95 protein-coding genes and 3 pseudogenes (1 of these 98 running past the window's edge) are annotated in these 115,343 nt (G+C 64.9%); 41 read left to right on the forward strand and 57 right to left on the reverse strand.

Annotated elements, in window-relative coordinates:
• Nucleotides 1-632: 632 nt before the first annotated feature.
• Nucleotides 633-734, reverse strand: coding sequence for a DUF2061 domain-containing protein (locus AC066Y_RS15995; protein WP_478274719.1), 102 nt, complete (start codon nt 732-734; stop codon nt 633-635).
• Between AC066Y_RS15995 and AC066Y_RS16000 the strand changes: the two are divergent.
• Nucleotides 688-912: pseudogene (locus AC066Y_RS16000) on the forward strand (M20/M25/M40 family metallo-hydrolase); the annotation flags it as partial. The gene AC066Y_RS15995 and the pseudogene AC066Y_RS16000 overlap by 47 nt on opposite strands.
• Here the strand turns inward: AC066Y_RS16000 and AC066Y_RS16005 are convergent.
• Complete coding sequence (locus AC066Y_RS16005; protein ID WP_478274720.1) at nt 909-1,853, reverse strand: sulfite exporter TauE/SafE family protein; 945 nt, start codon at nt 1,851-1,853, stop codon at nt 909-911. The pseudogene AC066Y_RS16000 and the gene AC066Y_RS16005 overlap by 4 nt on opposite strands.
• A 492-nt stretch (nt 1,854-2,345) precedes the next feature.
• Between AC066Y_RS16005 and AC066Y_RS16010 the strand changes: the two genes are divergently transcribed.
• The 3 genes from AC066Y_RS16010 (at nt 2,346) to AC066Y_RS16020 (ending at nt 5,343) form a co-directional block, all read left to right on the forward strand.
• Nucleotides 2,346-3,383, forward strand: a complete 1,038-nt coding sequence (locus tag AC066Y_RS16010) for a PrsW family glutamic-type intramembrane protease (RefSeq protein WP_456756896.1) — start codon at nt 2,346-2,348, stop codon at nt 3,381-3,383.
• A gap of 65 nt (nt 3,384-3,448) precedes the next feature.
• Entirely contained in the window at nt 3,449-4,021 is a 573-nt protein-coding gene (locus tag AC066Y_RS16015; protein WP_478274721.1) for an HdeD family acid-resistance protein, read from the forward strand.
• Between the two features lie 236 nt (nt 4,022-4,257).
• Nucleotides 4,258-5,343: a 3-deoxy-7-phosphoheptulonate synthase gene (locus AC066Y_RS16020; RefSeq protein ID WP_478274722.1), complete on the forward strand. Its 1,086-nt coding sequence runs from the start codon at nt 4,258-4,260 to the stop codon at nt 5,341-5,343.
• 66 nt (nt 5,344-5,409) lie between these two features.
• Here AC066Y_RS16020 and AC066Y_RS16025 read toward each other — a convergent pair whose 3' ends face one another.
• The 4 genes from AC066Y_RS16025 to epmA form a co-directional block, all read right to left on the reverse strand.
• A complete protein-coding gene (locus tag AC066Y_RS16025; RefSeq protein ID WP_478274723.1) occupies nt 5,410-5,670 on the reverse strand; it encodes a hypothetical protein in 261 nt (86 codons plus the stop codon).
• A 22-nt stretch (nt 5,671-5,692) separates the two neighbouring features.
• Nucleotides 5,693-5,833 (reverse strand): hypothetical protein, encoded by a 141-nt coding sequence (locus AC066Y_RS16030; RefSeq protein WP_478274724.1) that lies wholly within the window; start codon nt 5,831-5,833, stop codon nt 5,693-5,695.
• A gap of 78 nt (nt 5,834-5,911) precedes the next feature.
• Nucleotides 5,912-7,003 (reverse strand): lysine-2,3-aminomutase-like protein, encoded by a 1,092-nt coding sequence (locus AC066Y_RS16035; protein ID WP_478274725.1) that lies wholly within the window; start codon nt 7,001-7,003, stop codon nt 5,912-5,914.
• The gene (gene epmA, locus AC066Y_RS16040) at nt 7,000-8,052 is read right to left on the reverse strand and encodes an EF-P lysine aminoacylase EpmA (RefSeq protein WP_478274726.1); all 1,053 of its coding nucleotides are present in this window, start codon (nt 8,050-8,052) and stop codon (nt 7,000-7,002) included. The genes AC066Y_RS16035 and epmA overlap by 4 nt, the downstream gene beginning before the upstream one ends.
• Before the next feature lie 523 nt (nt 8,053-8,575).
• Between epmA and efp the strand changes: the two genes are divergently transcribed.
• Complete coding sequence (efp, locus tag AC066Y_RS16045; RefSeq protein ID WP_173643398.1) at nt 8,576-9,142, forward strand: elongation factor P; 567 nt, start codon at nt 8,576-8,578, stop codon at nt 9,140-9,142.
• Between the two features lie 164 nt (nt 9,143-9,306).
• The gene (locus AC066Y_RS16050; RefSeq protein WP_478274727.1) at nt 9,307-10,893 is read left to right on the forward strand and encodes a M23 family peptidase; all 1,587 of its coding nucleotides are present in this window, start codon (nt 9,307-9,309) and stop codon (nt 10,891-10,893) included.
• Nucleotides 10,894-11,136: 243 nt separating this feature from the next.
• Here the strand turns inward: AC066Y_RS16050 and AC066Y_RS16055 are convergent, their stop codons facing one another.
• The 4 genes from AC066Y_RS16055 to AC066Y_RS16070 form a co-directional block, all read right to left on the reverse strand.
• Nucleotides 11,137-11,559, reverse strand: a complete 423-nt coding sequence (locus AC066Y_RS16055) for a chorismate mutase (protein WP_478274728.1) — start codon at nt 11,557-11,559, stop codon at nt 11,137-11,139.
• 113 nt (nt 11,560-11,672) lie between these two features.
• Complete coding sequence (locus AC066Y_RS16060) at nt 11,673-12,566, reverse strand: dihydrodipicolinate synthase family protein (RefSeq protein WP_478274729.1); 894 nt, start codon at nt 12,564-12,566, stop codon at nt 11,673-11,675.
• A gap of 195 nt (nt 12,567-12,761) precedes the next feature.
• Entirely contained in the window at nt 12,762-13,259 is a 498-nt protein-coding gene (locus tag AC066Y_RS16065) for a cupin domain-containing protein (RefSeq protein ID WP_478274922.1), read from the reverse strand.
• A gap of 46 nt (nt 13,260-13,305) precedes the next feature.
• Nucleotides 13,306-13,785, reverse strand: a complete 480-nt coding sequence (locus AC066Y_RS16070) for a carboxymuconolactone decarboxylase family protein (protein ID WP_478274730.1) — start codon at nt 13,783-13,785, stop codon at nt 13,306-13,308.
• Between the two features lie 83 nt (nt 13,786-13,868).
• Between AC066Y_RS16070 and AC066Y_RS16075 the strand changes: the two genes are divergently transcribed.
• From AC066Y_RS16075 to AC066Y_RS16090, 4 genes are all read left to right on the forward strand, one after another.
• On the forward strand, nt 13,869-14,441 hold the full coding sequence (locus AC066Y_RS16075) for a MarR family winged helix-turn-helix transcriptional regulator (RefSeq protein ID WP_478274731.1): 573 nt from the start codon (nt 13,869-13,871) through the stop codon (nt 14,439-14,441).
• Between the two features lie 111 nt (nt 14,442-14,552).
• Nucleotides 14,553-15,788: a lytic murein transglycosylase gene (locus AC066Y_RS16080; protein WP_478274732.1), complete on the forward strand. Its 1,236-nt coding sequence runs from the start codon at nt 14,553-14,555 to the stop codon at nt 15,786-15,788.
• A 249-nt stretch (nt 15,789-16,037) separates the two neighbouring features.
• Complete coding sequence (locus AC066Y_RS16085; protein WP_478274733.1) at nt 16,038-16,844, forward strand: AraC family transcriptional regulator; 807 nt, start codon at nt 16,038-16,040, stop codon at nt 16,842-16,844.
• 114 nt (nt 16,845-16,958) lie between these two features.
• Nucleotides 16,959-17,975: an MBL fold metallo-hydrolase gene (locus AC066Y_RS16090; RefSeq protein ID WP_478274734.1), complete on the forward strand. Its 1,017-nt coding sequence runs from the start codon at nt 16,959-16,961 to the stop codon at nt 17,973-17,975.
• Between the two features lie 283 nt (nt 17,976-18,258).
• Here AC066Y_RS16090 and AC066Y_RS16095 read toward each other — a convergent pair whose 3' ends face one another.
• The 7 genes from AC066Y_RS16095 to AC066Y_RS16125 form a co-directional block, all read right to left on the reverse strand.
• On the reverse strand, nt 18,259-19,068 hold the full coding sequence (locus AC066Y_RS16095) for an SDR family NAD(P)-dependent oxidoreductase (RefSeq protein WP_478274735.1): 810 nt from the start codon (nt 19,066-19,068) through the stop codon (nt 18,259-18,261).
• Nucleotides 19,069-19,086: 18 nt separating this feature from the next.
• Entirely contained in the window at nt 19,087-20,928 is a 1,842-nt protein-coding gene (recJ, locus tag AC066Y_RS16100; protein WP_478274736.1) for a single-stranded-DNA-specific exonuclease RecJ, read from the reverse strand.
• Between the two features lie 154 nt (nt 20,929-21,082).
• A complete protein-coding gene (locus AC066Y_RS16105; RefSeq protein ID WP_478274737.1) occupies nt 21,083-21,802 on the reverse strand; it encodes a haloacid dehalogenase type II in 720 nt (239 codons plus the stop codon).
• Between the two features lie 138 nt (nt 21,803-21,940).
• Nucleotides 21,941-22,939 carry a class II fructose-bisphosphatase gene (glpX, locus tag AC066Y_RS16110; RefSeq protein WP_173643387.1) on the reverse strand — a complete coding sequence of 333 codons (999 nt, stop codon included), beginning with the start codon at nt 22,937-22,939 and terminating at the stop codon, nt 21,941-21,943.
• Between the two features lie 80 nt (nt 22,940-23,019).
• The gene (locus AC066Y_RS16115) at nt 23,020-24,339 is read right to left on the reverse strand and encodes a homoserine dehydrogenase (protein WP_173643386.1); all 1,320 of its coding nucleotides are present in this window, start codon (nt 24,337-24,339) and stop codon (nt 23,020-23,022) included.
• Between the two features lie 38 nt (nt 24,340-24,377).
• Nucleotides 24,378-25,598 carry an LL-diaminopimelate aminotransferase gene (locus AC066Y_RS16120; protein WP_478274738.1) on the reverse strand — a complete coding sequence of 407 codons (1,221 nt, stop codon included), beginning with the start codon at nt 25,596-25,598 and terminating at the stop codon, nt 24,378-24,380.
• A gap of 215 nt (nt 25,599-25,813) precedes the next feature.
• Nucleotides 25,814-26,101 carry a hypothetical protein gene (locus AC066Y_RS16125; protein ID WP_176535054.1) on the reverse strand — a complete coding sequence of 96 codons (288 nt, stop codon included), beginning with the start codon at nt 26,099-26,101 and terminating at the stop codon, nt 25,814-25,816.
• Nucleotides 26,102-26,394: 293 nt separating this feature from the next.
• On the opposite strand from AC066Y_RS16125, the gene AC066Y_RS16130 reads away from it, so the two are divergent.
• Together AC066Y_RS16130 and AC066Y_RS16135 are read left to right on the forward strand one after the other, a co-directional pair.
• Nucleotides 26,395-28,203, forward strand: a complete 1,809-nt coding sequence (locus tag AC066Y_RS16130; protein WP_478274739.1) for a PHA/PHB synthase family protein — start codon at nt 26,395-26,397, stop codon at nt 28,201-28,203.
• Nucleotides 28,204-28,330: 127 nt separating this feature from the next.
• On the forward strand, nt 28,331-28,729 hold the full coding sequence (locus AC066Y_RS16135; protein WP_478274740.1) for an MAPEG family protein: 399 nt from the start codon (nt 28,331-28,333) through the stop codon (nt 28,727-28,729).
• 43 nt (nt 28,730-28,772) lie between these two features.
• Here AC066Y_RS16135 and AC066Y_RS16140 read toward each other — a convergent pair whose 3' ends face one another.
• The 6 genes from AC066Y_RS16140 to AC066Y_RS16165 form a co-directional block, all read right to left on the reverse strand.
• Complete coding sequence (locus AC066Y_RS16140; protein ID WP_478274741.1) at nt 28,773-29,366, reverse strand: class I SAM-dependent methyltransferase; 594 nt, start codon at nt 29,364-29,366, stop codon at nt 28,773-28,775.
• A 16-nt stretch (nt 29,367-29,382) separates the two neighbouring features.
• On the reverse strand, nt 29,383-30,363 hold the full coding sequence (gene argC / locus AC066Y_RS16145) for an N-acetyl-gamma-glutamyl-phosphate reductase (protein ID WP_478274742.1): 981 nt from the start codon (nt 30,361-30,363) through the stop codon (nt 29,383-29,385).
• 121 nt (nt 30,364-30,484) lie between these two features.
• The gene (gene argC / locus AC066Y_RS16150) at nt 30,485-31,531 is read right to left on the reverse strand and encodes an N-acetyl-gamma-glutamyl-phosphate reductase (RefSeq protein WP_478274743.1); all 1,047 of its coding nucleotides are present in this window, start codon (nt 31,529-31,531) and stop codon (nt 30,485-30,487) included.
• Nucleotides 31,528-32,202, reverse strand: coding sequence for an FMN-binding negative transcriptional regulator (locus AC066Y_RS16155; protein ID WP_478274744.1), 675 nt, complete (start codon nt 32,200-32,202; stop codon nt 31,528-31,530). Before AC066Y_RS16155 ends, argC (AC066Y_RS16150) begins: the two co-directional genes overlap by 4 nt.
• Nucleotides 32,203-32,423: 221 nt before the next feature.
• Nucleotides 32,424-33,413, reverse strand: coding sequence for an MBL fold metallo-hydrolase (locus AC066Y_RS16160; RefSeq protein WP_478274745.1), 990 nt, complete (start codon nt 33,411-33,413; stop codon nt 32,424-32,426).
• Between the two features lie 154 nt (nt 33,414-33,567).
• On the reverse strand, nt 33,568-34,098 hold the full coding sequence (locus AC066Y_RS16165) for a DedA family protein (protein ID WP_478274746.1): 531 nt from the start codon (nt 34,096-34,098) through the stop codon (nt 33,568-33,570).
• Between the two features lie 188 nt (nt 34,099-34,286).
• Here AC066Y_RS16165 and AC066Y_RS16170 point away from each other — a divergent pair, with 188 nt between their 5' ends.
• The 4 genes from AC066Y_RS16170 to AC066Y_RS16185 all read left to right on the forward strand — a co-directional run bounded on the left by AC066Y_RS16170 (nt 34,287) and on the right by AC066Y_RS16185 (nt 38,833).
• Complete coding sequence (locus AC066Y_RS16170) at nt 34,287-34,655, forward strand: hypothetical protein (RefSeq protein WP_478274747.1); 369 nt, start codon at nt 34,287-34,289, stop codon at nt 34,653-34,655.
• A 128-nt stretch (nt 34,656-34,783) separates the two neighbouring features.
• Entirely contained in the window at nt 34,784-36,844 is a 2,061-nt protein-coding gene (gene parE / locus AC066Y_RS16175) for a DNA topoisomerase IV subunit B (protein WP_478274748.1), read from the forward strand.
• A gap of 228 nt (nt 36,845-37,072) precedes the next feature.
• Nucleotides 37,073-37,864: an outer membrane protein gene (locus AC066Y_RS16180; protein WP_478274749.1), complete on the forward strand. Its 792-nt coding sequence runs from the start codon at nt 37,073-37,075 to the stop codon at nt 37,862-37,864.
• 198 nt (nt 37,865-38,062) lie between these two features.
• Nucleotides 38,063-38,833, forward strand: a complete 771-nt coding sequence (locus AC066Y_RS16185) for a glucose 1-dehydrogenase (protein ID WP_478274750.1) — start codon at nt 38,063-38,065, stop codon at nt 38,831-38,833.
• Nucleotides 38,834-38,907: 74 nt separating this feature from the next.
• Here AC066Y_RS16185 and AC066Y_RS16190 read toward each other — a convergent pair whose 3' ends face one another.
• The 3 genes from AC066Y_RS16190 to AC066Y_RS16200 all read right to left on the reverse strand — a co-directional run bounded on the left by AC066Y_RS16190 (nt 38,908) and on the right by AC066Y_RS16200 (nt 42,686).
• Nucleotides 38,908-39,684, reverse strand: coding sequence for an outer membrane protein (locus AC066Y_RS16190; protein ID WP_478274751.1), 777 nt, complete (start codon nt 39,682-39,684; stop codon nt 38,908-38,910).
• Nucleotides 39,685-39,883: 199 nt separating this feature from the next.
• Nucleotides 39,884-41,128 (reverse strand): FAD-dependent oxidoreductase, encoded by a 1,245-nt coding sequence (locus AC066Y_RS16195; RefSeq protein WP_478274752.1) that lies wholly within the window; start codon nt 41,126-41,128, stop codon nt 39,884-39,886.
• 61 nt (nt 41,129-41,189) lie between these two features.
• Nucleotides 41,190-42,686 (reverse strand): caspase family protein, encoded by a 1,497-nt coding sequence (locus AC066Y_RS16200; RefSeq protein ID WP_342711124.1) that lies wholly within the window; start codon nt 42,684-42,686, stop codon nt 41,190-41,192.
• 250 nt (nt 42,687-42,936) lie between these two features.
• On the opposite strand from AC066Y_RS16200, the gene AC066Y_RS16205 reads away from it, so the two are divergent.
• The 3 genes from AC066Y_RS16205 (at nt 42,937) to AC066Y_RS16215 (ending at nt 47,206) form a co-directional block, all read left to right on the forward strand.
• Nucleotides 42,937-43,890, forward strand: a complete 954-nt coding sequence (locus AC066Y_RS16205) for a helix-turn-helix transcriptional regulator (RefSeq protein ID WP_478274753.1) — start codon at nt 42,937-42,939, stop codon at nt 43,888-43,890.
• Nucleotides 43,891-44,339: 449 nt separating this feature from the next.
• Complete coding sequence (locus AC066Y_RS16210; RefSeq protein ID WP_478274754.1) at nt 44,340-45,833, forward strand: DEAD/DEAH box helicase; 1,494 nt, start codon at nt 44,340-44,342, stop codon at nt 45,831-45,833.
• 305 nt (nt 45,834-46,138) lie between these two features.
• The gene (locus AC066Y_RS16215; protein WP_478274755.1) at nt 46,139-47,206 is read left to right on the forward strand and encodes a GGDEF domain-containing protein; all 1,068 of its coding nucleotides are present in this window, start codon (nt 46,139-46,141) and stop codon (nt 47,204-47,206) included.
• A gap of 35 nt (nt 47,207-47,241) precedes the next feature.
• On the opposite strand, the gene AC066Y_RS16220 is transcribed toward AC066Y_RS16215, so the two are convergent.
• The 8 genes from AC066Y_RS16220 to AC066Y_RS16255 all read right to left on the reverse strand — a co-directional run bounded on the left by AC066Y_RS16220 (nt 47,242) and on the right by AC066Y_RS16255 (nt 54,836).
• Nucleotides 47,242-47,703, reverse strand: coding sequence for a TfoX/Sxy family protein (locus AC066Y_RS16220; protein ID WP_478274756.1), 462 nt, complete (start codon nt 47,701-47,703; stop codon nt 47,242-47,244).
• Nucleotides 47,704-47,857: 154 nt separating this feature from the next.
• Nucleotides 47,858-48,256, reverse strand: coding sequence for a HesB/IscA family protein (locus AC066Y_RS16225; RefSeq protein WP_478274757.1), 399 nt, complete (start codon nt 48,254-48,256; stop codon nt 47,858-47,860).
• 66 nt (nt 48,257-48,322) lie between these two features.
• On the reverse strand, nt 48,323-48,694 hold the full coding sequence (locus AC066Y_RS16230; RefSeq protein ID WP_092113809.1) for an SUF system Fe-S cluster assembly protein: 372 nt from the start codon (nt 48,692-48,694) through the stop codon (nt 48,323-48,325).
• Nucleotides 48,691-49,938 carry a cysteine desulfurase gene (locus AC066Y_RS16235; protein ID WP_478274758.1) on the reverse strand — a complete coding sequence of 416 codons (1,248 nt, stop codon included), beginning with the start codon at nt 49,936-49,938 and terminating at the stop codon, nt 48,691-48,693. Before AC066Y_RS16235 ends, AC066Y_RS16230 begins: the two co-directional genes overlap by 4 nt.
• Nucleotides 49,935-51,257 (reverse strand): Fe-S cluster assembly protein SufD, encoded by a 1,323-nt coding sequence (gene sufD, locus AC066Y_RS16240; protein ID WP_478274759.1) that lies wholly within the window; start codon nt 51,255-51,257, stop codon nt 49,935-49,937. The genes AC066Y_RS16235 and sufD overlap by 4 nt, the downstream gene beginning before the upstream one ends.
• 17 nt (nt 51,258-51,274) lie before the next feature.
• Nucleotides 51,275-52,027 (reverse strand): Fe-S cluster assembly ATPase SufC, encoded by a 753-nt coding sequence (gene sufC / locus AC066Y_RS16245; RefSeq protein WP_478274760.1) that lies wholly within the window; start codon nt 52,025-52,027, stop codon nt 51,275-51,277.
• A gap of 58 nt (nt 52,028-52,085) precedes the next feature.
• Nucleotides 52,086-53,582 (reverse strand): Fe-S cluster assembly protein SufB, encoded by a 1,497-nt coding sequence (sufB, locus tag AC066Y_RS16250; protein WP_092113801.1) that lies wholly within the window; start codon nt 53,580-53,582, stop codon nt 52,086-52,088.
• A 96-nt stretch (nt 53,583-53,678) separates the two neighbouring features.
• The gene (locus AC066Y_RS16255; RefSeq protein WP_478274761.1) at nt 53,679-54,836 is read right to left on the reverse strand and encodes a cysteine desulfurase family protein; all 1,158 of its coding nucleotides are present in this window, start codon (nt 54,834-54,836) and stop codon (nt 53,679-53,681) included.
• Between the two features lie 462 nt (nt 54,837-55,298).
• On the opposite strand from AC066Y_RS16255, the gene AC066Y_RS16260 reads away from it, so the two are divergent.
• Nucleotides 55,299-55,946: an alpha/beta hydrolase gene (locus AC066Y_RS16260; RefSeq protein WP_016843213.1), complete on the forward strand. Its 648-nt coding sequence runs from the start codon at nt 55,299-55,301 to the stop codon at nt 55,944-55,946.
• 149 nt (nt 55,947-56,095) lie between these two features.
• On the opposite strand, the gene AC066Y_RS16265 is transcribed toward AC066Y_RS16260, so the two are convergent.
• From AC066Y_RS16265 to AC066Y_RS16275, 3 genes are all read right to left on the reverse strand, one after another.
• A complete protein-coding gene (locus AC066Y_RS16265; protein ID WP_478274762.1) occupies nt 56,096-56,425 on the reverse strand; it encodes a DMT family transporter in 330 nt (109 codons plus the stop codon).
• A gap of 3 nt (nt 56,426-56,428) precedes the next feature.
• Complete coding sequence (locus AC066Y_RS16270) at nt 56,429-57,106, reverse strand: glutathione S-transferase family protein (RefSeq protein WP_478274763.1); 678 nt, start codon at nt 57,104-57,106, stop codon at nt 56,429-56,431.
• 82 nt (nt 57,107-57,188) lie between these two features.
• Nucleotides 57,189-58,292: an anhydro-N-acetylmuramic acid kinase gene (locus AC066Y_RS16275; protein ID WP_478274764.1), complete on the reverse strand. Its 1,104-nt coding sequence runs from the start codon at nt 58,290-58,292 to the stop codon at nt 57,189-57,191.
• A gap of 152 nt (nt 58,293-58,444) precedes the next feature.
• On the opposite strand from AC066Y_RS16275, the gene tyrS reads away from it, so the two are divergent.
• Together tyrS and AC066Y_RS16285 are read left to right on the forward strand one after the other, a co-directional pair.
• A complete protein-coding gene (gene tyrS / locus AC066Y_RS16280; protein WP_478274765.1) occupies nt 58,445-59,698 on the forward strand; it encodes a tyrosine--tRNA ligase in 1,254 nt (417 codons plus the stop codon).
• A gap of 56 nt (nt 59,699-59,754) precedes the next feature.
• Nucleotides 59,755-61,002 (forward strand): MFS transporter, encoded by a 1,248-nt coding sequence (locus AC066Y_RS16285; RefSeq protein ID WP_478274766.1) that lies wholly within the window; start codon nt 59,755-59,757, stop codon nt 61,000-61,002.
• 345 nt (nt 61,003-61,347) lie between these two features.
• On the opposite strand, the gene AC066Y_RS16290 is transcribed toward AC066Y_RS16285, so the two are convergent.
• Nucleotides 61,348-61,875: a hypothetical protein gene (locus AC066Y_RS16290; RefSeq protein WP_478274767.1), complete on the reverse strand. Its 528-nt coding sequence runs from the start codon at nt 61,873-61,875 to the stop codon at nt 61,348-61,350.
• A gap of 253 nt (nt 61,876-62,128) precedes the next feature.
• Between AC066Y_RS16290 and AC066Y_RS16295 the strand changes: the two are divergent.
• A pseudogene (locus AC066Y_RS16295) lies at nt 62,129-62,431 on the forward strand (MFS transporter); the annotation flags it as partial.
• A gap of 85 nt (nt 62,432-62,516) precedes the next feature.
• Here AC066Y_RS16295 and AC066Y_RS16300 read toward each other — a convergent pair.
• Nucleotides 62,517-64,271, reverse strand: coding sequence for a hypothetical protein (locus AC066Y_RS16300; RefSeq protein ID WP_478274768.1), 1,755 nt, complete (start codon nt 64,269-64,271; stop codon nt 62,517-62,519).
• Between the two features lie 222 nt (nt 64,272-64,493).
• Nucleotides 64,494-68,198: a YhdP family protein gene (locus tag AC066Y_RS16305; protein WP_478274769.1), complete on the reverse strand. Its 3,705-nt coding sequence runs from the start codon at nt 68,196-68,198 to the stop codon at nt 64,494-64,496.
• Between the two features lie 226 nt (nt 68,199-68,424).
• Here AC066Y_RS16305 and AC066Y_RS16310 point away from each other — a divergent pair, with 226 nt between their 5' ends.
• Both AC066Y_RS16310 and AC066Y_RS16315 read left to right on the forward strand, forming a co-directional pair.
• Nucleotides 68,425-69,171, forward strand: coding sequence for a peroxiredoxin (locus tag AC066Y_RS16310; RefSeq protein ID WP_478274770.1), 747 nt, complete (start codon nt 68,425-68,427; stop codon nt 69,169-69,171).
• 99 nt (nt 69,172-69,270) lie between these two features.
• Nucleotides 69,271-70,626: a M23 family metallopeptidase gene (locus AC066Y_RS16315; protein ID WP_478274771.1), complete on the forward strand. Its 1,356-nt coding sequence runs from the start codon at nt 69,271-69,273 to the stop codon at nt 70,624-70,626.
• 115 nt (nt 70,627-70,741) lie between these two features.
• Here the strand turns inward: AC066Y_RS16315 and AC066Y_RS16320 are convergent.
• Both AC066Y_RS16320 and AC066Y_RS16325 read right to left on the reverse strand, forming a co-directional pair.
• Nucleotides 70,742-70,882: pseudogene (locus AC066Y_RS16320) on the reverse strand (DUF6502 family protein); the annotation flags it as partial.
• A 38-nt stretch (nt 70,883-70,920) separates the two neighbouring features.
• Nucleotides 70,921-72,156 (reverse strand): ABC transporter substrate-binding protein, encoded by a 1,236-nt coding sequence (locus AC066Y_RS16325; protein ID WP_478274772.1) that lies wholly within the window; start codon nt 72,154-72,156, stop codon nt 70,921-70,923.
• 159 nt (nt 72,157-72,315) lie between these two features.
• Between AC066Y_RS16325 and AC066Y_RS16330 the strand changes: the two genes are divergently transcribed.
• Nucleotides 72,316-74,469, forward strand: coding sequence for a carbamoyltransferase C-terminal domain-containing protein (locus AC066Y_RS16330; RefSeq protein ID WP_478274773.1), 2,154 nt, complete (start codon nt 72,316-72,318; stop codon nt 74,467-74,469).
• Here AC066Y_RS16330 and AC066Y_RS16335 read toward each other — a convergent pair.
• The 5 genes from AC066Y_RS16335 to AC066Y_RS16355 all read right to left on the reverse strand — a co-directional run bounded on the left by AC066Y_RS16335 (nt 74,429) and on the right by AC066Y_RS16355 (nt 81,799).
• A complete protein-coding gene (locus tag AC066Y_RS16335; protein ID WP_478274774.1) occupies nt 74,429-75,364 on the reverse strand; it encodes a DMT family transporter in 936 nt (311 codons plus the stop codon). The genes AC066Y_RS16330 and AC066Y_RS16335 overlap by 41 nt on opposite strands.
• A gap of 84 nt (nt 75,365-75,448) precedes the next feature.
• Nucleotides 75,449-76,318, reverse strand: coding sequence for an NAD(P)-dependent oxidoreductase (locus tag AC066Y_RS16340; protein ID WP_478274775.1), 870 nt, complete (start codon nt 76,316-76,318; stop codon nt 75,449-75,451).
• Nucleotides 76,319-76,321: 3 nt separating this feature from the next.
• Nucleotides 76,322-77,453, reverse strand: a protein-coding gene (prfB, locus tag AC066Y_RS16345; protein WP_143046567.1) for a peptide chain release factor 2 whose coding sequence is annotated in 2 segments (ribosomal slippage) — nt 76,322-77,383 and nt 77,385-77,453 — 1,131 coding nt in all. Because the reading frame shifts where the segments join, the coding sequence is not laid out codon by codon here.
• 208 nt (nt 77,454-77,661) lie between these two features.
• A complete protein-coding gene (locus tag AC066Y_RS16350) occupies nt 77,662-80,163 on the reverse strand; it encodes a penicillin-binding protein 1A (protein WP_478274776.1) in 2,502 nt (833 codons plus the stop codon).
• A gap of 307 nt (nt 80,164-80,470) precedes the next feature.
• On the reverse strand, nt 80,471-81,799 hold the full coding sequence (locus tag AC066Y_RS16355) for an N-acetylmuramoyl-L-alanine amidase (protein ID WP_478274777.1): 1,329 nt from the start codon (nt 81,797-81,799) through the stop codon (nt 80,471-80,473).
• Between the two features lie 705 nt (nt 81,800-82,504).
• On the opposite strand from AC066Y_RS16355, the gene AC066Y_RS16360 reads away from it, so the two are divergent.
• Both AC066Y_RS16360 and AC066Y_RS16365 read left to right on the forward strand, forming a co-directional pair.
• Entirely contained in the window at nt 82,505-85,717 is a 3,213-nt protein-coding gene (locus AC066Y_RS16360) for an Rne/Rng family ribonuclease (protein ID WP_478274778.1), read from the forward strand.
• 106 nt (nt 85,718-85,823) lie between these two features.
• Nucleotides 85,824-87,056 (forward strand): NAD(P)/FAD-dependent oxidoreductase, encoded by a 1,233-nt coding sequence (locus tag AC066Y_RS16365; RefSeq protein WP_478274779.1) that lies wholly within the window; start codon nt 85,824-85,826, stop codon nt 87,054-87,056.
• A 104-nt stretch (nt 87,057-87,160) separates the two neighbouring features.
• Here AC066Y_RS16365 and AC066Y_RS16370 read toward each other — a convergent pair whose 3' ends face one another.
• Nucleotides 87,161-88,495: a dicarboxylate/amino acid:cation symporter gene (locus AC066Y_RS16370; protein WP_478274780.1), complete on the reverse strand. Its 1,335-nt coding sequence runs from the start codon at nt 88,493-88,495 to the stop codon at nt 87,161-87,163.
• A gap of 183 nt (nt 88,496-88,678) precedes the next feature.
• Nucleotides 88,679-89,866 carry a pyridoxal phosphate-dependent aminotransferase gene (locus AC066Y_RS16375; protein ID WP_478274781.1) on the reverse strand — a complete coding sequence of 396 codons (1,188 nt, stop codon included), beginning with the start codon at nt 89,864-89,866 and terminating at the stop codon, nt 88,679-88,681.
• 226 nt (nt 89,867-90,092) lie between these two features.
• On the opposite strand from AC066Y_RS16375, the gene AC066Y_RS16380 reads away from it, so the two are divergent.
• The 11 genes from AC066Y_RS16380 to AC066Y_RS16430 all read left to right on the forward strand — a co-directional run bounded on the left by AC066Y_RS16380 (nt 90,093) and on the right by AC066Y_RS16430 (nt 101,173).
• Nucleotides 90,093-91,514 carry a M48 family metalloprotease gene (locus AC066Y_RS16380; protein WP_478274782.1) on the forward strand — a complete coding sequence of 474 codons (1,422 nt, stop codon included), beginning with the start codon at nt 90,093-90,095 and terminating at the stop codon, nt 91,512-91,514.
• Nucleotides 91,515-91,600: 86 nt separating this feature from the next.
• On the forward strand, nt 91,601-92,368 hold the full coding sequence (locus AC066Y_RS16385) for a DsbA family protein (protein ID WP_092113737.1): 768 nt from the start codon (nt 91,601-91,603) through the stop codon (nt 92,366-92,368).
• Between the two features lie 133 nt (nt 92,369-92,501).
• The gene (locus AC066Y_RS16390; RefSeq protein WP_478274783.1) at nt 92,502-93,476 is read left to right on the forward strand and encodes a hypothetical protein; all 975 of its coding nucleotides are present in this window, start codon (nt 92,502-92,504) and stop codon (nt 93,474-93,476) included.
• A 123-nt stretch (nt 93,477-93,599) separates the two neighbouring features.
• A complete protein-coding gene (locus tag AC066Y_RS16395) occupies nt 93,600-94,487 on the forward strand; it encodes a DUF1236 domain-containing protein (RefSeq protein WP_478274784.1) in 888 nt (295 codons plus the stop codon).
• A 299-nt stretch (nt 94,488-94,786) separates the two neighbouring features.
• Nucleotides 94,787-95,248, forward strand: coding sequence for a type II 3-dehydroquinate dehydratase (gene aroQ, locus AC066Y_RS16400; RefSeq protein WP_456723305.1), 462 nt, complete (start codon nt 94,787-94,789; stop codon nt 95,246-95,248).
• 52 nt (nt 95,249-95,300) lie between these two features.
• Nucleotides 95,301-95,795 carry an acetyl-CoA carboxylase biotin carboxyl carrier protein gene (accB, locus tag AC066Y_RS16405; RefSeq protein WP_478274785.1) on the forward strand — a complete coding sequence of 165 codons (495 nt, stop codon included), beginning with the start codon at nt 95,301-95,303 and terminating at the stop codon, nt 95,793-95,795.
• 24 nt (nt 95,796-95,819) lie between these two features.
• Nucleotides 95,820-97,178: an acetyl-CoA carboxylase biotin carboxylase subunit gene (gene accC, locus AC066Y_RS16410; protein WP_092113729.1), complete on the forward strand. Its 1,359-nt coding sequence runs from the start codon at nt 95,820-95,822 to the stop codon at nt 97,176-97,178.
• Between the two features lie 100 nt (nt 97,179-97,278).
• Nucleotides 97,279-98,817, forward strand: coding sequence for a sensor histidine kinase (locus AC066Y_RS16415; RefSeq protein WP_478274786.1), 1,539 nt, complete (start codon nt 97,279-97,281; stop codon nt 98,815-98,817).
• Entirely contained in the window at nt 98,814-99,254 is a 441-nt protein-coding gene (locus tag AC066Y_RS16420) for a response regulator (RefSeq protein WP_478274787.1), read from the forward strand. Before AC066Y_RS16415 ends, AC066Y_RS16420 begins: the two co-directional genes overlap by 4 nt.
• Nucleotides 99,251-100,342 (forward strand): sensor histidine kinase, encoded by a 1,092-nt coding sequence (locus AC066Y_RS16425; protein ID WP_478274788.1) that lies wholly within the window; start codon nt 99,251-99,253, stop codon nt 100,340-100,342. The genes AC066Y_RS16420 and AC066Y_RS16425 overlap by 4 nt, the downstream gene beginning before the upstream one ends.
• Before the next feature lie 153 nt (nt 100,343-100,495).
• On the forward strand, nt 100,496-101,173 hold the full coding sequence (locus AC066Y_RS16430) for a hypothetical protein (RefSeq protein ID WP_478274789.1): 678 nt from the start codon (nt 100,496-100,498) through the stop codon (nt 101,171-101,173).
• Between the two features lie 25 nt (nt 101,174-101,198).
• Here AC066Y_RS16430 and AC066Y_RS16435 read toward each other — a convergent pair whose 3' ends face one another.
• The 7 genes from AC066Y_RS16435 to AC066Y_RS16465 form a co-directional block, all read right to left on the reverse strand.
• Entirely contained in the window at nt 101,199-101,549 is a 351-nt protein-coding gene (locus AC066Y_RS16435; protein ID WP_478274790.1) for a BA14K family protein, read from the reverse strand.
• Between the two features lie 11 nt (nt 101,550-101,560).
• Complete coding sequence (locus AC066Y_RS16440; protein WP_478274791.1) at nt 101,561-101,872, reverse strand: hypothetical protein; 312 nt, start codon at nt 101,870-101,872, stop codon at nt 101,561-101,563.
• 8 nt (nt 101,873-101,880) lie between these two features.
• Nucleotides 101,881-103,368, reverse strand: coding sequence for an efflux transporter outer membrane subunit (locus tag AC066Y_RS16445; protein ID WP_478274792.1), 1,488 nt, complete (start codon nt 103,366-103,368; stop codon nt 101,881-101,883).
• On the reverse strand, nt 103,369-106,653 hold the full coding sequence (locus tag AC066Y_RS16450) for an efflux RND transporter permease subunit (RefSeq protein ID WP_478274793.1): 3,285 nt from the start codon (nt 106,651-106,653) through the stop codon (nt 103,369-103,371). It lies immediately after the preceding gene.
• Nucleotides 106,654-106,656: 3 nt separating this feature from the next.
• Complete coding sequence (locus AC066Y_RS16455) at nt 106,657-109,764, reverse strand: MdtB/MuxB family multidrug efflux RND transporter permease subunit (RefSeq protein ID WP_478274794.1); 3,108 nt, start codon at nt 109,762-109,764, stop codon at nt 106,657-106,659.
• Entirely contained in the window at nt 109,761-111,023 is a 1,263-nt protein-coding gene (locus tag AC066Y_RS16460; protein WP_478274795.1) for an MdtA/MuxA family multidrug efflux RND transporter periplasmic adaptor subunit, read from the reverse strand. Before AC066Y_RS16460 ends, AC066Y_RS16455 begins: the two co-directional genes overlap by 4 nt.
• A 268-nt stretch (nt 111,024-111,291) precedes the next feature.
• Nucleotides 111,292-112,737 (reverse strand): DASS family sodium-coupled anion symporter, encoded by a 1,446-nt coding sequence (locus tag AC066Y_RS16465; RefSeq protein ID WP_478274796.1) that lies wholly within the window; start codon nt 112,735-112,737, stop codon nt 111,292-111,294.
• Nucleotides 112,738-112,960: 223 nt separating this feature from the next.
• On the opposite strand from AC066Y_RS16465, the gene aat reads away from it, so the two are divergent.
• Entirely contained in the window at nt 112,961-113,641 is a 681-nt protein-coding gene (aat, locus tag AC066Y_RS16470; RefSeq protein ID WP_478274797.1) for a leucyl/phenylalanyl-tRNA--protein transferase, read from the forward strand.
• A 110-nt stretch (nt 113,642-113,751) separates the two neighbouring features.
• On the opposite strand, the gene AC066Y_RS16475 is transcribed toward aat, so the two are convergent.
• Complete coding sequence (locus tag AC066Y_RS16475) at nt 113,752-114,747, reverse strand: DUF2155 domain-containing protein (RefSeq protein WP_478274798.1); 996 nt, start codon at nt 114,745-114,747, stop codon at nt 113,752-113,754.
• Nucleotides 114,748-115,025: 278 nt separating this feature from the next.
• Here AC066Y_RS16475 and AC066Y_RS16480 point away from each other — a divergent pair, with 278 nt between their 5' ends.
• Nucleotides 115,026-115,343: the 5' portion of an SDR family NAD(P)-dependent oxidoreductase gene (locus AC066Y_RS16480; RefSeq protein ID WP_456723320.1), read on the forward strand. 462 nt of this gene lie beyond the right edge of the window; only the first 318 of its 780 coding nucleotides appear in the window; its start codon is at nt 115,026-115,028; the stop codon falls past the right edge of the window.

The following is a 115,343-nucleotide window of genomic DNA, read 5'->3' on the forward strand; positions in this document are numbered from 1 at the left end:
CCTCCAACGCGTTCACGAAGTCGGGTCGAAAAGCGGCGAAAAAGCCGAAGCGTTCGCGCGCGCCTTCACCCCGACCGGAAATGTTCCAGCTGCCCCGCCCGGCAATCATGAATAAGACGGGCTAGCACGCGCTCCCGCCCTCCCCAACAAGATGGAGCAGCGTTCCATGCAGCGTCGCCGGTTCAAGCAGGCCGATTCTCTCGAAATTCGCCTTGGTGATCAGGCTGAGCGTCTTCGGAAGGAAGCACAAGGCACCTATCCGGGCGTTGAGCGCGAGCGGTTGATCCGAAGAGCGCGCCAAGCGGAAACCGCGGCACAGATGGCGGATTGGTTACGGCCTTCCGGGACTCCGGCTCAGAAGCAGCTGTTCGCAGGGACGGCGGAGGCCCCGACCTTCAGCCCCGGCAATGAGCCGACGACCAATTCGTCAACGTCCTGCGACGCTCCCGCCGTTCAGAATTGCCCAACAGCGTGAACACTGTTTTCAATCCAGAAGTGGATCTTGTTCTCGCGCACCTGCACGGCCCCGCACATCCAGCGGGGTTCATCACTGCCCGGTCCGTTCCAAAAAAGATCCTGTTTCGTCGCACCGGTCGCGCGGGTCAGGCGCGCCGTCCGAACGGAACAACTGCCTAGACCCGCTCGTGTACATAGTACCAGGCGATCTTGGTGACGATCTCGAGCCCGGCGATCGAGCCGGCGAGCGAGACCTCCGCCGGCAAATCAATCCGCATGCCGAGCGGCGCCGGCCATGACGCCCAGGTCCTCGCCACCGTCATGCCGGCGGCGATGCTGTTCGTGCCGTCGATTGGCGGCATCAGCCATCACTGGAGCGAGAACACCGACGACGCCGATATCGTCACGGGCGCCGAGGTGTTCGCCGAAACCTGCCGGCGCCTGCTGGCAGGTTAGCCACCTTGCGAACGCCGCCCCGCGGCATTGTCGCCATCAGGTCGGGCCGCCCCGATTCCAGATCTCAGCGGAGCCAACGCGTGCGGGTTCTGCGCGGTCCCTCTCCGCGCGGTGAAGAACACATACAACAAGCAGACGTCGATCAGGATCGTCCCGGCCATGACGCTGTAGGCCCACGGGCTTTCCATCAGCTTCACTTCGATCAACACGCGCGACAGTCCGAATCCCACGACCCACGCATCAAAGCTCATGCAGATCCGGCGAAACGTCTCGGCGTCCAGCCGGCGGATCAGCCAGGCACCGAACGGTATGCCGACGACCACGCAGGGAACGAGCACGAACAACATGCTCCGGCTCTCTTCGATGAACAGACCGAGCTTGTAGTACGCGATCGCGGTCAAGCCGGACTCTGTCACCCGAACCAGTGCGAGACCGGCCCGAAACTCGTCTTTGACAAGGCCCTGATTGTTGAAAAGGATTGCCAGCGGCGGTCCCGAGATGGTCGTGACCGAGTACAGGACCCCGAGCGCCGTTCCAAAGGGCAAACCGACCAGCCATTTCGACTGGATCGGCTTCCGCCAACCGGCCGCCTGCAGCAGGATAAGCGGCAGAATAATCGAATAGGTGGCGAACTTGGTCCAGCCGGGTTGCAGTGACGTCAGAGCAAAGGCTCCGAGCGCAATGCCGGGCAGCATGCCGATGAGAATAGGCAGCACGCGCCGCCACACGGCCGGAACGCCGCTCAGATTGATGCACAGAACATACAGGTTGACGAAGACTTCGACGATGACGACCGCGGGATTGAGAACGCGGTTGGTGTAGAAGACAAGCGCAACCGGCACGGTGAGCGAGGAAAACCCGTAACCCAGCGCACCGTTTACAAACGCCGCAAACAGGGCGATCACGGCAAGAACGATCACAGCAGAATCAATCGAAGACATCTTTAGCTTTTACCGGATCAGTCGCTTTGCCCGCGACATTATAGCCCACGGAAAGGGACGCGGTGCCGAAACTTGCCGCCGCCACAGCCGCGCGCCGTTCGCCCCATCTGCGGGTCGGCGATCTGGTCATAGCGTGAGCCGCATTGTCGATGCGCCCCCCGATCTCGCTCCGATACGCCAGCGCCGCGCGGCTCGCGACATTCAGGCAAACTGGTTGGACCCACAGATCGTCACCCGATCACAGTTCGGATACTGAAGAACGCCGCACGGGGGCGTTTGGCTGCCAGGAACTGCCCGGCAGCCGGTGGTCACCCTCTGCTTTGAGCCGATAGAGGCCCGCGCCGCGCTTTCGCCGGCAACCGTGGCATATCGGACACAAGAATGGCTTCAGTCGAGCCGATTCCGCCAAATGCTCGATTTGCAATCCGCTGAACTTGCTGCCATTTCTTCGGTCCGCATCGCTTTGGTGCCATAAAAGGGGCCGTCCGGCTCATGTTGTTGCTTGAGTCGCTTCCGACTGTGATTGGCGCCGCCGCCATCGCGCCCGCGCTGCTGGTGCTGTGGCTGGTGATTGCCGCCGACGAGCGCCCCGGACCGCCGGTGCAGGTGTGGCTCGCCTTCGTGCTCGGCGCGGCCAGCATCTCGCTGCTCGGCTTGGCGCGCATTCCCTTCAATGCGCTGCTTGCCATTCCCGACAATCCCTGGGCGACCCAGGCGGTCCGCGCGGCGTTCGGCGTCGCAGCACCGGAGGAGATCGTCAAGGTTCTCGTCATCGTCGCCATCTCGACGCGCCGCCGCGCCTTCGCCGATCCGATGGATACGGTGGTCTATGGCGCGGCCGCCGGCCTCGGATTTGCGGCCTACGAGAACCTCGCCTATCTCGTCCAGCACAAGGACATGTGGCGGGCGCTCGCGGCGTTGCGCAGCGTGCTGACGGTGCCGTTTCACGGTGCGCTCGGCATCATCGCCGGCGCCTACCTTGCGATCGCGCGCTCCGGTGGTGCGCTCGGCGCCTACCGGGGCCACCGCGACTGGGCCCGCATCACGAACTGGTCGCTGGTGCTGGTCGCACCGGTTGCGCTGCATGCAGCGTTCGATTTTCCACTGCTCGCGCTGCAGCGCATTCCCGATCTCGGCCCGACCGCGCGGCTCCTGCTCGGTTCGGCCAGCGTGCTGATCGGCTTCTCCTCGATCGGTTTTGCAATCCGCCTGGTGCGCCGCCTCGGCAGGCATCATGCGCCGCGCACCGACGTTGCGCGCGAGCGGCTGAGCCAGCTGCGGCGAATGTGGGCACTGCTGCTGGTCGGCGGCGGCACCGGCTTTGCCGGGGTCTCCTTCCTGCTCACCTCGCTGCATCACTGGTACGTCAATCCCGAGCGCAATGCCTCATTCATCCTGGTCCCGATCGGCTTCACCTCGATCCTGATCGGACTAGCGCTGCTGATCGCGACCACCGCGGTCTATTTCCTCGGCCGCAACCGGATGCGGACCGCCGCGGAGGGCTTTCCGTCCACGCCGGGCCAAGGCTAGGATACGCCGCACGCTCGCAGACTTGACCGTTGCAGACTTTTCCGTTGCAGATTTGGAGAGCCGCGATGACCCTGTCCAACGATCTCGACAGACTGCGATCGGAGATGCAGGCCGCGGTCAAGCAACACTGGAAGGCGTTCCTGTTCGAAGGCATCCTGCTCGTGATCCTCGGCATCGCGGCGACGATCGTGCCGACATTCGCGAGCCTCGCCGTCACCATCTTCCTCGGCTGGATGTTCCTGATCTCAGGTATCGGCGGACTGATCGTGACCTTCTGGGCGCGCAACATGCCGGGCTTCTGGTGGTCGCTGATCTCGGCCGCGCTCGCCGTGCTGGCCGGCATGGTGCTGCTGGCCCGTCCGATGCAGGGCGTGCTGACGCTGACCATCGTCATCGGCGCCTATTTCGTCGCCGAGGGCGTCGCCACCATCATGTATGCGCTGGAGCACCGCCGCGAATTGTCGGGACGCTGGTCCTGGCTGCTGATCGCCGGCCTGATGGATATCGTGATCGCCTTCTTCATCATCGCGGGCCTGCCGGGCTCGGCGGAATGGGCGATCGGCCTCCTCGTCGGCCTCAATCTGATGTTCGGCGGCGCGACCCTGATAGGTATGGCGTTGGCGGCGCGCAACACCTGACGACGAACCGGCTCACCCGCGGTTTTGGGGGGGTGACAGGCCGATATCCGTCGGGTATAGAGCCCGCCATGATCACCGTCGCCACCAGCTATTTTTGGTACTTTAGCTACGACAGCTCGCTGGCGGCCGGAGGATCGCGCTCAATCTGAAGAATTGCAGCAAACGTCCAAAACAAGCCGCCAGACCTGGCGGCTTTTTTGTGTGCCGGCAGGTCCCGAACCCCAAAGGAGCCAGCCGTGTTGAGTACGACAGACGATCTTCGCATCAAGGAACTAAAAGAGCTCAGTACGCCCGAAGAGGTGATGCGGGAGGTCCCGCGCACCCTGACGGCGACCCGCGTCGTGATGGGCGCCCGCAACGCCATCCACGCGATCCTCAACGGCACCGATGACCGCCTGCTGGTCGTCGTCGGCCCCTGCTCCATCCACGATCCCGCGGCGGCCGTCGACTACGCCGAGCGTCTCGCCAGCCTGCGCGAACAGCTCGCCGACCGCCTCGAGATCGTGATGCGGGTCTATTTCGAGAAGCCGCGCACCACCGTCGGCTGGAAGGGGCTGATCAACGATCCCGATCTGGACGGCAGCTTCGACATCAACAAGGGCCTGCGGCTTGCACGCAACGTGCTGTCGGCCGTGAACAATCTCGGCCTGCCGGCCGGCACCGAATTCCTCGACATGACGACGCCGCAATACATCGCCGATCTGGTCTCGTGGGCCGCGATCGGCGCGCGCACCACCGAGAGCCAGATCCATCGCGAGCTGGCGTCCGGCCTGTCGTGCCCGGTCGGCTTCAAGAACAGCACCGACGGCGGCGTGCGGATCGCGGCGGACGCGGTGAAGTCGGCGTCGCACCCGCATCATTTCATGGCGGTCACCAAAGGCGGCCGTTCGGCGATCGCCGCGACCAGCGGCAACGAGGACTGCCATGTCATCCTGCGCGGCGGGCGGGTGCCGAACTATGATGCAGCGAGCGTCGATGCTGCGGCGGCCGAGCTCGGCCACGCCGGTGTCGCGCCGCGGCTGATGATCGACACCAGCCACGCCAACAGCAGCAAGAAGCCGGAGAACCAGCCGCTGGTTGCCGCCGACATCGCACAGCAGGTCGCAAGCGGCGACCAGCGCATCATCGGCGTGATGATCGAGAGCAATCTGGTCGCCGGCCGCCAGGACGTCGTGCCGGGCAAGCCGCTGACCTACGGCCAGAGCATCACGGACGGCTGCATCGACCTCGCGGCGACGGCTGACGTCTTGAAGCAGCTGGCCGATGCCGTCGACGCGAGGCGCAGCGTGCGGCGTGACGGCCTGCAGGAGCGTTCGGCCTGAGACGGTCGAACGGATTGAGCGTTGCCGGCGGGGCGGATATCCCGCTCCGCCGGTCCCTTCCGTGGCTTAGCAGCCGCGGCAGATGCTCTTGATCTTCTTGTCGAGCGCAGCGTCTTCCTTGTTCGCGGTGCTGTTCGGATCGCTGATATTCTTTTCATTGGGAACGTCGCCGCGGCGTGGCTGACGATGTCCGACCGGCGCCTCCGGCAGCGGCGCGCTCTTCTGCATGGAGGACGATCCGCCCTGTTGCTGCGCCCATGCCTGGGACGTTCCAACCTGGGGCGCTCCAACCATCATCAGAGCCATCAACAAAACAGTCTTCCGCATCTCGCGTCTCCGCTTCTCAAACCTATTGCGCCCGTTCCGGCGCCTCGACGGTAGCACAGTTGCGGCGCCCCTGCGCTGCGCAATCCTGAACCTTCCGTATATCGGCCATCGTGCCAAGGAGCCAGATTCCCGCCGCGACCAGCACCACAAAGAAGCCGAACATCACAGCATTTTCGACGCCGCGGCTGCCCTCGCCCTCGGGCGGCTCCTGCCGTCGGTCCCCGGCCCGCTCATCGCAGGCTCACGGTTGCGGCGGGTAAAGATGAACGTCACCGCAATAATCGACGATACGGTACCGCCGCTCCACCGGATCCTCACCTTCGCGGGAAGTCGGCTGCGACAAATAGGTCGGGCCGATCGGCGCCTTGCCGTACCCGCCGGGAATGTCGAGCACATAATCCGGCTGGCACAGCCCGGAGACGCGCCCGCGCAACGCCCGCATCAATTCCTGCCCGGCTTCGATCGTGGTGCGCAAATGCGCGGTGCCGGGTGCAAGGTCGCCGTGGTGCAGATAATAGGGCTTGATCCGGCACTCGACCAAGGCGCGCATCAGCGCCGCGAGCGTCGCGGCATCGTCATTGACGCCGCGCAGCAGGACGGACTGGCTGACCAACGGGATGCCGGCGTCGGCAAGGCGCGCGCACGCGGCGCGGGCATTGGCGCCCAGCTCGCGCGGATGGTTGGCGTGGATTGCGATCCAGGTCGTCGCCCCGTCGACCCGCAGCGCCGCGACCATGTCGGAATTGATGCGTCCGGGGTCGGCGATGGGAACGCGGCTGTGCAGGCGGATGATCTTCACATGGTCGATAGCAGCGAGATCGGCCATGATCTCGGACAGCCTGCGCGACGACAGCATCAAGGGATCGCCGCCGGTCAGGATGACTTCCCAGACTTCTTGATGGGTACGGATGTACTCCAGTGCCCCCCGATAGGCATCGTCGGACAAGGCCGAGGCCTTGCCCGGCCCGACCATTTCGCGCCGGAAACAGAACCGGCAATAGACCGCGCAGACATGGACGAGCTTGAACAACACCCGGTCCGGATAGCGATGCACGATGCCGGCGACCGGCGAATGCGCATCGTCGCCGATCGGATCGGCGTTCTCGCCCGGCTGCTCGACGAGCTCATCAGCGCTCGGGATGAACTGCCGCGCGATCGGGTCGGCGGAATCAGCCGGATCGATCAGCGCCGCGAGCTCCGGCGTCACCGCGACCGCGTAGCGCGCAGCCACCTGTTCGAGCGCGGCAAGGGCTGCGACCGGCACGAGGCCGGCATCGGCCAGCTCGCGCGGCTGGCGCAGCGTTGCCGCCAGTTTCGGATCGATCCTGTTCATGGCTCTCCTGCAGGCGGCGTCCAGACCACCTGGTCAATTCGTGGCGCGCCGCTCGCCAGCATCACCAGCCGGTCGAAGCCGAGCGCGACACCGCTCGCCTCGGGCATCTGGCCGACGGCGGCAAGGAAATCGTCGTCGAGCGGATAGCGCTCGCCGTAACGGCGGGCCTTCTCGTCCATGGCTGCGGTGAAACGATGGCGCTGCTCGGCCGCGTCGGTCAACTCGCCAAAGCCGTTGGCGAGCTCGACCCCGCAGGCATAGACCTCGAAGCGTTCGGCGACGCATGGCTCGCCCGCCTTGGTGCGCGCCAGCGCGGCCTCCGGCGGCGGGTATTCGAACAGCACCGTCAGGCGGCCCTGTCCGAGATTGGGCTCGACATGCTCGACCAGCACCTTGCTGAAAATGTCCGACCATGTGTCGTCGTCCGCGATCCGCACCCGCTCGCGCGCGGCTGCCGCCAGCGCCTCGCGATTGCCCTCGCCGCCCGAGATCGTCGCCAGCAGGTCGATGCCGGCGAAGCGCTCGAAACTTGCGGCAACCGTCATCAGCTCCGGCTCGGCAAAGGGGTCGGCCATCCCGCCACGAAATGAAAACCGTCCGATCCCGGTCGCCTGCGCCGCATGGGCGATGACGACGATCGTGTCGGCCATGATGGCGTCGTAACCGGCATTGGCGCGGTACCATTCCAGCATGGTGAATTCGGGCAAATGCAGGTCGCCGCGCTCGCGATCGCGGAACACCCGCGCGAACTCGTAGATCTTGGGCTCACCGGCCGCGAGCAGCTTCTTGCAGGCGAACTCGGGCGAGGTGCGCAGATAGCGTGGCGCAGCTGAGCCATCGGCTTGCCTGAGCTCGGTACGGGGGGCGTGCAGATGGGTCTCGTTGCCAGGCGAGATCTGCAGGATGGCGGTCTCGACCTCGGCAAAGCCCTGCTCCTCGAACCAGGCCCGGAGCGCCCGCGTGATCGCGGTCCGCGCCTGCAGGAAGGGCCTGCGATCGGCGTAGCGTGACGGCGTCCACCAGGGCGAGGGCTGGTCATGGGCTGTCATCGGCCGACCGCCCCAGCCGTCGCGGATTCAACATCAACAAGCCACCGCCCCGATTTAAGAGCCGGGCGCAAATCCTTGATTCCATGCAAATACATCGTCGACACGGCCTTGGTCGCAGCGGAACGCGGCGAAGCGAATCCTTTCTTGTCGAAAGATGCCGGCAATGTCCATGCGTCGCCACGGCTGAACCTGAACACCGGCTCGCGCGTCCCATCGCCAGTTCCGCGGAAACAGGATGCCGCCGTGGCCGGCTGGTTGCTGCCTCTGCGACCTGAAGACGGGGACATTCTCGGTTCCCGCAAGCCTTGCCGAACATAACGGGAAGGCCCGAAAAATCCCCGGCAAGGACCCTCGTTAGCGGCCCCCGAGGGCTGTTGCCGGCGGTTGCCAAACTGCCGAATTCGGCCGCAAAAGACTGGCATCTCAGGGACAAATCAGTATGTTGCAGCCCGAAATCGCCGCCACGGCCGAGGGGCTGCCGGTCCGGTTTGCGCCCCCGCTTCTCAAATTCAGGAAAACACCTTTGAAAGTCATCGCCAGTTCCATCCGCAAGGGCAACATCATCGAGCAGGATGGCAAGCTCTATGTGGTCCTCTCCGCCGAAAACATTCATCCCGGCAAGGGCACCCCAGTCAGCCAGATCGAAATGCGCCGCATCGGCGACGGCGTGAAGGTGTCGGAGCGCTACAAGACCACCGACCAGGTCGAGAAGGCCACCGTCGAGGATCACAACTACAACTACCTCTACGAGGACGCCGACGGCTTCCACTTCATGAACAACGACAACTACGATCAGGTCCAGGTCTCCAAGGAGATCGTCGGCTCGTCTGCGCCGTATTTGCAGGAGAACATGACCGTGAAGCTGTCGATGCACGAGGGCAATCCGGTCGCGATCCAGCTGCCCCAGCGCGTGACGCTCGAAGTGGTGGAGACCGAGCCCGTCACCAAGGGGCAGACCGCCTCGTCGTCGTACAAGCCCGCGATGCTGTCCAACGGCATCCGCACCGGCGTGCCGCCGCACGTTTCCACCGGCACGCGCATCGTCGTGATGACCGAGGACGGCTCCTACGTCGAACGCGCCAAGGACTGAGCAAGGATTGAGCAGGGATTGAGCGGCGAAGTGCGGTGACAGTCGCAATGAATCATCATCGCGCATCAGGTTGCTGTTTAACCTCAAACTTTCCGGAAAACTGCTACACACTTTTCCGGAACTTGCTCTAATCTCTCGCGATTAGACATGACCCGGGGAGTGCAGTGAACAGGAAGGTCGTCAGCTTCATCAGTTGCTGGCTGGCAGCCCTGCTCTTGCCTCCTCCCGGCGCTCATGCCGACGAATTCCGGACGCCTTCGATCTCGGCCATGCGGGTCGAATGGCGCTCGGTGCTCGACCAGCTCCGGCAAGAGATCACGACCCGCCCGGCCATCGCCTCCGGCTTCACATTCGCCGGACAGCGCCGCGTTCCCGCCACCGATCCGCGCGCGACGCCCGCGCTGGTGCAGCTGAATGCGGTGACATCGTCGCTCTTCCCCGGCATCGCGCAGAGCCCGATCCCGGTGCTGCTGCCTTTCGACCCCGCAAGCTATCTCGACGCACGACAGAACGGCGCACCGGACAGCCTGCCGGTCGCACGCTACCAGGCCGACTTCCGCGCGGCCGATGTGTTCCATGCCGGCGCGTCCGGCTATGACGCGGTGTTCTCGCTCGACCCGGGCGCCGGCGACGGCATGCCGCCGCGGACCTTTGCAAAACCGGTCGAAGTGCAGATCTCGGGCTCGATCCTGGTCTACGACCTCGCCGACCGGCTCGGCGGCAAGGGCGAGCCGGTCAAGACGCTGGCCGCGCAGTTTCCGGACCTGCGCCGCTTCATCCGCGAAGGCTATGTGCGCTACGCCTTCACCCGCTTCGGGATTCCCTATGTCGTTTCGATCCAGTGCCTCGACAGCGCGCCGCGGCCGAAGCGCCTCGCCTGCCGCGAGGCATATCCGGTCGCCGAGCGCTTCCTGAAGGCATTGCGCATCGCCGGCGGCCAGCCGTCGCGGCCGCGCAGCGACATCGCCTCTGACATCGCCGAGCGGCCGATCGCTCAGTCGGCGGATTTCACTTTCCGCCCGAGCGGCGACATCGTTCCGGGCAGCGGCGGCCGCAAGCAGCAGGGCGGCCACGCCGATTTCACGGTCTATTCGCAGATCCGCTTTCCGCTCGAGAAGGTGCCGGCCTTCGCGCACTCGCAATCCTTCGCCAGGCGCAAGGCAGGTGCGACCGTCGACGAATATCCCTGGCAGGACAATTTCTGTGAAGCGCGCAGCTTCGAGGTCGGCCAATGCGCCAGCGGCTACGGCCATCAGGGCCAGGATATCAGGCCCGGCGCGTGTTCGGCCGACAGCAAGGACGGTTGCGACCCCAGGCAGCAGGCGGTCGTCGCGGTGCGCGACAGTATCGTGATCCGCTCGGCGCAGCAGCAGGCCGTGACATTGCAGGTCAACACAAGCACCGAGCATGTTCGTTTCCGCTACATGCACATGAACCCGTCCGTGATGGACGCCGACGGCCTGCTCAACGGACGCCGCCTCAGCGAAGGCGAGAAGATCGGCGTGGTCTCCAACTATCTCGACCATCCCAACGGCACGTCACGGCATCTGCATTTCGACGTGCAGGTGTTCACGCGCGACGGCTGGCTCTGGGTCAATCCCTACACCACGCTGGTGTCGGCCTATGAGCGGCTGATCCGCGGCCGCGGCCGCGAGATCGGACCGGAGCCCGGACCTGCGGCCGCCGTGGCCCATGCCCTGCCCGACGACGTCGTGCATCGCATCGACACCCAGGAAGGCGGCGGCAATTAGGGCGAGCGACGCGGACACTGGTTCGAGGCGCACGGCCAAAATATCGAAAACAACCCCATGCAAAGGAGCCGGCGGCTGCCGTCATCAGGCACGACAACTTGACACGTCGGGCAAATCAGCGGCATTATTCCATTATTCCGAAATCGTGCAAACGCCGTTCGCCCTTGGGGTCATGGCGCTCCGCGCCACATCGGTCGCGTCATTGCGCGGATTGGGAAGCTGCACCGTGTTGCGATAGGCCGCCTATTTCTTCCAGGGCGCATCGCCGCGCGCCGCGGCATCCGCGAAGATGCCCTGCTCGTAGTCGATGAAAGCGCGGACCATTGCGTGATAGGCGGCTTCCGCAACCTTGGGCGACAGCCCGTCCGCTTCCGCAAGCGCCATCGCCTTCTTCACCACCGCCTCGGCGCGTTCGGGCGCCTCGACCTGCGCGGGGTTGGCCTTGAAGCGGGCGGCCTCATGGACGTAGCGGCCGCGCTCGGCCATCAGGCGCACGATCTCGCGGTCGAGCCGGTCGATGTTGCTGCGCACCTCGCCAAGCGTCTTGCAGCAGGTGCCGTTGTCGACGCTGGGACTGCCCCACAAGGCCGGCGCGTTGGTCGCGGGCTCCTCGGCCCACGCCACTGCGGGGATCAGAAGCGTCAACAGAACCACCGGCAATCGCATCGAACGCCTCCCAGAAAGCCGAGCATGACGGGCGGTTGTTAAGCCGATTTTATGTGCGGATGGAAGCCACGACGGCGGTGGAACGAATTCCATCGCGAACCTGATTGATGCGGTCAACCGATCTCCATTCCGGCCAGTACCTCACCGACCTTCTTCTGCGCGTCCGGGGGCAACGGCAGGATCGGACGCGGAGGCTCGGCCGCGCAGATCCCTCTGAGATTGGCGATCGCGTAGGCGACCCGCAGGCTGGAGAATGTCTTGAACAGCTGCCAGACCGGTTGCAGCCGCGCATCAAGCTGCCGCGCCCTGGCGGCATCGCCACTTGCGACGGCACGGACGATGTCGACGCAGACCTTGGGAAAAACTCCTGCGAGCACGCTGTACCAGGTCTCGCCGCCCGCCAGCAGCGCCTCGGTGCAATTCCAGTCGGCGCTGTAACCCAGCGAGAAGCCGCTCGGCACGACGGCGCGCAATTCGGCGATATGGCCCGGCACCGCGGCAGCGTCCAGCGCGGGACTCTTCACCGCCACGATTCCCGCAACGTGACTCAAGCGGCCGACCAGGGCCGGCGTGAATCGAAAATGCGTCGTGCCCGGATTGTCGTAGATGCAGATCGACAATCCGCTTTCGCGCGCCACCGTTTGAAAGTGCTCGAAGACCTCATCATCGGTGAGCGGCGTATAGGAAACCGGCGCCAGCAGGCCTGCCGCCGCGCCGGCATCGCGTGCATCCTGCGCTAGTTTCACCGCATCATCGGTGCGCAGCGCGCCGACGCCGACCAGGATCGGCGTCTTGCCACCTGCCAGGGCGGCCGCCGCCTGCACGGCACGCCGCCGCTCATCGCGGCTGAAATACGGATATGAGCCCGTGCTTCCGAGCAGACCGATCGAATCCACCTTTGCCGCGATCAAGGGCTCCAGCAATGCGCGAAGCGCTCCCGCATCGACCTCCCCATCTCGATTCGAGGGCGTGATCGGGAAGGCGGAAAGCCCCTTGAGATTGACCATCGGTTACTCCTGTTCGGTGACCGCCGCGCTAGCGGGGAAATCGCATTGCAGCCGTAGCCGCCGCGCCTTCAATCACCGCGCCCAATTCCGCTTGCAAGGTCCAGTTTGCTGCGGACTTCACAGCAAACTGGTCCAATGCTTGAGGACGCGCGCGACCTGCGGAATTGGGCCGGCGTCGATCGGAATTGCCGGCGGCTATTCCAGCATCGTAGTCAGCTGCGCGCCTTCGTCCGCGACGAAAACCGCGATCAGTTCCGCCGGCGCCGTGGTGCTGGCATTGGCCGAGACCATGTGGGTCGAGCCCGGCGGCTCGAAGAAGGACTGGCCGACCTTGAAGGTCTCGACCGGTCCGCCGCCGAGCTGGGAACGAATCGCGCCCTTAGTGATGTAGGCCGTCACCGAGCCGGAATGGCGATGCGGCGGCGTGAAGCCGCCGGGACCGTAGAACACGCGCACCACCGTGACGCGCTTGCCCGGCACGTTCGGCAACGCATGCGAGGTGATGACATCGACCTTGTCGAGCGGCGACGCCGCATTGGCACTCGCACAGAGCGGCGCGATCGCCGCGGAGATCGCGTCCATCGGGGTCGGCAGCGCCTTGCCGATCACGAAGGCCGAGGCCAGTCCCGCGATCACGGCCGGCAAGACCGGCCGCGGCGGCCGCGCACATGAAACAGATGATGTCATCGCCATCGAAGTCATCGGTCGTCCTCCCCTGTCAATTGCCGTTCGTTCCGTCTCAGGAAGCCGCCGCGGCCGCCCGCTGCCTGCGCGGCGGCGGCGTCCAGCGATAGGCGGCGCCAAACCGGTTCCAGACATTGATCGAAGCGATGGCCGAGGTCAGGTAGGTCAGCTCCTTTTCGGAGAATTCAGCGGTGATCGCGGCATAGATTTCGTCGCTGACGCCGTTCGGCATGGTCGTCAGCGCCTCGGTCCAGGCCAGCGCCGCGCGCTCGCGGGCCGAGAACTGCGGCACCTCGCGCCACACCACGACGAGGTTCAGCTTGTCTGTGGGCACGCCGAGGCTCTCGCCCTGCAGGATGTGATACTGCACGCAGAAGGCGCAGCCATTGATCTGCGAGGCGCGCAGCTTGACCAGTTCGAGCAGCTGCTTGTCGAGACCGGCCTTCGCCGCGAACTGGCCGAGGTCACGCACGACGGCGAAGACATCGGGGGCGAGCTTCTCGAAGTCGGTGTATTCCTTGCGGGCATGTGACATCGGCTTGGCCTCATGTTATCAGTGTACTGACATCTTATCAGGGCTCTGATATTGAGCAAGACGCAGACATTCGCGAAGGCAACATGGCGGGAATGCAGAAACGAGGGAAATCCGGCGCAGCCGGGCAGCGCCCGGCGGGGAAAGCGGCGGCGGGCAAGGCAGCGATCGGGGCAGGATCGGCCGCAGACGCCCTGCCCGCCTCTGCCGTCCCGCCGCCCGGCGAAGGCAAGCGCGGCGAACAGGGCTACCTCGCCTACCTGCTGCGCCAGGCGAATGCGGCCTCGCGGCTGTCGATGGAGCGCGAGCTGGCTGGCCTCGGCGTCACCTCTCCCCAATTCGTCGTGCTGACGATGCTGAAAGCCTATCCGGGCCTCTCGGGCGCCGATCTGGCCCGGGTGGCATTCCTGACGCCGCAGACCGTCAGCGTGATCATCCGCAACCTCGAGCGCGACGGCGCGATCCGCAAGACGCCGCACCCGGTCCACGGCCGGGTGCTGCAGTGGACGCTGACCAGCCATGGAACCGCGCTGCTGGAGAAATGCCGCCACATCGCCCAGGCCCAGGAGCGCCGGCTCGCCGCCAGCCTCGACGCCAGATCGGAGCAGATTGTCCGGCAATGGCTGTCAAAAATCGCCACAGATTTGCAGGATAGCTAGAGCACGCCCCGGAAAAGTGGGAACCGGTTTTCCGACAAGGGCATGCTCAAATCATGATCCTGCGGCGGCGTGGCTTTTGGCTCACCCGATCGGCGCCGCTACAGTGGCCTGATGAAACAGCCTGATTCTTTGAAATCACCTGCCCGCCGCGCCGTCCTGAAGGCGGCGCTCGCGGCAGGCGTAACACTCGGCACTCCGCTCGGCGCACTGGCGGCGTCCCCTCCGGGCTTCGACCAATGGCGCGACAATTTTCGCGCCCGCGCGCTGGCAAAAGGCATTTCGGAGGCGACCTGGAATCGCTGCATGGGACGTGTCGAGCCCGACATGAGCGTGTTCAAGCAGATGCGCAACCAGCCCGAATTCCACGAGCAGATCTGGCAGTACATCAACCGCCGCGTCTCGGACTGGCGCGTCATCCACGGCCGCGAGGCGCTGAAGAAGAACGAGGCGCTGTTCGCCCGGATCGAGCGCGACTTCGGCGTCGAGCGCGGTACGCTGCTCGCGCTGTGGGGCGTCGAATCCGCCTATGGCGATCCGCTGGTGCAGCAGAACCATATGACGCCGGTGTTTCCCTCGCTTGCGGCGCTCGCCTGGAACGAGCCGCGCCGGAAGGCCTATTGGGAGACCGAGCTGATCAACGCGATGAAGATCGTACAGCGCGGCTGGAGCACGCCCGAGGAGATGAACGGCTCCTGGGCCGGCGCGATGGGCCATTCGCAGTGGATGCCGGAAGTCTGGCTCAATGTCGGCTTCGACTATGACGGCGACGGCAAGGTGTCGCCGTTCGGCCGCCCCGACGACGCGCTCGGCTCGACCGCGAAATATCTCGTCAATCGCGGCAAGTGGCACCGCGGCGAGCACTGGGGCTACGAGGTTCGCGCACCCGGCGGCGGCGCCGGCGGCAGCCGCACCTACGCAGCCTGGGCCAGCGCCGGCGTCGTCAGAGCCGACGGCCAGCCGTTTCCGCAGCCGAGCGCGTCAGCGCAGCTCTGGATCCCGGTCGCCGGCGGCCCGGCCTTCCTGCTCGGCCCCAACTTCAATTCGGTGAAGAGCTACAATCCGTCGATGAACTACGCGCTGGCGATCTGCCATCTCGGCGATCGCTGTCTCGGCGGACCGCCGTTCATTCAGCCCTTCCCCGGCTCCGAGCGGGCGCTAACGCTCGCCGAGGTGCAGGAGATGCAGACGCGGCTGACCAAGGCCGGCTTCGACACCGGCGGCACCGACGGCCGCGTCGGCAACGACACCATGAAGGCGATCAAGGATTACCAGATCAAGATGGGCCTGCTGCCCGCCGATGGCTATGGCGGGCTCAAGGTGCTGGCGCGGCTACGGCAAGGCGGCTAGGCCGTCTACCCATGAACGCGGCAGCATGACGTGCCGGAGTTGACGTCCGCTTCACTCCTGGAGCGATATGGTTGCTGCGCGCGACCGAAATGACGCGATCGGCCACAAGCGGGCAACATGGCTGTTCGGATGATCCAACAGCCGAGGCCTATCGGCGCAGTACCTGCCATCGTTGTCGAAACCCAGTTGTGATATTATTCAGATCGCCAGATGCAAGGCCTTGCGGTGGCGCCAAACGGGAGGCCGTCGATGGAGGTCAGACGAAGGACTCCGCATCCCGGGCTTCGTGGCATCGTTCGCTCGTTCGAGGAACGCCGCGGAACATTGGGCCCCAAAGGCCTGATGTGGCCGCTGACGGCGCGGCCCCACCAGATCATCGATATTTATCTGGGCGATCCATTCCGTCTTCGGCTCGATGCAGGTCCCCTGCAGACGGCCCCCGAAACGGTCGTGGTCGGCCCGCAAGGGTCGCGCCGAATCCAGCTCTACATGTCAGGCGAAGTCCACGTCTTCAACATTCTGCTGCAGCCGGCTGCGCTCAATCGCCTCGTCGGCATCGATATGACGTCCCTCGTCAATGAAGGCATCCGGGCCTGCGACGTTCTTGGCAAGCGCGCGGTGCTGCTGAGCGACGCCGTACGTTCGGCTGCGGACTTTGCCTCGCGCGTATCCGCGGCAGAACGCTGGCTCGGGATGATGCAGGATGACAGTTCAGCTCAGGATGGGGTCGACTATACGTCCCGTCTGCTGCTGGCATCGCGGGGTTGCGTCGGTATCGACCACCTTGTGAAGCAATCGGGCCTGAGCGCGCGTCATTTTCAACGCCGCTTTTCGTCACAAGTTGGCCTTTCTCCCAAACTTTATGCGCGTACGATCAGGTTCGATGCAGCCTTGACGGCTCATCGTAACGAACCGACCAAGTCGTGGACCCGAATTGCCCACGAAGCCGGCTATTTTGATCAGGCGCATTTCATCCGTGAATGCCACGCACTGGTCGGCGCTGGACCAAGTCAGTTTATTGGCGATTGGGACAACATTCTTTCCCCGGATGGCTGAAATATACAAGCGTACCACCCTGCGGCGGCTATCTTGTTGTTGGGGAAACGAGACGGCTGGTGCAGGCCGCGCATTTGAATTCAATCATTGCGACCGCGAGCAAGGAGTCGGCGTATGGCGATAATGGCGCGGCGCATTTTAGCGGTTATCGCTGCAACTTTGGTGTTGACCTATTCGATCCATGGCAGCGCGACGGCTGAGGAAAAGCCTGCCGCCTCCAACGAGATTGTCGTGACGCTGCTCGGTACGGGTGGCCCCGAACCAACTGCCGCGCGTTTCGGACCGGCGACGCTCGTTCAAGCCGGCGGACTGAATCTACTATTCGACGCGGGTCGAGGAGTGACAGTGCGCCTCTATCAGTTGGGCATATCATCCGGCAAAGGCATCGATGCGGTTTTTCTGACCCATTATCATTCGGACCATGTTGCGGGCCTGCCTGACCTGTGGATGACGGGGTACATGTTCGGGCCATTTGGATCCCGCGTCAAACCCATGAGACTGTGGGGTCCATCGGACGGAACAACCGTGCCGAGCGGTGTGGCGAAGATTGCCAAAGGCCTTGCGGAGGCATTTTCTGATGACGTCAGCATCCGTCATGCGGACGAACACATCCCGCCCGCCGCCATGCAGATTGAGGTCCACGACTTCCAAGCAGATCGCGTCGTGTTCGACGAGGCCGGTGTCAAGGTCACCGCATTTGCGGTCAATCACGGCGACCTGGTCAAGCCGTCGGTGGGTTATCGGATCGACTACGACGCGCGGTCTGTAACGATTTCAGGAGACACGAAGTTTGACGAAAATCTCATCAAGCATGCGACGGGAAGCGATCTGTTGATTCATGAAGTCTTTGCGATGTCGGCACAACTGGCAAAACTGCCGCAACTAAAGCCCGTCGCGGATCACCATACGTCGCCTGAGGAAGCTGGCATGGTCTTTTCGCGCGCAAAGCCCAAACTCGCGGCCTATTCACACGTCATACTTCTCGAAACGAAGGTGTCCGAACTCGTGGCGCGGACACAGAGCACCTACGAGGGCCCGTTGGAGGTCGGAGAAGACCTTTTGCGCTTTACGATTGGTGACCGTGTGGTCGCAAAGAAATGGAATCCGGAGCTGCGAAAGTATCCGGATTAGACTAGCTCGGGTCGACTAAGGGTCATTTTGCGACCAAGCCAGCTTATCTCGATGACGATCAAGCGAGACGCAAACCTCGAACGATTCACATCGCGAGAATGCGGACTGTCATTCACGCCGCTGTTTGAAATGTGATTCGAGACTGACCGCCCGTCATTGCGAGGAGCGAGAGCGACGAAGCAACCCATGCATCCACACACGTGGAATCATCGATTGCTTCGCTCTGGTCGCCATGACGTAAAGGCGGCCTGCCCGACCCGTAGGTCCGCAATGACGATCGTGGCTATTGCTGCCGCACCACGCCGCCGGCGTTCATGCCGCCGTCGATCACGAGTTCGCTGCCGGTCACGTAGCGCGACGCATCGGAGGCGAGATAGAGCACGCCTTGCGCGATCTCGATCGCCTGGCCGGCGCGGCCGAGCGGCGTGGCGAACCGTGCGCGCTCCTCCGGATCGATCGGCGCGTTCTGGCCCGCGCCCGTCGCGCCGGTCGGAATCTTGCCCCAGATCGGCGTGTCGATGATGCCGGGATGCACGGAGTTGACGCGGATGCCGTCGTTCACCTGCGCGCATTCCATCGCGATCGACTTGGCGAACAGCCGCACCGCGCCCTTGGTCGCGCTGTAGCCGGAAAGCGTCCCCGCACCGCGCAGGCCGGCCAGCGATGACATCATGATGATCGAGCCGCCGCCATGCTTGCGCATCAGCGGCAGCGAATGCTTCACCGACAGGAACACGCCATCGAGATTGATGGCGGTCTGCCGGCGCCAGTCCGCGAGCGACATCTCGACAATCGAAGGCGCGCCGATGCCGATGCCGGCGTTGGAGACCATGATATCGAGGCGGCCATAGCGCTTGCCGATATCGGCGACGACCTCGATCCAGCGCTCCTCGCTGGTGACATCCTGCGGCAGGAAGATCACCTTGCGTCCGGCCTTGGTGAGCCGCGCGGCGAGCTCGGGTCCCCTCAACTCGTCGATGTCGGTCGCAACAACCGTCGCGCCTTCCTGCGCGAACAATTCGACGATCGCCTCGCCGATGCCCGACGCGCCGCCGGTCACCAGCGCGACCTTGCCTTCAACCTGTCCTGCCATGTCCACTCCCAACGTTTCTTATTTGATCACCGCCGGGCCCTGATCCGGTACCGCGACGTCGAGCACACGGAATTGCACACGTTCGGTGCCTTGCCAACGGTCGACTGCAAGAGAGCCCGCCACGTGCATTTGCTGGCCGCGATTTTGCGTCAAGGCGCTGCCGAGCTTCTGTCCGACCGAGCGGAATGCGATACCATTGACGATGGAACCGTCGCCGGACTTGAAGCGCAGCCGCAAATGCGCCTGCCCGACCTCGTCGGCATAGACCAGCTGATGCGACGGCAGCGCGATCACCGGCTCGGGATTGGCACTGCCGAACGGACCTGCGCGATTGAGCGTCGCGGCGAATTCCGGCGTCACAGCGCGCCCGGTCACGGCGCCATCGATGAACAGCTCGTTCTCGTGACGCGAGTTGGCGACGTCGGCCGCCAGCGCACTCTCCATGTAGGCGCGGAATTCGGCGAGCTTCTCCTTGCGCAGCGTGACGCCGGCCGCCATCGCGTGCCCGCCGCCTTTCATCAACAGGCCGTCATGCACCGCCTGCCGCACCGCCTTGCCGATATCCACGCCGCCGATCGAGCGACCCGATCCGGTGCCGATGCCGCCCGGCTCGAGCGCGATCGCAAAGGCCGGCCGCGCAAACTTCTCCTTCAGACGCGCTGCGACCAGCCCGACCACGCCAGGATGCCAGCCTTCCGCCGCGGTGACGATCACCGCGCCCTTGTCCTCGAGCCCGAGCGAGGCCAGCGCTTCGGCTTCGGCCTGCGCCTCTGCCGCCTGCTCGATCACCCGCCGTTCGGCATTGAGGCGATCGAGCTCGGCCGCGATCCGCGCGGCCTCCGAGACATCGCCTTCGAGCAGCAGCCGCACGCCGAGATCGGCGCGCCCGATGCGGCCGCCGGCATTGATGCGCGGGCCCAGCATGAAGCCGAGATGCCAGGCCTCCGGCGGGCCATTGAGCCGCGCCACATCCATCAGCGCGGTGTGGCCGACATGGTCGCGGCGGCGCATCGCGATCAGGCCCTTGGCGACAAAGGCCCGGTTCAGCCCGATCAGCGGCGCGACGTCGGCAACGGTGCCGAGCGCGACATGATGCAGCACGCCGAGCAGGTCGGGCTCCGGCATCTCGCGGGTCCAGAAGCCGCGCTGGCGCAGCTCGCGGTTCACGGCGACCAATGTGACGAACACCAGGCCGACGGCCGCGAGGTGGCCGAGGCCCGAGAGATCGTCGGGCCGGTTCGGATTCACCAGCGCGTCGACCTCGGGCAACTCGTCGCCGGTCTGGTGATGATCGATCACCACGACCGACATGCCGAGCTTCCTGGCTTCCGCCAGCGGCTCGATGCTGGTGGTGCCGCAATCGACCGTGACGAGCAGCGTCGCGCCCTTGGCCGCCAGGGCGCGGACGGCGTCGACGTTCGGACCGTAACCTTCGAAGATGCGGTCGGGAATGTGGATCAGCGGATCCAGCCCGCAATGGCGCAGATGCCAGGTCAGCAGCGCCGCCGAGGTCGCGCCGTCGACGTCGTAATCGCCGAAGATCGCGACCTTCTCGCCGCGATCAGCGGCATCCGCGATCCGCTTGGCCGCATGCTCCATCTCGGTGACGGTGTGCGGGTCCGGCATCAGCTTGCGGATGGTCGGGTCGAGGAAGTCGGCAACCTCGTCGATCGCGACGCCGCGGCCGGCCAGCACACGCGCCAGCATTTCCGGCAGATTGTGCCGCTGCACGATCGCGAGCGCCCGCGCCGCCCCGCGCGCGTCCAGCCGGTCGTGCCAGAGTTTTCCGGTCAGCGACCGCGCCACGCCGAGGAACGCCTGTGGCGCCTCGACGGGCAGTGCGGATGCGTGCAGCGTCATGATCCCTTCTGGAGCCAGAGCGTTTTCGAGCGAAGTGGGCAGCGGTTCGCGTGACGGCAACACGTCAAAACAAATCTCGGGCGTCGGCTCTCATCCAATCAGAACCGACGCTTCGGGCAGGAATCGTAGCGCTTCAATGAATAGCAGACCAGTTCTAGCAGCCCATCCGGGTGGCGATTTCCCCGAAATCCTTGGCCACGATGTCCCACGCGCCGGTGGCCTCGAAATCGACTTTCTGCAGGGGACCGTATTCGGTCGGCCGCGCGACGAACGCCGTCTTCAGGCCGTGCTTTTGCGCATGCTTGAGATCGTAATTGTGGGCTGCGACCATCATCACCTGCTCCGGCGGCAGGCAGAGCAGCTTTGCCGCGCCGAGATAGGTTTCCGGATCGGGCTTGTAGTGCTCGAACAGCTCGGCCGACATCACGAGGTCCCAGGGCAAGCCTGCGAACTTCGCCATGTTGGTCAGCAGCGCGACGTTGCCGTTCGACAGCGGCGAGATGATGTATTTGGTCTTCAGCCGGGTCAGGCCGGCGACGCTGTCGGGCCACCCGTGCAGGCGATGCCAGCCCAGCGTCAGGTGGTGCAGGTCGGCCTCGGTGAGGCCCTTGATGTCGAACTGTGCGACCAGCTTCTCCAGCGAGCGGCGGTGCAGCACATCGAGGATGACGTAGCCGTTCTGCGGGTTCTTGCGCACCTCGTCCATCGAGGCCGCATAGACCGCGCGCCAGCCGTCAACCAGCGCCGTCCAGTCAGCCTTGATGCCGCGCGCCTCGCCCCATTTGGTGAAGTCGTTGATCAGGCTGCTGCGCCAGTCGACCACGGTTCCGAACACGTCGAACACCAGTGCCTTGACGCCGGACAGATCGGACATGCTCGTCTCCCCTTGTTGTTCTTGTTGCGTCATTCCGGGGGCGCGTGTGAGCGCGAACCCGGAATCTCGAGCTTCCCCGACGCGCAACTGCGCATCTGTGGTTCGATGCTGCGCATCGCCCCGGAACGACAGCAGTCATCAATCCAGGTGGAACTTCTCCAGCTGCCGGTGCTCGGCCTTGATGTAGCGCACGGTGCCGGTGACCGAGCGCATCACCACCGTCTCGGTCTCGATCACGTCCTTCTTGAACTTCACGCCTGAGAGCAGCGAGCCGGTGGTGACGCCGGTGGCGGCGAACAGGCAGTCGCCCCTCGCCAGATCCTCGATGCCGTAGATCATCTTCGGATCGGTGACGCCCATCTTGTGCGCGCGCGCGCGCTTCTCCTCGGTGTCGAGGATCAGGCGGCACTGCATCTGGCCGCCGATGCAGCGCAGCGCGACCGCTGCCAGCACGCCCTCGGGCGCGCCGCCGGTGCCGATATACATGTCGACGCCGGTCTCATCGGGCTTGGCGCAGTGGATGACGCCGGCGACGTCACCATCGGTGATCAGCTGCACGGCAGCGCCGGTCGAGCGCACGCCGTTGATGATGTCGGCATGGCGCGGACGGTCGAGCACCAGCACGTTGATCGCGCTGGGGTCGACGCCCTTGGCCTTGGCGAGCCGGCGGACGTTGTCGGCGGGCGGTGCGTCGAGCTCGATCACGTTCTTGGCGTAGCCCGGGCCGATCGCGATCTTCTGCATGTAGACGTCGGGTGCGTGCAGCAGCGTGCCGCCGTCGGCCATCGCCATGGTGGCGATCGAGCCCGGCATGTTCTTGGCGCACAGCGTGGTGCCTTCGAGCGGGTCGACGGCGATATCGACTTTCGGGCCGGCGTTGAGCCCGACCTTCTCGCCGATGAACAGCATCGGCGCCTCGTCGCGCTCGCCCTCGCCGATCACGATGGTGCCCTCTATCGGCAGCTTGTTGAGCTCGCGCCGCATCGCGTCGACCGCGGCCTTGTCGGCGGCCTTCTCCTGGCCGTGGCCGCGCAGCCGCGCGGCCGACACCGCCGCGCGCTCCGTCACGCGCACGATTTCGAGCGTCAGGATGCGCTCGAGCAGCATCTGCGGCGGAACGGAAATATGGGTCGACATCGGCGTACTCCTTAAAGCCTCGGGGACAGGCCAGCCTGCCCGCATCAATCGTCTCACGCCCGACCCGTTCAGGCCATGCGCTAGTTTTTCTCGATCCGGATCACCTGCGGCCGGCCGCTGATGACCTTATCGCGCTGCACTGCGGCGAGCGCACGATGCACCGCATCCTCGCTGGTCGCGTAGGTAATCAGAATGACCGGGACCGGTGAAGGTTTTTTGGCCGCACCGTTCACATCGACGCCATCCGGATGCCGTTGCACGATGGACTCCAGAGATATCTTCTGTTCCGCGAGCCGGGTGGCGATTGTTGCGGCAGTGCCTGCAAGATCGCGCGCCATCAGGCGGATATAGTAGCCACCCTCGTGACGTTCCATCGGCGCCTTGGTGGTGTCGCGCAACCGCTCCACCGGACGCCCGAACGGCTTGGCACGAATGCCGCGGGCGACGTCGGCGATGTCGGCGACCACGGCCGAGGCGGTCGCGCCGCCGCCGGCGCCGGGCCCGACCAGCGTGATCGGCGGAATCCCCTCGCCGTCGATTGCGACAGCATTGGTGACGCCCATCACCTGCGCGATCGAGGATGATTTCGGCACCATGGTCGGATGCACGCGCTGCTCAATGCCCTTTGCCGTGCGCACGGCAACGCCGAGCAGCTTGACGCGGTAGCCGAGTTCCGCGGCGGCCTTGAGGTCTTCCGGCGTGATCGAGGAGATGCCTTCGACATAGACCGCGCTTTCCGCGACCTTGGTTCCGAAGGCGAGGCTGGCCAGGATCGCAAGCTTCTGCGCGGTGTCGTGACCATCGACGTCGAATGACGGGTTGGCTTCGGCATAGCCGAGACGCTGGGCGTCCTTCAGGCATTCCTCGAACGATAGGCCCTCCTGCTCCATCCGGGTCAGGATGTAGTTGCAGGTGCCGTTGAGGATGCCGTAGACGCGGTTGACGCTGGTGCCGGCGAGGCCCTCGCGCAGCGTCTTGATGACCGGGATCGCCGCGCCGACCGCGGCCTCGAAATTCAGCGCACCGCCGTGCTTTTCGGCGGCGGCGGCAAGCCGCAACCCGTGCTTGGCGATCAGCGCCTTGTTGGCGGTCACGACCGACTTGCCGGCCTTCAGCGCGGTCTCGATCGCGGAGAGCGCGGGATCGCCGGCGCCGCCCATCAACTCGACGAAGCAGTCGATATTGGGATCCTCGGCCAGCGCCTGCGGGCTCTTCGCCCAGGCGATGCCGCGCAGGTCGAGGCCCCGCTTCTTGGCTTTCGAGCGCGCGGTGACGGCGACGACGCGGATGCCGCGGCCGCTGCGCTCGGCCAGCGCCCGTCCTTGCGTTTCGATGAGGCGGACGACATCGGCACCGACGGTGCCGAGCCCCGCTATGCCCACGTTCAGGGGTGCGACCATGGATTTAAGGGACCTGGAGATTAAGCAACCTGGAAGGATTAGCGCCGGTTGGCGAGAGGAACGACGTTGTGCAACGTTTCGATGCCGCTTTCAAGGAAGCGGCGTACGCCGCGCGCGGCCTGCCGGATGCGCTGCTCGTTCTCCACCATCGCGATGCGGACATAGCCTTCGCCATGCTCGCCGAACGCAACGCCGGGCGACACCACGACGCCGGATTTCTCCACCATCAGGGTCGCGAACTGCATGCTGCCGACCGCCTCGAACGCCTTGGGCAGCGGCGCCCAGGCGAACATCGAGGCCTGCGGCGGCGGAATGTCCCAGCCGGCGCGGCCAAACGACTCAACCAGCGCGTCGCGGCGCTTGCGGTAAGTGTCGCGCATCTCGCGGATGCAGTCGTCGGGACCGTTCAGCGCGGCGGTCGCCGCCACCTGGACCGGCGTGAAGGCGCCATAATCGAGATAGGATTTGACCCGCGCCAGTGCCGCGATGATGCGCTCATTGCCGACCGCAAAGCCCATGCGCCAGCCGGCCATCGAGAACGTCTTCGACATCGAGGTGAATTCGACGGTGACGTCGAGCGCACCGGGCACCTGCAGCACCGACGGCGGCGGCTTGTTCTCGTCGAAATAGACTTCGGCATAGGCCAGATCGGACAGGATGAAGATGTCGTGCTTCTTCGCGAACGCGACCAGATCCTTGTAGAAGTCGAGGTCCGCGACATAGGCGGTCGGGTTCGACGGATAACAGACGATCAGCGCGATCGGCTTCGGAATCGAATGCTGGATCGCCCGCTCGACCGCCTCGAAGAACTGCGGCGTCGGCTCCGACGGCACCGAACGGATCACGCCGCCCGCCATCAGGAAGCCGAACGCATGGATCGGGTAGCTCGGATTCGGGCACAGCACGACATCGCCGGGCGCGGTGATCGCCTGCGCAACGTTGGCAAACCCCTCCTTCGAGCCGAGCGTCGCGACCACCTGGGTATCGGGGTTCAGCTTGACGCCGAAGCGGCGCCCATAATAGGCGGCCTGGGCCTTGCGCAGGCCGTTGATGCCACGGGAGGCCGAGTAGCGGTCGGTCCGCGGCTTGCCCAGCGTCTCCTTGAGCTTCTCGATGACGTGGGGCGGGGTCGGCAGATCCGGGTTCCCCATGCCCATGTCGATGATGTCGGCCCCGGCATTGCGCGCGGCCGCCTTGGCCTGGTTGACCTTTTCAAAGACGTAAGGCGGCAGACGGCGAATGCGGTAAAAATCTTCCATGGGCCTCTTGCTCCGACAACCGCAATGCCAGAATCGTCCCCCTTGGTTGACTTGCGGAAGCCGGCTCGGCCTCTTACAGAAATCGCACTGAATCAATGATTTAGAGCGAATTCAGGCGCACGGTCTGGGGACAGCGGCCGGATCTGCGGTTGAATTGGGTTTCTTTTAGCACGGCCGCCGGACGGCGCCAGCGCTGATCGGCCAATCTCGCGCGCTCACTTTCCGCTTTGGGCTGCCGTCGCGGCCTGAGCCTGGGCCTGGCGATCACGCGCGGCAACCAGCTCCTGCTCGATCTTGGCCTGATCCGCCGGCTTGATCGTCGGATCGGCGCGGTCGGGCGGAATGTCGTGCACCGGGAGGTAGCCGTTGGCATCCTTTTGCCGCGCCGGCGCATCGGCCGGCATGGCCATATCGGCGATCGTGCTCGAGCAACCGCTCAGCGCCAGCATCGACGCGAGCAGCGCTGCGGCCGCGAGCCCCCTGTTCATTCGATCGATCGGCATGCGCCGAATTGTCCCCAACAAGCTAGCGCGCACGTCGCACATTGCCGACACGGGTCGCACTGGTACGAGCCTTGCAGCGTCCCTGCTGCATTAATCCTGGCTTTAGCCGTTTCAAACCATTGTCGCCCGAAACGCTTAAAGCGTGAACACCAAATGCGACCCCTGAGGCTTCAATATGACGGAACAAAGATTTTTTTATCGCACCGCAACAGAGCGAAACATCGGCTTTTGACTGATTTTCCTTGCCGCACCGCGCGATGACGCCCTCCAAACGAAGCGATATTGTCCCTCAGATGAGCAACGTCAGTACCGACACCCAAGCCGCCCCGAAATTCAACGCCGAAGCCTTCGCCATGAACATCGCGCGGGCGATGGAGAGCAGCGGCCAGGCGCTGGCCGCCTATCTCAAGCCGCGCCAGACCGGGGAAGTCCGCGACAAGCCGCCGAACGAGCTCGGTGAGGTCATCAAGACCTTCAGCGTGATCGCCGAATACTGGCTGGCCGACAAGGAACGCGCCTCGTCGCTGCAGATGCAGCTCGGCAAGGATTACCTCGATCTCTGGGGATCGGCCGTGCGCCGCATGGCCGGCGAAGCCGATGCCAAGCCGGCGATCGCGCCGGCCCCGCGCGACAAGCGCTTCCAGGACCCGGAGTGGAAATCGAATCAGTTCTTCGACTTCATCCTCCAGCTTTATCTGCTGACCGCGAAATGGGCGCAGCAGCTGGTCCACGACGCCGACGGAATCGATCCGCATACCCGCAAGAAGGCCGAATTCTACGTCCAGCAGATCACCAACGCGCTGGCGCCGTCGAATTTCGTGCTGACCAATCCGGAAGTGCTGCGCGCCACCGTCGAGACCAATGGCGACAATCTGGTCCGCGGCATGAAGATGCTGGCCGAGGATATCGAGGCCGGCCACGGCACGCTGCGGATCCGCCAGTCCGATTCGAGCAACCTCGAGGTCGGCGTCAACATGGCGACGACGCCGGGCAAGGTGATCTATCAGAACGAGCTGATGCAGCTGATCCAGTATTCGCCGGCGACGGAGAACGTGCTGCGCACGCCGCTCCTGATCGTGCCGCCATGGATCAACAAGTTCTACATCCTCGATCTGCGCCCCGAGAAATCCTACGTCAAATGGTGCGTCGACCAGGGCATCACGGTGTTCGTGATCTCCTGGGTCAATCCGGACAAGGAGCTCGGCAAGAAGACCTGGGCCGACTACATGACCGAGGGCCCGCTCGCGGCGATGGACGTGATCGAGAAGGTCACCGGCGAGATGAAGGTGCACGCCGCCGGCTATTGCGTCGGCGGCACCATGCTCGCCTCGACGCTCGCCTATCTCGCCGAGAAGCGCCGCCAGCGCGTGACGTCGGCGACGTTCTTTGCCGCGCAGGTCGACTTCACCCACGCCGGCGACCTTCTGGTATTCGTCGACGAGGACCAGATCTCGGCGCTGGAACGCGACATGCAGGAATCCGGCGTGCTCGAGGGCAGCAAGATGGCGATGGCCTTCAACATGCTGCGCTCGAACGACCTGATCTGGTCGTATGTCGTGAACAATTATCTGAAGGGCCAGCCGCCCTCCTCGTTCGACCTGCTGCACTGGAATTCGGACGCGACGCGGATGCCCTCGTCGAACCACTCCTACTATCTGCGCAACTGCTATCTGGAGAACCGGCTGTCGACCGGCACGATGGTACTCGACAACACGCTGCTCGATCTGTCGAAGGTGAAGGTGCCGGTCTACAACCTCGCGGCACGCGAGGATCACATCGCGCCGGCGGAATCGGTGCTCTACGGTTCGCAGTTCTTCGGCGGCCCGGTGAGATATGTGCTGGCCGGCTCCGGCCATATCGCCGGCGTGGTCAATCCGCCCGCCTCGAAGAAGTACCAGTACTGGACCAACGACAACATCAGGGACATGAAGCTCGCCGACTGGCTGAAAGGCGCCGAGGAGCACAAGGGATCGTGGTGGCCCGACTGGCGCGGCTGGCTGGAAAGCCATGATCCGGAGACGGTGCCGGCGCGCATTGTGGGCTCGAACGGGGTGCCCGTGCTCGAGGACGCTCCGGGCAGCTATGTCCGCGTCCGCGCGTAGCGCCAAGTCTTCGCGTAGCGCCAAGTCTTCGCGTAGCGCAAAGTCTTCGCGTGGCGCCAAGTCTTCCGCTCAGCTATAAACAGATGGTCCCGACGGTCGGGAATCGAATTCACGTGAGGGGGAGACGATGACGCGCGAACTGTTCTGGCTGTCGCTGACGGTGATCCTGACCGGGCTGCTGTGGATTCCCTACATCATCAACCGCTGCCAGGTGCGCGGCCTCTCCGGCGCCATGGGCAATCCCTCGCGCAACGACAAGCCACACGCGGAATGGGCCAACCGGCTGATGTTCGCCCATGACAACGCGGTCGAAAATCTCGTGATTTTCGCGCCGTTGGTCTTGATCCTCAACGCGGCCGACTATTCCACCAAATGGACCGTGCTGGCCTGCGCCGTGTATTTCTGGGCCCGCGTCGCGCATCTGATCGTCTACACGCTTGGGCTGCCGGTGTTCCGCACCGTGGCCTTCACGGTGGGCTTCCTCGCCCAGGCGGTGCTGGCGCTCGCGATCTTCAAGATCGTCTGAGCAACACATTCTCGCGCCGGCCGCGGTGACGACTGCGCCGGCGCTATTCCTCGCCCTTGCGCACGACGACGTGCAGCATCGTCGCAGGCGCCTCGTCGAAACTCTTGATCTCGCTGGTGTCGGACGAGACCTGGACCCACGCCCCTGACGCGACGTAGGTCGCCGCCAGCCAGTCGGCCGCGGGATAATTGTAGTAGCGGCCGATGCTGTCGCGGCCATCGCCATGGCCGATCTTGTAGCTCGCGTAGAAGATGCCGCCGGGTTTCAGCGCCCGATGGACGCGACTGAGAATGCCGGCCAATTCGTCGCGCGGCACATGCAGCAGGCAGGCGCTGGCCCAGACGCCGTCATAGGCCTCCAGGTCCTCGAGTTCATCGAACAGCATCGCCTCGACGGGATGGTTGATGCGCCGCGCCGCGACGTCAGCCATCTCGGGGGACCCGTCGGTCGCGCGCAGCACGAAGCCCTCGGCAAGCATGACCGCGGCATGATTGCCGGCGCCGCAGCCGAGTTCGAGGATCGCGCCGCCCGGCGGCAGCAGCTCGAGAAAGCCGATCAGCCGGGTGGACGGTGCTTTCGCCCACCCGGCATAGGCTTCGGCATTGCGCCGGTAGAATTGCAGCGTGGCGTCATCCACGACGCGCACCTCGCCGTCAGGTGTCGGCCAGTCCGAGCATCAGCCGCATGTTCTGCACCGCGGCACCCGAGGCGCCCTTGCCCAGATTGTCGAGCCGGGCGACCAGCACGGCCTGGCGATGCTTGTCGCTGGCGAACACGTAAAGCTCGAGCTGGTTGGTCTCGTTGAGTGCCTCCGGCTCGATCCGCCCGCCCTTGGCCGCTTCGTTTTGCAGCGGCATCGCCGAAACGTGTTTGCTGCCGGCATACCACGTCGCCAGAACAGCCTGCAGGTCTGCGCCGGTCGGCTTGCCCGGCAACGTGTCGAGCTGCAGCGGCACCGAGACCAGCATGCCTTGCCGGTAGTTGCCGACCGACGGGATGAAGATCGGCCGCCGCGTCAGATGCGAGTAAAGCTGCATCTCCGGCACGTGCTTGTGCTCGAAGCCGAGGCCATAGAGCTCGAAGGAGGGCGCCGAGCCGTCCTCGAAGCTTGCGATCATCGACTTGCCGCCGCCCGAATAGCCGCTCACCGCATTCACCGTGACGGGATAATCCGCGGGCAGCAGGCCGGCATCCACGATCGGCCGCAGCAGCGCGATCGCGCCGGTCGGATAGCAGCCCGGATTGGAGACCTTCTGCGCGGTGCGAATCTTGTCGGCCTGGTCGGGCGCGAGCTCGGCGAAACCGTAGGCCCAGTCGGGCGCGACGCGATAGGCGGTCGACGCGTCGAGCACCTTCGGCGCCGAATTGCCCATCGTGTCGATCAGCGCGACCGTCTCCTTGGCGGCCTCGTCAGGCAGGCAGAGGATCACGAGATCCACCTCCTCCATCAGCGCCCGCTTGGCGCCTGCATCCTTCCGCTTGTCGTCGGCGATGTGCTTCACCGCGACGTCGCCGATCGCGTGCAGCCGCTCCTGGATACCGAGGCCGGTGGTGCCGGACGCCCCGTCGACGAACACGGTTGCCTTGGTCGCACCGCTCTTGGTTTTCGGCTGGTTGGTATCGGTGACGGTCATGACATGCTCCTTTCGAGCCCGTTCGTTTCGTTTGCTAACACGTCTGGCCGCACCTGCGCTGCCAGTCCGGAGCTGTTATCCCTGGATTGAGCGCATCCTCGTCCACGACAACAACCCCCGCTCACGGAAACAGCGCGATCTGCTCCAGCCCGGTGGTTTCGGGCAAGCCGAACATCAGGTTCATATTCTGGATCGCCTGTCCGGCCGACCCCTTCACAAGATTATCGAGCGTCGAGAGCACGATGGCGCGGTTCTTGATCCGGTCGGCGACCACGCCGATCTGAACGTAATTCGAACCGCGCACGTTCTGCGTCTGTGGTAGCACGCCCTTCTTCGTCACATATACGAACGGCTCGTTGGCGTAGGCCTTTTCCAGCTCGGCGCGCAAATCGTCGGGCCTAGCCCCGTTGAGCTTGACATAAGATGTGCAGAACTCACCCCGCGCCATCGGAATGAGATGCGGGGTGAAGTTCACTGTCACAGCCGAGCCAGCGGCTGCGCCGATCTCCTGCTCGATCTCCGCCGAGTGTCGATGGCTTCCGATCGAATAGGGCGACAAGCCTTCGCCGGCCTCGCTGAACAGCGTGTTCTGCTTCAGTCCGCGTCCGGCGCCGGTGACGCCCGACTTTGCGTCGATGATGATCTCGTCGACGTCAATCAGCTTTGCCTTCGCCAGCGGAACAAGCGCCAGCAGCACCGCCGTCGGATAGCAGCCGGGACAGGCCACCAGCCGCGCGGCCGTGACTTTCTCCCGGTAGAGTTCGGTCAGCCCATAGACGGCCTCGTCCTGCAATTCGAGCGCCCGGTGCTCATGGCCGTACCATTGCGCGTAGCTGTCTTTGTTGCGCAGCCGGAAATCCGCGGACATATCGAGGATCTTGATTCTGGGATTGGCTTTCAGCACCGCGGCGATGATCTCTTGCGTCGTCCCATGCGGCAGTCCGCAGAACGCGGCATCGAGCGACGTCCAGTCGACTTTTTCCCATTCCACGAGTTTTGGCAGGTCGAGCATGAAGAAGTGAGGGAACACCTCGCTCATCGCCTTGCCGGCATGGGTGTTGGCGGTAAGCGCGGTGATTTCGGCATTCGGGTGCCGCGCCAACAGGCGCACCGCGTCGGCGCCGGTGTAGCCGGACGCGCCCAAAATTCCGATTTTCTTCTTCGTCATTGCTCGCTCCTCGGAAGCGTCGTCATCTCGGCCTGTATCATCGCGAAAGCCTGCGGGCGCACCTCGCGCATCAAAGCCGCGATGTCCCGGGCACCGGCTTCGGCCTGTAATGCGAGCGTGTTGCCGACCGCCGCGAAATCGGTTTCAGACTTGTGCTGGTTCAGCTTGAAACTGCCCTCCACCTCTTCCACCATCATCTCGAGGCCCACGATGGCCTTCTTCATTGCTTCCAGCCGCGCGGCGGTCATCTTGCCCGACACCCACGGCTTTTTCGGCAGCAGCCGGTCCTCGAACTTGGCGCTCAGCGCGTCGATCTGAGCCGCAAGTTCCTCATCCGACAGGATCCGCACCGGCCCCGTCAGATGAACGGCCTGATAGAGCCAGGTCGGCACCTGATCGGGCGACACATACCAGTCCGGCGACACATAGGCATCCGCGCCGGTGACGGCCAGCAGCCAAGGGCCCCCGTGCGCCAGCTTTACCAGTGGATTGTGACGGGCAACATGAAACAGCGCCCGCGGCGTGCCGTCGGCGGCGTAGCTCAAATAGAACGGCAGCGCGGAGGCGATCGGCTTGCCGCCGTCCCACGCGCAGGCGATACCGAAACCGCGCGCTTCCGCAAAGCCGAGGCTCGCGGCGCGGTCAGGCTTGAAGGGCGGTGGCGTATACATGGTCGAAACTCCTGCGTGACGAAGGAGCCGCCAGATCGAACCGCGTGTCTTTTTTCAGGAGAGCGCCGCGGGAGAAGATCCGGCGGCAGAGGCGATGGTCTTAAACGCGAGCGACCGCCCATACCGCGAGAATGCGGCGGCGGCGGGCGATGATGATGGTCGCGGCGTTGATCATGGGCGCGGCTATAAGGCCGCGCCCATTTTGCGTCAAGGAAAACCGTTCAGATCGCCGGATTCCACGGCGCCGGCACGACGCGGTAGCCGTTGCCGTCCTTGACCACATTGCCGAGGCCCGGGAACGGATAGTGATAACCCTGCACCTGAAGCCGCTCCGCAACCACCATGTCGTAGATGCGGCGGCGGGTCTTCTCCGCCACGTCGCCGTCCTGGTCGAAGAACGCATGCCAACCGGGGTTGGCCGCGAACAGGTTGGGATTGTTGGTGACGTCGGACTGGATGAAGACCTTGTCCGGGCCCGAAGCCAGCACGTAGGAGGTGTGGCCCGGCGTGTGGCCGACGGTCTCGACCGAGGTCAGCCCCGGCGCGATCTCCTTGCCCCACTCATAGGGCGTGACCTCCTTCTTCAGGCCGGCCTCGAAGATATTCCGATTGTTCTTGAACAGGCCCTGCATGCGGCCGGCCGGCGCCCGGCTCATCTCGCCGTCGTCCATCCAGAACTTCCATTCGGTCGCCGGCACCAGCACTTCGGCATTCGGGAACGCCGGCGTGCCCTCGGCTGTCAGCAGCCCGTTTACATGGTCGGTATGGAAGTGCGAGATCACGACCATGTCGACGTTCTTCGGATCAAAGCCGGCCGCGGCGAAATTGTCGGCGAACAGGCCGTTGGCACCCTTGCTGTTGACCCTTGCCAGCGCACCGTTGCCGGTATCGATCACGACCAGCTTGCCGCCGGTGTTGAGCACCAGCGGCGCGAACCAGATCGACACCATGTCCCGCGGCATGAACGCCTTCTCCAGCGCCGCGTTGACATCGTCCCGCTTCGCATTCGGGATGAAGGAATCTTCCAGCTTGAAGACATTTTTTCCGTCGGACACCGCGGTGACGAGGATGTCGCCGACCTTGTAGCGATAGAAGCTCGGCGCCTGCTTGTCGGCGGCAGGCGCAGCGGCGCTGGCGGAAACAACCGGCAACAATGGCGCGGCTGCGAGGCCGGCGGCACCGGCGAGAGCGTGACGTCGTGTCAATTCCATGTGTTGTCCTCCCGGTGAGACGGTGACGGCGCCCGATGAATTCGCGCTTTGTGGGGCGAGGTCTTATCAACGTTTCGATGCCCATGCGATGACAACGGCGCGAGCAGTTGTCCTGCCGCCTAACCCCTGCCCGACGGCCTTATTCCGGCGCTTGCTACACTACCCGCCATACCCACTCAATGGCATGGGCAATGACGTCGCCGAACAACAGCAGCGCCGCCGACCAGACCAGCGCGGAGACGAAATTGGCGATCTGGAATTGCCAGTACGACATCTCGAAAATGCCGGCCGCAAGCGGCACCGAGGCGCGCAGCGGGCCGAAGAAGCGGCCGATGAAGATGCTGGGCACGCCCCAGGATTTCACGAAGGCCTCGCCGCGCGGCAGGATCTCCGGATAGCGCGACAGCGGCCACATCTGGGCGACGTGCTCCTTGTAGCGATAGCCGAACCAGTAGGAGACCCAGTCGCCGAGTGCGGCGCCGATGCCGCCCGCGATCCAGATCGGCCAGAAACTGATCCCGCTGACGCCGATCAGGGCGCCGATCGCAACCAGCGCACCCCAGGCGGGCACCAGCAACGAGATGAAGGCGAGCGATTCAGCGAACGCCAGCAGCATGACGATCGGAGCGGCCCAGGCCTGGTGATGGCGGACGAATTCGGCCAGGGCCCGCGCAAGGTCTTCCATCTCGTCGAGTGCCCTCCGCGGCGTTGAAAACTGAATGAACCTTTGTAGCGGCACACAGCCTAAGAACAGGTAAGCCAGCCCATTGCGTGACATCAAGTCACAAAGGCGGGGATCAAACGTGATTTCCGGTAAGGCCCCTGCGGTCCGGGCTGGCTGGCACCTCCCTCATAAGAAAAAGGAATCACTGGATGATCGGGTCACTGATGATGTGCGTCGGCGTTCTCGTCTTGTTGTTCGGAATGCTCGCGGGCATCGCCATGGGTATCCAGCACGACTTCACGTTGGGGCCGGCGCATGCCCATCTCAATCTCGTCGGCGGCGTGCTGCTGTTCCTGTTCGGCCTGTACTACCGGCTGGTGCCGGCGGCAGGAACCATGTTGCTCGCCAGGATCCAGGGCTGGCTGCATATCGCCGGCGGCATCCTGTTTCCGGCCGGTGTGGCCGCGGTGTTGCTGAAGGGTCCCGCGTTCGAGGCGGCGCCGATCGTGGGATCGCTGATGGTGGTTGCCGCCATGGCCCTGTTCACGGTCGTTGTATTCCGCACCTCGCGGGCGTAATCGCAGGCTCCTATCTACACAGGCGGCCGGGCCTTCACGGCGCGGCCGCCCCCATTTGGCAGCCCATCCGTGGCATAGTCAGAGCAACCGATTCGCTGCGCCCAGACCGGCGCACCACTTGAAGAACCATGTCCAAACCACTGAAATCAAACGCCAAAAGTAAATCTGCCGACGATTTGTTCGGAGCCCCGGAGCCGAAGGGACGCGCCCCGGCGAAGGCTGCTTCCCGGCCCGCGGGAAGCGCCGAAGCCGGCTACACGGCGGCTGATATCGAGGTGCTGGAAGGGCTGGAACCGGTCCGCCGGCGGCCCGGCATGTATATCGGCGGCACCGACGAAAAGGCGCTGCACCATCTGTTCGCCGAGGTGATCGACAACTGCATGGACGAGGCCCTCGCCGGTCACGCCACCTTCATCGACGTGGAGTTGACCACCGACGGCTTCCTGACCGTGACCGACAATGGCCGCGGCATTCCGGTCGATCCGCATCCGAAATTCCCGAAGAAGTCGGCTCTCGAAGTCATCATGTGCACGCTGCATTCGGGCGGCAAGTTCGACTCCAAGGTCTACGAGACCTCGGGCGGTCTGCACGGTGTCGGCGTCTCCGTGGTCAACGCCCTCTCCTCACGGCTCGAGGTCGAGGTCGCGCGCAGCGGGCAGCTGCACCGCATGACCTTCGAGCGCGGCCATCCCAAGGGCAAGCTCGAAGACCTCGGCAAGATCAACAACCGCCGTGGCACGCGCATCCGCTTCAAACCGGACACGGATATTTTCGGCGCCAAGGCGGCCTTCAAGCCGCAGCGTCTGTTCAAGATGACGCGCTCGAAGGCGTATCTGTTCGGCGGCGTCGAAATCCGCTGGCGCTGCGATCAGGAGCTGTTGAAGGGTGTCGAAGACGTCCCGGCGGAAGCCAAGTTTCACTTCCCTGGCGGCCTGAAGGACTATTTGGCCGCGGCGATCCATGCCGACACGCTGGTGCATCAGGATATCTTCTCCGGCAAGTCCGGCCGCAGCGGCGCGCATGGCGCGTGCGAATGGGCGGTGGCCTGGACTGCCGACGCCGATGGCTTCCTGTCGTCCTACACCAACACGGTGCCGACACCCGATGGCGGCACGCATGAATCGGGCCTGCGCAGCGCATTGCTGCGCGGCTTGAAGGACCACGCCGAGCGTGCCGGCCAGGGCAAGCGCGCGGCCTCGATCACCTCGGAAGACGTAATGGTGGGCGCGGCCGTGATGCTCTCGGTGTTCGTGCGCGAGCCTGAATTCCAGGGCCAAACCAAGGATCGCCTCGCCACCGCCGAAGCGCAGCGCATCGTCGAACAGGCGATGAAGGATCCGTTCGACCACTGGCTGTCAGGCAATCCGAACCAGGCCAACCGGCTGCTCGACTTCGTGATCGATCGCGCCGAGGAGCGGCTGCGCCGCCGCCAGGAAAAGGAAACCGCGCGCAAGACCGCCGGCAAGAAGCTGCGCCTTCCCGGCAAGCTCGCGGATTGCTCCGATGCCGGCACCGAAGGCTCTGAACTCTTCATCGTCGAAGGCGACTCGGCCGGCGGCAGCGCCAAGCAGGCACGCGATCGCAAGACGCAGGCCGTGCTGCCGCTGCGCGGCAAGATCCTCAACGTCGCCTCTGCCGGCAAGGACAAGCTGACCGCCAACGCGCAGCTCTCCGATCTCGTGCAGGCGATCGGCAGCGGCACGCTCGCGCACTACCGCGAAGAGGATCTGCGCTATCAGCGCATCATCATCATGACCGATGCCGACGTCGACGGCGCGCACATCGCATCGCTCCTGATCACCTTCTTCTACCGGCAGATGCCGCGGCTGATCGACGAGGGACATCTCTATCTGGCGGTGCCGCCGCTCTACAAATTGAAGCACGGCACCAAGTCGGTCTACGCCCGCGACGACGCCCACAAGGAAGAGTTGCTCAAGAGCGAATTCAATGCCAACGCCAAGGTCGAGGTGAATCGCTTCAAAGGCCTCGGCGAGATGATGCCGGCGCAGCTGAAGGAAACCACGATGGATCCGGCCAAGCGCACGCTGCTGCGCGTGGTGCTGCTTGCCGACGATCGTGAGGGCACCGCCGACTCGGTCGAGCGGCTGATGGGCAGCAAGGCGGAAGCCCGCTTTGCCTTCATCTCCGATAAGGCCGAATTCGCGAGCGACGATCTGCTCGACGTTTAGGCCCCAACCAGCTGATTTGAAATGATTTTCCGGCCGCCCCTCGATCGGGGCGGCCGTTTTCATTCGCGTTTTCGGAGAGTGCCCGCGGTTTCGTTTTCGGGCGGTTGTGTCTCACCCGCAACAGCATTTCCGGCGGAACCACGTATAGTCCTGACATGAGTTTCGGGAATCGGTGCGATCGCGCTCCCGTCAGCGACCCGATCGAACGCTAAAGTCGAGGATTTGGATATGAAGAAGGTTTTGCTCGCTCTGACCGCGGTTGCTGCGATGACGGGTTCCGCGTCGGCTGCCGATCTGGCCGCCCGCCCCTACACCAAGGCTCCTGCCCCGATCGCAGTCGCTCCGAGCTGGACCGGCTTCTACATCTTCGGCGGTGGCGGCGGCGGCGTCTGGGACGCTGACACCGGTGTCCAGTCGACCGTCACGGGCGCGCCGATCCTCGGCTTCAACCAGCGCCAGGGCGGCGACGGCTGGTACGGAACCGTTGGCGCCGGCTATGACTGGCAGACCGCCAACAGCTGGGTCATCGGCGTGTTCGCCGACGGTCAATTCGGCAGCCTGAAGGGCACGATCCAGGACCAGGGTCCGTTCCTCGCCGGCAACATCAAGAACGACTACAGCTGGGCTGCCGGTGCGCGCCTCGGTTATCTGGTCGCTCCGAACGTTCTGTCCTACGTCAACGCCGGTTACTCCAGCTCGCACTGGAAGGGCACCACGCTGTTCAACACCGCGACCGCTCTTCCCTCGGGCCTGCACACCAACGGCTTCGATCGCAGCGGCTGGTTCGTCGGCGGCGGCGTCGAGAACAACCTGAACATCTTCGGCATCACCGCGCCGGGCTGGTTCATGAAGACCGAGTACCGTGCTGCCTACTACGACAGCAAGAACATCTCGGAACTCGCCGACGTCACCAACATCTCGAACGGCCGCGACATCACTTTCAAGCCGCTCGTCCAGACCATCAGCACCTCGCTGGTCTACCGCTTCAACTGGACCGGTCCGGTTGTTGCCAAATACTGAGCTGAGTACTGATCCTGCTGAGATAGCAGACGAAAAGCCCCGGCATTGCCCGGGGCTTTTTTGTTGCCCGAACGTCTTCCAGAACAAGCTCGCGCGCACCCCTCGCGGTGCAGGGCCGACCGGCCGCGCCCGATCTGGTCAGCGCTGCGGCGATCCGGCACTCTCGCGACCGGATTCAAACCACAGCGGACAACAACAATGAGAAACGGACAGTTTGATCTCTCCGGCCGGGTCGCGATCGTCACCGGCGGCAATGGCGGCATCGGGCTTGGCATGGCGCGCGGCCTGGCGGACGCCGGCGCGGCGGTTGCCGTGGTCGGCCGCAACGAGGCGAAATCGAAGGCTGCCGTCGAGGATCTCGGCCAGCGCGGCGTCAAGGCGATCGCGGTGACAACCGACGTGACCGACAAGACCGCCGTCGCGGCCATGGTCGAGCGGGTCATCGGCGAGCTCGGCCGGATCGACATCCTCGTCAACAACGCCGGCATGAGCATCCGCAAGCCGCCGCACGAGCTCGAGCTCGACGAGTGGAGCAAGGTGATCGACACCAACCTCACCAGCGCCTTCCTGTGCTCGAAGGCGGCCTATCCGGCGCTCAAGGCCTCGGGCCACGGCAAGATCATCAACATCGGCTCGATGATGTCGATCTTCGGCGCGAGCTTCGCTGCGGCCTATGCCGCAAGCAAGGGCGGCATCGTGCAGTACACCCGCGCCTGCGCCAACGCCTGGGCCCCCGACAACATCCAGGTCAACGCCATCCTTCCCGGCTGGATCGACACCGATCTGACGAAGGGCGCGCGCCAGCAGGTCGCCGGACTGCACGAGCGCGTGCTCGCACGCACGCCGGCGGCCCGCTGGGGAGCCATCGACGACTTCGCGGGCATCGCCGTGTTCCTGGCCTCGCCGGCGTCGGACTTCGTCACCGGCACCGCGATCCCCGTCGACGGCGGCTATTCGGTGATGGCCTGAAAACACAGGATCCATGAAATACAAGAGCCCCGGCGCTGGCCGGGGCTCCTGCATCCTGTTCGCCTCAGTGTCGTTCAGTAGCGCGCGATGACCGGCGCGTCGAACTTGTAGTTCATCCGCACCACCGCCCACTGGATATCGCGCGGCTTGGCATCGAACGTGTAGGTCCCCGCCGCGGTGCCGGCGAGCTGATAGGTCTGACGCTCGAAGGCGGCGTAGTTGTATTCGACGCCGATGGTCCAGTTGCGGGTGATGCCGTATTCCCAGCCGGCGCCGACCGTCCAGCCGCTGGCCCAATGGGTCTGGCTGCCGGAGCCGGTTGCCGGCGGAAGGTTGTCGACGACGGACAGGCGGTTGTTCACGCCGGCATAGCCGCCCTTGAAATAGAGCAGGTTGTTCTGGATCGCGTAGCCGGCACGACCGACGATCGTTGCCATGACGTTCGAGCGCCAGCTGAATTGATCGTCGCGGCCGACGCCGAACACCGTGTTGGCGACGCGGCCGGAATTGTCGAGCCCGGAGATCGTGCCCTCGACGCCGAACACGTAATTGTTGGCCTGCCAATTGTAGCCGATCTGACCGCCACCCATGAAGCCCGAGCCGCGCTGCCGAAAGCCCTGGCCGGGCGCGAGATCGCCGAACGCCGTCGTGTTCGCGCTGTTGACCCACTGCTCGTTGGTCCAGGCGCCCCCGACATGGCCGCCAATGTAGAAGCCGGACCAGCTGTAGAGCGTTTCCACATAGGCCGGCGCCTTGGTGTACGGACGGGCTGCAAGGTCGGCGGCCGACGCAGCACCGACGCCGAGCGCCGTGGTCACGATCAGCGCGGCAATGAATTTGGCATGAGACATGGCGGCATCCCCAGATTGTCTGATGGAGACGAGCTTTCCCAGAGAGACCCTTACCAAAAGCAAACCGCGGCAACCGGCCCTGCAGAATCCGTGTACGACGGTTTCGAATCATATCTGTCTGTTGCAATCACGCAACTTCTAGCGGCTCCCTTAAGGAGCTGTTATCCTTGATAAATTCCTTCCATGCGCGCGATGCCCGTCAGTGCGCCGCCGGCGAATGGACGTGCTCCGGCCGCACCCCGATCGCGACAAGACGCGCCGTCAGCCCTTGCAGCCACGGCATCGCGGTAATCAACCGCAACGCGAACGGTACCGGTTGATCGCCGCCCTTCAGCGCAGCGCTGATGATGTTGTTCTGCGCGATCACCTGCATGCGCTGCGTCACCCGGACCGGGAATTCGCGGCGCCGCCGCACGGCATCGAGCTCGTCCTCCGGCGGACAGCCAGCTGCGAGCTTGGCCGCCAGGATGTTGGCGGTCGCGACCGCGTCCTGCACCGCGAGGTTGACGCCGACGCCGCCGATCGGCGACATCGCGTGCGCGGCGTCGCCGATACAGAGCAGGCCGGGACGGGTCCAGCGCGTCAGGCGGTTGATCGCAACCGTAAGCAGCTTGACGTCGTCAAAACTCTTCACGTCGGCAATGCCGGCCTTGAGGATCGGCGCGAGCCGCAGCACATCGTCGAGCAGCGCCGGCAATCCCCTCGCCTTCACGGCCTCGTATTGTCCCTTGGCGATCACATAGGCGCATTGCCAATAGTCGCCGCGATCGAACGTCACCATCATCTTGCCGTCGTCGACGCGGGCGAACAGATTCTCGGTCTCGTCCCGACGCCGCCCGACGCGAAACCACAGCACGTCCATCGGCGCGCCGATCTCCTCGACGTCGAGGCCGGCATGCTCGCGCACGATCGAATGGCGGCCGTCGCAGCCGATCGTGAGATCAGCCTCGATCTCGATGGGGCCATCAGGCGTTTTCACGCGGACGCCTGCAACAGCGTCGCCGCGCCGGATCAGGTCGGTTGCCTCGGCGCTCATCAAAACCTGCAGCGAGGGGAAACGCTTGCCGCTCTCGCGCAGAAAGCTGAGGAAGTCCCACTGCGGCATCATCGCGATGAAAGGATATTTGACGCTGAGGCGGCTGAGGTCGGCGATCCGCACCGAGGTGCCGCCGAACATCCCTTCGAGCTTCTGGATGTCCTGGTGCGGCAGCTTCAGGAAGCCGTCGATCAGACCGAGCTCGTCCATCACCTGCAGGGTCGACGGATGCACCGTGTCGCCGCGGAAGTCGCGGAGGAAATCGGCGTGCTTCTCCAGCACCACGACATCGATCCCGGCGCGCCCGAGCAGATAGCCGAGCATCATGCCGGCCGGCCCGCCGCCGACGACGCAGCAGCGCACCTTCATCTGACGCGTCTTCGCCGTTGCCGGATTGCCTGCATCCATGATGCCGTCCTTATCGCTGCCTCGCCGACTGTAACGCAGACCGGATGACAAGGATGCTGTGCTATCGCCTGAACGTCTTGATTTCCGACACGCTGCCGTCGCGGTAGGTCAGCTCCACCGAAACCGACTTGGTCTGCGGCGCGAGCTTCAGATAGGGCTGCGCGTCGGACGGGATTGCGCTCGGATCGCGCGAATTGCAGGCCGGCATCTTCAACACCTTGTCCGGTACCGCGGTGTCGATGCCGATCCGCACCTCGCGGATCGCGCAGCGGTACGACATCAGGTGCGTGTAGTAGACGAGCAACCCGTTGAACTCGCGGAACGACAGCCAGCTCGTCGCGGTCATGTCGAGGATCTTGCGCTGGTCGCGGATCAGCGCAGCGTCGGGATCGAACTTGATCGGGAACGGCCCCTGCATCTCGCCCTGCGTATCGACATAGCGAAGCTCGATCGTGGCCGCCGGCGCATCGGCCGGCAGCTCGATCGATGGATTGGGCATCCGCTTGCGCGTGCGCGGGTCGAGCGTGTCCATGAAGCCGGTTTCGCGGAAATCGCCGCTATCGCCGATCCGCCAGGAGATGCCGAGCGTCGGATCAGCGATCGAGAACACGACGGTCCAGCCGCCATTGTGCCGCGAGAAGCTCGCGATCGGCGCATTGATGGAATCGTCCTTCGGCAGCTTCGGCACCGAGACCGGCGGCAGCGCGGCCACCTGCTGCGGCGGAGCCGACGGCTTGGCCGCCTCGGCCTGCCCCTTCGCGATCCCGTTCAGGAAGACGTCGTCGACCATCTGGTCGAAATAGACCGGGATCTGCTTGTGCTTCACGGTCTCGGCCATCTCGCTGACCAGGCGGCGCGTGCGCTGCGCGACCTGCACGAGGTTCTCGCCGGGCTGCAGCAACTCCCTGGCAAAGGTTCGCGTGAACACCGAATTGGGATTGGCGTCGTCGTTCGAGAGTCGGTCGAGCGCGGTCTGGCGCGGCCCCGCCGAAAACACCGAGAACACGCCTTCGGGCAACTGCGTCATCGGCGCGAGGCCACCGCCGCCGGCAACGGCGCGCGTGCCGGCGCGCTCGAACGGATTGTTGCGGCAGGCGTCGAACACCAGGATCGAGGTCCGCGCCTTCTTGTTCTGCAACCGCTCGATGATGCGGTCGGCGAGAACCGAAGCGTCGCGCACCAGTTCCTCCTGCCCTTCGGTGGCGGCCGGCACGTCGGTCGGCAGCAGGAAATTCTGGCCCGCGATCTCAAAGCCGTGACCGGCATAGAAGAAGAACGCGGTGTCGCCGGGTTCGACGGCGCGGTCGAAGGCGAGCAGCGTCTCGGAGAACGCCTGCCGGTTCAAATTCTCGGCCACCATGACGTTGAAACCGAGCTGCTTCAGCGTGTCGCCCATGGTGCGGGCGTCGTTGACCGCCTTCTGCAGCTTGGGCACGTTCCTGTAATCATTGTTGCCGATCACCAGCGCGACGCGCTTTTCAGCCTGGGCGGGCGCCGCCGATGCGACAAAGGCGACCGCCAACAGCGCCGCTGAAAGTCTCGAAAGCCAGCTCTTCATCCCAATTCCCGCCTGCACGACAAGTGCGCCGCTCGTGCGACCGCCTCCTAATAGTCGGATCAGCCGTTTGGCCGGTTCAAGGCCGACGCCGAATGGCCGTCGTGACCGCCCCCTTGGCGTCCCTCTTGGCCCCCATGAGGCGTCCCGCCCGTTCCAGGTCAAGTTTCTTTTTACGGCCCGCGTGATAGATTTCGGCTTCCATCCGGCGCGAGCTCTCCGCACGTCCCAAGGGCATTCCAGGGGCTTTTCCGTGTACACATGGTCCACTGAGCAAGTCGATCCCCGGGATCGCTTCGACTATTGGCGCGAGGTCCGCGCCAAGGGGTTGTTCGGCGTCACCGCAGAACTCGAACCCGAGCGCCGCCGCGACTTCTTCGGCGAGTTCTCGCTGCGCCAGCTCGGCGACGCCGGGCTGGTCGAGCTGCGTGCCTCGCCCTACCGCGTCGAGCGACGCGCCGGCGACATCGCGGACGCGCGCAGCGACAGCCTGTGCATCTACCAGCAGCTCGGCGGTGGCGGTTGGTTCGGCGGCGCGCGGCTCGATGAATTCGCGGTGCGCGACGGCATGTTCGCGACCAGCTATTCGGACCTGCCCTATCGCACCGTTCCGCTGCGCGATGATGGCTTCCATTTGCGCATCATCAAGATCCCGGTGACGAACATCGTCCCGCCGGGTGCCGAGCTCGGCGAACTGGTCCCGAGGCCCATGCAGGATGAGGCCGCGCTGCGGCCACTGCTGGAATCCTGCTTCCGCGACCTCGTCGAAGGCCATGACGCCACCCCGGCGGACGCGGCCCCGATGGTGCAGGCGCTCGCCCACATCGCGCTGATCGAGCGCGGCATCATGCGGCCAAAGAGTCGGCTCGCGCAGCAGGCCCTGCGAAGCGCCCATCTGTCGCTCGCCCGCCGCCTGATCAAGCGGCATCTCTCGAACGCGGCGTTGACGCCAACCCTGATTGCCGGCCTGCTCGGCATCTCGGTCCGTCACCTGCACATCCTGTTCGAGGAAACGGAGCAGACCTTCTCGGAGACCGTCACCGCGCTCCGGCTCGCGCAAAGCCGCCGCCTGCTCCGCGAGCAGCCGAGAAAGACGATCGCAGAGGTCGCCTTCGCCTGCGGCTTCGAGAGCCTTGCGACGTTCTATCGTCTGTTCAATGCATCCGAATCGATGACCCCAGGCGATTACCGGTCACGAGTGCCCTGAGCGCGGAAAGCGGCAATTCCGGCTGACCGGCTCAACCGCGGTCTTGCGGGTTGCTAAGGCGCCGCCATCCCGTAAGCCGGATTCGCGCCAGCCCGAGGGTCTGACGCCCGGCGAGTACCGGGTGAAAAACAGCGCGTGCGCCTGCTGGGAGGCTTTGCTATCAGACAGGGGCCAGTGATTCATTTGACCGCCAAATGACGGAAACGGCGGTTATTTTGGCGAAAACGTTAAGCTTTTTCGGCTATCGGCTGGTTCCAAGATTGACTTTACCGCTTTCGCCCCTATGTTGCGGGCAACGCGGCCCTCGGATCGAAACGCGATTCGTCAGGTTTGCCGTCCGTCAGCGTTAGCCAGAGCCCCCGAGCTTTATAGAAAAGCGAGCCGTTTCGGGGCCGAACGCGACAGCCTTTTACCTGCGATGCCGAACGGCGGTTTCGACCAGAGGCTCAATGTCTTTTTCCAATCTAGGCCTGTCCGATAAGGTCCTCGCCGCAGTTGCGGCCACCGGTTACACCACCCCCACTCCCATCCAGGAACAGGCAATCCCGCACGTCCTCGCCCGGCGCGACGTCCTCGGCATTGCCCAGACCGGCACCGGCAAGACCGCTGCCTTCGTTCTCCCGATGCTCACCCTCCTCGAGAAGGGCCGCGCGCGGGCACGCATGCCGCGCACCCTGATCCTCGAGCCGACCCGCGAGCTTGCCGCGCAGGTGAAGGAGCAGTTCGACAAATACGGCGCCGGTCAGAAATTGAACGTGGCGCTGCTGATCGGCGGCGTCTCGTTCGGCGACCAGGACTCCAAGCTGATGCGCGGCGTCGACGTTCTGATCGCAACGCCCGGCCGCCTGCTCGACCACACCGAGCGCGGCGGATTGCTGCTCACCGGCGTCGAGCTGCTGGTGATCGATGAAGCCGACCGCATGCTCGACATGGGCTTCATTCCCGACATCGAACGCATCTGCAAGCTCGTCCCGTTCACGCGGCAGACCCTGTTCTTCACCGCGACGATGCCCCCGGAGATCAGCCGCATCACCGAGGCCTTCCTGCACAATCCTGCGCGGATCGAAGTCTCCAAACCCGCGACCACCGCCGTCACCGTCACGCAATTGCAGGTCCCGGCCGGTCGCGAGGCACATGACAAGCGCGAGATCCTCCGCCGCCTGCTGCGCGACGCCAAGGATCTCAACAACGCAATTATCTTCTGCAACCGCAAGCGCGAAGTCGCCGTCCTTCACAAATCACTCCAGAAGCACGGCTTCAGTGTCGGCGCCCTCCACGGCGACATGGATCAGTCCGCCCGCACCGCGGCGCTGGATCAATTCCGCAAGGGCGAGATTCCGTTGCTCGTCGCCTCCGACGTCGCTGCCCGTGGCCTCGACATTCCCGCGGTGAGCCACGTCTTCAATTTCGACGTGCCGCACCACCCCGACGATTACGTCCACCGTATCGGTCGCACCGGCCGCGCCGGACGCACCGGTACCGCGATCTCGATCGTCACCTCGCTCGACAGCAAGTCGATGACGGCGATCGAGAAGCTGATCGGCCAGGCGATCCCGCGCGCCGAGGGCGACTTCACCGTTCACAGCGAAGCCTCGGACGACGACGCCGCGCCGCGCCGCGCGCGCGGCCGCGAAGGTTCGCGCGACGGTGCCCGTGGCGGCCGCAAGCCGCGACGTGAACGCGAGCCGCGTCACGGTGAACGCGAAGCGCGTCAGGGTGAACGCGAGCCGCGTCAGGACCAGGAGCCCCGCCAGGAGCGTGCAGCCAAGCCGGAGCGCGAACCGCGCCACGGCCGCGGCACCTCTCCCCGGGCCACCCCGTCGCACGTGCCGTCGATCGGGCGTGCCGAGCCATCGCGGCCGCAGCGCGAGGTGGACCATGAGCCCGCCGATCATTCGCACCTGCCCGCCTTCCTGCTGCGGCCTGTGCGCGCACGCGCCTAAGGCCGGCTCCGATGCCGCCGCACCAGCGGCGGTTTTCCCGGTCGCCGCAGGCGACGGACGCACACGCTGATCCCTCGCGTTTGAAGCAAATGCGCGCAGTTTTCGCGGCGCACTGGCGAGCAAGGGAAGCTTGCGAAAGCCGGGCCCGACCACGCCGGAATCGAGCTCGTATGACATTAGTCGCGGTGAAATCCCCGTAGTTCCACTGTTTACCTTGCCTTCATTCTCGTCCCGTACCTTCGCGCCAATTAATTTAGTCATTGCTGCCGGGCATGATCGGCATTGCGTGCATTGAGGACGTAACAGTGGTCAAGCTGCTGGACGAACACGAACGTACGTTGGCCTTTGCCGAAGTCGCGCTTGGTCAGATCCGCTCGCTCCGCCAGACCGCCGTGCCGCGCAACTACGAAATCTGGTACGTCTACGCGACCGGATACAACGCACCGCTCAACAAGGTCATCAACGAGACGCTGGCGCGCAGCGGCAAGCTCTCTGAATCCGATCTCGAGCAGATCTACGAAACCTACCTTTCGCACATCAAGACATCGGACCGCATCGACAAGGTCGGAGCGCGCGTCATCGGCGAGATCGACGCCGTCATGCGGCTGATCACCGACGCGCTCGGCGTGTCCGCGACTTACGACGCGAGCCTCGTCGGCGCCAGCGACCGCCTCTCGACCGCGACCACGCGCGACCAGATCAAGACCATCGTCGAGGGGCTGGCCAAATCGACGCGCGAGATGCGCGAGACCAATCAGGCATTGGAGAACCGGCTCGCGCTGTCGATGTCGGAGATCAGCGACCTGCAACACAGCCTTGAGGCGATCCGCGCCGAGAGCCTGACCGATCCGCTCACCGGCCTCGGCAACCGGAAATATTTCGACCGCTCGATCGACATGGCGGTGCAGACTGCGCTCGCCAGCGGCGAGCCGCTGTCGCTGCTGATGTTCGACATCGATCACTTCAAGTCGTTCAACGATTCCTACGGCCATCTCACCGGCGACCAGGTGCTGCGGCTGGTGGCGCAGTCGCTGAAGCAGACCATCAAGGGCCAGGATATCACCGCCCGCTATGGCGGCGAGGAATTTGCGGTGGTGCTGCCGAACACTGCGCTGCGCCAGGCGCTGACGGTCGCCGACCACATCCGCCGTGCCGTGATGGCCAAGGAACTGAAGAAGAAGTCGACCGGCGAGATCCTCGGCCGTGTCACGATCTCGGTCGGCGTCTCCATACTGAAGCCTGCCGACGACACGGATTCCCTGATCGAGCGCGCCGACGCCTGCCTCTATGCCGCCAAGCGCGCCGGCCGCAACCGCGTGATCTGCGAAGCCGACCCGGAATACAGCGCCGAGACCCAGACCCGGGTGGCGTGACCTCTCAACGCGCCTTGAGACGCGCGCAGCGCTGCTCAGGATGGTTTCCGTTTCACGCGCTTCTTCGGAACTGAGGACGGTTTTGCGTTCGGCCTCCGCGCCGCTGTCTTCTTTCCCGCAACTTTCTTTGCAGGCTCCTTCGCCGTCCGCGCAGCCGCCCGTTTCCTCGGACGCTTGCGCAGCGCGGCGCGCTGGGCGGCGCCGAGGGCGGAACGCGCCCAGACCGCAAGCTCCTCGGCATCATCGAACAGCCGCGCCGGCAGTTGCCAGTACGAGTTCACCGTCACCGTCTTGGCGCGGGTCTGGTACTGGAACGGTCCGCAGCCTTCGGCCTCGAATTGCGGGATCGTCTCCTCGTCGGCGCGGAAGTAGAGCCCGGCGCGTAAAGCCAGCGCAAAGTTGGTGCCGTCAGCGGAGATGCCGTAGCCGGAGAACATCCGGCGCAGCGTGACCGGGCCGAAATCGGCGAACAGGTCGGTCAGGAATTCGCGGTCCATGCTCCCACCATTGTTCCAGCGCGGCCGAACGCGCCAGCCGCAGCCTGTTGGCAACGCAGTATGGTCGACGACGGCGTCAACACGCAACGATGGAGGGTATCGGATCCAAGGCGCGAGCACGATTGCGCGCTCGCTCGCGAGGGCACAGCAGCGATCAGACCGTCGCCGGCTTGAGCTGCACCGATTCGCCGCAGCCGCAGGCGGAGACCTGGTTCGGGTTGTTGAACACGAACTGGGCCTGCATCCGGTCGGCCACGTAGTCCATCTCGGTGCCGAGCAGGAACAGCACGGCCTTCGGATCGACCAGGATCTTCACGCCCTTGTCCTCGACCACTTCGTCGGTCGGGCGGATCTCGTGGGCGTATTCGACGGTGTAGGATTGTCCGGCGCAGCCGCCATTCTTGATGCCGACCCGCAGGCCGACGATCTCGGAATCGGCGCGCTTGGTCAGCTCGGTGATCCGCTCCGCCGCGGCATCGGTCAGTCTCATGACCTGCGGGCGCGGCCGCTTCGGCTTGGCTGGGGTCGGTGGGGCTTGTGTCATGTCACTCATGTGGTCAGTCCCAGCGGCAAATCAATTGCCGATCTTTCTCGAGCCTAAGTCCAATCCCCTAACGCATCACCACATATTGAGGACGAGGCGCGCCTCGTCCGACATCCGGTCCGGCGTCCAGGCCGGATCCCACACCAGGTTGACGCTGACGACGCCGACGCCGGGGACGCTGGCAACCGCGTTCTCGACCATCTGCGGCAACTCGCCGGCGGCCGGGCAGTTCGGGGTGGTCAGCGTCATCAGGATGTCGACCGAGCGGTCATCCTTGAGATCGACCTTGTAGATCAGGCCAAGCTCGTAGATGTCGGCCGGGATTTCCGGGTCGAACACCGTCTTCAGCGCCGCGACGATCTCGCCGCTCATGCGCTCAGTCTCCTCCGCGGGCAGCGCCGAGGTGGTTTCCATGGTGGCCGTCTTGACTTCGGCTGTATCGGTCATGCGAACAATTCCCGCGCCTTGATCAGCGCTTGCGCCAGATGGTCGACTTCTTCCCTTGTATTATACATCCCGAAGGATGCGCGGCAGGTGGCCGTGACGTTGAACCGCTCTAAAAGCGGCATCACGCAATGGGTGCCGGCACGCACCGCAATGCCCTGCCGGTCGATCACGGTCGCGACATCGTGGGGATGCGCGCCCTTCATCTCGAACGAGATCACCGGGCCCTTGTTGCGGGCGGTTCCGATCACGCGCAGCGAGTTGATCTCGCGCAAACGGTCCTGCGCGTAGGTCAGTAGCTCGTGCTCATGCGCGGCGATGCGCTCCTTGCCGATCGAATTGACGTAGTCGATCGCAGCACCGAGCCCGATCGCCTCGACGATCGGCGGCGTCCCGGCCTCGAACTTGTGCGGCGGATCGCCATAGGTGACCCAGTCCTTGGCCACTTCACGGATCATCTCGCCGCCGCCGTTGAACGGCCGCATCGCCACCAGATGCTCGTGCTTGGCATAGAGCGCGCCGATGCCGGTCGGCCCGTACACCTTGTGGCCGGTGAAGGCGTAGAAATCGCAATCGAGGTCCTGGACGTCGACCGGCAGATGCACCGCGCCCTGAGCGCCATCGACCAGCACCGGAATGCCGCGGGCGTGAGCGAGCCGGACCACTTCCTTGACCGGAACCAGGGTTCCAAGCGCGTTCGACATCTGGGTGATCGCGACGATCTTGGTGCGCGGGCTCAGGAGCTTCTCGAACTCCTCGATCAGGAAGTTGCCTTCGTCGTCGACCGGCGCCCACTTGATCACGGCACCATGACGCTCCCGGAGGAAGTGCCACGGCACGATGTTGGAGTGGTGCTCCATGATCGAGAGGACGATCTCGTCGCCCTCCCCAATGTTCACCCCGCCCCAGGAGGATGCCACCAGGTTGATCGCCTCGGTGACGTTGCGGGTGAAGACGATCTCTTCATTGCGACGGGCGTTGATGAACTGGGCGACCTTGCCGCGGGCGCCCTCATAGGCCTCCGTCGCGGCATTGGCGAGGTAATGCAGGCCGCGATGTACGTTGGCGTATTCGCTCTTGTAGGCCTCGGTCATGCGGTCGAGCACCGCATTCGGCTTCTGCGCCGACGCCGCGTTGTCGAGATAGACCAGCGGCTTGCCGTAAATCTGCATGGCGAGCGCCGGGAAATCCTGCCGCACCAGAGCGACGTCGTAAGAACCGTTGGCGACCGCCTTGTGCATGCTCACGCCCTCGCCTGAAGCCAGCGCTGCGCGGTGGCAATTGCGACCTCGCGCAACGCGTCGCTGGCAATCGTCTCGATCGCCTCGCCGACGAAGGCCTGGATCAGCAGCGCCTGCGCTTCCTTCTCCGGCAATCCGCGGGCGCGCATGTAGAACAGCAGGCTCTCGTCGAGCGCACCGGTGGTCGCACCGTGACCGCAGGTGACGTCGTCGGCGAAGATCTCGAGCTCCGGCTTGTTGTCGGCTTCCGCGTCGTCGGACAGCAGCAGCGCCCGGGTCATCATCTTGGCGTCGGTCTTCTGGGCGTCGGGACGGACGATGATGCGGCCCTGGAACACGGAATGGGCGCGGTCGTCGACGACGGCACGGAAGATCTCACGGCTCGCGCAGTGCGGCACCGCGTGATCCATGAACAGCGTGGTGTCGGCGTGCTGCTTGCCGTTGATCAGATTGACGCCGTTGGTCTCGACATTGGAGCCTTCGCCGGCGCAGGTGACCGTCAGCTGATAGCGGCTGACATGACCGCCCGAGGTCAGACCAAACGTGTTGAAATGGGCGTGCGCGCCGAGCGTTACGGTCGCCGAGGAAATGTTGAAGGCATCGACGCCGTCTTCGACCAGACGCACATGATCGAGCCGCGCATTGTCGCCGATCGCGACAATCAGCCCATCATGGGTCTGGTAGGCCTTGGCGCCCTCGCCGGCGAGACAGCTCTCAACCAGCGTCACGCCGGTATCGCGGCCGAGCCGCAGCAGTGAGCGCGTGAACATCGCGGCAGGTGTCGCGCCAGAGGCGACGTGCACGATGTGCAGCGGCTGGGCCAGCACCGTCCCATTGGCGACGTCGATGACGACGCCATCGGTCGCCATCGCGCCGTTCAGCGCAATCATCGGATTGGACGTGTCTGACGCAAAGGCCTGGGCGGAAAGCGCGTCCTCGCCGGCGTCGAGCACCTCGCGCAGCGGGCGGATGCTCAGCCCCTTTTCGAGATTGCCGAGGTCGGAGAGGTCGGGCGCGAACGCGCCATCGACCAGCACCAAACGGCGCACGCCGTCGATCGCCCGCAGCTTGACCGCATCAGCGGCGCGCTTCAGTGCCGCTGCATCCGGCGCAGGGGCCAGCGGCAGCACCTCGCGCATCAGCGCGCGCAGGTCAGTGTATTTCCAATCCTCGATGCGGCGATGCGGCAGGCCTGATCGTTCATAGGCCTCGAACGCCTCGCGGCGCTGATCGGCGATCTTGCCCTTGCCCGGCAGACGGTCGCGCGCGACGGCGAACACATCGCCCAGGGCGCGCCCGGTCTCGGTCTTTGCAACAACGTTCATCTGAGAACCCGCATTTGTCAGGCAGCGTCTTCGAACTGCGCGTAACCGGACTCTTCCAGCTCCAGCGCCAGTTCCTTGCCGCCGCTCTTCACCACCCGGCCCTTCGACATCACGTGCACGAAATCGGGCACGATGTAGTTGAGCAGCCGCTGATAGTGGGTGATGACGACCATCGCGCGCTCCGGCGAGCGCAGTGCATTGACGCCGTCGGCGGCGATCCGCAGCGCGTCGATGTCGAGGCCGGAATCCATTTCGTCGAGGATGCAGACGGCCGGCTCGAACAGCGCCATCTGCAGAATCTCGTTGCGCTTCTTCTCGCCGCCGGAGAAGCCGACATTGACGCCGCGCTTCAGCATGTCCTGCGGGATGTTCAACGACTTCGCCACTTCGCGGACCTTCTTGAGGAAGGCCGGCGACGAAATCTCCTCCTCGCCGCGCGCCTTGCGCTGGGCGTTGAGCGCCGCATGCAGGAAATTCCAGGTGGTCACGCCGGGGATTTCCACCGGATACTGGAACGCCAGGAATACGCCCCTGGCGGCGCGCTCATTGGGCGCCATCTCCAGCAGGTCCTCGCCCCTGAACAGGATTTGGCCGCCGGTGACTTCATAGCCCGGCTTGCCGGCGATGACGTGCGAGAGCGTCGACTTGCCGGAGCCATTCGGCCCCATGATCGCGTGCACCTCGCCCGGGTTCACCGTGAGCGACAGCCCATGGAGGATCTCGCGCTCCTCGACACGAACCAGCAGATCTTTCACTTCAAGCAGAGACATCTGATTTTTCCTGAGCATCATCCGCAAGGCGCGTCAGCCGCGCCGTTAGCGGGATGGATTAGCCAACCGAACCTTCAAGGCTGATCGAGATCAGCTTCTGCGCTTCCACCGCGAACTCCATCGGCAGTTGCTGCAGCACGTCCTTCACGAACCCGTTGACGACGAGGCCGACGGCTTCTTCCTGCGAGAGCCCGCGCTGGATGCAGTAGAACAGCACGTCCTCGGAAATCTTCGACGTCGTCGCCTCATGCTCGAACGTCGCCGAGGAATTCTTGGCCTCGACATAGGGCACGGTGTGCGCGCCGCATTTGTCGCCGATCAGGAGCGAGTCGCAGGCGGTGTAGTTGCGCGCGCCGGTGGCTTTGCGGTGCGCGCTGACGAGGCCGCGATAGGTGTTCTGCGACTTGCCGGCGGCGATGCCCTTGGAGATGATCCGGCTCGACGTGTTCTTGCCGAGGTGGATCATCTTGGTGCCGCTATCGACCTGCTGGAAGCCGTTCGAGATCGCGATCGAGTAGAACTCGCCGCTCGAATTGTCGCCGCGCAGGATGCAGCTCGGATACTTCCAGGTGATCGCCGAACCGGTCTCGACCTGGGTCCAGGAGATCTTGGAATTCCGGCCGCGGCAGTCGCCACGCTTGGTGACGAAATTGTAGATGCCGCCCTTGCCTTCCGAATTGCCGGGGTACCAGTTCTGCACCGTCGAATACTTGATCTCGGCGTCATCGAGCGTGACGAGCTCGACCACCGCGGCGTGCAGCTGGTTCTCGTCGCGCTGCGGCGCGGTGCAGCCTTCGAGATAGGAGACGTAGGAGCCCTTGTCGGCGATGATCAGCGTGCGCTCGAACTGGCCGGTGTTGCGCTCGTTGATGCGGAAATAGGTCGACAGCTCCATCGGGCAGCGTACGCCCGGCGGCACGTAGACGAACGAGCCGTCGGAGAACACCGCCGAATTGAGCGTCGCGAAGTAATTGTCCGAGGTCGGCACCACGGTGCCGAGATATTTCTGCACCAGCTCGGGATGCTCGCGGATCGCCTCCGAGATCGGCATGAAGATCACGCCGGCCGCCTTCAGCTCCTTCTGGAAGGTGGTCGCGACCGACACCGAATCGAACACGGCATCAACCGCGATCTTGCGATTGGCCGACGGCGGGCCGCCGGGCGGCGGCTCGACGCCCTCGAGAACGGCGACCTCGCGGAGCGGGATGCCGAGCTTCTCATAGGTCTTGAGGATTTCCGGATCGATCTCGTCGATCGAGGACAGCGTCTTCTTCGGCTTCGGCGCCGAGTAATAATAAAGATCCTGATAGTCGATCTTCGGATAGTTGACGCGCGCCCAGGTCGGCTCGGTCATGGTCAGCCAGCGGCGGTACGCCTCCAGACGCCATTCCAGCATCCAGGCCGGTTCATTCTTCTTTGCCGAGATGAAGCGGACGGTGTCTTCCGACAGGCCTTTCGGGGCCTTGTCGGACTCGATCAGCGTCTCAAATCCATAACGATACTGGTCGACGTCGATGCGCCGGACGCGCTCGACCGTCTCTTGTACAGCAGGCATTCAATCCTCCGCTCGCGGTTTCAAGGACCGCGGTGGATCTCAAGTTCCGAAGTCTCTTACGATGCTTTGAAGACGAAATCACCCGCTTAGAACTGTTCAAGCTGTGTTTCGTCGCTCCCCCTTAACTAAGGTATCGGCGAGCTTTCGCCAAGCCTTGAGGGTCAAATCCACGTCTGTCTCCGTGGTAGACCAGCCAAGACTGAGCCGCACCGCTCCCTGGGACACCTCTGGACGGTATCCCATTGCCTCCAAGACGTGGGACGGCTGGACCTTGCCCGATGAGCAAGCGGAACCGGAAGAGACCGCCACCCCCGCCAGGTCGAATCCGATGACCGCCGTTTCGGCCTTCATGCCGGGCGCCGTGAACAGAACGGTATTTGGCAACCGCTTTACATCATCGGAGAAGACCACCACGTCCGGCGTCTGCCGCAGTCCGTGCTCGAGCCGGTCGCGCAGTCCCCTGACGCGGGCGGCGTCGGCCTTCAGCGCCACCATCGCGGCCTGCACGGCCGCACCAAAGCCGGCGATCCCTGCGACGTTCTCGGTCCCTGCCCGTCGCCCGAGCTCCTGCCCGCCGCCGCGCAAGAACGCCTCCAACCCTTCGACGCCTTCGGCAAGCACCAGTGCGCCTGCGCCCTTCGGTCCACCGATCTTGTGCGCCGACAGCGTCACCAGATCGGCCTGGGTCAAGGCGAGATCGAACGAGATCTTTCCGAACGCCTGGATCGCGTCGACATGCAGCAGGCCGCCGGTCGCGTGGACGATCCCGGCGACGTCAGCCACCGGCTGGATGGCGCCGGTCTCGTTGTTCGCCAGCATCACCGAGACCAGCGCCGGCGCACCGTCGGCCAGCAGCGCGCGCAGATGATCGAGATCGATCACCCCGGCGCGCGTGACATTGATCGCGAAGGTGACCTCACGCGCGAACCGTCCGCCCGCGAGCACGGACGCATGCTCGACCGCGGACACCAGGAGCCGGCTGACCGGCGCGCCTGCACCGCGGCGCAATCCCGGCGTCAATGCGAGCGCATTGGCCTCGGTGCCGCCGGAGAGAAACACGACGTCCTGCGCCCGGCCGCCGACCGCATTCGCCACCGCATTGCGGGCATCCTCGACCAGCCGGCGCGCGCGGCGTCCCTCGCTGTGCACCGAGGACGGGTTGCCGCTCAATTCCCATGCCGCAGTCATCGCCGCCTTTGCCTCCTGGCGAAGTGGCGTTGTGGCATTCCAGTCGAGATAGACGCGATCGGCCATCGAGCTTGTCCGCGGCAACCACCATGGTTGCGGCCTTCCACTGCGACATAACGACAGTCGGGCAGCGAGACCAGATCAGAGTCACCAATGCGGGAGATTTTTCACGCTCGCCGGGAGTCCCATCGTGTTGCCTGGCAAGACATCCGCCTGCGCGCCGCGCGCGATAGCAATATGACAAACCAAAACTTCAGGTAGCCAACGAGCAATTCGGCGTGTTGATCCGGATCGCCGCCGACGCGCCGGCTACGCGTGCGTCACGGAGCGGATTAGCCTCCGCCAAGCGGCACAATTTCCTTGATTTTTGCCCCTTGCGTCATGCTAGAAGGCCTTCCAGCGTGCCGCCCGGCGGCGCCTGCGCTGATTTCATCATGAGCCGCTCTGCTCGCGCCCGTCGCCGAAGATGGCTCCAACCGGTTGATTGATCGACGTCAATCAAGGGAACGCGTCAATCAAGGGAACACAATGCCTGAAGTCATTTTCACCGGCCCTGCTGGCCGTCTCGAAGGCCGCTATCACCCGGCCAAGCAGAAGAACGCGCCGATTGCGATGATCCTGCATCCGCATCCGCAGTTCCACGGCACGATGAACCACCAGATCGTCTACCAGTGCTATTACGCGTTCGCGCATCGCGGCTTCTCGGTGCTGCGCTTCAACTTCCGTGGCGTCGGCCGCAGCCAGGGGTCGTTCGATCACGGCACCGGCGAACTGTCCGATGCCGCGAGCGCGCTCGACTGGGCGCAGGCGATCAATCCTGAGGCGCGCGCCTGCTGGGTTGCGGGTTTCTCGTTCGGCGCATGGATCGGCATGCAGCTCTTGATGCGCCGTCCGGAGGTCGAGGGCTTCATCTCGATCGCGCCGCCCGCCAATCTCTACGACTTCTCGTTCCTCGCGCCCTGCCCGTCGTCGGGCCTGATCGTGCACGGCGACAAGGATGCCGTGGTGCCGCCCAAGGACGTCAACACGCTGGTCGAGAAGCTGAAGACCCAGAAGGGCATCGTGATCGACCAGCAGGTCATCCCCGGCGCCAACCATTTCTTCGACGGCAAGCTCGAGCCGCTGATGGAGACGGTGACCGGCTATCTCGACATGCGCCTCGCCAACGTGCGGTGAGCAAAGACCGCTGACCTCGTAGCCCGGATGGAGCCAACGGGTCGCGCGAACGCGCGCCCGATGACAGGCTCCGCGAAATCCGGGACCACTGGCTCCGCGGTTAGACCCGCCCCGGATTGCGCTTCGCTTCATCCGGGCTACGAAGCCACTTACTCCGGCGCGAATTTCAGCGCGGCGATGCCGATCAGCACGAACGCGATCCCGGCGACCTTCATCGGATTCAAGGCTTCGTTGAACAGCAGCACGCCCATGGTCAGCGTGCCGACCGCGCCGATGCCGGTCCATACCGTGTAGGCGATGCCGACGCCGAGCACCTGCAACGCGCGCCCGAGCAGGAACACGAACGCGGCGAGCAGCGTCAGCGAGACCAGCGTCCAGCCGAGGCGCGTATAACCTTCGGCATATTTCATCGAGATGGCCCAGCCGACGTCGAGAAGACCGGCGACGACCAGCGCGATCCAGGCAATGGAGTGCGACATGGCTTACGCGGCAAGCTTCAGCATGTGCGCGCGGTGGCCGACCAGGAACGCGTGCAGCAGCGCGGGATATTCAGGCGAAACGGCGCTGCGCACGCTCGACCGCTGCGCCAACGCACTACGCCACGCGCGAAGTTTTGGCGTGTGGGTGAACACTGCAAGATCGGTCAGCTGGTCGAACAAATCGAAATAGCGGAAGACCGGCGCGAACACGGCATCCACCAGACTGAACCTGTCGCCTGCGAAGAAAGGCCCTGCGCCGAGCGCAGCCTCGACGCGCGCGAATTTTGCGGCGACCGCCTGCCGCTTGCTCTCGAAGGTCGCGGCATCGGTCGCGGTCTCGAGCCCCCAGAGGTCGCCGAGAATGGCCGAGCCGAATTCCATCCAGGCGCGATGCTCGGCGCGCGTCAGCGCGTTCTCGGGATGCAGCTTCGCGCCGCCTTGCGTCTCCTCGATGTACTCGCAGATCACATTGCTCTCGAACAGCGCGACCTCCTTGCCGTCGTCACCGGTCACGACCAGCACCGGCACCTTGCCGAGCGGCGAGATCTTCAGGAACCAGTCGGGCTTGTTGGCGAGATCGATGTCGATCCGCTCGAACGGCACGCCCTTCTCATGCAGCGCGATCACCGCGCGTTGCACATAGGGGCAGAGCTTGTGGCTGATCAGCTTCAGGGCGGCCATGACGAACCTCGCGTTCAATGCAACTGCATCGAATTAAATGCAGCGGCATGGAACTGTCAAGGTAGATGCATTTGCATCTAAATCACGGTCGCGCGATGATGCCCCCGGTCATCGGGATCGGCACCCCCGTGGTGGCGGGGTAGCTCAGCGGCAGGCCCTTCATGCCGCGCGCGGCGAGGAAGCCGAAGGCCTGCGCCTCGATCGCGTCCGCCGCCCAGCCGAGCGCCTCGGCGGGCTCGACGGTTGCCGGCGCCAGCCGCTCGCGCAGCATCCGCATCATGGTGAGGTTGGAGGCGCCGCCGCCGCAGATGATCCAGCTCTTTGGCCGTTTCGGCAGCAGCGGCACGACGCGGGCGATCGCGGCCGCCGTGAAAGCGGTCAACGTCGCCGCGCCATCGGCCGGCGCCACGGCGCCGAGCTTCAGCGCGGCAAAGTCGTTGCGGTCGAGCGATTTCGGCGGCGGAACCGAGAAGAACGGCAGCTTGAGCGCCTGTGCGATCCAGGCTTCGTCCGGTTTGCCCAGCGCGGCGAACTTCCCGGCGGTGTCGAACGGCTGATGCATCTGGCGGAACATGAAATCGTCGAGCAGCGCGTTGCCAGGCCCGGTGTCGCAGGCGATCAACGTGTCGGTGCCGTCGATATAGGTGATGTTGGAGACGCCGCCGATATTGACCACGACGGTCGGCCCCTCGCGGTTCAGCGATTGCGCCAGCGCGCGATGGTAGACCGGAACGAACGGCGCGCCCTGCCCGCCGGCCTCGACGTCGGCGGCACGGAAATCATGCATCACCGGAATGTGGATCGCCCTGGCGAGCGCCAGGGCATCGCCGATCTGCACCGTCAGCTTCCGCTCCGGGCGATGCAGCACGGTCTGGCCATGGAACCCGACGATATCGATGTCCTGGGCGGAGATCCGGGTCTGCGCCGTGAAGCTGGCGACCGCCTCGGCATGGGCTGACGTAACGGCCTGCTCGGCCTGCCGCAAGATTCCCGGCCGGGCGTCGCGCTGTGTCAGATGGACGGCCTCGGTCAGCGCCTGACGCAGCAGGCTGCGCTCGCTGTCAGTATAGGGTCGATAGCCCGTAGGTCCGAAGGCCTTGATCTGGCGGCCATCGGTCTCGATCAGTGCCACGTCGACCCCGTCGAGCGAGGTCCCGCTCATCAGACCGAGTGCCGTTAACATCATCTTGGAAGCGCCCCAGCCGGGAACCCCCGGCTTGTCTCAAACAAGTACATCCTATAATGCCACTGCGCGTCCGCCTGCGGCAGCCTCAAGCGTCAAGGTTCCGCAAATAGATGCAAAAACCGTAAAACAAGAATGATCTGGCTCGCCGACAAATGACTGCATTTAAATCGGATTTCCTGAACACTCTACAGGAACGCGGCTTCGTCCACCAGTGCTCCGATTTCGAGGGCCTCGACGCGCTCGCCGCGAAGGGCGAGGCGACCGCCTATGTCGGCTATGACTGCACCGCGCCGTCGCTGCACATCGGCAACTTCCTCACCATGATGATGCTGTACTGGCTGCAACAGAGCGGCAACAAGCCGATAACATTGATGGGCGGCGGCACCACGATGGTCGGCGACCCCTCCGGCAAGGACGAGACGCGCGCGATGCGTACCGTCGCGGAGATTGAATCCAACAAGGCGAGCATCCGCGGCGTGTTCGCCAAGGTGCTGCGCTATGGCAATGGGCCTTCCGACGCCATCATGCTCGACAACGCCGAGTGGCTGACCAAATTGAACTGGATCGAGATGCTGCGCGACATCGGCCGGCACTTCTCGGTCAACCGCATGCTGACGATGGATTCAGTGCGGCTCCGGCTCGAGCGCGAGCAGGAGATGAGCTTCATTGAATTCAACTACATGGTCTGCCAGGCCTACGACTTCGTCGAGCTGTCGCGCCGCGCCGGCTGCCGGCTGCAGATGGGCGGCTCCGACCAGTGGGGCAACATCGTCAACGGCGTCGATCTCGGCCGCCGCATGGGCTCGCCGCAACTGTACGCGCTGACCACGCCGCTGCTGACCACCGCCTCCGGCGACAAGATGGGCAAGACCGCCAAGGGCGCGGTGTGGCTCAACGCCGACCAGTTCTCGCCGTATGACTTCTGGCAGTACTGGCGTAATGTCGAGGACGCCGACGTCGTCAAATTTCTCAAGCTGTTCACGATCCTGCCGATGAGCGAGATCGGCAAGCTCGCGGCGCTCGCTGGCAGCGAGATCAACGAAGCCAAGAAGGTGTTGGCGACCGAGGCCACCGCCCTGCTCCATGGCCGCGACGCGGCCAATGAAGCCGCCGAGACCGCGCGCCGCACTTTCGAGGAAGGCGCGCTGGCCGAGACCCTGCCGACGGTGGAAATTCCGCGCGGCGAATTTGAAGCCGGCATCGGCGTGCTCGCCGCCTTCGTCAAGGCCGAGCTCGTCGCGTCCAACGGCGAAGCGCGCCGGCAGATCAAGGGCGGCGGCCTGCGCGTCAACGATGTTGTCGTCACCGATGAAAAGATGCTGCTGACGCCGGCCAATCTGACGCCGGAAGGCGTCGTCAAGCTGTCGCTCGGCAAGAAGCGGCACGTCCTGCTGAAGCCTGCATAGGCGCATTCGCATTTGTCGGTTGCAGGGAGTGCGGAAAGCGCGCTCCCATCTTTCCGATGGATCAGACCACGCCTCCGAACGACACGCTTGCAACGCCGGCGAAACAGTCGCGCGTCGCGCTGAACGTGCTCGCACTCTGCTTCGTGCTGTCGGTGCTCGGGCGCGGTCTCAGCGACAGCTTCACGGTCTTCCTCAAGCCGATCTCGGAGAGCTTCGGCTGGGACCGTGCCTCGGTCGTGTCGGTCTATTCGCTGACCTGGCTCGCCAGCGGCCTCACCGCGCCCCTGGTCGGGCGCCTGTTCGACCGCTCGGGCCCGCGCGTGGTCTATGCGCTGGGCCTGTCGCTGCTCGGCTGCGCATTCCTGATCGCTTCACGCGCCGAGCAACTCTGGCAATTCCAGCTCAGCGTCGGCCTCTGCGTCGGCTTCGGCACTGCGCTGATCGGCAACGTCTCGAACTCGATCCTGCTCGGCCGCTGGTTCGGGCCGCGGCTGCCGACCGCCATGGCCGTGATGTATTCGGCGACCGGCGCCGGCCTCTTGATGCTGCTGCCGCTGTCGCAGGTGCTGATCGATCGCATCGGCTGGCGCGAGGCGTATCAGGTGTTCGGCGTTGGCGCGCTCTGCCTGCTTGTTCCGCTCGTGCTTCTGCCGTGGCGGCTGCTCGCCGGCGGATCGCCGCACATCGTCAAGAAAGCCGAGACGGGCCTGATCGATGAAGGTTGGACCCTGCTCCGCGCAATGCGCCACCACGCCTTCTGGGCGCTGTTCTCCACCTTCTTCTTCACCGCGGTCGCGATGTATGCACTGACGGCGCAGATCGTCGCCTACCTGATCGATGTCGGCTTCCCGCCGCTGCAGGCGGCCACCGCCTGGGGATTCTCCGGCGTCGCGCTGTTCGTCGGCATGCTCGGCGTGTCCACGCTCGACGGCATCATCGGCCGCCGTCCCAGCGTGCTGTTCAGCTACGGAGTCTCGATCATCGGCATCATCCTGCTTTGGCTGTTGCAGTGGTATCCGAACTACTGGCTGCTGACCGGCTTTGTCATTTGCTTCGGCAGCATGATTGGCTCGCGCGGCCCGCTGATCACCGCAACCGCGCTTAAAATCTTCCGCGGCGAGCGCGTCGGCACGATCTACGGCACCATCATGATCGGCAGTGGCCTCGGCTCGGCGCTCGGTTCCTGGGGCGGCGGCCTGATCCATGACTGGACCCACAGCTACAATCCACTGATCGCCTTCGCGCTGGTCAATGTCGTGCTCGGCCTGATCCCGTTTTTGGTGGTGCCCGCACTGCGCCGATGACGAGCGATGACGACCTTGCCGCAACAACCCGGCTCAGTGCGCAACCGTGCGCATCCATCCCCTAAATCGCATTGTTTAGTCGCTTTTTCTGCCGGTCCATGCAACCCCCGACGTGACGTCGGATGCACACATCACGTCCGGGGAATGTCTTTTGAGAGCCATGCCGCAATGACGACCAAGCGACCTCACGCCAATCACCATCGCACCAATAATCGAACGCTACTCGTATCTCCGCGTGTCGGACGAGCGGAAATTGTCGCAGTGCGGCAGCATGTCCGCAGTTAGGGGTAGACCGGAAGTGACCGGTCCACTGTCAAAACGACGCGATTGACCCGAAACGGACATCTAAGAATGGGGAACGGCATCTGGATCATCCGGTCTCAGTCTCGATTTAGGCTGCCAACGCGGTGGCTTTACGTACGGCCGATAGCCTGTCCCGTCATCGACCCCAGTAACTTCCTGACCAAATGCTTCCGTGGCTGCTATCAGGCAGTCGGGCCCCCCGTATGGAAACGCCAATGGCTCAAAAACGAGTTTCAGGGGCGAAGCCGTAACGTGGAGTATGGAAACTAGAAATTCGCTGTTTTTTAGCGCATCAAGGAAGGACGGAAAATCCCAATGGGGCCAGAGGGAAAAATCTCGAAGACGGCGTTCAACAGGCGTGGCCCACCACTCTGTTTCCCACTCTTTCATTTCCTCTGGTGAAAGGTTCTCAAAATACGCAAGAGAAGAACTGTCAAAATAGACGTTCCACTCCGTATCCTCAGGGAATTTATCCGAACGTTTCGCTTCGCTCAGACGCTCGACGAAGCGTTCCAGCGCAGCCAATTTCTCGGGACGGCGCACCTTGAACTCAATGAAAGCAGTGTTCATGGCAACATCATTGGGCGGATCGGCCGGGTCTTTATTTAACCTATCCGGACAGGCGGAATGACCGCAAGTGGCCCGTCTCGGACCTCGCGCAGCGCCCACTTCCGCGCCGCTGTTGAGGACTAAACGGACATCGGGCTTATGAGTGATACACCTTAGCGATCAACGCGGACGCATTTTTGGCATATACGACGGCGGTTAGTCGCGCGCCCATGAAAAAAATAGCGAGGTTCTCGGCGATTTTCGCAATATTGGGATCATGCAGTGGTATCCGAACTACTGGCTGCTGACCGGCTTCATCATCTCCTTCGGCAGCATGATCGGCTCGCGCGGCCCGCTGATCACCGCGACCGCTCTGAAGATATTCCGTGGCGAGCGGGTCGGCACGATCTACGGGACGATCATGATCGGTAGCGGCCTCGGCTCGGCGCTCGGCTCCTGGGGCGGCGGCCTGATCCACGACTGGACCCACAGCTACAGTCCGCTGATCGCCTTCGCCCTCGTCAATGTCGTGCTCGGCCTGATCCCGTTCCTGGTGGTGCCGGCGCTGCGGCGCTAGGTCGACGGCCCCTTGGACCGTAGATGCCAGTCAACAGCCTCTCGCCACGGCAGATGGGGAGAGGCCGAAGGCTGCGACGTCTCGTTCAGTCGGTGTCGCGGCAATCGTCGCCGCGGTGGTCACGGCCGCAGGAGCTGCGGTCATGGGCCTCCTCCCGGTCATCGCCGGTGCCCGGTGTGAAGGACACGCCACGCAGCGCCTCGCCGGCGTTCGCGGTGCGCAGCGTGACAAAACGCTCGGCGGCCGGCAGCGTGGTCGCGGACAGCTTGTCGGTGATCATCACGAGCTTGTTCGGATCGGCACCCTGGTCGCCGCTGCCGCTCACCGTGGAGGTGATCGCCCAGATCGACACGCTGCCGTCGCGATTGACGCGGCCGGTGATGTTGCGCAGGCCGTCGGTGGCCGGCGACCACGGCTTGCCGGTCGCGGCGTTGTTGCCGGTCGGATAGCCCTGCACCGTGTAGGGGACGCCGAGGTCAAGTCCCGCCTGCAGGGTGTAGGCCTGCTTCCACGCGCCGGCAGTGCTGTCGAACACCCACTTCTGCAATCCGGCTGATGTCTGCGCCTTGGCAGCGGTATAGCTGTTCGACGTCGGGTCGAATGTCGCGGTGCCGTTGCCTTCGTCGGCGACGTAGAGTGTGTTCGCGTCGGCGAACCAGATACCGAACGGGAACGAGCTCGTGCTCTTGAGCGCTGTCGGGAAACCGCTCAGCACGCACATGTTATACGGCGTGACGCCCTGCCCCGCCAACTTCGAGCCATCGTAGAAGATCTGCGTCGTCGGCAGCGACGCAGACGGAGCCGGCAGGCCGACGCCATTCGGGCACGCCTTCGGGCTGCCGTTGGCGGCGTTGCCGGTGGTGTCGATGAAGTAGACGGTGTTGATTCCATTCCCGCCGCTGCCCTTGGTCGCGTAGATCACGTTGTTGAACACGGTGAGGCCGCGGAAATTGGTGTCCTTGCCGATCTTGTCGGCCTTCTGGCCGAGTTCGGTGATATTGAAGCTGCCGAGCGGGAAAGGTCCGCCCGGGTCCGCCTGCCGCGCGAGCGGCGCGTCGGCCTCTCTCGCGATCTGCATGCCGGCGCCCGTGATGACGCCCGCAGGCTGCGGGTTGCCGCCATTGCCCGCGTTGCCGGCGGTGTAGAACACACCGGCACCATGCCGGTCGTTGAAGATCGCAGCGCGGCCGTTGTTGCCGCTGTAGCCGTTCACCTTGGTGAAGTGGAAGCGACCGTTCTCGTCGACTTCAGCGACCAGGCGATAATAGGTGCCGGGCACCGGATTGGTCGGATCGATGACGTCAGGGGTGTTGGAGTTCGACACGTCGATGGCGCCGATCGGAGCGAGATAGCCCATGAAGGTCACGCTGCGATGATCGAGCGACAGATTGAGCGCCAGCTCCGATTTTGACGAGAAGCTGGTGACCATCTGGTCCTTGTTTTGGGAAACGCCGCGCTGGGCGCTGTTCGGCACCTCGAGCGACTGCACGTGTCTGCCGTCGAGACGCAGTTCGTCGAGCAGGATCTTCGCAGTCAGGCCGAACGAGCCGTCGACGCCATCGTTGTTGAACACCGTCGGATAGGTGCCGTCCGCCGTGGCGGTCACGCAATTGGGCGACACGCAGTTCGGCGGCAATTGTGTCACGCCGGGCGTGATGGTGACGGCGTTGTTGACGAACACCGCACGGCTCAACAACAGATGACCCGGCCGGAAATGAACGTCGTCGCCGTCGGCGTGCGCAAGACTGCTGGCCAGCGCCGTGGAGGCGAGCAGCGTCAACGCAAAAACCGGCCGAGACAGCGGAAGCCCCACAGCCGGGCGCAATCCTTTGGCGATCATTGCTTTTATCCCAATGTAAGATTTTCTCAGAAAACGAGGGGCGTAGCCGCCCGCTATGTCGGCGGCCGGCGCGCGCAATCTGCGGGCGGACTGTTACGGGCGTGCGACAACCGACCGCACGTCCACTGCGGCCTCACACTCGTCACGATAGATGATCCGGTCGGTCAGGCCCGGCAATCTCGTCCGGGCCGTCGGCTGCCGCCGAGGGAATCTGCTGACGCGCTAATTGTTCGTCGTCGGCAGATCGTTCGGGCCGTACTGTTTGAACTCGAAGATCTTGCGCGTCAGGCCGGGCGCCAGTGCCGAGATCGGGTTGACGCGCAGCACCGGCTGGCTCGGCGTGCCGACCACTTCATAGGTCACGCCGATCAGGCCTTCATTGCTGCCGGCGCCGAGGAAAATCCCGAAGAACGGGATCTGGCCGAACATGTTGTTCAAGCCGTACATCGGAATGAAGGTGCCGTTCATCCGCACCTGATTGCCGAGATAGTCGATGCTGCCTTCGATGGTCGCGCCAATGCTCGGTCCCTTGACCACGCCGTTGCGGATCGAAAGCTGGCCGCTCTGGCGCGTGAACTCGGCGCGCAACGCGTCGAACCCGATGCCGTTCTGGGTGCTGACCGGCCCGCCGGCGACGGCGCGATCAAGCTGGGTTTCGCCCTTCACCGAGAAGCCGGTGATATTGATGAGGCCTTCCCTCGGGCTCGGCTCGGGGATCGGCGGCTCCATCGCCAGCGTGAGCTGGCCGCCCACCACCTTCGAATAGGTGTCGATGAAGCGCAGGAACGCGCCGGCGTCGCCGGTTTGCAGGTAGATCACCTCGCGGCCCTGCTGGCGGCCGCGCATATCGACGCTGACCGGAGTATCGCGGCCGACCCTGCCGCTCAGCGTGAACGCCTTGAAGAACCCGTTGCGCCGCGAAATCTTGGCATCGACGCCGCGCAGCGCTTCGCCATTGAACCCGGCCACCGCGCCGAGCTTCAGATCGACATCGAAATCGGTGGTCTTGGTCTTGCTTTTGGGATCGCTGTCGCGGCCGGAGATCGCCGATTTCAGGAAGCCGCGGCCATCGAACACGTCGCCGCGCATCGTCACCTTGATCACGCCGTCGGGACCGCGATCGGCCCGCAACGATGTCTTGTCGCCGTCCGACGGCGCATAGGTCGGGAAGTTCGCATTCATCAGGTCGCCATTCTGGTCGACCTCGAGCGCGCCCTTGATCGAGACGCCGCTGCCTTCGATCGAGATATCCTCGAACCGGGTCGACTGCCCCTTGGGCACCACGTTGAAGGTCGCCTTGCCGGCCCTGCCCTGCGCCTTGACCCAGCCCGGCAGGATGTTGTCGAGCTTGAGCTGGGTAAGGTCGGCCTCGACGCCCATCTTGGTGGTGGGATTGTCGCCGCTGCCGATCTTGCCGCTCAGCTTGATCGGGATCGCGCCTGAGACCGCGGGGCCGAGATCAAGCCCGAGCCGCGCGCGGCTCGCGTCATCCAGCGTCGCCTGCAGCTTGACGTCGGCATCGCCGTCGGCCGGCTTGCGGTAGTCGAGCGAGGCCGCCTGCCCGTTGATCTTGACGTCGCCCTTGACCTGGAAGCCGGCGTTGCTCGCAATCACCTTCAGCGTGTTGGCCTCGAGCTTCTGGTTCATCACCAGCTTGTCGACGGCAACGCCGGAGATGTCGGCGGTGACGGAATATTGCGTGTCGGCCTTGGTCAGCCCGCCTGTCACCGGCATGCCGAGATTGATCGTTGCCGTGACGTTGCCCTTGCTGGCGTTGGGATCGATCGGCGGACCGGAGAGATCGCTGAGCCGGTCGGATGCGAGGATTTCGGCGGCGGCCGGCACCGGACAGTCGACCCGGAACTTGACCTTCGACGGCGACGGTTTCGGCGCCATGTCGGGCACCTCGAAGCTGAAATCCGACAGCGTGATCTTGCGGCCGGCCGGCGTGTCGGCGATGCCCTGGTTGATGGTCACGGTCGCGGTGCGGCCGGTCACCCTGGCTTTCAGATCCGCGTCATGCACTGCGGGCATCTGATCCACCGGGCGCACCGTGACACCCGAGGCGACGATGTTGACCGAGAGACCGTCATCCGGGATCGGTGGTCCCTTGCGCGACAGATTGTGCACCGGCGAATTGACGCCGACATCGATGCGCTGGAGCGTGCCGCGATCGATCCGCTCGAGCACCCATTCGCGCACCTCGGGCACGATGATAACAGGCCACATCCGCTTCAGCGCGGAGGCCGACATCGGGGTGCCGGCGAAGCCGAGTTGCAACCGCGGCTCGCCGGAATAGTCGATGCTGCCGGTGCCCGCGACGCCGATCTCGCCATTGGAGATGTCGGCCTGGGTCAGCAGCACCCGCTTCTTCTCGGTGTCGAACCGGAAGCCGACGTTGATGCGATTGAAGATCAGCGGCGGTTCATTCTTATCGGCGCCGGCCAGCACGATGGTGCCCCCCGACAGGCCCGCCTGCCAGTCGGTGACGTTGTCGTTCGGCGGCTCGAGATGGCCGAGCAGCGTGATGCGGTTGGCGCCCGAGACGATCTTGATCGGCGCCAGCAGCACGCGGCGCCCCGAATCCCACTCGACGCTCATCTCGGCCGAATCGACCGGCATCGGGTAGTCGGGCGTGTCGGTGTCGATGATGTTGCCAGCGCCGACATTGATCTTGCCGCGGAAATAGGTCGGCAGGCCGTCGCGGCCGAGCTCGCCCTTCATCTCGCCCGACAGCGGCAGGTCGGCGGTGTAGGTGAGATCCTTGGTCCGCATCGCGAGCAGGATGTTGCGGGTGGAGACCTTGTCGGCCTTGATGTCGACCGAGCGCACGCCGTTCTGCTGCGGTCCAACCAGGACGCGCACCGACCAGGGCTTTGCGCCGTCCTCGCCGAAGCTGAGCGCAATCCCGCCGCCGCTCGGGCGCCGCAGGCTCAGGCTGATATTCTCAAAGCTCCATTTGTTGCCGCGCTGCTGGTCGTCGACGACGAGATTGCCGTTCTTCAGGCCGATCTCATTGAGGTTCTGACCGTCGAGGCCGGTCATGCTGAGGCTGTCGAGCCAGTCGAGGCCGGCGAGCAGTCCGCTCTGGGCCGAATCGGGTGCGGCAGCGGAGGGCCCGGAGGCAACCGGAGGCAAGGCAACCGGAGGCGGCGGCGCAGCGGTCGCCGGCCGCGGGAATGTCGGCGGCAGCCCCGCCTCCCGTTTGGACGCAACGCCGGTGGCGAGCGGTTTTGCGGTGTCGCCGGCGGACACGGTGACATTGCCATCGGGCGTGATGCGCACCGACAGTTCCGCATCGACCAGATTGAGACTCTCCGCCCGCAACTGGCCCATCAGCAATGCCGTTCCGGACAGGCGCACTTCGGCTTTCGGCGCGCTGGCAACGACCGCGTGGTCGCGGTCGCGGACGATGATGTCACGGATGCGCACCGCGATCCTGATGCGGCCGGCGCGCTCGATCTGCGTTCCGCCGACCTCGACCGTGTTGCCGTGACCGATATTCTCCTCGATCGCCGCGGCAAGCCATGGCGTCGCCAAATCGAGATTGATCGGACCGGCGCCGAGCCGCCACCACAATGCGCCGAAGCAGGTCGCGAACATCACGGCCAGCACCACGAGCACGAGCCCGATGCGACGGATCCAGCGTTCGCCGTTCAGCCAGCGCTGCATGCCGGTGCAGAAATCGGTGAAACGATGCAGGTTGGTGTTGGAACGCGCCAGCAATTGCCGCGCACGGTTGCCCGCCGCCTCATCCTGCTCGTCCCACGCGGCGTCGTCTTCCCATTGCGAGAAATCGGTCCCGGCGCGCGGATTTGGACCCTGCGGCGACGTGTTCCTTGCCATTGCCTCTCGGTGCTGACGGCGAAGCTGATCGCCGCCATCGGGGCGCCCGTCGACTGTTATCGAGCGCTCCCTTGCCGGCATCGCCGCCTATCCTCGCCTAATCATGTTACTCGCCGATGGCCCGGAACGGACCAAACCAACCAATCAAAAGCCAATTCAGCAAGCGGACGGGTAACGCGTCGAATTCCTTGTCACCATACTCCGTGGCCATCAAACTTGCCCAGCAGCCGATGCGAATCCGGCCGCTGCCAATGAGACCCGCAATACCGCAATGGTTGAGCTTCGGAAAGCGACGAAAGGAAGGCGTATGTCCAAGAAAACGCGCAAGAAATCCTCCAACACAACCGGAAAGCGGGTCGCAACAAAGGTTGCGCGCTCCGCAAGCGCAAGCACTGGAAAGTCCGCGACGAAAACCCGCACAACGGTTGCGAAGAAGGCCGCGGCCAAGAAAGCAACCAAGAAAGCAACGAAGGCCAAGGCCAAGACCACCGCTAAGACCGCAGCGGGTGTTCCAGACAAAGCCTCGCACAAGGCTGCATCGAAACCGTTAAAGGCTGAGCCGGCCGCAACCGTGACCAAGTCGTCCGCCGTCACACTCACTGAGGGCGCCGCGGCGCCTGGATTCGACCTGCCGCGCGACGGTGGAGGCAGCGTTTCGCTGCGGGATTTTGCCGGCAAGAAGCTGGTGCTGTTCTTCTATCCCCGCGCCGACACCCCCGGCTGCACCAGGGAGGCGATCGACTTCACGCGGCTCAAGAACGAGTTCGCGGCCTCAGGTGCCGAGGTGGTCGGCATTTCCGCCGATACGGTTAAGGCGCAGGAGTCATTTCGAAACAAACACCAGCTGTCCGTGCCGCTGGTCTCGGACCCGGCTCATCAGATGCTGGAGGCGTATGGCGCCTGGGGCGAAAAATCCATGTATGGCAGGACCTTCATGGGAATTATTCGCACCACGGTTCTGGTCGATTCCAGTGGAAAAGTCGCCCGGATCTGGCGCCATGTGAAGGTCGACGGCCATGCCGAAGCGGTATTGGAGGCCGCCCGATCGCTCTGACCGGAGGGTTCCGTTTCCTGAAAATTAACCATGGCGGGCTCAAATCGGCCCCGCAAATTAGCCGTACGGAGCTTGGTCCGACCGGCCGCGGGAGTACCGATGTCGAGCCGGTCCGGTCATCAGCAGAAACACCATCATCCGCAGGACCATGGCCGGTCGCCGGCACGCCGTCCGGTGGCCCAGCATGCCGCAGCGGCGGTTGCCGCGGCCGCCTCCGGCGAGGGCTATACCCTGGTCCATGCCGGCAAGCAGGTCCGGTTCGGACCGGTGGTGTTCTGGATCGCGGTCGGCACCGTGGTCCTGCTCGGCATGTGGTCGGCGGCGACCGCGACCTATTTTGCGTTCCGTGACGACGTCCTGACCCGGCTGATCGCGCGCCAGGCCGAGATGCAATACGCCTATGAGGACCGCATCTCGGAGCTGCGCGCCAAGGTCGACCGCACCACCAGCCGCCAGCTGCTCGATCAGGAACAGTTCGACCAGAAGCTCGACCAGATCATGAAGCGGCAGTCGGCGCTGGAATCGCGCGCCACCGCGCTCGGCGCGATGCCTGATGTTGCGACCACCGGATCGATCAAGCCGCAGGGCCGCGCCGACGCAGCGCCGTCATCCGGTACGCCAAAGCCCTCCCCGATCAGCGACACCGTGATCTTCGTGGCGCCGCCGGATCGCGAGGCGCGGCTGGAATCGCGCGCGCCGCTGATCGCCAAGGCGCAGCCGAACCAGTTCGCCAAGGCCCAGGGCGTCGACAACGTCCTGGTCCGCCTGCAGACCTCGCTTGACCAGGTCGAGCGGCGCCAGGTCGCCGCGCTGTCCTCGGTCGAGGACGGCATCGAATCGCGGGTGCGCCGGATGCGCGGCGTGATCTCCGATCTCGGCCTCAACATGGCGCAGCTCGAAGCCGCGACGCCGCGCTCCGGCATGGGCGGCCCCTATGTGCCGGTGAAGCTCGCGCCCGACGCCGGCGCGTTCGAGCGCCAGCTCTATCGCATCAACATCAACCGCGCGCAGATGCAGCGCCTGAACCAGACGCTGGCGCTGGTGCCTTACCGCAAGCCCGTGGTCGGCGAGGTCGAATTCACCAGCGGCTTCGGCGTTCGCTCCGATCCTTTCCTCGGCCGTCCGGCGATGCACACCGGGCTCGACTTCCGCGCCGCGCAGGGCGATCCGGTGCGCGTCACCGCCAACGGCAAGGTGGTGTCGGCGGGCTGGGCCGGCGGCTACGGCCGCATGGTCGAGGTGGATCACGGCAATGGCCTCTCGACCCGCTACGGCCATCTCTCCGAGATCGGCGTCAAGGTCGGCGAATACGTCAAGATCGGCCAGGTGATCGGCGCCGTCGGTTCGACCGGCCGGTCCACCGGTCCGCATCTGCACTATGAGACCCGCATCGACGGCGAAGCCGTCGATCCGCAGAAATTCCTCCGCGCCGGCGTCCGGCTCAGCGCGAGCTAGCTCAATCTCGCAACGATTGATCTGAACATCGGCGCAAGCGGCCTCGCTTGCGCCGATCTCGTTTGTGGCGTCGCGCCGGCCGCCGCCGCCCGGCGTGCCGGGGCTCCTCACCGACGATGGTGACGAGCGTGCGGTCGAGCCATTCATCGAGCACGGCGCGCGGCCGCACGTCCTTGGTGATTGATTCGACCAGGGTCTCGAACGACGGCGCGCCGCCATCGGCGGTGCGCGGCAACGGCAGCGGATCGCCCTTGGCGACGCTGCACCGGCAACGCCTTCATGATCAGCAACCGCCTACCGCGTCGCATCGTGCCCGACCTCACCCGTGATCACATCGCCGAACAGCTCCCAGGCTTCGCCGTTGAACCGCATCAACTGCATCTGCTCGATCGGGTAGTAGTCGTCAGGCGAGGTGTTGACCATGATGCCCGGCAGCATCAGGTCGGAGTGGAAGTTCTTCAGGCTGGCCGCCTGCTTCATGACGTTCTCGCGCGTGAGATTGTCGCCGCATTGCTTCAGCACCTGCACCATGGCCTCCGACTGCACATAGCCATAGACGTTGTTGAAATTGGCCTTGTCCCCGTCAGGGTAGTATTTGTCCATAAAGCCGCGCCACTTCACGACCGCGGGGTCCTTGTCCCAAGTTGGGTCGGTCGGATCCTTCAGGTATTGGGTCGAGATGATGCCCTTGGCATATTCGAGCCCCGCCGGCTTCAGCACCGAGGCGACCGTGGTCGCGGTGTTGGCGAGGAAGAATTTCGGCTTCCAGCCGAGCTCGCCCACCTTCCGGATCGCCTGCGCCGATCCCTTCGGCGCCGCCCAGGAGAAGAAGATGTCGGCGCCGGAATCGTGCAGCGCGACGATCTGCGAATCGATCGAGGGATCGGAGACCTCGTAGGACTTGTCGGCGATGATCATGCCCGCCTTGTCGCCGAGTCCGTCCTTTAGGCCCTTGAACTGATCCTTGCCGGCGTCGTCATTCTGCCAGAACACCGCGATCTTGCTGTCGGGGAATTTGTCGCGAATGTACTTCGCATAGATGCGCCCCTCGCTCTGGTAGTTGGGCTGAAAGCCCATCGTCCAGGGGAAGTTCTTGGGGTCGCCGAATTTCGTGCCGCCGGAGGCGACGAACAATTGCGGCACCTTCTTGGCATTCATGTATTTCATGATTGCCGAATTCGACGGCGTGCCGAGTGCCTGGAAGATCAGCAGCACCTCGTCGCTCTCGACCAGCTTGCGCGCTTGCTCGATCGCCTTCGGCGGCGAATAGGCATCGTCGTAGCTGATGAAGGTGATCTTGCGGCTATTGATGCCGCCCTGCTCGTTGATCATCTTGAAGAACGCGGCCTCGGTCTTGCCGATCACGCCGTAGGACGACGCCGGGCCGCTATACGGCATGATGTTGCCGATCTTGATTTCGCCATCACTTGCGCCGGGATCGTATTTCTTCTGCGCGGTGGCCGAGGTCGTGATCAATGCGGCACTTGCGAAGGCCACGATCGCGCCAATATATCCAGAACGAGCCGGCATCGTTTTCTCCCCGATTTTTGTCGTGGTTTTGACGGCAAGTCTCGCAAGAGACGCATGTGCTGGCAAGCGCTGGGTTTTTCCGTTGGGCGAAACGGCATTGTTGCCTGGCGCTATTTATGATTGAAGCCGATCTGGGGATCACGAGTCGAGGCGTTCTGATTGCGTAAACCGGACATTCGTACCGGTCCGCGGCATCCGCGTATTGCGGCCGCGGGCTATGAGATCACGCGCCGCCTCAGCGAACGTGCTTTGGCGAAGCGTGGCCTGCACAAGGCCAACGGCGAGTTCGCGCAACGCACGATCGCCTCGATCCGCGAAAGGCTGCAGCGCGGAGAGACCGTCTACATCGCCGGCCTCGCCTGCCCCGGCACCCACAACACCGGCGTCGCGCTGGTCGAGGTCACCCAAAAGGACGGACCGCGCCTGATCGTCAACAACGAGGAAGAGCGCTTTTCCGGAAACAAACACACCAACGAGTTTCCGCAACACGCACTCGACGACATGCGCAAGGTGTTGCAGCGGATGGGCCGCGACGTCGGCGACATCGCGGCCTTCGTCACCACGTGGGACTATCCGGCGCTGATAGCGATGCTGATCCGCACCTCGCTCGAGGAAGCGCCGGCCAGCATCAAATTGCTCCGCGCGCCGATCGCGCCGGCGATCAACCTGCGCCAGATGGACCAGGTGCGGCGCATCGCGCGCAGGCTCGGCAGCATGTACGGGCTTGGCGAACAGCTGCCGCTGATCTGCATGCCGCATCATGACAATCACGCCTGGTACTCGTTCACCGCATCGCCGTTCGCCGATGTGCGCGAGCGTGTCGCGATTGCGGTGCTCGACGGAACCGGCGACGTCGGCTCGATTTCGCTCTATGTCGCCGAGAACGGCGAGATGAAGCGGCTCTATTGCAATGAGAGCTTGTTCGATTCGCTCGGCGCCTTCTACACCGTGATCTCGTCGAGCCAGGGCGGCTGGACCTGGCTCTCCAGCGAGGGCCGCTACATGGGCGCAGCCGCCTGGGGCGACATGAACCGCGCCACCAATCCCTATTATCAACGCCTGAAGGCGGTGCTGCAACTCGGGCGCAATGGCAGCGTGCAGCTCAATCGCGCGATGGCCAATTGGTACGCCGACCCCGCCGATAATCCCTATCATCAACCGCTGATCGATATTCTCGGCCCGCCGCTGCGGCCCGACCAGCTCTGGAATCCCGACGCCGTGCTGCGCGTCGAGGACATCAATCATCGCCCCGACACCAAGGACCGAGTCGACAAGGCGGCCGCCACGCAACTGGTGTTCGAGGACGCGATGATCCATGTCATCGATCATCTCCTGCGCATCACCGGCACCGACCGTTTGGTGCTGACCGGCGGCGTGGCGCTGAACGCGCTCGGCAACATGCGGCTGCTCGAGCATTTTGACGAGGCCTGGTTCGAACGCGTGCAGCAGCGCAAGACGCGGCTGCATATGTGGGTGCCGCCGGTGCCCGGCGATCCCGGCGTGCCGATCGGCGCGGCCTGGCTGTTCGCGCACATGGCGGGCGCACCGCGCGGTGCACCGCTGTCCCATGCCTTCTATTGCGGCCTGCCGCCCTCGAACGCCGACATCACCACGGCGCTGCGCGCCGACGACGTCGCCTCGACCGAGATCGGCAATGTCGCGACATCGGAAGGGCGCAATGCGGTTGCCGATCTGATGGCCAGCATGGTGGCGCAAGGCGGCGTGATCGCGATCTATCAGGGCGCGGCCGAGACCGGGCCGCGTGCGCTCGGCCATCGCTCGATCCTCGCCAACCCCTGCGATCCCGAGGTGCGCGAGCGGCTCAACGAGCGCGTCAAATATCGCGAGGCGATCCGGCCGCTGGCGCCGATGGCGACGCTGCAGGCCGCGCGTGACTATTTCGAGCTGGAAGATGGCGCGTCCGACGACGACTACAACGCCTACAACTACATGGTGCTCACGGCGCATTCGAAGCCGGAGGCGCGCGCCAAGATTCCCGCCGTGGTGCATGCCGACGACACCGGCCGCATCCAGATCGTGCGCGAGGCCGACGATCCCCTCACCTACGCCTATCTGAAGGCGCTCGGCCGCCATATCGGCGTCGAGATGTCGGTCAACACGTCGTTCAATGTCGCGGGGCCGATCGCGCAGACGCCGGCGCAGGCGATGGACACGCTGCGCCGTTCCAGGGGGCTCGATGCCGTGGTGCTGGTCGCGGACGACGGCACCGCCTATGCCGCCTGGCACGGCGGCGAGCGCGACAGCGGCCGCTTCACCGGCTGGTATGCGGCGTGGAAGCAGGCGCGCGGCTGAACCAGCTCAGCACGCGCCCGTCGATCAGCAGCAGTGCGCTGGCGATGACAAGCGCGCCGGTCACCTCGCGCCACGAGATCGGCTCGCCGAGCACGAGCGTGCCGAGCAGCATCGCGGTGACCGGGATCAGCAGCGTCACCAGCATCACATTGGTCGCGCCGGAGCGCTGCAGGATCTGAAAGAACACGATATAGGCCAGCGCCGTCGACAGCGCCGCGAGGCCTAACACGGCGAGCCACGTGGTCAGATGCGGCATCGGCAGCAGCCAGGGTCGTTCGGCCACGCCGGCGACCACGGCCATCATCACGCTGGAGGCCATCATCTGGAACGTCGCCGTGCCCAAAGGCGGCACGCGCTGTGGCAGCCGCCGCCCGACCAGCGCCGCGATGCCGTAGCTGAAGGCGCCGGCGAGGCACAGCAGGATGCCGATGCCCTGTCTGCTCTCGAAGCCGAGCGCATCACCATGCAGGATCGCGACCCCGATCAGCCCGACCACCACGCCCGCCACGCGGCGCGCCTGCAGCCGCTCCTCGCCGGCCACCGCCATCACGACCACCGCAAACAGCGGCGTCGTTGCATTGAGGATCGAGGCCAGCCCGCTCGGAATATAGGTCTGGCCAAACACGATCAGCGAGAACGGCAGCGCGTTGTTGAACAGCCCCATCGCGGCAAACGGCGCCCAGCCGGCCAGGCCACGCGGGAATTCGATCTTCCGCGCGCGCAGCAGCGGCAGCAGGATGAGCGCGCCGAGCACGACGCGCAGCAGCACCAGGGTCAGCGGCGGCAATTCGCGCAGGATCACGCCGTTGAAGAAAAACGATCCGCCCCACAGCACCGACAGAAAGAGAAGCAGCCCCCAGTCGCGGCGATCGATCCTGTTGTCGGCGGAAGGCATGGTTGGCACTCATCTGCGCTGGCGCAGATGCCTAGCCGGGCGCGGCGTCGCTGGCCACCCGATTTCCGTGAATGGCGGCTCTGCCTATTTCGGCCGCGACACGATTTCGATCATCTGGCCTTCGTCGCCATCGGGCGCGTGGGCCTTGGCCTTGTCGTAGGCGGTGAGCGCGGCGCGGCTCACGGGCACGCCGGGCAGCAGCGTCTCGGCAAGCCGCACGGCGTAGTCGGCATCCTTGTGGCGCAGCGCCGCGGTGAAGGATGCGCCGGTGAAGTTGCGGTCGATCATCCGCTTGCTGTGGCGGATCACTTGCGGGCTCGCCACCGCGCCGGTCGCCAGCGCCTCGGCCACCAATTGCATGTTGAGGCCGGCCTGCTCGGCGATCGCGACGCCCTCGGCGAGGCTTGCGATCTGCACCGCGCCGATCAGATTGTTGATCAGCTTGAACACGGTGCCGGTGCCGACCGCGCCGAAATGACGGATCGTGCTGCCGATCGGCGCGAGGAACGGCCGTGCCTTCTCGAGATCAGCGGCATCGGCGCCCACCAGCAGCGTCAGCTTGCCCGCGGCCGCCGCTTCGGGGAGCCCGGTGACCGGACAATCGATGTAGATCAGGCCGCGGCTGTGCAGCTCGCGCGCCATATCCAGCGTGTGCTGATACGAAACCGTGGAGCATTCGATCGCGAGCGTGCCGGCCTTCATGGTGGCGGCGGCGCCGTCCCGGGTCAGCCAGACCGCGCGCGACGCTTCGTCGTCGGCGACCATGGTCACGACGGCATCGGCGTCGATCGCGGCATCCTCCGGCGAAGTCGCCCACAGCGCGCCGCGCGCGATCAAATCGTCGGCCTTGGCCTTGCTCCGGTTCCACACCGCGACGGTGAAGCCGGCATCGAGGTAACGGCCGGCCATGCCGTGGCCCATGCGTCCCAATCCGATGAAAGCGACGCGCGGCATGGGCTAATCCACATCCTCGACGGAGCCGGGCCCGGTGCCGAAGGCACGCTGCGCCAAGGTCGCCGCCATGAACTCATCGAGGTCACCGTCGAGCACCCCCGAGGTGTCGGAGGTCTGCACACCGGTGCGCAAATCCTTCACCATCTGGTAGGGCTGTAGCACATAGGAGCGGATCTGGTGACCCCAGCCGATCTCGGTCTTGGCGGCCTGATCGGCAGCGGCCTGCTCCTCGCGTTTCTTCAGCTCCATCTCGTAGAGCCGCGCGCGCAGCATGTCCCAGGCCTGCGCCCGGTTCTTGTGCTGGGAGCGGCCGGCCTGGCAGACCACCGCGATGCCGGTCGGGATATGCGTCAGGCGCACCGCCGACTCGGTCTTGTTGACGTGCTGACCGCCGGCGCCGCCCGATCGCATCGTGTCGGTGCGGACATCCGCCTCCTTGATCTCGATCTTGATGCTGTCGTCGATCACGGGGAAAATCTGCACCGACGAGAACGACGTGTGCCGCCGCGCGTTGGAATCGAATGGCGAGATGCGCACCAGGCGATGCACGCCGGCCTCGGTCTTCAGCCAGCCATAGGCATTGTGGCCGGAGATCTGGATGGTGGCGGACTTGATACCGGCCTCTTCGCCCTGGGACTCCTCGAGGAACTCGATCTTGAAGCCGTGCTTCTCCGCCCAGCGCGTGTACATGCGCAGCAGCATCTGCGCCCAGTCCTGACTCTCGGTGCCGCCGGCGCCGGCATGGACTTCGAGATAGGAATCGAACTTGTCGGCCTCGCCAGAGAGCAGCGCTTCCAGCTCGCGCCGGGCGACCTCCTTCTTGAGGTCCTTGAGCGCCTTCTCGGCCTCGGCGACCACGGCCGCATCGTTCTCGGCCTCGCCGAGCTCGATCATGCCGATATTGTCCTCGAGCTCGCGCTCGACCTTGCCGATGCCCGAGAGCGCGTCCTCCAGCGAGGTGCGCTCCTGCATCAGCCGCTGGGCCTTCTGGGGATCGTTCCAGAGATTGGGATCTTCAGCGAGCTTGTTCAGCTCAGCGAGGCGTGCCGTCGATTGTTCGACGTCAAAGATGCCTCCTCAGCAGCCCGACTGACTGCTTGATCTCTTCAACAAGGCGTTCGATTTCCGCGCGCATGGTCTTTCAGGTGTTGGTGAAAAAGCTTGCCGGGGATGTAGCGACCGGCGCGGCAAAGCGCAATCGGCTTGGCCACGCTATCCCGGCGATTTGGATCGGCCAACCGCTAGAGCCATTTCCGTTCCGATTTGATCGGAACGGGGCTCTAGGTTTTTGTTTTGACGCGTTTTCTTCACGCGAACCGGCATCCACTTCGCTTGAAAACGCTCTAATACAGCCCCCCGGTTCCCGGCCGCATGAAGAAGCCGCCATCCTGCTGTCCGCCACCCTGCGACGGCTGCGGGCCGGGTGCAGGGCCGCGGCCATCGGCGTCGGCGACACCGATCACCGAATAGTTGTCCGGCGGCGCGGTGCCCGGCTTGAAGGCTTCGAGGATGGTGTTGCCGCTATCGCCCGGGCCGGCGCGCATGCCGGTCTTGGCGTCGACGCGGATCAGCTTGATGCCGGCCGGGACCTTGAACGGGGTCGGCGGCTTGTCGGCGAGCGCAAGCTTGAGGAAGTCGCGGGCGATCGGCGCGGCCACGTGACCGCCGGTGGCGGTGCGGCCGAGATTGCGCGGCTTGTCGTAACCCATGTAGACGCCGACCGCGAGGTCCGGCGAGAAGCCGACGAACCAGACGTCCTTCTCGTCATTCGTGGTGCCGGTCTTGCCGGCGATCGGCTTGCCGACCTCCTTGACGACGGTCGCGGTGCCGCGCTGGACCACGCCTTCCATCATCTCGGTGATCTGGTAGGCGGTCATCGGATCGAGCACCTGCTCGCGGCGGTCGACGAGCTGCGGCTCCGGCTGGCTCTTCCAGCCGCCGGGCGCGTCGCAGCCGCGACATTCGCGGGTGTCGTGCTTGAAGATGGTATGGCCGTAGCGGTCCTGGATGCGATCGATCAGCGTCGGCTTCACACGACGGCCGCCATTGGCGAACATCGAATAGGCCGTGACCATGCGCATGACGGTCGTTTCGCCGGCACCCAGCGCATACGACAGATAGTTCGGTAGTTCGTCATAGACGCCGAAGCGTTTTGCATATTCGCCGACCAGCGGCATGCCGATGTCCTGCGCGAGCCGCACTGTCACCGTGTTGAGCGAGCGCTGCAGCGCGTTGCGCAGCGTGGTCGGGCCGTAATACTTGCCGGTCGAATAGTTCTCCGGACGCCACACGCCGGCGCCCTGCCCCTGATCGATCTCGATCGGCGCGTCGATCACCGTGGTCGACGGCGTATAGCCGTTGTCCAGCGCCGACGAGTACACGATCGGCTTGAACGACGATCCGGGCTGCCGGTAGGCCTGCGTCGCGCGGTTGAACTGGCTCTGGTCGAACGAGAAGCCGCCGACCATCGCAAGCACGCGGCCGGTCCACGGATCCATCGCCACCATGGCGCCCGACACTTCAGGCAATTGCCGCAGGCGATACTGGCCCTCGACCGCAGTGCCTTCCTTGGTCACCAGCGGGTCGGCATAGATCACGTCGCCAGGCTGCAGCACCTGCGAGACTGCCGTCGGCGCCTTGCCCTTGGTCTTGGCCCAACGCACGCCGTCCATCGTGATGATGCCGGTCTGCCGCTCCTTGCTGACCGCGCCGCCGAGCTCGCGGCCCGGCTGGAAGCCGATCCGCGCCGACTGATCACTGGTCTCCAGCACCACCGCCATCCGCCACGGCGAGATGTCGGAGAGCGATTTGACGTCGGCAAGCTTGACGCCCCAGTCGCCGGAGACGTCGAGCTTGTGCAGCGCCCCGCGCCAGCCCTGCGCCTCATCGTAATTGACGAGGCCGGCGACCATGGTCTTGCGCGCCATCACCTGGATCTTGGGGTCCAGCGTGGTGCGCACCGACAGGCCGCCCTCATAGAGCTTCTTTTCGCCATAGCGCTCGAAGATGTCGCGGCGGACTTCCTCGGCAAAATATTCGCCGGCGAAGATGTGCGCGCCGTTCGAGCGGCTGGTGACGTTGAGCGGGTCCTTGCGCGCCTTGTCGGCGTCGGCCTGCTTGATCCAGCCGTTCTCCAGCAGGCGGTCGATCACATAGTTGCGGCGCTCGATCGCGCGGTCACGGTTGCGGACCGGATGCAGCGCGGCCGGCGCCTTCGGCAGCGAGGCGAGATAGGACGCTTCCGCGATCGTCAGCTCGTTGACCGACTTGTCGAAGTAGACCAGCGACGCGGCCGCGATGCCGTAGGCGCCGAGCCCGAGATAGATTTCGTTCAAATAGAGCTCGAGGATGCGGTCCTTCGAATAGGCGCGCTCGATGCGCATCGCCAGCAAGGCTTCCTTGATCTTGCGCGCGAACGAGACCTCGTTCGTCAGCAGGAAGTTCTTGGCGACCTGCTGGGTGATCGTCGAGGCACCCTGCGGGCGGCGGTTGGAGCCGTAGTTCTGTGCGTAGAGGATCGCCGCGCGCGCCATGCCCTGATAGTCGATGCCGCCGTGCTCGTAGAAGTTCTTGTCTTCGGCGGCGAGGAACGCGTTGATCACGAGCTTCGGCACTGCCTGGATCGGCAGATAGAGCCGGCGCTCCTTGGAGTATTCGCCGAGCAGCGCGCCGTCGGCAGCGTGCACGCGGGTCATCACCGGCGGCTCGTAGTCCTGGAGCTGCGAGTAGTCGGGCAGATCCTTGGAGAAATGCCAGATGGCGCCAGCGACGGCGGCGACACCGACCAGGAACACGACGGTTCCGGCGGCGAACAAGAAACCCATGAACCGCACGAGCAGGCGCATTATCGACGTTCCGTTCCTACCCTCCGGCGCCCAATCGTCAGAAGCGCCTGTCCAAAAGTGCGAAGCCTCACATGACGAAGGCTCACATAGCGAGGCCTTTGCAGCGAGGCCTTTGCATCGAGGCCTTTACATCAAAGCCTTTACATCGAAGCCTTGGCCCAGCGAGCCGCCTTGCGCACGCGAATATACAACAGCCGCCGGACAATATGGTCGATTCTGCGGACCTGCGGTCCTTTGTCTATAACGTCGCCGCTGTGGCCAAACTAGGGCTTCCGGGCAACGGCCCCGGCTTTTCAGGCGGCCAATTTCACTTTGCCGGTCCGGCAGTTGCCAGCCGTTTGGAGAAGAACGTGTCGATCGCCTGGACCATCGACCCGACGGCCTTGTTGCGCCAGTTCTCGGAGACCAGATGCTCGAGGTCGCCCTTGTTGGAGACATAGCCGATCTCCACCAGTACGGACGGCACGTCGGGTGCCTTCAGCACCCGGAAGCCGGCCGATTTCAGCGGATGCTTGTGCATTCGCACCGTGGACTTCATCTCGTCCATCAGCAGACGGGCGAAACGGTTGGAGAAGGTCTTGGTCTCGCGCTGCGCGAGGTCGATCAGGATGTCGGCGACCTCGGTCGGCTCGTCGGTCAGGTTCACGCCTGCGATCGCGTCGGCCTTGTTCTCCGCTTCCGCCAGCCGCTCGGCCTCGGCGTCGGACGCCTTGTCGGACACGGTGTAGATCGTGGCGCCCTGGGCGTCGCCCTCGCGGCGCGGCAAGGCATCGGCGTGGATCGAGACAAACAGCGCCGCGGATTGCGAGCGCGCAATCTTCACCCGGTCGTTCAGCGGGATGAACGTGTCGTCGGACCGGGTCATGACCACCCGGTATTTGCCCGACTTCTCGATCCGGTCGCGCAAAGCGAGGCCAAAGCCCAGCACCAGGTTCTTCTCGGTCTGGTCGCCGGACTGGGTGCCGTTGTCGATGCCGCCGTGCCCCGGATCGATCACGATCAGCGGGCGCGAGTCGGTGGTCGCGACCGGTGGCAATGCCGCCGTGGTGACGGCGGGGATGCTTGCCGTGTTGCCTTCGGAGATCGCGGGCTTCAATTCGGGCCGGCTCTCCGGCGCGAGCGACTGCACGAAGCTGGTGCGATCGACCTGCTCGAAATCCAGCACCAGCCGCGGCGGCTGGCCGTTGGCGGCATCGAGCACATAGGAATTGGCGATCTTCACCGGGCCGGTCATGTCGAACACGATCCGGGAGCCGCCGGGCATCACCAGGCCATAGCGGAACGCCTTCACCAATCCCCGCGCCGCCGAGCCGGTGCCGGCAGCGAGCTGGAAATTGACCTGCGGGATATCGACCACGACGCGGTAGGGATCGGCCAATGGGAAGGCGCGAAACTCGATCTTGCGGTCGAGATCGAGGATGAAACGGGTCTGCTTGTCGTCGCCGGCAAGCCTGGCGCCGGATGCCACCGGGAAATTCGGAGCACTGGCGGCGGCGGAGGCACCTGCGGCCGGCGCCGGCTGACCGTCCGGTGGTCCTTCGGCCGCGCTCGGGGCGCTGGCCACGCCAAGCGTCAATGCTGCAGCGCACAACAGCCCGCATCCCAAGAAAACAAGGTGTTTTGCGCGGTTCTCCACTCGATTCGGAGCCTCCCAGCTGCTTCTTACCGCATTAGAACCACACGGTTAATCGCAGCCTAATGACGCGCGGGCGAAAAGAATCGAGTGTTGCGGCGGCGTGACGCTTCCCTTGCACGCGGCGGGCAATCCACGTATGTACGGAGTGCTGACGGCTAGTACTCCCGGTTGTGTCGCGTTCAGCCTCTTGGTGCAGCGGTGGAACCTTCCAAGTCGAAGATCCCGCCGTGTTTTTCCGGTCCCTCCCCAGCCAGCGCCGCGCGCGGCTGACACGGAGAGGCGGATTCAAGCCCGAGCGGCGTCCGGTCCCAGACACACTCCCTCGCCAGAGGGACGGTTTGAGACACGGCGTAACCGATTATCCGGCCCCTTGGGGCCTCGATATGCGATGGCCGGCAGGCGCTTCGGCGCCAGGCGGGGCCTTCAGCAAAAGATACGGCGGTCAATTTCGCCGCCAACATGTTTAGACGGGCCGACGCTTAATGCGCCAGACTGCATTGCCGACCAGGATCCCCCGAATGATCGCGCTGACGCGAGGTGAAAACTTCGCCCGTCGCATCATCCCGGTGGGTTCCCGTCCGGCGCTGCGCCGCGAGACGCGTTTTGGCCTTCCCCTCACCCCCGAATCAGGTGGACCGTCGCGTCACCGGGCGGCGCAGTTTGCGCGCGCCATGATCCGCGCCCGCCGCCGTCAAGAGCTCCAAAATGCCCAACAAGATGTTGATCGATGCCACCCACCCGGAAGAGACCCGGGTCGTCGTGGTCCGTGGCAATCGCGTCGAAGAGTTTGATTTCGAGACCGCCCAGCGCAAACAACTGCGCGGCAACATTTACCTCGCCAAGGTTACGCGCGTAGAGCCGTCGCTGCAGGCTGCCTTCATCGAGTATGGCGGCAACCGGCACGGCTTCCTGGCCTTCAGCGAAATCCATCCCGACTACTATCAGATCCCGGTCGCCGACCGTCAGGCGCTGATCGAAGCTGACGAGCGCGCCCATCGCGAGGCCGAGGAAGAGCACGAGAACCGCGGCCATCGCCGCCGGTCGCGCCATCGCAACGCCCGCCGCCGCGGCCATGGCGACCGTGTCCAGAGCGAGGTGATCGAGGGTGCAGGCGACGCGCAGGCGCTGCCGGCAGCCGAGGCTCACGAACATCCCGTCGATGCCGGACACCATGAACATGATGCCGGGCACCACGAGCACGGCGTGGTCGCCTATGAGGGTCACGAGCATGAGGCGCATGATCATGCGCATCACGACGACCATGAGCATCACCATGATCACGATCATGAGCATCACCATGACCATGGTCACGACGATCATGGCCACGATGATCACGATCGTGACCACCATGATCACGATCACGACCACGCGCCCGTAACGAGCGAGGCGCCGGCCGCCGACGCTCCGTCCGACCCCGTCGTCGCGGTGGTCGAAGCCTCCGTTGCGTCAGCCGCGCCGGAATTCGTCGAGACCGCCGAGGTCAATCATGAGCCCGAGCGGGCCCATGAGGAACAGGTCGCGGAAAACGCCGCGCATGCCGACGACGCGCCGCATGTGGCTGCCGACGAAGTCCACGCCGCGGCCGATGAGCACGGCGTCGCCGACTACGCAACGCTTGCGGACGGAGCCGCGCCCGAGGCTCGGCATGGCGGCGATGCCGGCGAAGACGATGACGAGGATGACGGCGAGGAAGGCGAGGAAGAGGATGTCGTCGAGTCCGTCGGCGGCGACGATGTGCTCGAGGAGGTTCCGGAGCGCGCGTTCCGCCCGCGTCGCCAGTACAAGATCCAGGAAGTGATCAAGCGTCGGCAGGTGATGCTGGTGCAGGTCGTCAAGGAAGAGCGCGGCAACAAGGGCGCCGCGCTGACCACCTATCTGTCGCTCGCCGGCCGGTATGCCGTGCTGATGCCCAACACCGCCCGTGGCGGCGGCATCAGCCGCAAGATCACCTCCGCCCAGGACCGCTCGCGGCTGAAGGAAGTGGTGCAGGACCTCGACGTGCCCGAGGGCATGGGGATCATCCTGCGCACCGCCGGCGCCTCCCGCAGCAAGCCGGAGATCAAGCGCGACTTCGAGTACCTGATCCGGATGTGGGAGACGGTGCGCGACCTGACCCTGAAGTCGCAGGCGCCGACCCTGGTCTACGAGGAAGGCTCGCTGATCAAGCGTTCGCTGCGCGACCTCTACAACAAGGAAATCGACGAGATTCAGGTGGCGGGCGAAGCCGGCTACCGCGAAGCGCGCGACTTCATGAAGATGCTGATGCCGGCCAATGTGCGCGCGGTGAAGCAATATCGCGACGGCCAGCCGCTGTTCTCGCGCATGGGCGTCGAAAGCCAGCTCGACGCGATGTTCTCGCCGACCGTGCAGTTGCGCTCCGGCGGCTACATCGTGATCAACCAGACCGAGGCGCTGGTCTCGATCGACGTCAACTCCGGTCGCGCCACGCGCGAGCATCATATCGAGGACACCGCGCTCAAGACCAATCTGGAAGCCGCGGAAGAGGTTGCGCGTCAATTGCGTTTGCGCGACCTCGCGGGCCTGATCGTCATCGACTTCATCGACATGGACGAGAAGCGCAACAACCGCGCGGTCGAGCGCAAGCTGTCCGACTGCCTGCGCCAGGACCGTGCGCGGATCCAGGTCGGCCGCATCTCGCATTTCGGGCTCCTGGAAATGTCGCGCCAGCGCATCCGCGCCAGCATGCTGGAGAACTCGACCGAGCCCTGCCCGCAATGCGGCGGAAGCGGTCACGTCCGTTCGGTCTCGTCGGTGGCGCTGCAGCTCCTGCGCGGCATCGAGGAAATCCTGATGAAGGGCGCCACCCACAATCTGGTGGTCCGCACCCGCACCGACGTCGCGCTCTACGTGCTCAACCACAAGCGCGGCCATCTGCGCGACCTCGAGGAATCCTTCCGAGTCTCGCTGTCGGTTGTCGCCGACGCCACGGTGCACGGCCAGCAATCCTACATCATCGATCGCGGCGAGCAGGTGCATACGCTCGAAGCCGCCAAGGCGCTGCTTGCCGCGCAAGCTGCCGCTGCGCCGGCGCAGGTCGATGAGGCGGATGACGAGGAAGAACTGTTCGAATACGAGGCCGAGATCGAGACCGACGAGACCGAAGGGCTCGTCGACGACCGGGCGGCCGGCGAAGAAGCAGGCGCCGCTGAGGGCGAAGGCGACGGCCAGCGCCGCAAGCGCCGCCGCCGGCGCCGCGGCCGCGGTGGCAGCGAAGCGCGCGAAGGCGCTCCGCAGCCGCGCGAGGACGGCGATCTGATGCATGTCCTGCCCGATGGCACCGAGGTGGTTGCCGCGGGCGAAGCGGAAGGCGATGAGGACGAAGGCGACGAAGCCCAGGGCGCTGCCCGCGACGACCAAGCCGGCAACGGCGATCGCCGCCCGCGACGCCGCGGACGCCGTGGCGGCCGCCGCCGGCGCGGCACTGGCGGACCGGATGACGGTCTTGCCGGATCAATCTCCGACGAGCTGAGCCCGGTGGCAGCGTCTGAAGCCACGGACGCGGTTGCCGATTTCGATAGCCACGACGCGGAGCCGGCCCCCTCGCTCGCGCAGCCCGAGCTGTTTGCCCAGCCGACGGAATGGCAGCCGATCGAGGCCGCGCCGATTGAGGCGATCGCGGTGCCCGAACCCGAACCCGTTGCAGCACCCGCCGCCGAGGATACGGCCGAAAGCGACCGCGCGCAGCGCCGCCGCTCGACGGTGCGCGAAAAGGTCAGCTTCGCATCGAGCCCGCAACCCGAGACAACGCCGGCGCTGGCTCAGAGCCCGGCGGAGGAACCTGCCCCCGCCCCTGAACCCGCAGCCTCTGCCCCGCAGTTCGCACCGGACGCCGCCACGGCCGAGGCTCCGGCCCGCAAGGGCTGGTGGTCGCGCCGCTTCGGCGGCGGCGGCAACTAGCGCCACCTGAAAGTCAAAACGCCCGGTTCGCGCCGGGCGTTTTTATTGGACAGGCCATCCGTTCGTCAGACGCCGGCGTGACGGAGCCTGACGGAGACGGATCCCAATGCAAAGCGCGATCGTTCTTGGCGGCGGCATGGTTGGTGTCAGCACGGCGCTGCACCTGCAACGCCGCGGCTGGTCGGTGACGCTCGTCGACCGCAAGGAACCGGGCCGCGAAACCAGCTACGGCAATGCCGGTATCATTCAGAGCGAGGCGGTGCGGCCCTATCCAATGCCGCGCGACCCGGCCACGCTCGCCAGGATCGCGATGGGACGCACCAACGACGTGCGCTATCGCCTGGCCTCGCTGCCCCGGCACGCCGGTCCGCTGCTGCGCTATTGGTGGAACTCGACGCCTGAGCGGCACCGCGAAGCCACCATCGCCTGGGCGCGCCTGATCGCCTATGCCACAGCGGAGCACGACACGCTGATCCGCGATGCGCATGCCGACAATCTGATCCGCCGCGCCGGCTATCGCCTGCTGCATCGCGACCCGGCGGCCCTGGAGCAGGCGATCGCAATCGCCGAAGAGAACCAGCGTGACTTCGGCGTGACGTTTCGCGTGCTTGACGGCAGCGAGCTCGCCAAGGCCGAGCCATTGCTGCGCGACGACCTGCCCGGCGCCATTCACTGGCTCGGGCCGTGGACCGTGTCGGACCCCGGCGGTCTGGTCTCGGCCTATGCCGGATTGTTCGAGCGTCTCGGCGGGACGCTGCTGCGCGGCGACGCGCAGGCGTTGACGGAGACCGCAACCAGCTGGTCGGTCGACACCACCGGCGGCCGGATCGATGCCGCCCACGTCGTGGTCACGCTCGGGCCGTGGTCACCGCAATTGCTGCGCAAGTTCGGCTACCGGATCCCGCTGGTGCGCAAGCGCGGCTACCATATGCACTATCAGGGCGGCCGTTCGCTCGACCTGCCGCTGGTCGACACCGCGAATGGGTACGCGATGGCGCCTATGGCCAAGGGGATCCGCATCACGACTGGCGCGGAGCTGACCAGCCCCGATGCGCCGGCGACGCCGATCCAGCTTGGCCATGCCGAAGCCGCCGCACGCGAGCTGATCGAGATCGGCAGCCGCGTCGAGCCCGAGCCCTGGTTCGGCACCCGCCCCTGCACCACCGACATGCTGCCGGTGCTCGGGCCTGCGCCGCGCCATCGCGGGCTGTGGGTGAATTTCGGTCACGGCCATCAGGGCTTTACGCTCGGCCCGGCGACAGCACGGGTGCTGGCCGAAACGATGAACGGCGAGGTATCCTCGGTGGACACCTCGCCGTATCGGATGGACCGGTTCTGACCGCTGACGCAAACCAACGCGCGATGAGTCCTCATCGCGCCTTGGATTCTTGTTTGAGCATGATCTTCTCGGAAAACCGCTTCACACTTTTCCGGATCATGCTCTTAGTCCGTCGTCAGCGCGGTCTCCATGTCGGTCGGGTCGATCTGCCGGGCGAGATTGGCATTGAGCTTGTCGCGGTCGAGCTCGCCCTCCCACCAGGCGACGATCACGCAGGCGACGCCGTTGCCGCACAGATTGGTCAGCGCGCGGCACTCGCTCATGAACTTGTCGATGCCGAGCACGATCGCCATGCCCGGCACCAGCCGCGGATCGACCACCGCAAGCGTTGCCGCCAGCGTGATGAAGCCCGCGCCGGTGATGCCGGAGGCGCCCTTCGAGGTCAGCATCGCCACCACCAGGATCGTGAGCTGCTGGCTGAATGAGAGGTCGTAGCCCAGCGCCTGCGCGATGAACAACGTCGCCAGCGTCATGTAGATGTTGGTGCCGTCGAGGTTGAATGAATAACCCGTGGGCACCACGAGGCCGACTACCGACTTCGAGCAGCCGAGACGTTCGAGCTTCTCCATCAATGACGGCAGCGCGCTCTCGGAGGACGAGGTGCCGAGCACGATCAACAGCTCGTCCTTGATGTAGGCCAGGAACCTGAAGATCGAGAACCCGGCAATCCGCGCGATGATGCCGAGCACCACGAGCACGAACAGCGCGGCGGTCAGATAGAACGTCGCGATCAGCCCCATCAGATTGAGGATCGCGCCGGTGCCGAACTTGCCGATGGTGAAGGCCATCGCGCCGAACGCACCGATCGGCGCCGCCCGCATCACGATCGAGATCACGCCGAACACCGCATGCGCGGCGTCGTCGATGAACGAGCGGATGGTGTGGCCGCGCTCGCCGAGGCCCATGATCGCAAAGCCGAACAGCACCGAGAACAGCAGCACCTGCAGGATCTCGCCCTGCGCGAATGCGCCCACCACGGTGTCCGGAATGATGTGCAGCACGAAGTCAACGCTCTTCTGCGCCTCCGCCTGCTTGGCAAAGCCGGCAACCGCCTGCGCGTTCGCCGCCGCATTGCCGAAGCCCGCGCCCGGCTTCACGATGTTGCCGATGAGCAATCCGATCACCAGCGCGAAGGTCGAGACGACCTCGAAATAGACCAGCGCCTTGACGCCGATGCGGCCGACCTTCTTGGCATCCTGGATGTGGGCGATGCCGGACACCACGGTGCAGAAGATGATCGGCGCGATCACCATCTTGATCAGCTTGATGAAGCCGTCGCCGAGCGCCTTGATCCACTCGTTGGTGGCAATGCCGGGCCACAACCAGCCGACCAGCGCGCCGAGCACGATCGCGATCAGAACCTGGACGTAGAGAATCTTGTACCACGGCTTGCTACCGGCAGACGCCGGTGAAGCCGTGGCAACGGTTGCCGCTGCCATGTGTCGCTCCCCCTCAGAAATGACGGAAATAGCCAAGATCAACTTGGCCGTTCAAGTCAAATGGAACTGTGTCGGCCCTGCCGTTTATCCGCGGCGATCTGTCGCGTGCTGCTCCGCCGAAACCGGGGCCAGCGCTTGCGAAACCGATCTCACCGACAAGACCGGGCTCTTGAAGATTGCGGGCTATTTAAGCCAATGCGCGATCCGTGCAACTGCTTCCTGCATCTCCGCCGCGGAACGCGCATAGGAAAATCGGATGAAGGCGCGGCCGTGGATCGGATCGAAATCGACGCCCGGGGTCGCCGCGACATGCGCCTTCTCGAGCATCTCGCTGGCGAAGGCGAAACTGTCGGCGGTGAAGCCGGAGACGTCGGCATAGAGATAGAACGCGCCGTCGGCCGGCAGGAACTTGGTCAGCCCGGCCCTGGGCAGGCCTTCGATCAGGATGCGGCGGTTCTCCTGATAGCCGCGCTTGATCGCCTCCATCTCCTCGCGGCCGTCGAAGGCCGCTTCGGCGGCGATCTGCGACAAGGTCGGCACCGAGATCGACAGGTTCTGCTGCAGCCGCTCGATCGGCCGCACCAGCACGTCTGGCACCACCATCCAGCCGACGCGCCAGCCGGTCATGCAGAAGTACTTCGAGAACGAGTTGATCACGAGCGCGTTCGGCGACAGTTCCGCCGCCGTCACCGCAGGAAACGCGTAGTCGAGGCCATGATAGATCTCGTCGGAGATGAAGCGGATGCCCGCGCTGTCGGCGGCGGCCATCAGGTTCAACAGCGCCTCGCGCGACATCATCGTGCCGGTCGGGTTCGCAGGGCTGCCGACCAGCACGCCCTTCAGCGGCGCCTTGCGATGGGCGGCCAGCAGCGCCTCCCCGGTCAGCGCGTGACGGGTGTCGCCGGAGGTCTCGATCAGCACGGGCTCGCAGCCGAGCGCGGTCAGGATGTGCCGGTACGGCGGATAGCCCGGCACGGTGACGGCGACCCGGTCACCCGGCTCGAACATCGCAAGAAACGCCAGGATGAACCCGCCCGACGAGCCCGTGGTGACGATGATGCGCTCGGCATCGACCGCGCAGCCATACGTGTCGCGGTAATGCCGGGCGATGCGCGCGCGCAGACTGGGAGTGCCGAGCGCCGAGGTGTAGTCGATCCGCCCGCCGGCAAGCGCGGCCTGCGCGGCGGCGATCGCCGGCTTCGGCGCCCCCTCGGCGGGCTGCCCCACCTCCATGTGGATGACATGGCCGCCCGCGGCCTCGATTCGCGCCGCGGCGGCCATCACGTCCATCACCATGAACGGCGGAACATCGCTCCGGCCGGATGCTGTCAAAAGGCTGCTCACACGGTCTCTCGCTGTCGCTTCACGCATGGATTTCTGCTATTGCACGGCCGCTGCCGAATTCAGGTTCCCACACCGGCTACCGCCCCAGACTGGCCGCATTCGGTGGCTCCTTATAACGCTTTCAGGCCAAGTGCATACCCGGTTCGCGTGAAGAAGAACTGCAAAAACAACAGACTGTGCCACGCGCCTGCCTCGGTCGGGCCGGGAACCGGACCTTGCCGCGCTGCGGCCAGAAATCGCCGATAGATCGCCCATGCTGTTTCGCCACGCGCTTCGCGCCAGGACCCTCAAGCCTTCTGCGTTCAAGCTGACCGCATTGCTCACCGCGGTTGCGCTCGCGGTTGGCCCCGTCGTCCCTGCGCGGGCCCAGCAGAAGGGCCCGCCGGTGCTGCGCGACACCGAGTCCGAGCAGCTGCTGCGCGAATATACCAGGCCAATCCTGCGCGCCGCCGGTCTCGAGAAGCAGAACATCCAGATCGTGATCATCAACGACGGCTCGTTCAACGCCTTCGTCGCCGACGGCCGCCGCATCTTCGTCAATTACGGCGCGCTGCTGCAATCGGAGACGCCGAACCAGATCATCGGCGTGCTGGCGCATGAAACCGGCCATCTGGCCGGCGGTCATCTTGCCAAGATGCGCGAGCAGCTGGCGCAGGCGCAGACGCAGATGATCATCGCCATGCTGCTCGGCGTCGGTGCGCTGGCCGCAGGCGCTGCGGGCGGCGGCGTTGGAAACGGCCTCTCCAGCGCCGGTGCCGCCGCGATCTCGGCGCCGCAGTCGGTCATTCAGCGCACACTGCTCTCCTATCAGCGCCAGCAGGAGGAAAACGCCGACCGCGCCGGCGTCAAGTTCCTGAACGCGACCGGCCAGTCCGCCAAGGGCATGTACGAGACGTTCAAGCGCTTTACCGACGAGAGCTTGTTCGCCGCGCGCGGCGCCGACCCCTATCTGCAGTCGCACCCGATGCCGGTCGATCGCGTCTCGGCGCTGGCGGACCTGGCGCGCTCGAGCCCCTATTGGGACAAGAAGGACGATCCGGCGCTGCAGCTGCGTCACGACATGATGCGCGCCAAGATCTCGGGCTTCATGGAACGGCAGGACACGGTCTACCGCCGCTATCCGTTGTCCAACACCAGCCTGCCGGCGCGCTATGCGCGCGCGATCACCACCTATCTGCACGGCGATCTGCGTTCGGCGATCGCGCAGATCGACGGACTGATCCAGGTCCAGCCGAACAATCCCTATTTCTACGAATTGCGCGGCCAGGCGCTGCTCGAAGGCGGCCGGCCGGCGGAGGCCATCGCGCCGCTGCGGCGCGCGGTGCAGCTCTCCGGCAGCTCGCCGCTGATCGAGATGCTGCTCGGCCAGGCGCTGGTCGCCTCCGACAACAAGGCCTATACCGACGATGCGATCAACATGCTGCGCGCCGCCGTGGCGCGCGAGCCCGAGGCGCCGCTCGGCTATACCCAGCTCGCGATGGCCTATGGCCGCAAGGGCGACTATGCCCAGGCCGACCTTGCCTCGGCGCAGGCCGCCTATCTCCGCGGCGACAACAAGACCGCCCGCGAACTGGCATCGCGCGCCAAGACGCGGTTCGCGATCGGCACGCCCGGCTGGGTCAAAGCTGACGACATTGTGAGCGCCAAGCCGATGCCAGGTCAGAAAAACAACTAGAAATAAACCGTAGTTCCATACAACGATCACCGAAACCGGCCCGCGGCCCTGCCGTATTTCGGGCCACCTCGAACAAGGATTTTGCCATGCCAGCGCTTCGTTTTCTCGCCCCTGCCCTGCTCGCGCTCGGCATTTGCGCCGCGCCGCTGACGGCGTCCGCGCAGAGCTTCAACGATACCCAGCGCGGCGACATCGAGACCATCGTGCGCAACTACCTGATCGCGCACCCCGAGGTGCTCGAAGAGGCGATGAACGAGCTCAGCAAGCGGCAGGCCGCCGCCGAAGCCGAGAAGCATGAGCAGAGCGTCGCCAAGAACGCCGACACGATCTTCAACTCGCCGCGCGGCGTCATGCTCGGCAACAAGGACGGCGACGTCACCTTCGTCGAGTTCTTCGATTACAATTGCGGCTACTGCAAGCGCGCGATGTCCGATATGCTCGACCTGATGAAGTCGGATCCGAAGCTGAAGGTCGTGCTGAAGGAATTCCCGGTGCTGAGCCAGGGCTCGGTCGAGGCCGCGCAGGTCGCAGTCGCCGTGCGCATGCAGGATCCGACCGGCAAGAAGTATCTCGAGTTTCACCAGAAGCTCTTGGGCGGCCGCGGCGCCGCCGACAAGGCGCGCGCGCTGGCGGTCGCCAAGGAGGTCGGTCTCGACATGACCAAGCTCGAGAAGGACATGGCAAGCCCCGAGGTGAAGGCCACCATCGAAGAGAATTTCCGCCTCGCCGAATCCATGGGCATGAACGGCACGCCGAGCTATGTGATCGGCAAGCAGGTCGTGATCGGCGCGGTCGGCGTCGAGGGTCTCAAGGAGAAGATCGGCCTTGCCCGCTGCGGCAAGGCGACCTGCTGATCGTCGCTTCGACGGCGCTCATCCATCAAGAAAAATCCGGCTGCCTGGCAGCCGGATTTTTTATTTGCGGCACCGAACCGCTTCCGCGCTGGCCGCAACCAAGAGGCATCACCAACAACGAAAGCCGCGCGCCATGCCCCTGGCCCCGCCAACCCTTGCGCCACCAACACTTGCTCCACCAACCCTTGCTCCACCAACCCTTGGCTACGATCTCACGCTCCTGAAGACAGCGCCACAGCGTGGCACCGACCACGATCATGGCTGGTGCTACGGCCTGCCACCGGGCATTCGCACCGAGCAATGGCCGCTCAGTCCCCATGACGGCTTTCCGATGCAGCACTGCTTCACGCTGCGCGTCCCGGCGCAGTATCGCGCCAAGGGAGACGCCTATGTCGCGCTCGCCATGTTCGCCGATCAGCAATATGACGAACCCGTCGAAATCGACGCGGTCGCGCAATATCTCGCGGCGGAGACCATCGCGCGTCCATCCGATCCCAATCTGCTGCCGTACTTCGCCTATCGGCAGAACCGTCATCCGATGGAGTTTCGGATGAAGGACATCATCGACCACAATTTCGCAGCGATCTGGCTCACCGAGACCGAGTTCGCCGGACCGCTCTGCCGGCCGCCGGAGCTTGCCGGCAATCCGTTGCTGGAAACCAATTCGCCTCCGCGCTGGCTCGTGAAGGGCGCGGCGCGCACGGCGTTCGACGTCAATGTCGGCCGCACCCGCATCGAAGGACTGGAGAAGACATACTGGTACCGTGTGTTCGGAGGCATCCCCGAGACCGGGCACCACGCCTACGGCATCGCACTTGCGCCGCGCGAAGATGACCCCAATGTCGGCAAGCCGCCGCGCGATCATCTGCTGCACAAGGGCGAGCTCGGCGACTACATCGCACCCTATGGCGAGCAAGGCAGTGCGCGCGGTCTTGAGCGGCTGCACGGCCGCAATCATCTCGGTGGCACGATGTTCCCCAACCAGTGGACGCCGAGATACAGCGCGACCTATCTCGAGATCGAAGAACATTTCGGCGGGTTCAATTTCGGCGGCGGCAACGGCCAGCTCGATCTTGCGAGCATGGAGTTCGACTGGGCTTGCGGTTAACGCAGATTGTTCATCGCGCATTCACAAAAGAAACAAACCGCAAGGAACCGCAAATCAACAGGAACATCGCACATCCTCTCCCGTTGTCGGCGCGGGCAATGCTGAATAACGAGGAGGAATATGATGACTAACCGCTTTCTGATTTCGGTCGCTGCGGCGGCCCTGATCGCCGGTACCGGTTTCGCGAATGCACAGGGCGCCGGCGGCGCCAACAAGGAATCCGGGGCCGGCGGTGGCGCGACCGTGCAGCACAGCGCACCGTCCGGTGGCGCATCGTCGGGCACCATGCAGCGCGACACGGGCGGCATGAAGGGTTCCGATCACTCCACGACCGGCCAGTCTTCTTCAGGCATGAAGGATGACGCATCGGGCATGAAGGGCGCCGAGTCCGAAAAGTCCGGCCCCGCCACCAAGGGCGCCCAGGAGAACACGCAGAAGTCGAAGAGCATGAGCTCGGAGAACGATGCGACCAAGGGCGCCAAGGAAGGTTCGAAGGAAAGCTCGAAGGACATGAAGGCCGAAGGCCGCGACAAGAGCGGCAACATGAGGGCCGAGGAGCGTGACAAGAGCGGCAAGATGAATGCGGAAAGCCGCGAGGGTCGCGATCGCACCAACGCCGCCGAGAGCCGAGAGAAGAACGGCGCCACCACCAACCAGAACGCTCAGACCAAGAGCCCGACCGACGCCAACCGCGCCCAGACCAACGACACGAGCCGCACCCAGACCACGACCGGCAACGCGGCGACGTCGGCCACCGCGGCTCCGCCGGCCGAGAAGCGCACCCAGATCTCGACCGCGATCAGGTCGGAGCATGTGACCGAAACCACCAACGTGAACTTCAACGTGGCGGTCGGCACCCGCGTCCCGGCTGACGTGCACTTCTATCCGCTGCCGGAGCGCGTGGTGACGATCTACCCGCAGTGGCGCGGTTACGAGTTTATCCTGGTCCACGGCCGCTACATCATCGTGCAGCCGGAGACCCACGAGATCGTCTACATCATCGAGGGCTGACCTCGGCCTCGGCGCGAGCGGTGCCATCACGGGCCCTCGCCTCGATCTCAACCCCGCCCCCTCAAGGGCGGGGTTTTGCATGCGGCTGCACCCCGCAGTCGCCAGTGGATGGCCGGCGGGAGCACAGCGGAGGGGCGACTTCCTCCGGATTTGGTTAATCAGCAATTTCCGTAGGTTACGGCAGCTATCTAACAGAGCGGAGGAAGCTGTTGAAGACGTTCCGATTTCACCTAAAGACTTCCCCTGCGGCCGGTTGTTACCTATAACCCGGCCCACTTTCCCCTTCGGAACCCCTGAAAATGGCTGCTGCCGGAACGATCTATGTGCTGAACGGCCCGAACCTCAACCTGTTGGGGACGCGCGAGCCGGAGACGTACGGCCATGCCACCCTCGCCGACGTCGAGAAGCTGTGCGCGGACACCGCGCGGCAGTTCGGGTTGACCGCCGATTGCCGGCAGTCCAACCGCGAGGGCGAACTGATCGACTTCATCCATGAGGCCCACGCCAAAAAGGCGGTCGGCATCATCATCAACGCCGGCGGCTACTCCCATACCTCGATCGCGCTGCATGACGCGCTGGTCGCGGTCAAGATCCCCGCCGTCGAGGTCCATGTCAGCAACATCCACGCCCGCGAGAGCTTCCGGGACCACTCGTTCACTGCTAAAGCCGCCTTCGCGTCGCTTTGCGGCTTCGGCATCGACGGCTACCGGCTTGCGATCATCGGCCTCGCCGCCAGGATCGGTGCGAAGGCAAAGACTTAATCGTCAATCCTGACGTTCCCCGTCACCAGACAGAGATTTCGGATCAAACAACATGGCGCGCCAGCCAGACGACAAATCAGCCGCAAAGTCCAAGAACGACTCCAAGAACGACGACAGCGTCCTCATCCGCGAGCTCGCGCTGCTGCTTGCTGAGACCAACCTCACCGAGATCGAGATCGAGCGCGCCGGCCTGCGCGTCCGGGTCGCGCGCAATATCAGCATCGCCGCCTCCGTGCCGTCAGCCGTGCATGCGGTTGCCGCCCCGGTGGCAGTGCCGGCTGCCGCCGCTGCCGCCACCGACATGGCGAAGCACCCGGGTGTCGTGCCCTCGCCGATGGTCGGCACCGCCTATTGGGCTCCGGAACCTGGCGCCAAGCCGTTCATTGAAGTCGGCACCAAGGTCACGGCCGGCCAGACCCTTCTGATCATCGAGGCGATGAAGACGATGAACCAGATTCCGTCGCCGCGCGCGGGCACGGTGACCCAGATCCTCGTCGAGGACGGCCAGCCGGTCGAGTTCGGCGAGCCGCTCGTCATCATTGAATAGCTTCCGTCAACGTCAGGCGCTGCGATGTTCGACAAGATCCTCATAGCCAATCGCGGCGAGATCGCGCTTCGCGTGCTCCGGGCCTGCAAGGAGCTCGGCATCTCCACCGTAGCGGTGCATTCCACCGCCGACGCCGACGCCATGCATGTGCGGCTCGCCGACGAGAGCGTCTGCATCGGGCCGCCGCCGTCGAAGGATTCCTATCTCAACATCCCGGCGCTGCTCGCCGCCTGCGAGATCACCGGCGCCGACGCCGTGCATCCCGGCTACGGCTTCCTGTCCGAGAATGCGCGCTTCGCCGAGATCCTCGCCGACCACAATCTGGGTTTCATCGGACCGAAGGCCGAGCACATCCGCCTGATGGGCGACAAGATCGAGGCCAAGAAGACCGCCAAGCGCCTCGGCATCCCCGTGGTGCCCGGCTCGGACGGCGCGGTGACGGCGGACGACGATGCCATGGCGATCGCCAAGGAGATCGGCTTCCCGGTGCTGGTGAAGGCGGCGGCCGGCGGCGGCGGCCGCGGCATGAAGGTCGCCCACACCGAGGCCGACCTCGCGCTGGCGCTGACGACCGCGGCCAACGAAGCCAAGTCGGCGTTCGGCGACGCCTCGGTCTATCTGGAGAAATACCTGCAGAAGCCGCGCCACATCGAGATCCAGATTCTCGGCGATGGCCGCGGCGGCGCCATCCATCTCGGCGAGCGCGACTGCTCGCTGCAGCGCCGTCACCAGAAGGTCTGGGAGGAAGGCCCCTCGCCCGTGCTCGGGGCGGCGGCGCGCGCCAGGATCGGCGAGACCTGTGCCAAGGCGATGCGGGACATGAAGTATCTCGGCGTCGGCACCATCGAATTCCTCTACGAGGACGGCGAGTTCTATTTCATCGAAATGAACACGCGCATCCAGGTCGAGCATCCCGTCACCGAAAGCATCACGGATATCGATCTGGTGCTGGAGCAGATCCGGATTGCCGCCGGCGGCGAGCTTCCGGCCAAGCAAAGCGAGATCGCGATCATCGGCCACGCCATCGAGTGCCGCATCAATGCGGAGAACCCGCAGACCTTCCGTCCCTCGCCCGGACGGATCACGCAATTCCATGCGCCTGGCGGTCTCGGCGTGCGGATCGATTCCGCCGTCTATCAGGGCTACGTGATTCCGCCCTACTACGACTCGCTGGTCGGCAAGCTGATCGTGCACGGCAAGACCCGCGGCGAATGCCTGATGCGGCTGCGCCGGGCGCTGGACGAGATGGTGGTCGACGGCATCGAGACGACGCTGCCGCTGTTCCGCGCACTGGTGCGCGAGCCCGACATCATCGAGGGCGATTATCACATTCACTGGCTGGAGCAGTATCTCGCCGGCCAACCGTCCGACGCCCCGAAATAGTTTGGAACTTTGTGGAACCCAGCGGCCCGCTCAAACGTACTAAAGGGTTGTTGGCTTTCCACGGGGACGCATTGAATCCCACTCTTGCGAAGAGACCGTCGTGACACCCGTTTCACGACGCCGGTCCACGTTGCAGATCCTGCTGCTCTCGGCGGGATTTTTCGTGCTGGTCGCGGTCAGCGCGGCGTCCGTCCTGCTGGTCAACAAGGCGCGTGAGGACAACGCCTGGGTCGTCCATACGGTCGAGGTCGAGAGCCAGGTCGCCAATCTGCTGCTTGACGTCAGACGCGCAGAAAGCGCGACCAGGGCGTATCTGCTGACGTCAGCACCACAATACCTGTCCGAGTACCAGTCGGCCGCGGCCGCGCTCCCGGCCGCGCTCGACCATCTCCAGATGATGACCGTCGACAATCCGGAGCAGGTCGCCAATGCCGCGAAGCTCAAGGCCGCCGTCGAGCAACGGCTGGCCGAGTTCGCCCTCAGCATCGAGCGCGCCAACAACAACGACGCCGCGACCAGCGTCGACATCCTGCGCAAGGGCACGTCGGCCGATGCATTGGAGGCGATCGCCCGGATCGGCCGCGACATGCGCACCGAGGAGGATCGGCTGCTGGCGGCGCGCACCGCGACCGCGGACAGGACCCAGGTGCTGGCCTCCTCCGTCACCATTGCCGGCTCCTGCATGGTGCTGGCGCTCGCCGCCCTCTCGCTCGTGCTGCTGCGGCAATCGTCGCGGGCGCGCGACGAGGCCGAGGCCAGGCTGCGCGACAGCAACGTCAATCTCGAAACCATCGTCGACGAACGGACCGCCGACCTGCGCGAGGCCAACGAGGAAATCCAGCGCTTCGCCTATATCGTCAGCCACGACCTGCGTTCGCCGCTGGTCAACATCATGGGCTTCACCAGCGAGCTGGAGGAATTGCGCGGCGATATCTTCAAGCGTATCGCCACGCTCAATCGCACCGCATCGCTGGCGCCGGCGATGGAAGACGCGACCGATGTGGCCGAGCCCGAGCTTGAAGGCTCCGACAAGCAGCTATCCGACGATTTCAGCGAATCGCTCGGCTTCATCAAATCGTCGATCGCAAAGATGGACCGCCTGATCAGCGCGATCCTCAATCTCACCCGCGAGGGCCGCCGCGAGTTCAAGCTGGAGCGGATCGACGTCCGCGAGCTGATCGACGGCATCGTCAAGACGGTCGCGCATCAGGCGGCCGAGGCCAATGCGACCGTCGAGGTCGGCACTTTGCCGAATATCGTCAGCGACCGCCTCGCGCTGGAGCAGATCTTCTCCAACCTGATCGACAATGCACTCAAGTACCTCAAGGACGGCGTCCCCGGCGAGATTTCGATCGAGGGCCGCACCAAGCTGGGCTTTGCGATTTTCGAGGTCACGGACAATGGCCGCGGCATCGATCCGAAGGACCACCAGCGCATCTTCGATCTGTTCCGCCGTGCCGGAACCCAGGACAAGCCCGGTCAGGGCATCGGGCTTGCCCATGTCCGCGCACTTGTGCGCAGACTGGGCGGCACCATGTCGGTAGCATCGGAACTTCACAACGGCGGCACGTTCACGATCACGCTGCCTATCAAATGGTCAGGCAAGAACTCAGGCAAGAACCGGGACAAGGAATCATGAGCGATCCAGTCACCATCATCATGATCGAGGACGACGAGGGCCATGCCCGCCTGATTGAGCGGAATATCCGGCGCTCAGGTGTCAACAATGAGATCGTCCCGTTCACCAACGGTACAGAGGCCGTGCACTACCTGTTCGGCAAGGATGGCAGCGCGGTTGAGCGCAAGGGCCAGGCCCTGCTCATCCTGCTTGATCTCAATCTGCCCGACATGACCGGCATCGATATTCTGAAGCGGGTCAAGGAAAACAAGCATCTCAAGGCGACGCCGGTGGTCGTACTGACCACGACCGACGACTCCCAGGAGATCAAGCGTTGCTACGAACTCGGCTGCAATGTCTACATCACCAAGCCGGTGAACTACGAAAGCTTTGCCAACGCCATTCGCCAGCTTGGCCTGTTCTTTTCCGTGATTCAGGTGCCGCCAGCTTCCCCATGACCAGCGCAACGCCGACACTGCTCTATATCGACGACGACGCGGCGCTGGCGCGCCTGGTCGAACGCGGGCTGACGCGCGCAGGCTACAAGGTCGTGCACGCCGCAAGCGGCCAGGAAGGCCTCGAGCGGCTCGCCCAAGGCGGCATCGACGTGGTCGCGCTCGACCAGTACATGCCCGGCCTCGACGGGCTCGAGACGCTGGAGCAGATTCTCAAGATTGCGGATGCGCCGCCGGTGGTGTTCGTCACCGCCTCGCAGGATTCGGCGATTGCCGTTACCGCCCTGAAGGCCGGCGCGGCGGACTATCTGGTCAAGGACGTCAGGGGCGAATTCATCCCCCTGCTCCAGGTCGCGGTGAACGGCGCGGTCCGGCGGGCCGCGATCCAGAAGGCGCGCGACGAGGCCGAGGCCGAGGTGCACGCCTCGCGCGACCGCTACGCCGCGCTCGCCGCCGAGCGCGAGGTTCTGCTGCGCGAAGTCAACCATCGCGTCGGCAATTCGTTGCAGATCATTGCCTCGCTGCTGCATCTGCAAGCCAATTCCTCGACCCAGCAGGATGTCAAGGCGGCGCTCACCAATGCGATGGGCCGGGTCGCCGCCGTCGCGCAGGTGCATCGCCGCCTCTACACCTCGCACGACTTCAAGACGGTGATGCTCAACCAGTATCTCGAGGCGCTGCTCGAGGATCTCAGGCGATCGGCCGAAGGCAACAAGATGTCGCGGCTGACGCTGAAGGCCGACCCGGTCGAGATCGATCCCGACCGCGCGGTCGCGATCGGCATCATCGTCAACGAGCTGGTGATGAACGCCGTGAAATACGCCTATCCCGACGGCGCCGGCCCGATCCATGTCGAGCTGAAGCCGGACGCGGACGATTTGCAGCTTGCGATCAGCGATGAAGGCGTGGGCTTCTCCGACAAGGCCGATCCACGCGGCACAGGGATGGGCCAGCGCATCGTCGCGGCGATGGCCGTCAAGCTCGACGCCAGCGTCGAGCGCGACCCCAGCCACAAGGGCACCCGCTTCGTGGTGCGGTTCGCCCGCGTCACCCCGGCGCCGGCGAAATCGACAAGCGCTGCCGCCAGTTAGAGCGCTTCCGCCGGCGGATTGATCGAATTTTCGCGTTGGCCTTAACGGTCGCGTCACCCTGTTGTTCGATCGCAGCCGCTGGCCCTGACCGGGTTAAGACAAATCTGGGCATTGCTTGCCATGCTTTTCCCCCAGCTTGGCAGGAACGGCACGATGTTCGAGCGCAGGGTGGTTTTTGGAAAGAAGCAGGCGACGTCGGGCGACCTCAAGGAGCCCTTGCGTCCGGCACCGGGTGCCGACGGCGCGGCCCCCGCTTTTCACAAGAGGCAGTGGGAAGATCCGCGGATCGGGCCGATGCTGCGCGATGCGGGGTTCGCGCCCGACGACGCAGCCAGCATCGTGCCGGCGGCGGACAATCGCCTCGCCGTGTTTGCTGCGGCCAACCAACGGCTGCAGGAGCGCACCGAGAGTTTCAACCGTGACATGACGGCGCGCCACGGCTACTGCCATGCGTTGCCGTTCCTGGTCATCGACCACAAGATCTGGGACGGGCCGCATGGCGCGTTTCTCTACACGCAGCTGGATCTGATCGGCTACGACGAATGGAACGTGATCATGCTGGCGGAAGATCCGCAGACCACGGAAACATGCGGCCTGGCAGGCCATCCCGGCTTCCTTCCAGCGGTGACGCAGCTCATGACCGAGCATGTGATCGCCTGGGAGGCGCGGCACAACGCCTTGCTCAGGACATTCGGAATCACCGCGAGCGGCGGCCACGACAGCTCGCGCGAGCAATACGAGATGGAAAAGGACACGCTGCGCAGGGAGATTATCGACAAGACCGGCTGGATGAAGCTGCGCATCATCGACGACCTTCTGCGCAAGAGCTAAAAGCGCCTTCCGCTTCCCCAGCCCCTCAATCAGCCCGATCGCGGTGCCGTCGCGCGCGATGCGGACGGCAATCCTGACATGGCGCGCCGAAGATGACCTGCGACGGATAGGACCGCGCCGAGTGATACGGCGTCGAGCCGAACAGACCTGCCGCGCCGAAGCCCGCGCTGAAGGGATCGGCGGCGAAGCTGCCCGGAAAGGAGCCGTTGCTGCGGAAATCGCGGTCGTCGTCCCTGCCGTCGAAATACGCACCGCCGGTGCTGCCGTAACGCAGCGGCCGTTGCGGCTCCAAGTCATGAGACAAGTTCTGGGCCGAGACGGCGGCGGTGCCGAGCGCGACGGCGGCGCAGGCGATCAATGCTCTGATGGCGGTCATGCCGAGGGCCCTCATTGCGGAATGGTCCCCCAGTCGCCCTTCCAGGCGATCAGGCGTCCCTTGCCGAATTGCAGATAAAGCCCGTCGCTGCGCCTCGACAGCACGCTGCCCCTGACATTGGGCAGCGCGACGAACAATTCATTGCCCGGCGTGCCGCGAACATAGTTCAGCGGAACGCCGAGCGACTGGCTGGCCTGATCGGCGCTCATGCCGAAGGCGAGCGGAATGCTGTTCGGTGGCCGCTGCTGCGCACGGGCAATGCCGGTCGGCGCGCCGAGCGCGATGACGAGAGTAACGACGAACAGTGTGACGAACCGCTGCATGACCGACCTCATGGCACTGCCGCCGCGAGCGTGCCGGCCGGTGTCCAGCCGCCGCCGAGCGCCTGGAACAAGCTGCTGGCCGCCAGCAGCTTGTTGAGCCGCACCGACACCAGGTTGAGTTCAGCCGTGAACAGCGTCTGCTGTGTCTGCAGCACCGTGATCAGATTGACCGTGCCGCCGCGTAGCTGGGTCTCGGAGACCTCGAACGCCTTGCGCGAGCTCGCCACCACGTCGGACTGCAGCCGCTCCTGCAGCGTATATTTCTGCAACGCGATCAGCGCCTTCTCGACATCGGCGAAGGCCGACAGCACCGCCTTGCGATAGGCCTGCAGGTTTTGCAATTGCTGGCCCTTGGCGAGCTTGAGCTGGCTCTCCAGCAGGAAGCCGTCGAACAGCGGCTGCGTCAGCCCGGCCGCGAGCGTGTAGTACCAGGCGCCCGGCGCGAACAGCGAGGCGAGCGCCGCGCTCTGGAAGCCCGTGGTGCCGGTCAGCTGGATCTGCGGGAAGAACGCCGCCCGCGCCGCGTCGACGCTGAAATTAGAGGCCGCGAGCTGCGCCTCGGCCTGACGGACGTCAGGCCGCTGGTAGAGCAATTCCGACGGCATCCCCGGTGTGATGCGCGGCACCGAGATCTGCGTCGTGCTGCCGCCGCGCACCGCGAAATCGGCCGGCGCGCGCGCCACCAAGAGGGCGAGCGCGGCGGTGTTCTGCCCCAGCGTCACCTCGAGCGGCGGGATCGCCGCGCGTTGCGTGGCGACCAGCGCCTCCTGCTGCGACAGGTCGAGCTGCGAGGCGGTGCCGCCGGCGAACTGCGACTTGATCAAAGCCAGGATGCGCTCGGCCGCCGCCAGATTGCGCCGGGTGGCCTTGATCTGGTCCTGCGCCGCCAGCACCTGGAAATAGGTGTTGGCCACCGTCGCCATCGTAGTCAGCGCGACCACCTCGCGATTGTAGCGGGCGACCGTCGCGCTCTCCTCCGACGCCGACAACGTCGCGCGGTTCTTGCCCCAGAAGTCGACGATGTAGCTCGCGCTCAGCCCCAGACTGTACTGCGAGAACGTACCGCTGCTCCCGCCGAGCACCGAGCTCGATCCCGTCGCGATCTTTTGACGCTCGGCATTCGCCGATCCCGAGATCGACGGCAGCAGCGCGGCGCCGGACACGCCGGCCTGCGCGTCGGCCTGCACGATCTGGGCGATCGCCACCGCGATATCGAGATTGTAAAGCTGCGCGGATTCCATCAGCCCTGTCAGCTCGGGCGAGCGGAAGCCGCGCCACCAGGCGAGCGCCGGAACGGCGGCGTCGGCATCGCCCTTGGTCGCGGCGCGATAGCTCGCCGGCACTTCGAGACTGAGCTCGGGTTTCTCCACCCCGGGGATGCAGCCGGTCAGGCCAAGGCTCAGACCAAGGCTGAGGCCGCCGAACGCGGCCACGCGCCGAAACCGGACCGGTTTCCGCAATATTCGAAGACTAAGCAACGCTGCACCTGTCGGCATTTACTCGCCCGGTTGAAGTGAGGAGCCCGGCATCCGCACGGCGCCGCCGCGGCGGACGCGCAGGGCCCACAAGCGGAACCGGTCGAGATAGAGGTAGATGACCGGCGTCGTGTAAAGCGTCAGGACCTGGCTCAGGATCAGGCCGCCGACGATGGCGATGCCGAGCGGCTGCCGCAGCTCGCCGCCGTCGCCCATCCCGATCGCGAGCGGCACCGCGCCGAGCAGCGCGGCCATCGTCGTCATCATGATGGGACGAAAGCGCAGCAGGCATGCCTCCTTGATCGCCTCGAGCGGCTCCAGCCCGCGCCTGCGTTCCGCGTCCAGCGCAAAGTCGATCATCATGATGGCGTTCTTCTTCACAATGCCGATCAGCAGGATGACGCCGATCAGCGCCATGATACTGAACTCGGTTTTGAATGCCATCAGCGCCAGCAAGGCACCCACACCTGCCGAGGGCAGTGTGGACAAGATGGTCAGCGGATGGACGTAGCTCTCATAGAGCACGCCCAGCACGATGTAGATCGTGACGATCGCGGCCAGGATCAGGAACGGCTGGTTGCTGAGCGAATCCTGGAACGCCTTGGCGGAGCCCTGGAAGGTGCCGCGGATCGTCGCCGGGACGCCGATCCGGTTCATCGTCGCCCCGATGCTGCCGACCGCAGTGCTCAGCGACACGTTCGGCGGCAGGTTGAACGAGATGGTGTTGGCGACCAGGAGGCCCTGGTGATTGACCGCAAGCGGCGTCGCGCCCTGCTTGAACTCCGCCACCGCCGACAGCGGGATCATGGTCTCGCTGTTGGTCGAGACGGCCGATCCGGTCGAGGCGACGCCCTTCCCGGTCGAGCCGATCGAATTGGTCGCCTGGTTGCGCGCGGCCTGGGCATTGGCTGAACTCGCCGCGCTCGAGATTCCCGGCGCCACCACGGTGCCGGCCACCGCGTTGGTCGATTGCGAGCCGCCGACCGATCCGCCCGACGTGCTGATGTAGACGTCCTTCAGCGTCTCGGGGTTCTGCCAGTAGCGCGGCGCGACCTCCATGATGACGTGGTACTGGTTGCGCGCGACATAGATCGTCGACACCTGACGCTGGCCGAAGGCGTCGTAGAGGGTGTTGTCGATCTGGCTCACGGTGATGCCGAGCCGGGCCGCAGCATCGCGGTCGATCACGAGGTCGGATTCAAGGCCTTTGTTCTGCTGGTCGCTGTTGACGTCGGCAAGGTTCGGATCGCGCTGCAAGGCCGCGGTGATCTTCGGCGTCCAGTCGTTGAGCTCCTCCAGCGTCGAGCCCTGCAGCGTGTACTGATACTGCGCATTCGACTGCCGCCCGCCGACCCGGATGTCCTGCACCGCTTGCAGGAACAGGCTGGCGCCGGGTACCACCGACATCTCGCGGCGCAGGCGTGAAATCACGCCGTCGGCGCCGATCTTGCGCTGGTCGAGCGGGCGCAGCGAGACGAACACGAAGCCGGAATTGGTCTGGCCGCCGCCGGTGAAGCCGACCACCGTCTCCACCGCCGGATCCTTCTGGATGATGCCGACGAACTGCGCGAGCTTCTGCTGCATCAGCTGGAACGAGACGCTCTGGTCGGCCTGGATCGAGCCGACCAACCGCCCGGTGTCCTGCTGCGGGAAGAAGCCCTTCGGGATCACGCTGTAGAGATAGAAGTTGAGGCCGAACACCGCCGCCAGGATCAGCATCACCGAGACCGGATGCCGCAACGCGGCCGTCAGCGTCCTGCGGTAGAAATTCAGCATCGCCTCGAAGAAGCGCTCGCTGGCCCAATAGAGCCGGCCGTGGCCGCCGCTGTCCGGCTTGAGCAGCACGGCGCACATCATCGGGGTGGTCGCCAGCGAGACCGCGAGCGAGATCAGGATCGAGATCGAGATCGTCATCGCGAACTCGCGAAACAGCCGCCCGACGATGCCGGCCATCAGCAGGATCGGGATGAACACCGCGATCAGCGAGATGCTCATCGACAGCACGGTGAAGCCGACCTCGTTGGCGCCCTTCAGCGCCGCCTCGAGCGGGCTCAGGCCCTCCTCGATGTAGCGGGTGACGTTCTCCAGCACGACGATGGCGTCGTCGACCACGAAGCCGGTCGCCACCGTCAGCGCCATCAGCGACAGATTGTCGAGGCTGTAGCCGATCAGGTACATCGCGCCGAAGGTTGCGACCAGCGACACCGAGACCGCCACCACCGGAATCAAGGTGGCGCGCAAATTGCGCAGGAACGCGAACACCACGATGATGACCAGCATCACCGCCAGAACCAGCGTTCGCTCGACGTCGCGGAGCGAGGTGCGGATGGTTGTCGAGCGATCCACCGCAAGGCCGATGTCGATCGCCGGCGAAATCGAGGCCTGCAATTGCGGCATCAGCCCCTTCACCAGGTCGACGGTCGAGATGATGTTGGCGTTCGGCTGGCGGTAAAGGATGAGCAGCACCGCGGGCTTGCCGTTGGCGAGCCCGGCATTGCGCAGATTCTCGACGCCGTCGGCCACCTCGCCGACATCGGAGAGGTGAACCGGCGCGCCATTGCGATAGGCCACGATCAGCGATCTGTAGTCATCGGCCTTGTTGGCCTGGTCGTTGGCGTAGACCTGGTAGCGCTGGTCGCCGACATCGATGCCGCCCTTGGGGCTGTGGGCGTTGGCGCTCGACAGCGCCGCGCGGACGTCTTCGAGTCCGATGCCGTATTTATAGAGTGCCTGCGGGATCAGATCGACGCGCACGGCGGGCAGCGAGCTGCCGCCGACCACGACCTCGCCGATGCCCTCGACCTGCGACAGCTTCTGCGCCAGCACCGTGGAGGCGGCGTCGTAGAGATCGCCGCGGGTCAGCGTGTCCGACGTCAGCGTCAGGATCAGGATCGGCGCGTCGGCCGGGTTGACCTTGCGGTAGGTCGGATTGCTGCGCAGGCTGGTCGGCAGATCGGCCCGTGCCGCGTTGATCGCGGCCTGCACGTCCCGCGCCGCGCCGTTGATGTCGCGGTTCAGCCCGAACTGCAGCGTTATCCGGGTCGAACCGACCGAGCTCGACGACGTCATCTCCGTCACATCGGCGATCTGGCCGAGATGCCGCTCAAGCGGGCTCGCGACCGTGGTCGCGACGTCCTGCGGGCTGGCGCCGGGCAGCGTCGCCTGCACCGAGATGGTCGGAAAATCCACCTGCGGCAGCGGCGACACCGGCAGCTTGAAGAACGCCACAAGGCCGGCCGCCGCGAGCCCGAACGTCAACAGCGTGGTTGCGACCGGCCGGCGGATAAAGGGCGTTGACGGATTCATGGCTCAACGCGACCCGCTCGCCTCGCCGACCTCGTCCGCCCGCCCGGCAAACCGCAGCGCCAGGCGATCGAACCAGAGATAGATCACCGGCGTCGTGAACAGGGTCAGCATCTGGCTCACCAGCAGGCCGCCGACGATCGAGATGCCGAGCGGATGCCGGAGCTCGGAGCCGGCGCCGCTGCCGAGCATCAGCGGCAGCGCGCCGAGCACAGCGGCCATCGTCGTCATGATGATCGGCCGGAACCGCAACAGGCAGGCCTGGTAGATCGCCTCCCGCGGCGGCTTGCCCTCGTTGCGCTCGGCATCGAGCGCGAAGTCGATCATCATGATAGCGTTCTTCTTCACGATGCCGATCAGGAGAATGATGCCGATGATCGCGATGATGGTGAGGTCCTGGCCGGCCATCATCAGCGCCAGCAGCGCGCCGATGCCGGCGGACGGCAGCGTCGACAGGATGGTCAGCGGATGGATGAAGCTCTCATAGAGCACGCCCAGCACGATATAGACCGTGATGATCGCGGCCAGGATCAGGAACAGCTGGTTGGAGAGCGAGGACTGGAACGCCAGCGCCGCGCCCTGGAAGCTCGTGATCATGCCGAGCGGCTGGTTGATGTCGGCCTGCGCCTGCTTGATCGCGGTCACCGCGCCGCCGAGCGAAGCGCCCGGGGCCAGGTTGAACGAAACGGTTGCCGACGGAAACTGGCCGAGGTGCGAGACCTGCAGCGGCGCGGTCTCGACCCGCATCCTGGCCATGACGGACAGCGGCACCGGCGTCGAGCCCACCGATGACGGCAGATAGATCGACGACAGCGAATCCAGCGAGTTCTGCAGCGACGGATCGGCCTCGAGGATGACGCGGTACTGGTTCGAATTGGTGAAGACGGTGGAGACGATGCGCTGGCCGTAGGAATCGTACAGTGCATTGTCGATCGTTGCCGGCGTGATGCCGAACCGCGCGGCCTGGTCGCGGTCGATGTCCACGAACACCGAAAGCCCCTGCGCGGAGATATCGCTGGTGACGTCGCTGAGCTCGGGCAATTCCCTGAGCTTGTCGACCAGCTTCGGCGTCCATTCCGCGAGTTCGCTCGGATCGGCGTCCTGCAGGATGAACTGATACTGCGTCCGGCTCACCGTGCCTTCGATGGTGAGGTCCTGCACCGGCTGCATGTAGAGCGTGATGCCGGTCAGCGCCGCCGTGCTCGCCTTGATCCGGTCCATCACCGTGGAGACGCCGGCCTTGCGCTGCTCATACGGCTTCAGGTTGATCAGGATGCGGCCGCTGTTGAGCGTGGTGTTGGTGCCGTCGACGCCGATGAACGACGACAGGCTCTCGACATCAGGATCCTTCAGGATCGCGCTGGCGAGCCGCTGCTGCCGCTCGGCCATCGCCGCATAGGACACCGATTGCGGCGCCTCCGAGATCGCCTGGATCACGCCGGTGTCCTGCACCGGAAAGAAGCCCTTGGGGATGACGACATAGAGCAGCGCCGTGAGCCCAAAGGTGGCGAGCGCGATCAACAGAACGAACGTCTGGCGATCCAGCACCCAGTTGAGCATCCGGCCGTAGATCGCGATGACGGCGTCGAAGCCTTCCCGGCTGAGCCGCTGGAAGGTGTTCTCGCGCGTCATGCTCTCCGGCTTCAGGAGTTTCGCGCAGGCCATCGGCACCAATGTCAGCGACACCACGGCGGAGATCAGGATCGTGACCGACAGCGTGATGGCGAATTCGCGGAACAGGCGACCGACGACGTCTCCCATGAACAGCAGCGGGATCAGCACCGCGATCAGCGACACCGTCAGCGAGATGATGGTGAAGCCGATCTGCTCGGAGCCGCGCAGCGCCGCCTCGAGTGGAGATTCGCCCTCCTCGATATAGCGCGAGATGTTCTCGATCACGACGATGGCGTCGTCGACCACGAAGCCGGTCGCGATCGTCAGCGCCATCAGCGACAGATTGTTCAGGCTGAATCCGAACAGATACATCGCGCCCAGCGTGCCGACCAGCGAGAGCGGCACCGACAGGCTCGGGATCAGCGTGGCGCGGGTCGAGCGCAGGAACACGAAGATCACCAGCACGACCAGGATCACCGCAAGCGCCAGCTCGTATTCGACGTCGCGGACCGAGGCCCGGATCGTCACGGTCCGGTCGGTCAGGATGTTGAGATCGATCGCGGCCGGCAGCGTCGCCTGCAGCTGCGGCAGCAGGTCCTTGATACCCTGGACCACCGAGATCACGTTGGCGCCGGGCTGGCGCTGGATGTTGAGGATGATCGCCTGGGTTTCGTTCATCCAGGCGCCGAGCTTGTCGTTCTGCGCGCCGTCGACGACGTTGCCGACGTCGCTGAGGCGAACCGGCGAGCCGTTCTTGTAGGCGATGATCAGCGAGCGGTAGTCGCTGGCATTGCGGATCTGGTCGTTGGCATTGATGGTGTAGGCGCGCATCGCGCCGTCGAAATTGCCCTTCGGCGTGTTGACGTTGGCGTTGCCGAGCGTGGTGCGGAGATCGTCGATGTTGAGACCATAGGCCGCAAGCTTGCGGATGTCGGCCTGGATCCGCACCGCGGGCCGCTGGCCGCCGCTGATGCTGACGAGGCCGACGCCGGGCAGCTGCGAGATCTTCTGCGCCAGCCGGGTGTCGACGAAATCCTGCACCTGCGTCAGCGGCATGGTCTTCGAGGTCAGGCCCAGCGTCAGGATCGGCGCGTCAGCCGGATTGACCTTGGCGTAGATCGGCGGCGCCGGCAGGTCCGACGGCAAGAGATTGCCCGCGGCGTTGATCGCGGCCTGCACCTCCTGCTCGGCGACGTCGAGCGAGATCGACAGGCCGAACTGCAACGTGATCACGGACGAGCCGGCCGAGCTCACCGAGCTCATCTGGTTCAGATTCGGCATCTGGCCGAATTGCACCTCGAGCGGCGCCGTCACCGACGACGTCATCACGTCGGGGCTGGCGCCCGGATAGAAGGTCTGCACCTGAATGGTCGGATAATCGACCTCAGGCAGCGCCGCGACGGGGAGGAATCTGAACGCCAGCATGCCCGACAGCATGATGGCGATCATCATCAGGGTCGTCGCCACCGGCCGCAGGATGAATGGCCGCGACGGGTTCATTTCTTCTGCCCGTCCGCGGCACCCCTGTGGTTGCCGCCTCCCGCCTTGTCGGGATCGGCGCCACCCTTGCTATCTGCCTTGGTGTCTCCCTTGCCGTCTCCCTTGCCGTCTCCCTTGGCGGCCCCATTCGCCGCGCCTTTGGCCGCGCCGGCCGGGCTTGCGGCATCGGCGGCGGAGCGCACCACCACCTTGGCGCCCTCGCGCAGCTTGTCGGCGCCGTCGATCACGATGCGGTCGCCGGGCACAAGCCCCGACAGCACCTCGACACGGTCGCCGTCGGTGACGCCGATCTTGACCGGCCGAACCGAGACCGTGCTGTCGGCGTTGACGAGATAGACGAAGGTGCCGGGGACGCCGCGCTGGATGCCGGCGGTCGACATCGTCGTGGCATCCTTGTGGGTGTCGAGCAGCAGGCGGATGTTGACGAACTGGTTCGGATACAGCGTGCGCTTGTCGTTCTCGAACTGGGCGCGCAGCTTGATCGTGCCGGTGGTCGCATCGATCTGGCTGTCGAAGGTCTGCAGCGATCCCTCGGCGAGCTTGTTGGCGCCGCTGCGGTCATAGGCCGCCGTCGGCAGCACCGCGCCCTCCTTCAACCGCTTGGCGACCGCCTGCAGATTGTCCTCCGGCAGCGTGAACAGCACGCTGATCGGCTCGAGCTGCGTGATCACGACAAGGCCGTTGGTGTCGCCCGCCGTCACATAGTTGCCGAGATCCACCTGGCGCAACCCGACCCGCCCGTTGATCGGCGAGACGATGCGACAATATTGCAGATTCACTTCGGCCGACTTCACCGACGCACGGTCGGCCTCGACCGTGCCCTGATACTGCGCGACCAGCGCAACCTGGGTGTCGAGCTGCTGATGCGGCACCGCGTTCTGCGCGGCGAGGTTCTGATAGCGGGTGAGATCGACCTGGGCACCCTTCAGCTGCGCTTCGTCGCGGGCGAGCTGTCCCTTGGCCTGCGCCAGCGTCGCCTCATAGGGACGCGAATCGATCTCGGCGATCAGGTCACCCTTCTTGACCTCGTCGCCTTCCTTGAAATCGATCTTCATCAGGTAGCCGCTGATCTGACTCCTGATCGTCACGGTCGCGAGCGACGTCACGGTGCCGAGCGCATTGAGTCTGACGCCGATATCGCCCTTGCCGACGGCCTCCGGCACGATCGACATCGGCCCGGCGTTGCGCCCGCCGCCGGCCTGCGGCGGGGCGGCCTGCTGCCGCGTCCACCAGACGATGCCGGCGAGCACCGCCAGCACGACGCACCCTGTCAGAAACCCTCGCCCGCGCGATGGCCGCCTGGTTTGCTCGGGCGCCACGATAGACGGGTCTTTGATATGCTGGTCCATAACTTGCCCACGAAGAAACACGAATGAGCCGGTGCGGCTCTATGTGTCCCCTGAAATCCGCGCGCGCCACATTCGAGGAAGCATTTTGGACGCTTCCGTCAGACAAAGCGCGTTAAGAATCGGAAAGGAAGGTCCTCCTTCCCGATCGGCCGCTGTTTCTCGCTGGATTGTGGCTATTTTACCCGATCGTTTGTAGCCAGGGCAACACGATCAGCAACAATCCTGCAAAGTAGATTACGCCGAAGATCAGCCCGAACTTCCAGAAGTCGCCTTTGCCGATATAGCCGCTGCCGTAATACATCGGCGCCGGTCCGGTGGCGTAGGGCGAGATCACGCCCATCAGCCCGAGCGAATAGACGCACAGCAGCATCAGGGTCTGCACCGACAGGCCGGGAATGCTGGAGCCGACGGCGAGCACCACCGGCAACACGGCGGCGGTATGCGAGGTGATGCTCGAGAAGAAATAGTGGATCCAGAAGAAGAATGTGACGAGCAGGATCATCCCGACCAGCGGCGACGTGCCGGACAGCGGCTTCGCATAACCCTCGGCGACCCATTTGATGAAGCCGATCTCGTTGAGACCTGACGACAGCGTGAGCAGCGAAGTGAAATAGAAGAAGACCTCCCACGCGCTCTTCTCGGCGACGATGTCCTCGAACACGATCACGCCTGACAGCAGCATCAGCGAGATCACGACGAATACCACCGTGGTCGCGTTGATGAAGTTCGAGCCGAGCAGCGGCACGCTGATATTGGGATTGGAGCCGCAGATCCACAGGAACATCGCGAGCAGTACCAGCACCGCCATGATCCATTCGTGCCGCGACGGCGGCCCCATCTTGGCGAGTTCGCCCTCGCTCCAGGTCACGATCTCCGGGCTTTCCTTGATCTCCGGCCGGCAGACGGCGTAGCTCAGCAGCGGCACCAGCAGCAGCAAGAGGATGCCGAGCGGCGCGAAGCCGATGAACCATTGCGACCAGCCGACCTCGATGTTGACAAGCTTCTTGGCGATCGAGAGCGCGGCGGCGTTCGGCGCCAGCGCGGTCAGAAACAGCGAGCTGGTGACGGCCGTGGTCGCAAACGCTGTCCACATCACGAAGGTGCCGATCTTGCCTGCGGTCGGACCCGGCTCGGAGCCGTAGATGCGCGGGATGTTGCTGACGATCGGATAGATGGTGCCGCCCGAGCGCGCGGTGTTGGACGGCGTCGCCGGCGCCAGCACCAGATCGGAGAACGCCACCGCATAGCCGAGCCCGATGGTGCGGCGGCCGAGCCCGCGCACCAGAAGCAGCGCCAGCCGGCGGCCGAGCCCGCTCTTGCGATAGCCGATCGAGAACACGAAGGCGCCGACGATCAGCCACACCGTGCTCTCGGAAAAGCCGGCGAGCATCCAGCGCAGCGACTTGTTCGGGTCGGGCTCGACATAACCGCCGACGCCGGCGACCGTCAGTCCGATCAGGCCGACCGCGCCGACCGGCATCGATTCGAGGATCAGCCCGGTGATGACGGCGGCGAACACCGCAAAATAGTGCCACTGATTGGCGTTCAGCCCTGATGGCACCGGGATCAGATAGATCACCAGCCAAACCAGCAGCGGCGCAAACGTCCGCCATGACGATTTCATGCAGCGTCCCCCTCACCTGTGTCGATTGTCGGCGCCCAAGCCGCCATGTCCCGGGCGGCGGGGCCATCTTTTTGTGGCAATGTAGCATGGCCGCGCAGTCCGTCTCGGGAAACTGCGGCGGAATGGCGCGGCTTGTGGAGGAACCGGCGCGTTTCGTCAACACGTCGCGACCCCGTGGCAGGCCCCATCGCAAGACGGCCCGCGCTTTGCTATCTTCGCCGGCATGACCTCACGCGACTCCGCCTCCTCCGAGATCACGCCCGAGGTGCTGCTGCGCGCCTATGCCTGCGGCATCTTCCCGATGGCGGAGAGCGCCGACGACCCGACCCTGTTCTGGGTCGAGCCGGAATTGCGCGGCGTGATTCCATTCGACGGCTTCCGGGTCGCCTCCCGCCTGGCGCGCACCGTGCGCTCGGATGTGTTCACCGTCACCGTCGATACCGCGTTCAAGGCCGTGATCGCCGGTTGCGCGGCGCCGCAGCCCGGCCGCGACGACACCTGGATCAACAAGCGCATCCGCGACCTCTATGTCGGGCTGCACGCGTCAGGCCATTGCCACAGCGTCGAGGTCTGGCAGGACGACAATCTGGTCGGCGGCCTCTACGGCGTCAGCCTCGGCCGCGCCTTCTTCGGCGAAAGCATGTTTCACACCACGCGTGACGCCTCGAAGGTCGCGCTGGTGCATCTGGTGGCGCGGCTGATCGCGGGCGGGTTCGAGCTGCTCGACACGCAATATGTGACCGAGCATCTGAAGACGTTCGGTGCGGTGGAGATTTCGCGCCGCCGCTATCGCGCGCTGCTCGACAAGGCGATCGCAGGTGCGCCGGCGGAATTCCGCAAGCTCGACACCACGCAGCCGGTCAAGGGTGCCGACGCGCTGGCGATCATCGCCGCGCGCAATTGATGTAATCGCGTAGCAAGTAGCCCGGATGGAGCGAAGCGCAGTCCGGGAGCGTCTCTCCGCGGAGAGAAACCCGGATTTCGCTTCGCTCCATCCAGGCTACGCAGTTTCGCCTAATTCCCGAACAATCCGCCGAACAACCCGCCCGGCCGCTGCTGGGGCGGCGGAGGTGGCTGCTGCTGGTATTGCGGCAGCGGTTGCGGCGGCGGACGCGGCGCTGCCTGCTTCGGCGGCGCGCGCTTCTGGGCCGGCGGCGGAGGCGGCGTCGGCGCCTTCGGCGGATCGGGCGCGGCGGTCACGATGGTCTGGTCCGGCCCTTTGCAGTCGGTCAGCCAGATGTCGTAGATCGGATGCTCGACGCCGTGCAGGCCGGGGCTCGCCGCGAACATCCAGCCGGAGAAGATTCGCTTCACCTCGCCCTGCAGCGTGATCTCGTCGACCTCGACAAAGGCGTCGGTGTTGGCGGCTTCCGTCGACGGCCTGGTGTAGCAGGCATCGGTCTTCACCCGCAGCGCGCCGAACTGCACGGTCTCGCCGATATCCTCGTCGAAATTGATGATGCGTCCGGTGATCTTGTCGAGGCCGGAGAAGCTCGCCTTCTTGTTGGTGATCTTGGTCGACGGCGGCTCCTGCACGACCTCATCGCCCGGCTGCAACGCGGCAGGCGTCTGCGGTGGGGTGCCCTGTGGCGTCCCCTTGGGCTGACGCTGCCCTGGCGGCAGGCCAGGCAGCGGATTGGCACCGGGCGGTGTGTTGGCAACGGCGGGACCGCCGGGCTGCGGCGGCTGCACGGCAACGCCGGGCGGAGCGACCGTGCTACCTGACGGCGGCGCCAAAGGCTGCGACTGCACGCTGCCGGGCGGCGGCACCGCCTGGCCCGGCGGCAATGCCCGCGGCTGTGTCGGCAGCAGACGGCCGCGCGGCAATTCCGGCACTTCCTCGTCGTCGTCGCTGGGAGGCGCCACCTGGCCACGCGGAATCGAGCCGGGCGGACGCGGCGCGGGATCGGAGAAAATCGTTCCGATCTGCGCGCGCGCGGGCGGCGCAAGCGAGATGGTTGAGGCGGCAACCAAGGCCGCAAAGCCAGTCAGGGCAATGGTTCGAAGCATCTCGCGGGCTTTAAAAGGCGAATCGGGCTCGCGACAGTCTACCTTGATATCGGCCGCTCGCAGGCCACCGGTTAACACGCCGAATACGGCGGGGAAAGGGCGCGCAGACGCCCGTCCCCGGCCCTCCGCCAGGCACTGGTCAACCTCTGGCCACCCTCTGGTCACCCTCTAGTCACTCCTGGGAACACGTGTGATAGTCCTCACGCTGAAGGCGCGCGGCACCGCGTGAAAACCAGGAAAATCCGGATCGAACCGGACCAGCCAGAGGAAACCCAAACATGCCCGATCGCATCAGGCTCGACGGCCGGGTTGCCGTCGTCACCGGGGCTGCCGGCGTCATCGGAACCGCCACGCTCCAGCTGCTCGCCGAACGCGGGGCGCGGATCGTCGCAGTCGACCGCAAGGGGGCCGATCTTGCGGCCGCCATCAAGGACCTGCCCGCCTCGGCCGAGGCTCTCGCGATCACCGCCGACGTCACCGATGAGGACGAGGTCAAGGACTATGTCCGCGCCGCCGTCGACCGCTTCGGCACCATCGACGCCTTCTACAACAACGCCGGCATCGAGGGCGACATCAGGCCGATCCCGGAATATTCG

The organism is Bradyrhizobium sp. USDA3010 (assembly GCF_056429065.1).

What these genes read in the sequence shown, in the direction of transcription:
- AC066Y_RS16465 (WP_478274796.1), bottom strand. Translation starts at nt 112,737, where the DNA reads ATGAAATCGTCATGGCGGACGTTTGCGCCGCTGCTGGTTTGGCTGGTG.
- AC066Y_RS16060 (WP_478274729.1), bottom strand. Translation starts at nt 12,566, where the DNA reads ATGGTCAATCTCAAGGGGCTTTCCGCCTTCCCGATCACGCCCTCGAAT.
- AC066Y_RS16230 (WP_092113809.1), bottom strand. Translation starts at nt 48,694, where the DNA reads ATGACCGATACAGCCGAAGTCAAGACGGCCACCATGGAAACCACCTCG.
- AC066Y_RS16275 (WP_478274764.1), bottom strand. Translation starts at nt 58,292, where the DNA reads ATGATGTTAACGGCACTCGGTCTGATGAGCGGGACCTCGCTCGACGGG.
- AC066Y_RS16390 (WP_478274783.1), top strand. Translation starts at nt 92,502, where the DNA reads ATGCCCCTGGCCCCGCCAACCCTTGCGCCACCAACACTTGCTCCACCA.
- AC066Y_RS16015 (WP_478274721.1), top strand. Translation starts at nt 3,449, where the DNA reads ATGACCCTGTCCAACGATCTCGACAGACTGCGATCGGAGATGCAGGCC.
- AC066Y_RS16085 (WP_478274733.1), top strand. Translation starts at nt 16,038, where the DNA reads ATGGAGGTCAGACGAAGGACTCCGCATCCCGGGCTTCGTGGCATCGTT.
- AC066Y_RS16370 (WP_478274780.1), bottom strand. Translation starts at nt 88,495, where the DNA reads ATGGCAGCGGCAACCGTTGCCACGGCTTCACCGGCGTCTGCCGGTAGC.
- AC066Y_RS16455 (WP_478274794.1), bottom strand. Translation starts at nt 109,764, where the DNA reads ATGAACCCGTCGCGGCCATTCATCCTGCGGCCGGTGGCGACGACCCTG.
- AC066Y_RS16095 (WP_478274735.1), bottom strand. Translation starts at nt 19,068, where the DNA reads ATGGCAGGACAGGTTGAAGGCAAGGTCGCGCTGGTGACCGGCGGCGCG.
- epmA (WP_478274726.1), bottom strand. Translation starts at nt 8,052, where the DNA reads ATGACAGCCCATGACCAGCCCTCGCCCTGGTGGACGCCGTCACGCTAC.
- AC066Y_RS16270 (WP_478274763.1), bottom strand. Translation starts at nt 57,106, where the DNA reads ATGGCCGCCCTGAAGCTGATCAGCCACAAGCTCTGCCCCTATGTGCAA.
- AC066Y_RS16035 (WP_478274725.1), bottom strand. Translation starts at nt 7,003, where the DNA reads ATGAACAGGATCGATCCGAAACTGGCGGCAACGCTGCGCCAGCCGCGC.
- AC066Y_RS16165 (WP_478274746.1), bottom strand. Translation starts at nt 34,098, where the DNA reads ATGGAAGACCTTGCGCGGGCCCTGGCCGAATTCGTCCGCCATCACCAG.
- AC066Y_RS16365 (WP_478274779.1), top strand. Translation starts at nt 85,824, where the DNA reads ATGCAAAGCGCGATCGTTCTTGGCGGCGGCATGGTTGGTGTCAGCACG.
- sufD (WP_478274759.1), bottom strand. Translation starts at nt 51,257, where the DNA reads ATGAACGTTGTTGCAAAGACCGAGACCGGGCGCGCCCTGGGCGATGTG.
- AC066Y_RS16105 (WP_478274737.1), bottom strand. Translation starts at nt 21,802, where the DNA reads ATGTCCGATCTGTCCGGCGTCAAGGCACTGGTGTTCGACGTGTTCGGA.
- AC066Y_RS16450 (WP_478274793.1), bottom strand. Translation starts at nt 106,653, where the DNA reads ATGAATCCGTCAACGCCCTTTATCCGCCGGCCGGTCGCAACCACGCTG.
- AC066Y_RS16335 (WP_478274774.1), bottom strand. Translation starts at nt 75,364, where the DNA reads ATGCCTTCCGCCGACAACAGGATCGATCGCCGCGACTGGGGGCTGCTT.
- AC066Y_RS16385 (WP_092113737.1), top strand. Translation starts at nt 91,601, where the DNA reads ATGCCAGCGCTTCGTTTTCTCGCCCCTGCCCTGCTCGCGCTCGGCATT.
- AC066Y_RS16445 (WP_478274792.1), bottom strand. Translation starts at nt 103,368, where the DNA reads ATGCCGACAGGTGCAGCGTTGCTTAGTCTTCGAATATTGCGGAAACCG.
- accC (WP_092113729.1), top strand. Translation starts at nt 95,820, where the DNA reads ATGTTCGACAAGATCCTCATAGCCAATCGCGGCGAGATCGCGCTTCGC.
- argC (WP_478274743.1), bottom strand. Translation starts at nt 31,531, where the DNA reads ATGACGAAGAAGAAAATCGGAATTTTGGGCGCGTCCGGCTACACCGGC.
- AC066Y_RS16310 (WP_478274770.1), top strand. Translation starts at nt 68,425, where the DNA reads ATGTCCAAGAAAACGCGCAAGAAATCCTCCAACACAACCGGAAAGCGG.
- AC066Y_RS16435 (WP_478274790.1), bottom strand. Translation starts at nt 101,549, where the DNA reads ATGACCGCCATCAGAGCATTGATCGCCTGCGCCGCCGTCGCGCTCGGC.
- recJ (WP_478274736.1), bottom strand. Translation starts at nt 20,928, where the DNA reads ATGACGCTGCACGCATCCGCACTGCCCGTCGAGGCGCCACAGGCGTTC.
- aroQ (WP_456723305.1), top strand. Translation starts at nt 94,787, where the DNA reads ATGGCTGCTGCCGGAACGATCTATGTGCTGAACGGCCCGAACCTCAAC.
- AC066Y_RS16135 (WP_478274740.1), top strand. Translation starts at nt 28,331, where the DNA reads ATGACGCGCGAACTGTTCTGGCTGTCGCTGACGGTGATCCTGACCGGG.
- AC066Y_RS16285 (WP_478274766.1), top strand. Translation starts at nt 59,755, where the DNA reads ATGGATCAGACCACGCCTCCGAACGACACGCTTGCAACGCCGGCGAAA.
- AC066Y_RS16185 (WP_478274750.1), top strand. Translation starts at nt 38,063, where the DNA reads ATGAGAAACGGACAGTTTGATCTCTCCGGCCGGGTCGCGATCGTCACC.
- AC066Y_RS16300 (WP_478274768.1), bottom strand. Translation starts at nt 64,271, where the DNA reads ATGATCGCCAAAGGATTGCGCCCGGCTGTGGGGCTTCCGCTGTCTCGG.
- AC066Y_RS16425 (WP_478274788.1), top strand. Translation starts at nt 99,251, where the DNA reads ATGACCAGCGCAACGCCGACACTGCTCTATATCGACGACGACGCGGCG.
- accB (WP_478274785.1), top strand. Translation starts at nt 95,301, where the DNA reads ATGGCGCGCCAGCCAGACGACAAATCAGCCGCAAAGTCCAAGAACGAC.
- AC066Y_RS16195 (WP_478274752.1), bottom strand. Translation starts at nt 41,128, where the DNA reads ATGGATGCAGGCAATCCGGCAACGGCGAAGACGCGTCAGATGAAGGTG.
- AC066Y_RS16305 (WP_478274769.1), bottom strand. Translation starts at nt 68,198, where the DNA reads ATGCCGGCAAGGGAGCGCTCGATAACAGTCGACGGGCGCCCCGATGGC.
- AC066Y_RS16350 (WP_478274776.1), bottom strand. Translation starts at nt 80,163, where the DNA reads ATGCGCCTGCTCGTGCGGTTCATGGGTTTCTTGTTCGCCGCCGGAACC.
- AC066Y_RS16125 (WP_176535054.1), bottom strand. Translation starts at nt 26,101, where the DNA reads ATGCCGATCGATCGAATGAACAGGGGGCTCGCGGCCGCAGCGCTGCTC.
- AC066Y_RS16360 (WP_478274778.1), top strand. Translation starts at nt 82,505, where the DNA reads ATGCCCAACAAGATGTTGATCGATGCCACCCACCCGGAAGAGACCCGG.
- AC066Y_RS16220 (WP_478274756.1), bottom strand. Translation starts at nt 47,703, where the DNA reads ATGGACCGCGAATTCCTGACCGACCTGTTCGCCGATTTCGGCCCGGTC.
- AC066Y_RS16395 (WP_478274784.1), top strand. Translation starts at nt 93,600, where the DNA reads ATGACTAACCGCTTTCTGATTTCGGTCGCTGCGGCGGCCCTGATCGCC.
- AC066Y_RS16025 (WP_478274723.1), bottom strand. Translation starts at nt 5,670, where the DNA reads ATGCGGAAGACTGTTTTGTTGATGGCTCTGATGATGGTTGGAGCGCCC.
- AC066Y_RS16420 (WP_478274787.1), top strand. Translation starts at nt 98,814, where the DNA reads ATGAGCGATCCAGTCACCATCATCATGATCGAGGACGACGAGGGCCAT.
- AC066Y_RS16440 (WP_478274791.1), bottom strand. Translation starts at nt 101,872, where the DNA reads ATGCAGCGGTTCGTCACACTGTTCGTCGTTACTCTCGTCATCGCGCTC.
- AC066Y_RS16130 (WP_478274739.1), top strand. Translation starts at nt 26,395, where the DNA reads ATGAGCAACGTCAGTACCGACACCCAAGCCGCCCCGAAATTCAACGCC.
- AC066Y_RS16070 (WP_478274730.1), bottom strand. Translation starts at nt 13,785, where the DNA reads ATGTCACATGCCCGCAAGGAATACACCGACTTCGAGAAGCTCGCCCCC.
- AC066Y_RS16120 (WP_478274738.1), bottom strand. Translation starts at nt 25,598, where the DNA reads ATGGAAGATTTTTACCGCATTCGCCGTCTGCCGCCTTACGTCTTTGAA.
- AC066Y_RS16265 (WP_478274762.1), bottom strand. Translation starts at nt 56,425, where the DNA reads ATGTCGCACTCCATTGCCTGGATCGCGCTGGTCGTCGCCGGTCTTCTC.
- AC066Y_RS16010 (WP_456756896.1), top strand. Translation starts at nt 2,346, where the DNA reads ATGTTGTTGCTTGAGTCGCTTCCGACTGTGATTGGCGCCGCCGCCATC.
- AC066Y_RS15995 (WP_478274719.1), bottom strand. Translation starts at nt 734, where the DNA reads ATGCGGATTGATTTGCCGGCGGAGGTCTCGCTCGCCGGCTCGATCGCC.
- aat (WP_478274797.1), top strand. Translation starts at nt 112,961, where the DNA reads ATGACCTCACGCGACTCCGCCTCCTCCGAGATCACGCCCGAGGTGCTG.
- AC066Y_RS16225 (WP_478274757.1), bottom strand. Translation starts at nt 48,256, where the DNA reads ATGAGTGACATGACACAAGCCCCACCGACCCCAGCCAAGCCGAAGCGG.
- AC066Y_RS16030 (WP_478274724.1), bottom strand. Translation starts at nt 5,833, where the DNA reads ATGTTCGGCTTCTTTGTGGTGCTGGTCGCGGCGGGAATCTGGCTCCTT.
- sufC (WP_478274760.1), bottom strand. Translation starts at nt 52,027, where the DNA reads ATGTCTCTGCTTGAAGTGAAAGATCTGCTGGTTCGTGTCGAGGAGCGC.
- parE (WP_478274748.1), top strand. Translation starts at nt 34,784, where the DNA reads ATGTCCAAACCACTGAAATCAAACGCCAAAAGTAAATCTGCCGACGAT.
- AC066Y_RS16340 (WP_478274775.1), bottom strand. Translation starts at nt 76,318, where the DNA reads ATGCCGCGCGTCGCTTTCATCGGATTGGGACGCATGGGCCACGGCATG.
- AC066Y_RS16115 (WP_173643386.1), bottom strand. Translation starts at nt 24,339, where the DNA reads ATGGTCGCACCCCTGAACGTGGGCATAGCGGGGCTCGGCACCGTCGGT.
- AC066Y_RS16315 (WP_478274771.1), top strand. Translation starts at nt 69,271, where the DNA reads ATGTCGAGCCGGTCCGGTCATCAGCAGAAACACCATCATCCGCAGGAC.
- AC066Y_RS16210 (WP_478274754.1), top strand. Translation starts at nt 44,340, where the DNA reads ATGTCTTTTTCCAATCTAGGCCTGTCCGATAAGGTCCTCGCCGCAGTT.
- AC066Y_RS16325 (WP_478274772.1), bottom strand. Translation starts at nt 72,156, where the DNA reads ATGCCGGCTCGTTCTGGATATATTGGCGCGATCGTGGCCTTCGCAAGT.
- AC066Y_RS16075 (WP_478274731.1), top strand. Translation starts at nt 13,869, where the DNA reads ATGGCGGGAATGCAGAAACGAGGGAAATCCGGCGCAGCCGGGCAGCGC.
- AC066Y_RS16380 (WP_478274782.1), top strand. Translation starts at nt 90,093, where the DNA reads ATGCTGTTTCGCCACGCGCTTCGCGCCAGGACCCTCAAGCCTTCTGCG.
- AC066Y_RS16055 (WP_478274728.1), bottom strand. Translation starts at nt 11,559, where the DNA reads ATGCGATTGCCGGTGGTTCTGTTGACGCTTCTGATCCCCGCAGTGGCG.
- AC066Y_RS16065 (WP_478274922.1), bottom strand. Translation starts at nt 13,259, where the DNA reads ATGGCGATGACATCATCTGTTTCATGTGCGCGGCCGCCGCGGCCGGTC.
- AC066Y_RS16170 (WP_478274747.1), top strand. Translation starts at nt 34,287, where the DNA reads ATGATCGGGTCACTGATGATGTGCGTCGGCGTTCTCGTCTTGTTGTTC.
- AC066Y_RS16255 (WP_478274761.1), bottom strand. Translation starts at nt 54,836, where the DNA reads ATGGCCGATCGCGTCTATCTCGACTGGAATGCCACAACGCCACTTCGC.
- AC066Y_RS16375 (WP_478274781.1), bottom strand. Translation starts at nt 89,866, where the DNA reads ATGCGTGAAGCGACAGCGAGAGACCGTGTGAGCAGCCTTTTGACAGCA.
- AC066Y_RS16430 (WP_478274789.1), top strand. Translation starts at nt 100,496, where the DNA reads ATGTTCGAGCGCAGGGTGGTTTTTGGAAAGAAGCAGGCGACGTCGGGC.
- AC066Y_RS16475 (WP_478274798.1), bottom strand. Translation starts at nt 114,747, where the DNA reads ATGCTTCGAACCATTGCCCTGACTGGCTTTGCGGCCTTGGTTGCCGCC.
- AC066Y_RS16080 (WP_478274732.1), top strand. Translation starts at nt 14,553, where the DNA reads ATGAAACAGCCTGATTCTTTGAAATCACCTGCCCGCCGCGCCGTCCTG.
- AC066Y_RS16190 (WP_478274751.1), bottom strand. Translation starts at nt 39,684, where the DNA reads ATGTCTCATGCCAAATTCATTGCCGCGCTGATCGTGACCACGGCGCTC.
- glpX (WP_173643387.1), bottom strand. Translation starts at nt 22,939, where the DNA reads ATGTCGACCCATATTTCCGTTCCGCCGCAGATGCTGCTCGAGCGCATC.
- AC066Y_RS16260 (WP_016843213.1), top strand. Translation starts at nt 55,299, where the DNA reads ATGCCTGAAGTCATTTTCACCGGCCCTGCTGGCCGTCTCGAAGGCCGC.
- AC066Y_RS16090 (WP_478274734.1), top strand. Translation starts at nt 16,959, where the DNA reads ATGGCGATAATGGCGCGGCGCATTTTAGCGGTTATCGCTGCAACTTTG.
- tyrS (WP_478274765.1), top strand. Translation starts at nt 58,445, where the DNA reads ATGACTGCATTTAAATCGGATTTCCTGAACACTCTACAGGAACGCGGC.
- AC066Y_RS16180 (WP_478274749.1), top strand. Translation starts at nt 37,073, where the DNA reads ATGAAGAAGGTTTTGCTCGCTCTGACCGCGGTTGCTGCGATGACGGGT.
- AC066Y_RS16290 (WP_478274767.1), bottom strand. Translation starts at nt 61,875, where the DNA reads ATGAACACTGCTTTCATTGAGTTCAAGGTGCGCCGTCCCGAGAAATTG.
- AC066Y_RS16005 (WP_478274720.1), bottom strand. Translation starts at nt 1,853, where the DNA reads ATGTCTTCGATTGATTCTGCTGTGATCGTTCTTGCCGTGATCGCCCTG.
- argC (WP_478274742.1), bottom strand. Translation starts at nt 30,363, where the DNA reads ATGACCGTCACCGATACCAACCAGCCGAAAACCAAGAGCGGTGCGACC.
- AC066Y_RS16155 (WP_478274744.1), bottom strand. Translation starts at nt 32,202, where the DNA reads ATGTATACGCCACCGCCCTTCAAGCCTGACCGCGCCGCGAGCCTCGGC.
- sufB (WP_092113801.1), bottom strand. Translation starts at nt 53,582, where the DNA reads ATGCCTGCTGTACAAGAGACGGTCGAGCGCGTCCGGCGCATCGACGTC.
- AC066Y_RS16160 (WP_478274745.1), bottom strand. Translation starts at nt 33,413, where the DNA reads ATGGAATTGACACGACGTCACGCTCTCGCCGGTGCCGCCGGCCTCGCA.
- AC066Y_RS16200 (WP_342711124.1), bottom strand. Translation starts at nt 42,686, where the DNA reads ATGAAGAGCTGGCTTTCGAGACTTTCAGCGGCGCTGTTGGCGGTCGCC.